The organism is Nocardia sp. NPDC050175 (genome assembly GCF_044459885.1).
Lineage (GTDB): Bacteria > Actinomycetota > Actinomycetes > Mycobacteriales > Mycobacteriaceae > Nocardia.
Map to the genome: position 1 here is coordinate 926,741 of NZ_JBITJI010000002.1, position 110,735 is coordinate 1,037,475.

Below are 110,735 nucleotides of genomic sequence, written 5' to 3' on the forward strand. Positions count from 1 at the left end.
GGCAGCACCGGAATGGGACATACGCGGTGGGCGACGCACGGCGCGCCGACCGACCGCAACGCGCACCCGCATCGGGACGACAGCGGCAAGGTCGCGGTCGTGCACAACGGGATCATCGAGAACTTCGCCCCGCTGCGCCGGGAGCTGGAGGACGCGGGCGTCGAGCTGCGCAGCGACACCGACACCGAGGTCGCCGTGCACCTGGTGGCCATGGCTTACGCCGACGGGCCGACAGCGGGTGACTTCGCGGCCAGCGCGCTCGCGGTGGTTCGCCGGCTGGAAGGCGCGTTCACGCTGGTCTTCACCCATGCCGATCACCCGGACCTGATCTTCGCGGCACGTCGGTCGACGCCGCTCGTCATCGGGGTCGGCAAGGGCGAGATGTTCATCGCCTCGGACGTCACGGCGTTCATCGAGCACACCCGCGAGGCGGTCGAGCTCGGTCAGGACCAGGCCGTGGTGATCACCGCCGACGGCTACACGGTCACCGATTTCGCGGGCGACGACGCCGCCGGGCGGACCCGCCCGTTCACCATCGACTGGGATCTGGCCGCCGCCGAGAAGGGTGGCCACGACTACTTCATGCTCAAGGAGATCGAGGAGCAGCCCGCGGCGGTCGCGGACACCTTGATCGGGCATTTCAGCGTGGACTCCGACGGCGCGGGCCGGATCGTGCTGGACGAGCAGCGCCTCGCCGATCAGGAGCTGCGCGACTTCGACAAGGTCTTCGTGGTCGCCTGCGGCAGCGCCTATCACTCCGGGCTGCTGGCCAAGTACGCGATCGAGCACTGGACCAGGCTGCCCGTCGAGGTGGAGCTGGCCAGCGAATTCCGTTATCGCGACCCGGTGCTGGATCGTTCGACGCTGGTGGTGGCGATCTCGCAGTCGGGCGAGACGGCCGACACGCTCGAGGCGGTGCGCCACGCCAAGGAGCAGAAGGCGCGCGTGCTCGCGATCTGCAATACCAATGGCGCGCAGATCCCGCGCGAGTCCGACGCGGTGCTCTACACCAGGGCGGGGCCGGAGATCGGCGTCGCCTCGACCAAGGCGTTCCTGGCTCAGGTGACCGCGAATTACCTGGTCGGACTGGCCTTGGCGCAGGCGCGCGGCACCAAGTACCCGGACGAGGTGGCTCGCGAGTTCGCCGAACTCGAGGCGATGCCGAAGCTGGTGGAGCGAGTGCTGGAGACGGCGCCGCAGGTGCGGGCGATCGCGCGCGAGCTGGCGCACGTGTCGACGGTGCTGTTCCTCGGCCGTCACGTCGGCTACCCGGTCGCGCTGGAGGGTGCGCTCAAGCTCAAGGAGCTGGCGTACATGCACGCCGAGGGTTTCGCGGCGGGCGAGCTCAAGCACGGCCCGATCGCGCTGATCGAGGATGGTCTGCCGGTGATCGTGGTGATGCCGTCGCCGAAGGGGCGCGCGGTGCTGCACTCCAAGCTGCTCAGCAACATTCGCGAGATCCAGGCGCGCGGCGCGCGCACCATCGTGATCGCCGAGGAGGGCGACGACACGGTCCGTCCGTTCGCCGACGACCTCATCGAGATCCCGTCGGCGCCGACGCTGTACCAGCCGCTGCTGTCGACAGTTCCGCTGCAGATCTTCGCCGCCGAAGTGGCGCAGGCCCGCGGCTACGACGTGGACAAGCCGCGCAACCTGGCCAAGTCCGTCACCGTCGAATAACTCACAGCCACAACCCTTTAACGCACGCACCCCGAACCGCTCAGCGATTCGGGGTGCGTTGTATTAGGGCGATGCGCAGCTTGCCCACCGAGCCGGACGAGGCTGCGGCAAGGTGTGCGAGAACCGGCTCGGTGATGTCGCGTTCGGCGCTGCCACTCGTGGCGCGGACCCGGCTGCGATAAGGAGCGCCGCCAGGCCGGCTGTACGGCTTGAGTCAAGGGTGGGCGACGGCTATGCGGGGTTCGGTTGAGGCAGTGGCGGATTGGGTGTTCGACCGGCGTTCCAGGGCGCCGGACCAGACGGCCAGGGCGAGGGCGATCAGCACCAGGACGACGCCGACCCAGTTGGGGGCGGTGTAGCCGAAGCCCGCGGCGATGACGACGCCGCCGAGCCAGGCGGAGATGGCGTTGCCGAGGTTGAAGGCGCCGATGTTGACGGCGGAGGCCAAAGTCGGTGCGCCGGCGGCGTGGTCGAGCACGCGCTTCTGCAGCGGTGGCACGGTGGCGAAGCCGAGGGCGCCGATCAGCACGACGGTGATCGCGGCGGCGATCTTGTTGTGCGCGGTAAGGGTGAACAGCGCGAGCACCACGGCCAGGCCGCCGAGGGACAGGTAGAGCATCGGCATCAGGTGGCGGTCGGCGAACTTGCCGCCGATCAGGTTGCCCGCGAAGAAGCCGACACCGAACAGCACCAGCAGCCAGGTGACCGAGCTGTCCGCGAAACCGGTGACCTCGGTCATCATCGGCGCGAGATAGGTGATCGCCGCGAAGACACCGCCGAAGCCGAGCACGGTCATCGCCATCGCGAGCAGCACCTGCGGGTTGCGGAAGACGGCGAGTTCGGTGCGCAGCCTGGCGTCCTGCGGCGCGGGCTGTTCGGGTACCAGCACGGCGACGCCGACCAGGCCGATCAGGCCGACCAGCGCGACGATCAGGAAAGTGAGCCGCCAGCCGAATTGCTGGCCGAGCAGGGTGCCGAACGGCACGCCGACCATGGTGGCGACGGTGAGTCCGGTGAACATGATCGCGATCGCACCGGCGCGCTTGTCCGGGCGCACCACGGCACCCGCGACGACCGCGCCGATACCGAAGAACGCGCCGTGCGCCAGTGAGGCAACGATGCGTCCGGCCAGCATCAGGCCGAAAGTGGGTGCGACAGCGGACAATACGTTGCCCGCCACCAGGAGCAGCAGCATGCCGAGCAGCATGCGTTTGCGGGAGACCCGGGTGCCGAGCCCGGTCATCAGCGGCGCGCCGACCACCACGCCGAGCGCGTATCCGGTGACCAGCAGTCCCGCAGTGGGGATGGACACCGCGTAGGTGTCGGCGATGTCCGGGAGCAATCCCACGACGACGAACTCGGTGGTGCCGATTCCGAATGCCCCGAGTGTCAGGGCGAGGAGTGCGAGCGGCATGAGCGGGAGCCTCCAGTAAAAGTTGCGCCTGATCCTTACAGGCGTCAACAATAATTGCATACGCGTGATAATTGCAAGCGCGGGCTATTGCGATACTCATCTATCCTGGAGGGACAACCCCTACGCGGAAGGAACACGATGACCGCGGATGCCGCCCTGACCGGCCTGGCCGATGGCTGGTACGCACTGTCGCTGCTGCACGATCGGATCGAGGCGCACATCGAACGGGCGCTACAGGGCGGTCATGACCTGAGCGTTCGCGAGTATTCGCTGCTGGTCGTGCTCAGTCGTCAGCACGATGGGCCGGGCGGCCACCTACGGATGAACCAGGTCGCCGAGGCCGTCGTGTTGAGCCAGAGCGCTACGACGCGCCTCGTCACCCGCCTGGAGGACCGCGGCCTACTTCAGCGCTACCTGTGCCCCGACGACCGTCGCGGTATCTACACCGACGTCACCCCGCCGGGTCTGGCCCTCCTGGAGAAGGCCCGCCCCACGCACGACGACGCCCTCTCCGGCGCGCTGGGTCAAGCCGCCGCCGACCCCGAGCTGGCACCGCTGGTGGCGGCCGTCGAGGCCCTCAACACCAGTTCCGCGCGCAGTCCGCGTACCCGCCAATATCGGCCGGTCTGAAAGGGCTACTGGACGGTGATGGTGCCGCGCATTTCCGGGTGCAGCGAGCAGAGGTAGCGGTAGGTGCCTGCGACGGTGAAGGTGTAGCTCCAGTCGCCCTTGTCGATGATGGGGCTGTTGAGGCCCATGGCCTTGTCGCCGATGCCCTGCACGGTGTGCGGTGCCTTGTCGGCGAAGTGCCAGGTGACGGTGTCGCCGGCTTTGACGGTGACGTCGGCCGGGGCGAACTTCATGTTGTTCACCTCGACGGTGATGGCGGCGGGCTTGGTGTCGCCCGCGGGCTGGGACGTCGTGGTGGTCGGATGCGGGCGCTTCGTGGTCGTCGCGGCCGAGCCGGAGTCGCTACCACCGCACCCGGCGACCAGCAGCGCCGCTGCCAGCGTGCATCCGATAACAACCTGTGTGGACCTTGCACGGGGCTTGACCATAGGCATGATCGCCAAGCGTAGTCTGCTGTCGTTGCGGGCTTGTACGGCACTATCGGCGCCTCCGGGCCGCGCAGTGACGCTCGAGCAGTACCGAAAGTGGAGGATCGCCCATGTCCACGCAGCGGGGTTATTACACCGCCGACGAAGTACGCGAGGCCGAGGCCGAGCTGTTCACCCGAGTCCCGGACGGCGTCCCCATGCAGCGCGCGGCGCACGGTCTGGCCACCGTGGTGGCCGGCGAGCTGCGGGCGCGCACCGGCGGTGTCGCCGGGCGTTCGGTGACCCTGCTCGTCGGCTCCGGTGACAACGGCGGCGACGCGCTGTGGGCGGGATCGATGCTGCGCCGTCGCGGTGTCGCGGTGACCGCGGTGCTGCTGAATCCGGCCCGCGCCCACGCGAAAGGTCTTGCGGCGCTGCGCAAGGCGGGCGGCCGGGTGCGCGCCGAGATCGGCGATCCGGACTTGGTGATCGACGGCATCGTCGGCATTTCGGGGCGTGGTTCGTTACGTTCGGACGCCGCCGAACTCGTTGCGGCGGTGCGCGTCCCGATCATTGCCGCGGATTTGCCGAGCGGGGTGGATCCGGATACCGGCGCGATCACCGGTCCTGCCGTGCGGGGCGACGTCACCGTCGCGTTCGGCGCGTACAAGCCGGTGCATGTGCTGGCCGCGCCGCACTGCGGCCGAATCGAGCTGGTGCCCATCGGGTTACGTCTGCCCGAACCGAATCTGGCTGCGCTGGAACCCGCTTCGATCGGCGCGAGCTGGCCGGTGCCGGATGCGACCGACGACAAGTACTCCCAGGGTGTCACCGGCGTCTGTGCGGGCAGCGCCGAGTATCCGGGTGCGGGGGTGTTGTGCACCGGCGCCGCCGTCGCGGCGACCTCCGGCCTGGTCCGCTATGCCGGAACCGACGCCGCAGACATCCTCGCCCATTTCCCGGAAGTCATTGCCACCGAGCATGTTTCGGAGGTCGGCCGAGTGCAGGCGTGGGTGTTCGGTCCCGGCGCGGGCACCGACGCCGACGCGCACAAGCGGCTCGTCGAGATCCTCGCCACGGATCTGCCCGTCGTGGTGGACGCCGACGGCCTCACCATGCTCGCCGCCGAACCAGACCTGGTTCGTGGCCGCTCGGCCCCGACCGTATTGACCCCGCACGCAGGCGAATTCGCGCGCCTCACCGGAGTGGAGGTCGGCGACGACCGGGTGGCCGCGGTCCGCTCCCTCGCCGAGGACTGGCAGCTCACCGTCCTCCTGAAGGGCCGCGCCACCCTCGTCGCCACCCCCGGCGCTCCGGTTCTCGTCAACGAGGCGGGCGCATCCTGGGCCGCCACCGCGGGCGCGGGTGACGTCCTCTCCGGCATCATCGGCGCCCTCCTCGCCGCCGGGCACGCCCCCGGCTGGGCCGCCGCGGCCGCCGCACGGGTCCACTCCCTCGCCGCCAACCTCGCCGCGCACGAAGGCCACCCCGACGCCGCGCCCATCTCGGCGAGCCCGCTGCTGGACCACATCCGCCCGGCCATCCGCACCCTGCGCGCCCTGGCCCGTTCGGGCCGCTGACGCGAGGGGCGTCCCGCGTCTGGGTCGGCCCGCTGCTCGGAGAACTCAGTCATAGGACCGCTCGCCCCGCTGTGCCGCAGAACACGGCCGGGGCAACTCGCCGCAACCAGATATCCCCGCGCCAATAGACTTCACCAAGAACAATCGTGACGACCGACGTCGACAGCACATGGGTAACTCGTCGGATACGGGCTGACCGCAGCCCCTCGCGTCACTGCCAGCCGCCGACGCCACGGATCCAGGTCTGGCTCGAATACTCGGAGAGGCGGGCTGCGTGAACGCGCAAGTGGAGACGGTCATCGATCTGGATGCCATCGCTCACAACGTGCGCATCCTGCGCGAACTCGCGGGCGACGCCGCGGTGATGGCGGTGGTCAAGGCCGACGGCTACAACCACGGTGCCGTCGAGGTCGGCAAAGCCGCGCTGGCCGCGGGTGCCGCCGAGTTGGGCGTCACCACGATCGACGAGGCCGTGCAGCTGCGCGAGGCCGGTATCACCGCGCCGATCCTGAGCTGGCTCAACGACTCCGACGCGGACTATGCCGCCGCGATCGCCGCCGACGTCGAGATCGGCGTCTCCTCGCTCAGTCAACTGCGCGCGGCGGAAGCGGCGGCCAGGAGCACGGGTCGCGCCCCGACGGTCACCCTGAAGGTGGATACCGGGCTCAACCGCAACGGCCTGTCGACTGCCGAATACCCGCAGGCCCTTGCGGAACTGCGGGCTCTCGTCGACGAGCAGGCGGTGCGTTTCCGGGCGATCTTCTCTCATCTCGCCCGCGGCGACGAACCCGCGCACCCGACCAATGATCTGCAGCGCGACCGCTTCCTGGACGCCATCGCCGCCGCCAAGGAGTACGGCCTGGAACCGGAACTGGTGCACCTGGCCAACTCGCCCGCCACGCTGACCCGCCCCGACCTCGCCTTCGACCTGGTCCGCCCCGGCATCGCGATGTACGGGCTCTCGCCGGTGCCCGACCTCGGCGACTTCGGACTTCGCCCGGCGATGACCTTCCAGGCCCGCGTCGTTCAGGTCAAGCAGATCGCGGCCGGTGCGGGCGTCTCCTACGGACACACCTGGATCGCCCCGCGCGACACCACGGTCGCGCTCATCCCCGCGGGCTATGCCGACGGCGTATTCCGGCCGCTGAGTGGACGTTTCGAGGTGTGGCTCGGCGGCGCGCGGCACCCGAACGTCGGCCGGGTCTGTATGGACCAGTTCGTCGTCGACCTCGGCGACAACGCCGCGAACATCCGCGAGGGCGACGTCGCGGTCATGTTCGGCGGCGGCCAGGGCGAACCACGGGCCGAGGACTGGGCGGTCCAGCTCGACTCCCTCAACTACGAGGTGGTCTGCGCGCCACGCGGCAGAGCGGTCCGCCGCTACGTGGGCGGTGCCCGGTGAGACGCCCCCGGATCACCCCGGTGCGCGGCGGCCTCGCCACCGCGGGCGTGATCGGCGCCTTGGCCGGGGTGCACGCCCTGCGCCGTGCGGGCGCCCGCGTGCTCTGGCCCGCCCGCCGCGACGAATACCGGGACGAGAACTTCGATCTCATCGAGGAGGACCGTTCCGGCGCGGTGCTCACCGAGGACGGCGTGCGCCTGGCCACCCGCGAATGCGGACCGGCGGACGCGCCGGTCACCGTGATCTTCGTGCACGGCTTCTGTAACACCATGGAGTCCTTCCACTTTCAGCGCCGCGACCTCGAAAAGCGCTGGGGCGCAAGCGCGCGCCTCGTCCTGTTCGACCTACGTGGGCACGGCCGCTCCGGCACGCCGGAGACCGACAGCTGCACCGTCGCCCAGCTCGGCCGCGACCTCGCCGCGGTGATCACGGCGAGCGCGCCGAAGGGCCAGGTGGTGCTGGTCGGTCATTCGCTGGGCGGGATGGCGGTGCTCGCCGCCGCGGCGCAGTTCCCGGATCTGTTCGCGGACAAGGTGATCGGGGTCGCGCTGCTCTCCACTGCCGCCGCCGAGGTCACCGCAGCGGGCATCACCCAGCTGCTGCGCAACCCGGCGATCGACGGGTTCCGGATGGCCGTGACCACCGCGCCCGCGCTGGTCCAGGCCGGTCGGTCCACGGCGCGGCATGTGATCACGCCGATCCTGCACGTCAGCTCGTATCACGGGCAGGTGAGTCCCACCCTGTCCCGGTTCACCACCATGATGATCGATCGGACGCCGGTCGAGACCATCGTGAAATTCCTGAAAGCCATCGAGCTGCACGACGAATCGGCCGCGCTGCCCACCCTCGCGCACCTGCCGGTGCTTGTCCTCGGCGGCACCAACGACCTGGTGATCCCGTTCCGCAACTCGCGTGCGCTGTCGCACGAGCTGCCGAGCAGCGAATTGATCCGGCTCATCGGCGCCGCGCACATGGCGCACCTGCAGTACCCGGATATCGTCAACGACGCACTCGATCGATTGCTCGTGCGCGCCGGCGTGCGCGAACCGACCAAGGCCTCGGAGGTGACCAGTGGCTGACCGGCAGCAGCGGATCCTGCCCACCGTCGCCGACACCGAGGCGCTCGGTCGTGAGCTGGCCGCCGGGCTCGGCGCGGGCGACCTGGTGGTGCTGGACGGCCCGCTCGGCGCGGGCAAGACCGCGCTCACCAGGGGCATCGCCGCGGGCCTCGGCGTGCAGGGCCGGGTCAGCTCGCCGACCTTCATCATCGCCCGCCAGCATCGGGCGGGCGAGCGCGACGGCGCGGTGCCGCTGGTGCACGTCGACGCCTACCGACTCGGCGGCGATCTGGACGAGCTGGACGCCCTCGACCTCGACACCGATCTGCATCAGGCGGTGGTCGTGGTGGAGTGGGGCCGCGGCGTGGTGGAACACCTGACCGATCGACACCTGCGGGTGCTGCTTTCGCGCGAACCGGATTCGGACGTGCGCACCGCCGAATGGGAATGGGTCGATTAACTACCCGGTAGCTCCGCACCGACGGCAGCTACCAACCGGTATCGTTGGATCAATCATGCTGGTATTAAGCGTCGACACCGCGACACCCGCCGTGACAGCGGGATTGGTGGAACTGGAGCAGGCCGCACCGGGCGCGGCCACCGTCGGTGGCGACCGCTCGGCGGTCGCGCCACGCGGCAGCGCAGGCGAACGCTTACCGGTCGCTCGATACGACACCCGCACCCTCGCCGCCCGCGTGCGGGTCGATCCGCGCGCGCATGCCGAGGTGCTCACCCCGCAGATTCTCGAATGTCTCAGCGCGGCAGGACGTTCCAGGGCCGACCTCGACGCGGTCGTGGTCGGCATCGGGCCGGGCCCGTTCACCGGGCTGCGCGTCGGCATGGCGACGGCCGCGGCCTTCGGTGACGCGCTGGGCATTCCGGTGTACGGGGTGTGCAGCCTCGACGCGATCGCCGCCGACGCGGTGTCCGACCTCACACCCGGCAGCGAACTGCTCGTGGTCACCGACGCGCGCCGCCGGGAGGTGTACTGGGCGCGCTACCGCGACGGCGTGCGCGTCGCGGGGCCGGACGTGGCCAAGCCGAACGAGGTGGATATGGCGCAGGCCACGGTGATCGCCGGGTCCGCCTCGCACGTCGACTTCTTCGACCTGCCGGTGCTTCCGGTGGAGACGCCGTCGCCCGCCGGGCTGGTCCAGGTCGCCGCGCCGGAGCTGCTCGCGCGCGCGGTGCCCGACGCGCTGGTGCCGCTGTACCTGCGCAGGCCCGACGCCGTCGAGAAGAGCTACCGCACCCTCGACCGGACGGGAGCGTGACCCGATGACTATCCGAATCGAGCCGATGGTCACCGCCGACATCGAGCGCTGCGTCGAACTCGAGCAGCTGCTGTTCCCGGAGGACGATCCCTGGCACGCGGTGGCGTTCCAGTCGGAGCTGGCCGCACCGCACAATCGCTACATCACCGCCCGGGACGACGACGGGCGAATGGTCGGCTACGCCGGCGTCGCGCTGCTCGGTGATGACGAACACCCCGAGGCCGAGGTGCACACCATCGGTGTCGACCCGACCTGCCTGCGGGCCGGCATCGGCACGCTGCTGCTGGAGGCGCTGCTCGCCGAGGCGGGCCAGCGCGGCGGGCCGGTGTTCCTCGAGGTTCGCACCGACAACACCCCGGCGATCGCGTTGTACGCCAAGCACGGCTTCCACATCATCGGGTTGCGCAAGAACTACTACCATCCCAGCGGCGCCGACGCCTACACCATGCGCAGGCCCGCGTTGAGCGCGCTGCCCCTCCCGGACGAGGTCCTCTCGTGATCATCATGGGCATCGAAAGTTCCTGCGACGAAACCGGAGTCGGCGTCGTGCGCAGGCACGCCGACGGTAGCTGTGAGCTGCTCGCCGACGAGGTCGCCTCCAGCGTCGACCAGCACGCGCGGTTCGGCGGCGTGGTGCCCGAGATCGCGTCGCGCGCGCATCTGGAGGCGATCGTGCCCGCGATGCGCCGGGCGCTGGCCGCGGCGGGCATCGCGAAGCCGGACGCGCTGTGCGTGACGATCGGACCCGGTCTGGCCGGTGCGCTCCTGGTCGGTGCCGCGGCCGCGAAAGCCTATGCGGCAGCGTGGGATGTGCCGTTCTACGCGCTGAACCATCTCGGCGGGCATGTCGCGGTGGACACGCTGGAGCACGGTCCGATGCCGCCGTGCGTCGCGCTGCTGGTCTCGGGTGGGCATACGCATCTGCTGCAGGTCACCGATCTGGCCGAGCCGATCATCGAGCTGGGCAGCACCATCGATGACGCGGCGGGCGAGGCGTTCGACAAGGTGGCTCGGCTGCTCGGGCTGGGTTTCCCCGGCGGTCCGGCGTTGGATGCCGCTGCCGCCCAAGGTGATCCGCGCGCGATCGCGTTTCCGCGCGGCATGACCGGGCCGCGGGACGCGCGCTACGACTTCTCCTTCTCCGGTCTGAAGACCTCCGTCGCCCGCTATGTCGAGTCGGCGCAGCGCAGCGGGCTGACCGCCGAGGACCTGCCGATCCCGGATATCGCGGCGTCGTTCCAGGAGGCGGTTGCCGATGTGCTCACCATGAAGGCGGTGCGCGCGGCACAGGACGTCGGCGTCGACACGCTGGTGCTCGGTGGCGGCGCGACCGCCAACTCGCGGATCCGATCGATGGCCGAAGAGCGGTGCGCGGCAGCCGGGTTGACGCTGCGGGTGCCCAAACCGCGGCTGTGTACCGACAACGGTGTGATGATCGCAGCGCTCGGCGCGCATGTGATCGCGGGCGGCGCGAAGCCGTCGCCGCTCACGGTGGCGACCGATCCCGGGTTGCCGGTGTCGGTCAGTCGGGTTGTCTGACATCGAGGTCTGTTGTCCGACACCGAGGTCTACGAGCCCAAGGTTGTGCGTTCAAAGACGCCCTGGGGTGTGCGGTCCCCGAGGTTTTCGGCGGTTCGGGGGATGCCGGCAGTGCTAGGCGCGTGAGGCGGGGTTCCCGGCCTTCTCTACCGCGGCTTGGTCTGGCGGAGGTGATGGTTGGGAGCGGGAGGACTGGCCGTGGTGCTGTTCTCGAGCGCTTTTGCGGGAGTGAGGCTGTCGCGTCGGGGTTTCGAGGCCACTGGATGCCCGATGCGCACTCTTTGTTCTGGCCGAACACCCTTTGTTCAACCCTCACACTCGCTGTACCGGGTGTGAGGGTTGAACAAAGGGTGCGGCTGAGGCAAGGGCGTGCTTGCTCTCCTGCGTTCGGGGAGGGCGGGGTGCTGGGCCCTGTCGCGAGCCTGCGGCTGAGCGGGTCAGTCGGTTTCGCCGGACTGCCACGGGCTGCCTACGCCGGGGTTCGCGGACGTGCCCGAATTCTGCCGGGGCGGCATCGGCAGGAGTGAGTGCGCGGGCGCCTGGGTCGGCGCGGTTCGCTGGTTCGGCGTGGTGGGCCGGTTCTTGTCCTGGCCCGACGAACCCGGTTGTGGCCCAGCGGAGTTGCCGAACAGCGGGCCGAGCAGCTCCGGGAACGGGATCACCGGGAGGTTCGGGTCGGGGCGCAGCGTCGGCTGGGTCGGCGGGGTGGCGGGCGTCGTGGTCGGGGTGCTGGACGGGGTGCCGTGGTCCTGGGTGATCGACGGAATGTTGCCGCCCGGTGGACGATTGGTGCTTTCCTGATTCCGCCCACCGGTCGCGGTGCCCGCCCCGGTCGGTGCCACGATGCTGCCCGGGGCCGGCGGCAGCTGCGACACGCTGCTCGTGGTGCCCGCGGGGGAGACCTCGTCGTCCGAGGTGGGCGCGAAGGTCTTCACGCCGTAGCCGATGATCAGCCCGACCACCACGATCGCCCCGGCCAGCGTGCCGACCACCTTGGTGAAGGTGCCGACCGGCGCGTCGGAGCCGAGCGCGGCCACCGGGAACACCGACGGCTGCACCGAATCGGCCACCAGCGCGGCGCCTTTGGCGATCACGGCGTCGGGGTCCTCGACGGTGAACACCGGGACGTCCAGTTGCGCGGCGAGCGTGTCGACCACGGCGGGGATGTTGGCTCCGCCGCCGATCACCGTCACCGCCTGCGGGAACTTGGGCGCCCTGGCGAACACGGCGGCGGCGAACACGGCCGTCTCGCGCAGCAGATCAGCGATCAGCTCCTCGAAGTCGGCCCTGGTCAACTTGAGCGGCCTACCCGCGACGTGGTCGATGGTGACGGCGGGCGCGATGGACAGGTGTTCCTTGGCCGCGCGGCCGCGATTGGTCAGCATGCCGCGGTTGGGGCGGGTGCCGCGCCGGGCGTAGTGCAGGTCGACCAGGTGGTGGTAGATGAGATCGTCGATGGCGTTGCCGCTGATCGCGATCGTGCGCTCGGACCGGAGCACGGTGCCGTCGGCCTGGTCGGCGACGGTGACGCTGAGTCCGGTGGCGCCGAGGTCGATGACGGCGACCGTCTCGTAGCGGTCGAGCAGGCCGGTGTGCCGCAGGTAGGTGAGTGCCGCGGTGCCCTCCGGGACCAGCCGCAGTTCGCGCTGCTTGCCGGTGGCCGCGCGGATCGCCTGCGCCTGCTCCTTGGTGCGGTAGGCGACGGCGACGCTGGTCGGCGGGCGACTGGTCGGCGATTCCAGGTTGCGCGGCTGCGCGCCGGCGAAGCGCGCGCCGACCGGATAGCCTGCGTCGTGCGCCAGCTGCGTGGTGGGCAGCTGGGTGGTCATCAGCTCGATCGAGGACGCGACGAGATCGCCTAGGTCGGAGTGGGCCGCGTCGGCGGACACGACGCGATAGTCGAAGCTCTGCGCGCCGTTCGACGCGGTGGCGACCAGCGCCGAGCACACGACCTCGGACCCGGCCGAGATACCGAGGGATGTTCGCATGTTCATTCACCTCCCTTCGAGCGGATGGTCTTGTGGCGCCGACCATCTCGAATGGACTGCCGAGTCGCCGTGTGGTCGACGGACGATCCGGACTGAAACCCGTTCGGTCCCGTTGTCCGGATGGGTCGCGGGGACCGGCGATGGATCACGTGTGGCTAGCTCTCTGGTGCAGCTCTGATGGCGCTGGTGTCTTCTATGACGCTGGGTGTTCGATGACGCCGGAACTTCGGATCACGCTGAGGTATTCGGTGACGCCGAGCGGTGTAGCGACGTACGTTCTGTGACAACCCCTGGTCTCCGACGGCACCGGTTCGTGACGAACACAGCGGTCGGACAGCGACCGTCGTCAATAGTGTCACAATCCGTTATCCGAACGTTACAGTTTTCCGGATCCATTGAAAACCCCTCCGGGCGTGCGTTGGGCGTGTCGGCGAACACGAAGGTTCGTGGCGATCTGAAATTGGCACATCCCGGCCTTGAGCGCTGGCACTCTCATGTATAGAGTGCTAGTCGGCACTGCTGATGTGCGCGGCCGGACTTTCGTCCGTCCGGTGCACTGAGCGTTGCCAGGCATTTTTGACTACTGAGCAGGGGTCCCGGCACCCGCGACGACGGGGCTATGCGACAGGGTCAGCATCAAAACCTGATACCGATGGTCTGGAACAACAGTTCCGGACGACATCCCCTGAAAGTGGAGGGCTCAACGTGGCGAGCGTGAACATCAAGCCGCTCGAGGACAAGATCCTCGTCCAGGCCAACGAGGCCGAGACGACGACGGCCTCCGGCCTGGTCATCCCCGACACGGCGAAGGAAAAGCCGCAGGAGGGCACCGTCATCGCCGTCGGCGAAGGACGCGTCACCGACAAGGGTGACCGCATCCCGGTCGACGTCAAGGAGGGTGACACCGTCATCTACAGCAAGTACGGCGGCACCGAGATCAAGTACCAGGGCGAGGAATACCTCATCCTGTCGGCGCGCGACGTGCTGGCCGTCGTCACCAAGTGACCCGCGCTCCGCGCGGTCGTTGCGGCGCGAGCCGCAATCGAGTGATGAACGCTCACCCGACCGCCGGGATCGAGTCGTCATGACACTGCCCCGGTTCCCCTGAGCGGGGACCGGGGCAGTCTCGTCTCAATCCAAGGAATAGGACTTATGCCAAAGCAGATCGAGTTCGACGAGAAGGCTCGCCGGGCTCTGGAACGCGGCGTCGACAAGCTCGCCGACGCCGTCAAGGTCACCCTCGGCCCGCGCGGCCGCCACGTCGTGCTCGCGAAGGCCTTCGGCGGCCCGACCGTGACCAACGACGGTGTCACCATCGCGCGCGAGATCGACCTGGAAGATCCGTTCGAGAACCTCGGCGCGCAGCTGGTCAAGAGCGTCGCCACCAAGACCAACGATGTCGCGGGCGACGGTACGACCACCGCGACCGTGCTGGCCCAGGCGCTGGTCCGGGCCGGCCTGAAGAACGTTGCCGCGGGCGCGAATCCGATCTCGCTCGGCTACGGCATCGCCAAGGCCGCCGACGCGGTCTCCGCCGCGCTGCTCGCCGCGGCCACCCCGGTGTCCGGCGAGAAGGCGATCGCACAGGTCGCCACCGTGTCCTCGCGCGACGAGGAAATCGGCGAGATGGTCGGCAAGGCCCTGACCGTGGTCGGCAAGGACGGCGTCGTCACCGTCGAGGAGTCCTCGACGACGCAGACCGAACTCGTTGTCACCGAGGGCGTGCAGTTCGACAAGGGCTACCTCTCGCCCTACTTCGTCACCGACACCGACAGCCAGCAGGCCGTGCTCGAGGATGCGCTCATCCTGCTGCACCGCGAGAAGATCAGCTCGCTGCCGGACTTCCTGCCGCTGCTGGAGAAGATCGCCGAATCCGGCAAGCCGGTGCTGATCATCGCCGAGGACGTCGAGGGCGAGGCGCTGTCCACCCTGGTGGTCAACTCGATCCGCAAGACGATCAAGGCTGTCGCGGTGAAGGCGCCGTTCTTCGGTGACCGTCGCAAGGCGTTCCTGGACGACCTGGCCGTGGTCACCGCGGGCACCGTGATCAACCCCGACCTCGGCATCAACCTGCGCGAGGCCGGCCTGGACGTGCTCGGCCAGGCGCGTCGCATCGTCGTCACCAAGGACGACACCACGATCGTCGACGGCGTCGGCTCCAAGGAAGACATCGCGGCCCGCGGCGCGCAGCTGCGTCGCGAGATCGAGGCCACCGACTCCGACTGGGATCGGGAGAAGCTCGAGGAGCGGCTGGCGAAGCTGTCCGGCGGCGTCGCGGTGATCAAGGTCGGCGCGGCCACCGAGACCGCGCTCAAGGAGCGCAAGTACCGGGTCGAGGACGCGGTGAGCGCGGCCAAGGCCGCCGTCGAGGAGGGCATCGTGCCCGGTGGCGGCTCCGCGCTGGTGCAGGCGGCCGCGAAGCTGATCGAGCTGCGCGACTCGCTGTCCGGCGACGAGGCCACCGGCGTCGAGGTGGTGCGGACCGCACTGTCGGCGCCGCTGTTCTGGATCGCCACCAACGCGGGCGTCGACGGCTCCGTGGTGGTCAGCAAGGTCGCCGAGGGCAAGGAGGGCTTCAACGCCGCCACCCTCACCTACGGTGACCTGCTGTCCGACGGTGTCGTCGATCCGGTGAAGGTGACCCGCTCGGCCGTCGTGAACGCGGCGTCGGTGGCGCGGATGATCCTCACCACCGAGAGCGCGATTGTGGAGAAGCCCGCCGAAGAGGCGCACGACCACAGCCACCACGGTCACAGCCACTGAGCTGAAACCAGAGAAGGCCCTCGGACGTCGCGTCCGGGGGCCTTCGTTTTACGAAATCAAAAGGGTTTCGTTTTTACGAGATCAAGAGGCTACGGGCGGTTGTTCGGCGGCGATGGCCGCGAGCAATCGGGTGCGCAGCGTGGCGGGTGGTTGGGTCGCCGTCGCGCTGGACAGCACGGCGAGCGCTTCTCTCGTCTGCCCGATCTCGGTGATGAACTCCGCGCGTAGGGCGGGGTCGTCGGTGTCGAGCAGTTCCTGCACCTCATGGTGATCTACGTCGTCGATCGATCCGAGCGCGACGGTGTGCGCGAGATCGACCTGGCGTTCATTCATCTCACGTCACCCCCAAACTTCTTTTGAGTCGTGTCAATCCGTCCCGAATTCGGGACTTAACGGTCGGTAACCCTACTCCGAGATACAGCGCGACCTCCGCGTAGGTCCGCCCGCCGTAGTAGGCGAGCGAGATGGCCTCTCGCTGGGTCTCGGTCAACGTCGCGAGTCCGTCGAGGACGGCCTGCTGTTCGAGCCTTCGCTCTACTTCTTCGGTTACCTCGTCGAATTCGTTACCGAGAACCCTTATCCCGTAGGCGACCTCGCGTTGGGTGTGCGCCTGCTCGGCGCGCACCCGGTCGACGGCCCGCCGGTGGGCGAGCGTCATCAACCACGTCACCGCCGATCCCTTGTCGGCGTCGAAACTGGCTGCCGTACGCCAGATCTGCAGGTAGACCTCCTGCGTCGTCTCTTCGGCGTAGCCGGGGTCGTGCAGGACGCGCAGCACCAGACCGAAGACGCGCGCGGACGTCCGGTCGTATAGCTCGGCAAAGGCTTCCTGGTCGGACTCGCCGCAACGATGTAGCAGGTCGGCGAGTTCGATGCTCTCGGCGGCGCGGGCCGTAACCGCAGAATCCACACCGGGTGGGAAGGCATCTCTTCGGAACGAGTCGCCCTCTGCGGCCGGCTGCCGCGTTGTCACAACGCTCCATTCTGTGTCATCGGTCACCACCGTAGCGGGTCGCTATGACCTCCCTTCGGCTGGGGTGTCGGCAAACCACCTGTGGCCCAGCGACTTTGCGGAAAACTTCGACACGCCAGGTGGCTCCAACAAGAGACACGCCGTGACACGCCGATAGCTAACCGCGAAACGCAGGGCTCGACAGGGTGTGCGGCGTCGGGTGGTCGCCGCCGCAGGCGTGGCGGTGGTGACCGCGTATTGCCTGCCGGTTGTTTGCTAGGGATTCGGTGCGCCACACCCCGCGGATGGGAACAATTTCAACTACACCGCCATGCGCCGCCGATTGCGGCGGGCGTGCATCTCGCGTTCGGTCTCGGACATGCCGCCCCAGATGCCGTAAGGCTCGCTGACTTTGAGGGCGTGGCTGCGGCACTGCATCAGTACCGGGCAGGCCCGGCAGATCTCTTTTGCACGCATCTCGCGTGCGGTACGGGCTCGGCCACGTTCGCCGTCGGGATGGAAGAACACGGCGGAGTCCTGCCCGCGGCAGGACCCTCGCATCTGCCAATCCCAGACATCGGCGTTCGGCCCGGGGAGGTGGGTCGGCATGGGCATTGTGTGAACTCCTCGTGGTGCGAGCTCGTCAGCGTTGTCGAGCAGTTGTTCTGCAAAGTGTGGTAGGCCACTGCGCTAGGTCGGCGGGTGCCCCTGTGCTCGCCCGTTGCGGTCGCTGCAATTTCGCGCGGCGCCGACCGTGGCGATGAGCTACGTTAGGTCCAGCCGCGAAATTCCGTCAATAGTTCGGCGCAGCAGTTTCCCAAATCTTAGGCTGCGAAATTTAACCTTTGAGCTGTTTACTTTTCGCATTGGTTCCGGCGATACTGATCGGTTGACCAGTGGCGCATGGCTCGCCGATGCTTCCATCCAGGACCTATTTCCGCTGGTAGACCCCATTTTTAGGGGCAATTCTCCGATCAGAGCTCCGCAGGGGCCGGGTGGGCGTGGTCACAGCGCCGCGCGGCGCCGCGTGCTGCGAGCAGATCCGAGATGGCGGAAACGGGGCGTTGAGGTTAATTGCGCGAAACGCGTGTGAATTCCGAACGCGGGCGCTCGGTGATTGCCGGTACGAGATTTACCTGATGGAAACATCGTATAGAGATCAGAAATGCTGAGTGGTTGCCGGTTGGTCGGGCCAGGTCTTTCTCCCGGCCATCTTGTCCCGGACCGGTATACAGTTTCGGCCGTGTTCGCACCTGCTCCGCTCGGAGATACCCGATTCGAGATACTCGCCGAGAGTGCCTTCGGCGCGCACCCCGGTCGCGCCGCTGCCGAGTTGCCGACCGCGCCCGACGCGCTGGGTTCTTGGTATCGGGCGGTGATTCTGGGTGGTCAGGGTCGATATGCCGCGGCACGCGCCGAATTGCGAATTGCCCGCGCCCACAGCACCGATCCGATTGTGCTTTCGCTGGCCGCGAGTACCGAGGGTTCGCTGCTGCGCCAGCTCGGCTGGCATGCCAGGGCCGCCGCCCTCGACGGCCGGGCCGCCGCCCTGCTCTCCGTGCGATCGATGGGTGACCGTGCCGTGGACGGGCCCTCCGACTATCCCTTCGGCCGCGGCGACGCGATCTGTGACGCGCTGACCGGTCTCGCGGCCGACGCGCTCGGCCTCGGCCGGGTCGCGCTGGCCTGGCGGCTGCTCGGCCGCGCTGCGGAAGTGGTGCCGGATGACCGGCTCGGTTGGCGGCCCGCCATCCGCAGGCAGTGGGTCAGCGCCGAAACCTCGCTCGCCGCAGGCGCTGTCGAGTCGGCAGGCACGTACGCGGCGGCGGCGCTCGAACTCGCCCAGCGCGGACCGTCGGTGCGGCATCTGGTCAAGTCCCGGCTACTGGTCGCCGCGGCGGCCGCGGTGGCGGGGGAGCACGACCGGTCACGCGAGCTCGCCGAGCAGGTTGCCGAGGAATGTCGCGAACATGGCATGTTGCCGTTGCGTTGGGCGAGCGCGATGCTGCGCGACGGGCTCGGCAGCCCCGGCGCCGCGGCCGAGGCCGAGGACTGCGCCGTGACCATCGTCCGACGTGGCGGTCGGTTTCGTCCGGCGACGGCGGCGCAACCGACCGGCTAGCTGTCGCAAAGCTTTTAAGCGGGACTACATCAGGTTGTGCAGGGCCTGTGCAGGGAAGGGCTCCCGTGCGGCCTCGCACATTCGAGCTCGCAAGCGCTCCCAGTTGCCTTGTTCCGCGCGCTGTATCGCTATTGTTAGATCCGTTCCGCCGCTTCGGCGGAAGCACTGGTCATCACCGACCGTGCCACTTGTAACGCCGGGAATCTCTCTGACGATGACGAACATGGGCGAAGAGTTGGACCTCGCCGTCACTGCGGCTGCGCAGGGCGACAGATCCGCTTTAGCTCAGGTGCTGGAGATGATCCGCCCGCTCGTGGTGCGTTATTGCCGCGCGCGGATCGGAGCCGCGGAGCGTGGGCAGCTCTCCGCGGATGACGTTGCGCAGGAGGTCTGTTTGGCCGTGATGACCGCCTTGCCCAGGTATCAAGACCTGGGCAGGCCCTTCATGGCCTTCGTTTACGGAATCGCTTCGCACAAGGTCGCCGACGCCCATCGCAATGCCGCCCGTAACAAGGCGGAGGCAATGGCCGAAGTACCAGATGTCATATCCACCGACCATGGTCCGGAACAACGAGCTCTCGAATCGGAGACGAGCAGGCAGATGAACCGTCTGCTCGCGACACTCCCCGAGAAACATCGAGAGATCTTGATCCTGCGATTGGTCATGGGTTTGTCAGCCGAAGAAACCGCAGTCGCCGTGGGCAGTACGGCGGGGGCGATACGAGTGGCCCAGCACAGGGCGCTCGCGAAACTGAAGTCTCAAGTGGCGAGGGCAGGTGAAATGTATGGCTAGGGATGGCGAGCGCGGTCGGGGTGACTGGAAAGCGCGGCTTGGATCGCGAAACAGCGGTCCCTACGCCGACGCGTCCGGAGACACCGGTCCGGTCGACATCGCCGCGGTACGCCGCGACGACGCGTTGATCGACGCTATCGCAAGCGATGGCCCGGTACGGACCGACAGCGCGGAGGAATATCAGCTCGCGACCTTACTCGCGGACTGGCGAGCGGAGCTCATCGCTCCACCGATGACCGCGGAGCCGGATCTGGATGTGATCGTCGCCGCGGTCAATCAGGAGATCGGCGCACGGCAGTTCCGCAACGGGGTGCAAGGCAGCAGCAGGCTGCGCTACATCCGTCCGCTGCTCGGGACCGCGGCGGCACTCGCCCTGGTCATCGGCGGTGTGACGGCGTTCTCGTACGGCTCCCAGCCCGGCGATCCGCTGTGGAATCTCAAGGAAGTCGTCTTCAGCCAGGCGGCGCAGAGCACCGTGGCGCAGCGGGCAGGCACCGATCTGGATGAAGCGGGGAAGCTGATCAACCAGAACCCGGCGCAGGCCAAGGCGCGGCTGGAGTCGGCGAAGGCGAATGCCGACCAGGTCGACAGCCCGGAGAAGCACGACAAGCTGATGACGGAGTGGCAGCGCCTCGTCGATCAGCTGCGGGCCAGCGGCTACGGCGATTTGGCCGATCAGCTGGATCAAGGCACCTCGGGTAAGCCGAGCGAACCGTCGACGAGCGTCAGTGTTACGCCGAAGCCGGTCCCGCCGGTCGACGCCTCGGTGCCGTCGACGGTCCTGACGAAGCCGAGTCAGCCGAGCGACAAGCCGACCGAACCCACCACCGAACCGTCCACGCCGCCGAGCGAGGACAAGCCGACTCCGCCGACGGTGACCACACCGCCGCCGACGGTGGAGCCGACCACCACGCAACCCCCGGCGACGCCGACCACCGTGTCCAAGCCCACTGTGGTGGAGCCGACCAACGACAACGGTGGCCAGACCCAGCAGCCGCCGACTCGGGTACCGACGCAAGGCAATCCGGGCACCACGTTCGTCATACCGCCCGGGTCCGGCGGCGCGGCGACGCCGAGCTAGCAACCCGCGAGAGAATCTCGAACAAGACAAGAACCGATTGCCGAGTGGCGGTCGGTTTTCTGTCTGTTCGGGGGTGTTATGCCCCGGCGATCAGGCTTCGGACATCGAGCATGAGTGCGTCGAAGATCACAGCGTGATACGCCACGTCACGCGAGCTCCCGGAAGGGACGCGTCATCGGTTCGGTGCCACGAACCTCAGTTGTCGAACCCTTCGAATCCGTCGCCGTGGAAGGCCTCGTTCATCGAGGCATCCGCGTATCCCCGGCAGTAGTCCCAGGTGACGTACGCTTCCGGCGTCGGATCGTAGGCGGGCTCGTGCGGGCGCACGGTGCCGTCCACCAACAGTTGAAGTAGGTTGGCGCGCAACATGTCCCAGTCGTGGTAGTGATCCTGCCGACAGTCTTCGCAGCTGACCACGAGTCCGCGGATTCCGCGGTGCGCTAGTAGCGCCTCGTAGACGGCTAGATCGGCGAGATCTTCCTCGACCGCAAGGCGCTCGTGGGGATCCAGCGGCTCACCGGGCTCGATGGCGTCGAGCGCGGCGGACGGGTCGGAGGGGTCTCCGGCGAACGGATCCGGCGGCAAGCCAGGTGGTAGATGGTCACGCACATCCCCACGGTACGCAGAACAGGGTGGTCTGCGCCAGCTATGTCGGCCGCAAGTTTCGCCGGTACTCACCGTTCCCCGGTCGACTTCGCCCCCGTGTCCTCCCCCGGCGCGTACCCTCTCCGGTCCCCGGCCGGCGCCCAGTGGGCTCACTTGGCCGACGAGTTTGCGGGACAGATACTATGGTCTCAGGCTCCGGCGAGCACCCGACACGATTCCCGGAGCCACCAGTCCATCCCATCAGCTGCGCGCGGCGCCGGTGACCCCGGCGCCGGTCGCTGTCGACGTCCAGGAGGGGTCGATCCGAATGAGTAATCCCGTATCGGGCGAACGCACCGCTGTACGCCCATCTACGGGTGGTGACGATCCGAACAAGATCGCCATGCTCGGCCTCACATTCGACGATGTGCTGTTGCTGCCCGCCGCCTCGGATCTCATCCCCAGCTCTGTGGAGACCTCCAGCCAACTGACCCGGGATATCCGGCTGCGGACCCCGCTGGTCAGTTCCGCGATGGACACGGTCACCGAGGCGCGGATGGCCATCTCGATGGCCAGGGCCGGCGGCATGGGCGTGCTGCACCGCAACCTGTCCGGCGCCGACCAGGCCGCCCAGGTGGAGACCGTGAAGCGGTCCGAGGCGGGCATGGTCACCGATCCGGTCACCTGCCGTCCGTCGGACACCCTCGCCGAGGTCGACGCCATGTGCGCCCGGTTCCGCATCTCCGGTCTGCCGGTGGTGGACGAGGTCGGCAGCCTTGTGGGCATCATCACCAACCGCGACATGCGGTTCGAGGTCGACCAGAACCGCAGGGTCGAAGAGGTGATGACCAAGGCGCCGCTGATCACCGCGCAGGAGGGCGTCACCGCGGAGGCCGCGCTCGGCCTGCTGCGCAGGCACAAGATCGAGAAGCTGCCCATCGTCGACGGCAACGGCAAGCTGCGCGGGCTCATCACGGTCAAGGACTTCGTCAAGACCGATCAGTACCCGAACGCCACCAAGGACCGCGACGGCCGCCTGCTGGTCGGTGCCGCGGTCGGTGTCGGCGACGACGCCTGGTCGCGCGCCATGACGCTGTCCGACGCAGGCGTCGACGTGCTCATCGTGGACACCGCGCACGGCCACCAGGCCCAGGTGCTGCAGATGGTCACCAAGGTCAAGGCCGAGGTCGGCGACCGGATCCAGATCGTCGGCGGCAACGTCGCGACCAGGGCCGGTGCCCTCGCCCTCGTCGAGGCGGGCGCGGACGCGGTGAAGGTCGGCGTCGGTCCCGGCTCCATCTGCACCACCCGCGTGGTCGCCGGTGTCGGCGCGCCGCAGATCACCGCGATCCTGGAGGCCGTCGCGGCCTGCAAGCCGCACGGTGTTCCGGTGATCGCCGACGGCGGCATCCAGTTCTCCGGCGACATCGCCAAGGCGATCGCCGCGGGCGCGTCCACCGTGATGCTCGGCTCGCTGCTCGCGGGCACGGCCGAATCGCCGGGTGAGCTGATCCTGGTGGGCGGCAAGCAGTTCAAGAGCTACCGCGGCATGGGTTCGCTCGGCGCGATGCAGGGCCGCGGCCAGGCCAAGTCCTTCTCCAAGGACCGCTACTTCCAGGACGACGTGCTCGCCGAGGACAAGCTGGTCCCCGAGGGCATCGAGGGCCGAGTGCCGTTCCGCGGACCGGTCAACCAGGTCATCCACCAGCTCGTCGGCGGCCTGCGCGCGGCCATGGGCTACACCGGCTCGCAGTCCATCGCGCACCTGCAGGACGCGCAGTTCGTGCAGATCACCGCCGCGGGGCTCAAGGAGAGCCACCCGCACGACATCACGATGACCGTCGAGGCCCCTAACTACACTGGTCGCGGCTAGTCCGCTTGATGTTCGTGTACGAGACCGCTTGGTCCGTGCATGATTGAGCGTGCCTACGGGTCTGCGTACAGAACCGATGGTCGAGCGGAGTTAGGGGCTCAGGTTCCTACCTGGCCGCCCATAGGTAAACCACTGGAGGCGCGAGTTTTGCGAGCGCCGTTCGCGGCCCGTCTCGTGTCCGAGTGGCCGAAGCGCATGCGCCGCAGGCGCTAGTCTCGGCCGCTCGGACACGAGACACCCGGGGGCCGCGAACACGCAGCGCCGCAGGCGCTGCAAATTAGACAAGGAGTACAGACGTGCGCGACATGGTCGAGATCGGCATGGGCCGGACCGCCCGGCGTACCTATGAGCTGGACGATATCGACATCGTTCCCTCGCGCCGGACCCGCTCGTCGAAGCAGGTGTCGCTGTCCTGGCAGCTCGACGCCTACCGCTTCGAGATCCCGTTCCTCACGCACCCGACCGACGCGCTGGTCTCGCCGGAGTTCGCCATCGAGCTCGGGCGCCTCGGCGGGCTCGGCGTCATCAACGGCGAGGGGCTGTGGGCCAGGCACGCCGATGTCGCCGCGAAGATCGACCAGTTGCTCGAGCTCGTCGGCAAGGGCGGCTACGAGCGGGCTGTCTCGCTGCTGCAGGAGCTGCACGCCGCGCCGATGCAGCCCGAGCTGCTCGCCGCCGCCGTCGCGCAGGTCAAGGCGGCCGGTGTCACCGTCGCGGTGCGGGTGAGCCCGCAGAACGCTCGCGCGCTGACTCCCGCGCTGGTGCAGGCCGGGGTCGACCTGCTCGTCGTGCACGGCACCATCATCTCCGCCGAACACGTCGGCGACGGTGAGCCGTTGAACCTCAAGACCTTCATCGCCGAGCTGGACGTGCCCGTGGTGGCGGGTGGCGTCAGCGATCACCGCACCGCGCTGCACCTGATGCGCACCGGCGCGGCGGGCGTCATCGTCGGCTACGGCTCGTTCCAGGGCGCGACCACCACCCGCGAGGTGCTCGGCATCGGCGTGCCGATGGCCACCGCGATCGCCGACGCCGCCGCCGCGCGCCGCGACTACCTCGACGAGACCGGCGGGCGCTACGTGCACGTCATCGCCGACGGCGACGTGGAAACGTCCGGCCAGCTCGCCAAGACGATCGCCTGTGGCGCGGACGCCGCGATGCTCGGCGTGCCGCTGGCGGTTTCCGCCGAGGCGCCCGGCCGTGGCTGGTACTGGCCGTCCGCCGCCGCGCACCCCTCGGTGCCGCGCGGCTCGCTGCTCGGCGTCGAGTGGGAGCTGGACGAGGGCACGGGCGACTCGGTGCGCCCCAGCCTGGAGCAGGTGCTGTACGGCCCGTCCGATGACCCGTTCGGCTCGCTGAATCTGGTTGGCGGCCTCCGCCGTTCGATGGCCAAGGCCGGCTACTCCGACCTCAAGGAGTTCCAGAAGGTCGGACTCAGCGTCCGCGGGTGAGCTTCAGCGTGCGTGTGACGGGGTGATCAGTTCGCGCAGGAACTGCCGCATGGCGATGTTGACCGGTTCGGGGTGCGTCATGGTGACCGCGAGCCGGGCGCCCGCGATCTCGACGTAGCTGGCGGCGGTGAGTCCCTGCGTCAGCTGCCTGGCCCGGTCGGGCGGGATGCCGCTGTCGGTGGCGTGAATCACCAAGGCGGGACAGGTGATTTCGGATAACCGCTCCAGCACCGAGTCCCGGCTGAGCAGGCAGCCCGCCGCGACCTCGATGCCGCGGCACTCGCGCAGCAACCAGCGGGTGGTCCAGATCGTGCGGTACCACTTGTCGTCGCCGATCAGCCAGGACGCCAGCTGGTTGACCGCCTGCTCGCGCGAGCCGTCGTCGTACCACTGCTCCAGGAACTGCTGGGTGGCGTCGGACTGCTCGGCGGTCGGGCCGTTGGCCTCGGTGCTGATCAGGATCAGCGCCGACACCCGTTCCGGCGCGATGAGCGCGGTGCGCAGCGCGGTGAAGCCGCCCTGCGCGGTGCCGCCGACCACCGCGCGTTCGGCGCCGAGGTGGTCGAGCACGGTCAGCGCGTCGCGCGCGGCCGTCCAATAGGTGAACGGCAGACCCTCGTCCCTGGTGCGGCCGTGGCCGCGCGCGTCCCACGAGACGATCCGGAATTCCGGTGCCAGCGCGGCCATCTGAGCCGCGAACATGGTCCGATCCATGAAGAATTCATGTGCTAGCAGCACCACCGGGCCGCTCCCGCCGCTGTCCTCGTAGTGGATGTCGGCGTCGATCGCGCGGGCGAATGGCACGAGCACGAGAATAGCCAGCGGCACGGGGGCGGGTGGTGCGATTTGCTGGCTCGCCTTTTTGCTTGCTGGAGCTGGGCACGGCGAAGCTGCTGTGCCGATGGTTCGCCCGTGTTGCCGCGTCACTAAACTGTGCTGGTGGCAGATACACAGAGACCGGTCCTCGTCGTCGACTTCGGCGCGCAATACGCACAGCTGATCGCCCGGCGGGTCCGCGAGTCGAGTGTGTTCTCGGAGGTGATCCCGCACACCACCACGGTGGAGGAGATCGCCGAGAAGCAGCCGCTCGCCGTGATCCTGTCCGGCGGCCCGTCCAGCGTGTATGCCGACGGCGCACCGCAATTGGACGCGCGGCTGTTCGATCTCGACATCCCCGTTTTCGGCATCTGCTATGGCTTCCAGGCGATGGCGCAGGCACTCGGCGGCACCGTCTCGCATACCGGCACCCGCGAATACGGCCGGACCGAGCTCAATGTGGACGGTGGCGTGCTGCACGGCGGCCTGCCCACCATCCAGCCGGTCTGGATGAGCCACGGCGACGCGGTCACCGACGCGCCCGCGGGCTTCGAGGTCACTGGCACCTCCGCAGGCGCCCCGGTCGCCGCGTTCGAGAACCGGGCCCGGCGCCTGGCCGGCGTGCAATACCACCCGGAGGTCCTGCATTCGCCGCACGGGCAGCAGGTGCTCAGCCGGTTCCTGCACGAGATCGCCGGCATCCGCGCCACCTGGACCCCGGCTAACATCGCCGAGTCGCTGATCACCGCGGTGCGCGAGCAGATCGGGGACGGGCACGCGATCTGCGGGCTGTCCGGCGGTGTCGACTCCGCGGTCGCCGCCGCGCTGGTGCAGCGCGCCATCGGTGACCGGCTGACCTGTGTGTTCGTCGACCATGGCCTGTTGCGGGCCGGGGAGCGCGAGCAGGTGCAGCAGGATTTCGTCGCCGCGACCGGTGCCAAGCTGGTGACCGTCGACGCGGTGGACAAGTTTCTCGGTGAGCTGAAGGGCGTCACCGATCCGGAAGAGAAGCGCAAGATCATCGGGCGGGAGTTCATCCGGTCCTTCGAGGACGCGGTCTCCGAGGTGGTGATCGAGCAGAACGACGGCGCGACACCGACGGTCGAGTTCCTGGTGCAAGGCACCCTGTACCCGGACGTCGTCGAGTCCGGCGGCGGCAGCGGCACCGCGAACATCAAGAGCCACCACAACGTCGGCGGCCTGCCGGACGACCTGGAATTCGAGTTGGTCGAACCGCTGCGCCTGCTGTTCAAGGACGAGGTGCGCGCCGTCGGCCGCGAGCTCGGCCTGCCCGAGGAGATCGTCGGCCGTCAGCCGTTCCCCGGCCCCGGCCTTGCCATCCGCATCGTCGGCGAGGTCACCGAGGATCGACTGGTCACGCTGCGGCAGGCCGACGCCATCGCGCGCGAGGAGCTCACCGCGGCCGGGCTGGACAAGCAGATCTGGCAGTGCCCCGTCGTGCTGCTCGCGGATGTGCGCAGCGTCGGCGTGCAGGGCGACGGCCGCACCTACGGTCACCCGATCGTGCTGCGCCCGGTGTCCAGCGAGGACGCGATGACCGCCGACTGGACCCGGCTGCCCTACGAGGTGCTCGAGCGGATCTCCACCCGGATCACCAACGAGGTGGCCGAGGTCAACCGAGTCGTGCTCGATGTGACCAGCAAGCCGCCGGGCACCATCGAATGGGAGTGAATCCCCACTAGCGCAACAAAAATGGCCCGTCCTTTCCAGGACGGGCCATTTTTTGTCCGGTTGATCAGCGGTGCCTGCGCGGAGACACCACCAGCACGATGCCGATGATGATGGCGGCGAGCACCACGATCCAGCCGATCGGGACCGCGCTGGACGCGGGCCACGACTCGGGGCCGACGAAGGCCCACGCGCTCACGCCGAGCGCGAGCAGGCCGATGATGAGCAGCGAGGCGGACGGGCCGCGGCGAGACTCGGTTTCGGTGGACTTGTCAGCCACGGTGTACCTCCGCGTTTCCGGCTCGGACGTTGATGTTCAGGTCGAGCACCGGAGCGCCCGGGGTGTTCGGCCCGGTGATGCCGTTGTCGCACTTGGCATTACCGACGGCAGCTGTGCAGTTGGCGCGCACGGTCATGCCCGCGGGCACCCATACCTGGAAGTCGCCCATCTGCACGTTGACATCGACGGTGCGATTCGCGGTCAGGTTCAGCTGCCGCAGGTCCAGCGTGCCGGAACCCATCGACACCCGATAGGTCGACTCCAGCTCACCGGCTGAGGTCGGCGTCCAGTTGTGTTCGCCCATCGCGCCGCGGTTGAAGTCGATCGGGCCGATCGCCGAGGCGAGCAGCACGAACCCGGCCAGCGGAGCGGTCAGCACCAGCAGGCCGTACCCGCGCCGCAGGAACGCGCCGAGCACCAGGCCGAGGCCGATCACCGCCAACGCCACCGCCGCGATCCGGCCCGGCGTCATCCACTCGACCCCCGAGGCGGCCAGCGCGCCCGCACCGGCGGCGGCGAGGATGGCCAGGCCGATGATCACCGGGGTCAGCCGGGAGCGTGGGCGCTTCGGCGGTGCGGCGACGACGGTGCGGACCGGGGTCGGCTCGGGCAGGTCCCAGGCGAGCGGGGCGACGCCGAGCGGGTCCCAGGACGGTGGGGTCGGGCGGCCGATGGTGGCCGGGGTCGGGGGCTTCAGCGCGGAGGTGCGGCCGGGTGCCGAGTCTTTGCTGAGCGAGGGGGTGTGGCCGGCTGCGGCCGATGTATCGGAAGTGGTCGAGCCCGAGCCGCTTCGGGTGTCGAGCACCTCGGTGGCGTTGTCGTTCTTGTCGAGCAGCACGGTGTCGGCTACGGATTCGTCTGGTGTGTCGCCCTTTTCGGGTCGCGCTCCAGCACTGTCAGCGCCCTTGTGCAGCAGGACGGTCTCCGCGTCGGTGGGCGGCACGTGGTCGCTCGGTCCGGAATCGCGGTGCGGCAGCACGGTTTCGGTGCCGCTCGGCGCCTCCGGGGTATAGGCGTCCGGCAACTTCGTATACGGCGTGTACATGCTGGTCGGCGGCACATACATATCGCCTGCGGTGCGCTGGGCGCCCTGCGGGAAGACCGCGCCGGGGTAGCCGGTCGCCATGATGCCGCTGTCCGCGACGAGCCCGCTGAACTCGCTGGTGGTGCCCGGCGGCGGCTCCGGATTGCGCAGGTGCAGCATCCACCAGCCCGCCAGCATCAAGGCCATGCTGATCAGCCCCGAGCCGCCGAGACCGACGCCGACCGGGCCCATCGTGCTCACCGCGATGGCCAGCGCGACGATCAACACGATCGTTTTGGTCTGCGACTGCGAGCTCTGCCCCTTGCCGACCAGCGACTCCGCCGCGGACGACTCGTCACCGGCGGCGCTGAACAGCAGCCAGGCCAGTAGATAGAGCACGACCCCGGAGCCACCGAATATCGCGGACACCACGAACGCCACCCGCACCAGCACCGGATCGACGTTGTACCGCTGCGCGAACCCGGCCGCCACGCCGGCGATCGGCCCCTGCCGAGGCAACCGCGCCGGGCGTGTCCGCCAGATCTGCTGGAGCTGGTCCCCGAAGCTCGTTTTCGTCATGGTTCCCATCCTGTGCCTGACCAGCACATCCACACATCGGGGAGAACCCTGAAGATTCTCCTGATCCTTTTGGAGCCGCATGGTCAAAGCAATCATCCGCTAAGTAGCGAAGATCAGGGGGATTCCTGATGGCTAGCTGTCGTCATGACGTGCCACTATCGAGAGCATGTACCCGTCTGCCCCCTCGTTCGACGCCCGAGGGTTCGATGCCGCGCGGGGGTTCGACGCCGGGCGCGGTTTCGGACCCGCGCCGGTGTCGCACCCGGCGCAGCCGCCGCATGCCCGGATGGCGCGGCGCTCGGGTGGGCGGATCGTCGGCGGGGTGGCCGGCGGGCTCGCCGATCACCTCGGGATCGACGTGTTCAAGGTGCGGATGGCCTTCGTGCTGTTGTCCGCGTTCGGTGCCGGCATCGTCTCCTACGGACTGCTGTGGATCTTCACGCCGGGCGGCTCGGATGTGACGAAGGCGTCCGGCTCCGAACGACGCCAGGCGATCGGGCTGGCGCTGCTCGGCATCAGCCTCGCCGTCGGCGTGTCGTGGCTGTTCAGCGGGACCGCGGCGAATGTGATCGCGCCCATCATCGTGGTCGCCATCGGCGCGGCGCTGGTGTGGCGGGAGTACGACGCGGACGGCCCGCGCTCGCTGCTCGGCCTGCCCGCGCGTCCCTCGGTGGTGACCTGGGCGCGCATCGTCGCGGGCGGCACGCTGATCGTGGCGGGGCTCGGTGTGGTGGTGCTGGCCAGGATCGATCTGAGCTCGCTCGGGTCCGCGTTGATCGCGGTGGCCGTCACGCTGGTCGGGGCCGGGCTGCTGACGGTACCGCTGTGGTTGCGGATGATGCGGGCGTTGAATGCGGAACGTTCGGCCCGCATCCGTAATGAGGAACGTGAGGAGATCGCCTCGCACCTGCACGATTCGGTGCTGCAGACGCTGGCCCTGATCCAGCGCCAGGCCGAGGACCCGCAGGAGGTGGTGCGGCTGGCCCGCAGCCAGGAGCGGGAACTGCGCAAGTGGTTGTTCGAGGATTCCGGTCCGGCGCAGTCCAGCCTGGCCGCCGCGCTGCGCACCATCGCGGGCGAGGTGGAGGACCAGCACGGCGTGAAGGTGACCCCGGTGACCGTCGGCGACGTGTCGATGGACATCGGCGAGACCGGCGCCGGCCTGCCGAAGGAGCACTTCACCGCGCTGCTCGGCGCGAGCCGGGAGGCGCTGGTCAACGCCGCCAAGCATGCGGGGGTGCCGGAGATCGACCTGTTCGCCGAGACCGAGCCGCACCAGGTGAGCATCTTCGTGCGCGACCGCGGCGCCGGTTTCGACACCACCGCGGTACCGCAGGACCGGCAGGGCCTGGCGAAGTCCATCCGCGGCCGGATCGAACGCCGCGGCGGACAGGTAGAGATCCTGTCCACGCCCGGCCGCGGCACCGAGGTGCGAATCACCATGCCGCGCACCGATTCCGGTGGTGAGGAACCGGCAGACGAAGCCAATTCGGCTGCTGTCTCGGAGGATCCGTCCGTGCACTATGCCGCAGGCGTACCGAATGGTGACCAGGTTTCTGCAACATGATCCAGGTCTCGCAGCGCCAGACTGATCGGGTGGACAGTTGATCGGCAAACCGGACAGCTGATTTCATGCGAACATGGGTAACTCGTCGGGTACGGGCTAACGTGCCTACTACATCACCGCCAGCCGCCAACGTTACTGACGCGGCACCTAGGTCTGGCTTAAATACGCGGAGAGGCGGATGAGTGTGACCGTGCGGGTCTTTCTCGTTGATGATCACGCAGTATTCCGGTCGGGTGTGCGAGCGGAGTTGAGCAGGGAAACCGACATGGAGGTGGTCGGCGAGGCCGGTGGGGTGGCCGAGGCGATCGCCGGTATCAAAGCGACTAATCCTGATGTGGTGCTGCTCGATGTGCACATGCCCGACGGTGGTGGTGTCGCGGTACTCGCCGGCATCGAAGAGGGACCGGTGTGCCTGGCGCTGAGCGTGTCCGATGCCGCCGAGGATGTCATCGCGGTGATCCGGGCGGGCGCCAGAGGCTATGTGACCAAGACGATTTCGGGGGCCGAACTGGCCGACGGTATTCGCCGGGTGTCCGGCGGCGACGCGGTGTTCAGCCCGCGGCTCGCCGGTTTCGTGCTCGACTCGTTCACCGGGAAATCGCAGGTGCCCGAGCCTCCGCTCGATCCGGAGCTGGATTCGCTGACCCCGCGTGAGCTCGAGGTGCTGCGGCTGCTCGCCCGCGGCTACACCTACCGCGAAATCGCCGAAAACCTGTTCATCTCGGTGAAAACAGTGGAGACGCACGCCTCCAACGTGCTCCGCAAGACCCAGCAGTCCAATCGCAACGCGCTCACCCGCTGGGCGCACCACCGCCGCATCGACTGAATCGGCAACCGCGTTGGTGGGCCGGGGTTTACATCACCGCGATGATGATCGCGATGATGATGATCAGACCGATCAGCAGGCCGACGGCGATCGCCAGCGGCGCGTTGCTCGCCTGCGGCAGCTTGGCCCGCTGCGGCGCGGGCACCGCCGCGGCGCCCGCCGGAGCGCGGTGCGGTCGGGGCAGCGGGGTCGAGTGCGGACTGCGCAGGCCGGACGCCGAATTCCGCGCCGCCCAGGCCGGAATCGTGCCGTCCTCGGTACGTACCGGCGCGCCGAGAATGTAGGGCCCGGTGCCGGGACCGAAGGCGGCGGTGAGGATTTCGTCCCTGGCCTCGGCCATCGTCGGCCGTCGCTGCGGTGCCGGTTCCAGCATGTGCAGCAGCGCCTCGGTCAGCATGCCGCTGCGGGTCGGCGGAATGATCTGCGCCATGGCCGCGCGATGCACCAGCACATCGCTGTCCTCGTCGAGACCGAACGGCGGCTGCCCCTCGATCGCGGTGTACAGCGTTGCGCCGAGGGAGAATACGTCGCTGGCCTTGGTCGGCTGCGCGCCGCGCGCCACCTCCGGCGGCAGGTAGGCGGGGGTGCCGGTGATCACGCCGTCGGGTTCGTCGGAGTGCTCGCCCGCGCCGCGCGAGATGCCGAAGTCGCTGAGCTTGGCCATGCCGACGATCGGACCGCGGTCGGCGACAAGGATATTGCCCGGCTTGATATCGCGGTGCGTGATGCCCGCCGCGTGCGCGGCGGCCAGCGCGTCGGCGACCTGCGCGCCGATCTGCGCTACCTCGATCGGCGGCAGCGTGTCGACCAGCGCGAGCGCCTTGGCCACGTTGCGCGAGGGCAGGTGCTCCATCACCAGCCAGGGCTCGCCCGCCTCCAGCACCACGTCGTACACGGCGATCGCGTGCTCGTGCGAGAGCTTGGCGGCGACCCGGCCCTCGTGCATGATCTGGGCGCGGATCTCGTTGGCCTCGGCCTCATCCAGCCCGGCCGTCGAGATGACCTGCTTGATGGCGACGTCCCGGTCGAGCAGCCGGTCGTGCGCGAGCCAGACCGCGCCCATGCCACCGCCACCCAGCTTCGACTGCAGCCGGTAGCGGCCGGCAACAAGATAGTCGGGGCCGACAATGGGACGAGCGCGTTCGGTCACGGTGCGAGGGTAGCGGAAAACAGGGTGGCCTACGGGGTTTGCTGACACGAACGGCCGCCGTTTCTATGCCTCGTTCGCAGTCGATCTGTCCGTCGGTGCCTGCCGCAGTGGTCGGCACGGTCGGCGGTGTTCGTCACTGTGACGGCGGGTTGTCCGGTTCGCCGCCGCGATAACGGCTGAGCAACTGACCGACCAGCGGTTACAACGGCATCGTTGCGAAATCGCGGTGGTGGGGGTGGGGCCTTGACGGAACCCGGGGGTCGGTTTCTACTGAGCAGGTATCGAACGTATATTCGATACGGATCGATAGCTGAATCGGTGCTGATCCCTCGTCAGGGGGGTCGTTCCGTGCGCGTCGCCTCGGGTCCATCGTGGGAAGTAGGTGGTAGGGATGGGTTCGGATGCGAAACCGCAGGAGGGGGCACAACCGCGGGCAAGGCCGCTCGAGGCAGGGCGGGAGAGCCCACCGACGCTGGCTGAGCTGCGCCGAAGAATGGCCGCGATACCCGGTCGCGGCGAGGCGGCGGCCGAGCGCATTCCGCTCGATGCCGAACTGCGCCGGGAGTCGCTTGCCGTGCCGCCCGCGCTCGCTGCGCTGTTGCCCGGCGGTGGCCTGGCGAAAGGTTCCGTCGTGTCCTACACCGGTGCGCGTTCGCTGCTCGCTGGCCTGCTCGCCGCGGTGACCGAGGACGGCGGGCATGCCGCGGTGGTCGGGGTGCCCCGGCTCGGCCTGCTCGCCGCGGTGGAGATGGGTGCTCAGCTGGAGCGACTGGCCGTGATCCCCGACCCCGGCCCGGACCCGGTGGAGGTGGCCGCCGTGTTGCTCGACGGCCTCGACCTGGTCGTGCTCGGCCTCGGCGGCGCCGCCGTCGCGCCCGCCCGCACCCGGGTGATCGCCGCCCGAGCCCGCAACAAGGGCGCCACCCTCGTGGTCACCGACGGCCGCTGGCCCGGCGCCGCCCTGTACCTCGACGCCCGCATCGCCGGTTACGCGGGCCTCGGTCACGGCCGCGGCCGCCTGCGCTCGCTCGGCCTCGAGGTCGAAGTGCGCGGCAAGGCGGGCCCGCCCCGCCGCGGTCGGCTGGACTTGCGCTCGAACTCCGGCCGAGTCGAATGGGCGTTGCATGAAACACCCACGCGCACCGCGATACCGGTCGATGCCAATGAGGCGGTCTCGTGACAGCGGAGCTCCGGCGGTGATGCTGCCCAGCCGAGAGAAAGGGGCGGCGCGGGTATTGGCGCTGTGGTGTCCGGATTGGCCAGCGGTGGCCGCCGCCGCGGTGGCGCGGTTGCCCGCGACGCAGCCGGTGGCGGTGCTGTTCGCCAATCGGGTGATCGCGTGTTCGGCGATCGCGCGGGCCGACGGGGTGCGGCGCGGGCTGAAGCGGCGGGAGGCGCAGGCGCGGTGCCCGGATCTTTTTCTCGCGCAGGCGGATCCGGATCGGGACGCGCGGTTGTTCGAGCCGGTGGTCGCGGCCGTCGACGCGACGGTGCCCGGGGTCGAGGTGCTGCGGCCGGGGCTGCTGGTGCTCGGGGCACGCGGCGCCGCAAGGTTTTTCGGTTCCGAAGAGGCGGCGGCCGAGCGGCTCGTCGACGCGGCCGCCGCCACCGGGGTGGAGGCGCAGATCGGCATCGCCGACGAGTTGTCCACGGCGGTGATCGCCGCCCGGCGCGGCGCGCTCGTGCCCGCCGGCGCGGGGGCGCGGTTTCTCGCGCCGATGCCGGTGCGCGAGCTCGCGGCCGAGCCGAGCCTGGCCGCACCGGAGCGCGCCGACCTGGTGGATCTGTTGCACCGCTTGGGTTTACGCCGGATCGGCGATTTCGCCGCACTGACCTCCGTCGAGGTCGCCTCGCGATTCGGCGCCGACGCGGTGCTCGCGCACCGCTGCGCGCAGGCGCAACCCGAGCGGCCGCCCTCCGCGCAGCCGCCACCCAAAGACCTGACGGTGGAGTACCGCTGCGACCCGCCGATCGAGCGGGTCGATGCGGCCGCCTTCGCGGGTCGCATGCTCGCCACCAAGCTGCACGCCGAGCTGTCGAACGCCGGGCTGGCCTGCACCCGACTATCGATCTTCGCGGAAACCGATGCGGGGGAGGAACTTTCCCGGATCTGGCGGTGCGCGGAACCGCTGACCCCGGACGGCACCGCGGACCGGGTGCGCTGGCAGCTGGACGGCTGGCTCACCCGGCGTGACCGGCCCACCGCACCGGTCACCCTGCTGCGGCTGGAGCCGGTCGAGGTGGTGGCGGCGGGCGCGCTACAGCTCGGGCTGTGGGGCGGCGTCGGCGAGCAGGACGAACGGGCCCGGCGCGCGCTGATCCGGGTGCAGGGCCTGCTCGGCGGCGAGGCGGTGCGGATCGGCGTGCTCAGCGGCGGTCGTGGGCCCGCCGAGCGGATCACCCTGGTCGCGCTGGGCGACGAACCCGTCCCCGCCGCCGACCCGGCCTTGCCGTGGCCGGGCAGGCTGCCCGAGCCCGCCCCCGCCCTGCTGCTGCTCAACCGTCCGCTGGTGCGTCTGGAAGCCGCCGACGGCGTCCCGATTCTGGTCACCGAGCGCGCCCTGTTCAGCGCCGATCCGTCCCGCTTGCACTGGGGCAGCAGACAGTGGCGGCTGACCGCGTGGGCCGGACCATGGCCGGTGGACGAACGGTGGTGGGCACCGGAATCGTCCGAGAACAACGGCACCCCAACAACTTTCACCGCTCGTGCACAGGTGCAGCTCGACGGCGAACCGTCCGACGTCCGGGTGCTACTGCTCGTCTATCACGACGAAATCTGGCGCGCGGAAGGACTTTACGACTGAGGCCGCGACCACACCGTCGCCATCGTGAACGGTTGTCCGCGCAGCTCTTTCCATTTCGGCTTGGCCGCGAGCCAGGTGTCGTCGATCAGCGTCTCGATGAGCTCGGTGAGTAGCCAGCCCGCGTCCAGCGCCGCCGTCACGTGCTCGCTGAGCAGGTGCAGGTTCGTGCTGATCGCCACCGGCTCGCCGCCCCGTGGCGTGTAGTGCGTCGGCATCCCGGTCGTCATCATGAACTGCGGATGGAAGCTGACCAGGACGCACCGCGCGCCGGGCGCGGCCAGCCGCCACGCCTCGGCATAGAACGGTGCGAGTTCGGGCAGGTGCTCGTCGATCAACGAGGCGATCACCAGGTCGTAGGCCCCACCCGGCAGCCCGGTGTCGCGCACATCCGCCTGGGTGAGCGTGGTGTGTGCCCCGCGTTCCTTCGCCCGCGTCAGCATCCCCGCGCTCACGTCGATCCCGTCGATATGGGGAACGCCCTGCGTACGCAACCATGCCCCGGTCCGCCCGGTCCCGCACCCCAGATCGGCGGCTTTCCGCACCCGCGGCCACTCCGGTCGTCGCAGCCGGGCCAGCAGCGCCAGATCCATCTCGTCCATGACGGTCTGCTCGTACGTCGGCGCCCATCCGTCGTATCCGGTGGCGACATCGACGGTGGGATAGTTTCGGCGGTCGTAGTCCGCGAATGACGGCATGCGCGGAGTATTTCGCGGCACAACGGGATTCGCGAGATATTTTCTCCGGGCACCAGCCGTACAGCGGGTGGCTCCGCAGTCCGCGCAGGCGGCGGGCCCGACGATGTGGCACCCGGCTCACGTGATCCGTACAACAAGTCCCGGGCCGGTAGCTGACAAGCCAAGTACTCTCGAAGATCGTGGATCTCACGGTGACCAGACTCGACTTCGGTGACGTGCGGATCGCCTACCGGGATTCGGGGGCGACCGCGGGTTCCGACGTGCCCGTGCTCCTGGTGCACGGCATGGGCGGGGACGGGCACACCTGGGACCGATTCGCGCGCGAACTGGTGCAGGCGGGTCGCCGGGTCATCGTTCCCGATCTGCGCGGCCACGGCCGCAGCTCACACACCGATTCATACCGCTTCGACGAATTCGGCGCCGACGTGCGGAAACTGTGCGACCGGCTGGAACTGTCCACGGTCGATATGGTCGGCCATTCGCTGGGCGGCTACGCGGTCTCCCGCGTCGCGCAGGAGCGGCCGCGGCTGGTGCGCCGCCTCGTCATCGAGGAGTGCCCGCTGCCGTTGCAGTCCGGCGCCGAGGAGCTGCGGCTGACCCGCCGCTTCCCGACCGTGCCGGAACTCTGGCACGCGACGAGCAGCCTGGTCCGGCATCCGCGCGCGGTGCTCGCCTTCGACCGGTCCATGACCAGGACCGCGCTGGAACAGTTCCGCAAGCCGAACCCGGAGTGGTGGGACCGGCTGCCCGATATCGCCGCGCGGACACTCGTGCTGCGCGGTGGTCCCGGCGGCATGGTCGACCCGGCGAAGCTGGCGCTCATGCGCACCGCCATTCCCGATTGCACGGTCACCGCCTTTTCCAGCGGTCACAGCATTCACCGCGACCGTTATCGCGAGTTCGCGGCCGCCGTACATCCGTTCCTCGCGGCGTGAAGAACCCCGGATTCGAGGGGATGCTCTGTTCCGCAGCCGCGACGGGGACGCCGCTGCCGGGCACCGCTACCGAGGTAACCGGCTGGCTGTGCGTCGAACACCCCGGCGCGTGGGGCCGCGACGTGATCGGCGACGAGGTGCTCGGCGCTGAGCTCACCCCCGAACTGGCGGCCCGCACCGCCGCCGCGCACGTGCGCCCGACCCTGATCCGCCGCCCCGGCCGCAACGAATTCACCGGCACCCGAACGGTTTTGCTCGCCAGCTCGCGACCGGAGGGCTCCTGGTGTGAACGCTTCGAGATCACCGATCTGAAGCAGCTGCTCGATATCGACCTGCATGTGGTGAACGGCCCTGCGCCGGGAATCGGTGTGCCCGTAGATGATCCGCTGGTGCTGGTGTGCGCGCACGGAAAACGCGACCAGTGCTGCGCGCTGCTCGGCCGCCCGATCGCCGCCGAACTCGCGACGAAATACCCTGGGCAGGTGTGGGAGTGCTCGCACACCGGCGGTCACCGCTTCGCGCCCGCCCTGGTGCTGCTGCCCGCCGGACTCACCTACGGCCGACTCGACGTCGCGTCCGCCGAGGAGATGGTCGAGGCGGCCCGCCGCGGCCAGGTCTCGCTGCGCGGCCTGCGTGGCCGCAGCTGCTATCCGCCGCTGGAGCAGCTCGCGGAAGTCGCTGTGCGCGAACAGATTTCCGCCGCCACCGACGATCTCACGGTCGCGCCCGACCCCGACTCGACCCCGGCCGACCCCACCTCGGCCGGCGCCGCCCTGGTCACCCACCGCGACGGCCGCCGCTGGCGAGTCACCGCCTGCACCATCGGCTTCCCGCCGCGGCAGGCCAGCTGCAACGCCGCTACCAAACCCGTAACCGCCCTCGCGGTCGACACGATCGAGCAGCTACCCGCCGACTGATCGCGACGATGCCGCAGCCATGTCCCGTTCGGGCCTACCAGTGGGTCCCCGGCACCCAGCGGGCAGCGCGGCGCAGCGCGGTGCCGGTGACGCGCCGGGCCGCCGAGCGGGGGCGCGGCGCGCGCTGGGGGACAACGGTTTCCGGCGCATCGTCGGCTTCTTCCACCAGCTCGCCCTTGGCGGCGGGGGAGTCGGGCAGCGCCCGGTAGTAGCGGTGCAGGATCCGATCGCGGAACTTGGGAGTGAGCAGGGCGCCGTACTCGGCGAAGGTGCCGATCGGCACGTCGATGCGTTTGGGGCGTTCGGTCAGCGCGCGCACGATCGTCGCGGCCGCCCACTCGGGGGATTCGGCGGGCTGGCCCTGATCGCCGCTCGGGGTGATCATCGGGGTGCGCACCAGCGGCATGTGGATGGTGGTGAAGGTGACGCCGTCGGCCATGGTCTCGACCGAGGCCACCTCGGCGAACTTGTCCAGCGCCGCCTTGCTGGCCAGGTAGGCGGCGAAGCGTGGCGTCGCCACCTGCACGCCCGCGCTGCTGATGTTGACGATGTGGCCGAACTTGCGCTCGCGCATCTGCGGCAGCAGGGCCAGCGTCATGCGCAGCGCGCCGAAGTAGTTGACCGCCATGGTGCGTTCGAAATCGTGCAGCCGGTCGGTGGAGCGGTGGATGGCGCGGCGGATGGACCGGCCCGCGTTGTTCACCAGCATGTCGACGTGGCCGTGCTCATCGAGAATGGTCTTCACGGCGTGGTCCACCGAGTCGGAATCGGTGACGTCACACTGGTATCCGTAGGCGATGCCGCCGGCCGCCCTGATCTCCTCGACCACGGACGCGAGTTCGTCGGCGCGGCGTGCGAGCAGGAAAACGGTGGCGCCCTTGCCCGCAACGGCGATCGCCGCCGCCTTGCCGATGCCGGAGGAGGCGCCGGTGATCAGGACATGCCGCCCGGAGATGTCGCGGCTGCGACGGCCGCGCCGGGTCTCGGGCAGGCCGGCGTCAGCGGATGCGTCGGTCATCGCTGCCTCCTTTGCAGTTGGTTGGCATGAACTTACTCTCAAGTAAGTTTACCCGCCAAGTGGAACTGGTCACTTTTCGGGGCTGGGGTCGAGGTGGTGAACACGGGCGAAACAACCTCTCGAAATCGATCGAACATATGTGCGATACTCACCGCATGGCGGACGATCGGATGGCGGAAATCTTTGCCGCGGTGCGGCTCGGTGGTGGGGACCAGGCGGCGGCGCGACAGGCGCTGGAGAAGTTGTGGGACGAGATCGGTGAGGGCGGTGATCCCTTGCACCGCTGCGTGATCGCGCATCACCTCGCCGATCTACAGGACACGGCTGCCGCCGCGCTGCTCTGGGATCGGCGGGCGCTGGCCGCGGTGTTCGGCCCCGGCATCCCGCTGGACGAAGGACTCCGCAGCTTCCTCCCGTCGCTATACCTCAATCTCGCCGACAGCCACCGGCGCGTCGGCGACTTCGAGGCCGCCCGGATGCAACTGGCCATCGCCCGCGGCCACCTCGATGTCCTCGCCAACGACGCCTACGGCGCCCTGATCCGAGCCGGCCTCGACCATGTCGACGCGGCACTCGCCGAGGGCTCGACCGCACCGTTGCCGACCAACTGATCCGTCCGAGGAGGTGACGCGGTGGGCTGGAGCAACGGGCCGCCTACCTGGGCGGAACTGGAGCGGGTGCTGTCGGGGCGGCCCGGCCGGACCAACCCGGACGCGATGTACCCCGGCGACGGCGGCGACAGCCCGGCCTGGTCGCGCAAGCGCGGCGAGTACCTGGCCGAGCCAGTGCGGCCCGCCGACGGGCCGACGGTGCCGTACGCGGAACTGCACGCGCACTCGGCCTATAGCTTCCTGGACGGCGCGAGCCAGCCGGAGGAACTGGTGGAGGAGGCCGTGCGACTCGGCCTGGCGGCGATCGCGCTCACCGATCACGACGGGTTCTACGGGACCGTGCGCTTCGCGGAGGCGGCCAGAGAGTGGGGGATGCCGACGGTCTTCGGTGCGGAGCTGTCGCTGGGCACCCAGTCTGCCGAAGGAACTCCGGTCAACGGACGGGCCCGCCGGGGAACCGAGCGGCGTCCCCGCGGTGCGCGGGTCAAGACCTCGGAATCCACTGAGCAGCTTGCTGATTCGACCGCGGCACGCGGGCACGTCGACGCACCGGATTCCATCCCGCGCACCGGATCCCCGGATCCCGCCGGGCCACACCTGCTGGTGCTGGCCCGCGGTCAGGAGGGCTACCGCCGACTATCCAGGGAGATCGCGGCCGCCCATATGGCGGCGGGGGAGAAGGGCATCCTCCGCTACGACCTCGACGCGCTCACCGCGGCCGCCGAAGGACAGTGGCAGATCCTCACCGGCTGCCGGAAAGGCCACCTGCGGCAGGCCCTCGCGGACGATTTACGTTCGGGCAGTACCCGTCTCGTGCGCGCTGAGGCCGCGCTGCGCGACCTGACGGAACGGTTCGGCGCCGACCGGGTGAGCGTGGAGCTCACCCACCACGGCATCCCGGAGGACGACGAGCGCAACGCCCACCTCATCGCCCTGGCCGACCGCCTCGGTCTCCCCGTACTCGCTACTACCGGAGCACATTTCGCCGCGCCGGGCCAGCGCCGCCGCGCCATGGCGCTCGCGGCGATCAGGGCCAGGCAGAGCTTGGACGAGATCGCCGGTTGGCTGGCCCCGGCCGGCGGCGCGCACCTGCGTTCCGGCGCGGAGATGGCGCGGCTGTTCGCCGACTGCCCGCAGGCGGTGGCCAACGCGGCCGCGCTGGCCCGCGAATGCGCCTTCGACCTGAAGCTGATCGCGCCGAAGCTGCCGCCGTTCGACGTGCCCACCGGACATGACGAGAAGTCCTGGCTGCGTGCGCTCACCCTCGAGGGTGCCGCGGCCCGTTACGGGCCGCCGGAACGAAACCCGCAGGCATACCGGCAGATCGAGCACGAGCTCGCGGTGATCGACAAGCTGGAATTCCCCGGCTACTTCCTGGTGGTGCACGACATCGTCACCTTCTGCCGGGACAACGACATCCTCTGCCAGGGCCGGGGTTCGGCGGCCAACTCGGCCGTCTGCTACGCGATCGGCATCACCAATGTCGACCCGGTCACCAACAACCTGCTGTTCGAACGCTTCCTCTCGCCGGAGCGCGACGGACCACCCGATATCGACGTCGACATCGAATCCGACCGCCGCGAGGAGGCCATCCAGCACGTCTACACCAAGTACGGCCGTGCGTACGCCGCCCAGGTGGCCAATGTGATCACCTATCGCGGCAAGTCCGCGGTCCGCGATGCCGCACGCGCACTTGGCTTTTCGCCGGGACAGCAGGACGCGTGGAGCAAGCAGGTGAGCCGTTGGTCGGGAGTCGGCTCCGATACCGATACCGATATCCCCACCGAGGTGCTGCAGCTGGCATCCGAAATAGAAGGCTTGCCAAGGCATCTCGGTATCCACTCCGGCGGCATGGTGATCTGCGACCGTCCCATCGCCGACGTCTGTCCGGTGGAATGGGCGCGCATGCCCGGCCGCAGCGTGCTGCAGTGGGACAAGGACGATTGTGCCGCCATCGATTTGGTGAAGTTCGACCTGCTCGGCCTCGGCATGCTCTCCGCGCTGCATTACATGATCGACCTGGTGCGCGAGCACACCGGCGTGATCGTCGAGCTGCACAAGCTCGATCTGAAGGAAGCCGCCGTCTACGAAATGCTGTGCCGCGCCGACTCGGTGGGCGTCTTCCAGGTGGAGTCGCGCGCGCAGATGGCCACGCTGCCCCGGCTGAAGCCGCGCGAATTCTATGACCTGGTGGTGGAGGTGGCGCTGATCCGGCCCGGTCCGATCCAGGGCGGTTCGGTGCACCCCTACATCCGGCGGCGCAACGGCAACGAGGAGGCGACCTATGACCATCCGGCACTGGAGAATTCGCTGTCCCGCACGCTCGGCGTCCCGCTGTTCCAGGAGCAGCTCATGCAGATGGCCGTCGACGTCGCGGGTTTCACCGCCGCCGAGGCCGATCAGCTGCGCCGCGCGATGGGTTCCAAGCGCTCGCCGGAACGCATGGAGGGGCTCAAGGAACGCCTCTACCAAGGCATGCGCGACCTGCACGGCATCACCGGCGAGGTCGCCGACCGCATCTACGAGAAGCTCTACGCCTTCGCGAATTTCGGCTTCCCGGAAAGCCATTCGCAGAGCTTCGCCTCGATCGTGTTCTATTCGTCGTGGTTCAAGCTGCACCATCCCGCCGCCTTCTGCGCCGGTCTGCTGCGCGCGCAACCGATGGGCTTCTACTCCCCGCAATCCCTGGTCGCGGACGCGCGCAGGCACGGAGTCCTGGTGCACGGCCCCGACATCAACGCCAGTCGCGCCGAACCCACCCTCGAACACGACGGCACCCAGGTGCGCCTCGGCCTGGCCTCGATCCGGCACATCGGCGCCGACCTCGCCGAAAAGATCGTCGCCGCACGGGATCAGGGGCCTTACACCTCCTTCCTCGACCTGACCGGACGGGTGGAACTCACTGTCGTGCAGGCGGAATCGCTCGCCACCGCGGGGGCGCTCGGCGGTCTCGGCAGCACCCGCCGGGCCGCGCTGTGGGCCGCGGGCGCCGCCGCGGGCGAACGTCCGGATCGGTTGCCCGGCACCGGCGCCGCCACCACCGCCCCCGTGCTGCCCGGCATGAGCGACCTCGAACTGGCCGCCGCCGACGTCTGGGCCACCGGCGTCTCCCCGGGCAGCTATCCCACCGAATTCCTGCGCCCACAGCTCGATGCCCTCGGCGTGATTCCCGCCGCGGGCCTGCTCGCCGTCCGCGACGGATCGCGAGTGCTGGTGGGCGGCGCGGTGACGCACCGGCAGCGTCCCGCCACGGCCGCAGGCGTCACCTTCCTCAATCTGGAAGACGAGACCGGCATGGTGAACGTCGTCTGCTCGGTCGGTCTGTGGGCCCGCTTCCGCCGCCTGGCGCAGAGCGCCCCCGCCCTGCTCATCCGTGGCCGCGTGCAGAACGCCGAGGGAGCGGTCAGCGTCGTCGCCGAACACCTGCAGCGGATGGATCTGCGGGTCGACTCCAAGTCGCGTGACTTCCGCTGATCCGCCACTTTTAGGAAAGTGTTAGAAGGGCTCTAGAGAACGGTTACGTCCGGCTATTCGCGCAGCCAGAGCGGCTACTGTGCGAATCATGCGGAAGCTTGCTGTGCTGTGCATCGGTCTGCTCGGTCTGACGTTGCTCGTCGGCTGCGGCAGCGACACCGACAACGCGAAGAGAGTCCCGCCGCCACCCGGCCGGCCGGAGAGTTACGCCACCGTGGAACCCGCCCCCGCGTCGGCGCCACCGGGGCTGCGCGATCAGGGGCCCGCGCGCAAAGACAACGCCGCCGGTGGCGAAACGGTCACCACACGTAAGGAAGTCGTCACCGGCAGCGTCGAGATGACCGCGGGCAAACCGATCGACACGGCGAGCAAGATCGCCGACCGGGTGCGCGAGGTCGGCGGCCGGATCGACAGCAGGACCGAACAGCCCGGCACCGACGACGCCGATCCCAGCGCCACGCTCACCATCCGGATCCCCGCGGACAAGACCGACACGTTCATCGACGGACTCGGCGGCCTGGGCAAGGTCACCCGGGTACACACCAACCGCGACGACGTGACCATGCAGTGGGAAGACCTGGACGCCAAGATCAAGGCGCTGCAGGCCTCCGTCGACCGGCTGCGCGGGCTCATCGCCGGCGCGACCAACACCGCCGACCTGATCAACGCTGAGCAGGCGCTGTCCAGTCGTCAGGGCGAACTCGACAGCCTGACGGCGCAGAAGCGGCACCTCGACGACGAGGTCGCGCTGTCCACGCTCAACATCGACATCACCACCGCGACCACCAAGGCCCAGGAGGATCGCGCGGACAACTTCTGGGAGGGGATCGTCACGGGCTGGCATTCGCTGGTGGATTGGCTGAAGGACGCGGTCGTGTTCACCGGTAAGGCGCTGCCGTGGCTCGGCTTCCTGGTGGTGCTGGCCGCCGTGATCTGGGGTGTGCTGCGGACGGTGTTGCGGCGCAAGAAGAGTGGCGCAGGTGGGCCGACACCGAGTCCGGCGGCCGCGAGCGGCTCGACGGCCGCGGCGGGTGCCCAGAGTTCGGCGAGCGCTGGAACCCCGGCGGGTACCGGAACCTCGGCGGGCACCGGAAGTTCCGCGGGCTCAGCGAGTTCGGCAGAATCGGAGTCCTGAGAACCGATACTCGGCGTGCCCGGCGATCGAGGGCGGGCACGCCGAGTTTTCGTGCGGATGAATGAACAGCGCTGCAGCCGTCTAACTTACGGCGATGGTAGGAGAGACGGGACCAGTCCACGAAACCGCCTGCGCGGCAAGCCTGATCGCGCCGCGCATCCGTTGTCCCGCCGCGCACGAGTTCGCCGACAATTCTGTGCGCCGACCGCGAATCCGTGCGCGGCGGTCACACGCCGCCGTGGAAGCCGAGCTGACGCCAGGCTTCGTACACCGTGACGGCGGCGGCGTTGGACAGGTTCATCGAACGGCGGCCCGGCAGCATGGGGATGCGCAGCTGGCCGGTGATGTGCGGATCCTCGAGCACTGCCGCGGGCAGCCCCGTCGGTTCCGTACCGAACAGCAGCACATCACCTTCGCGGTACGCCACCTCGGTGTAGTGCGTCGTCGCGTGCGTGGTGAACGCGAAAACCCGCTCCGGCCGCACCGACTCCCACGCCGCCGCCAGATCCTTGTGCACCGTCACCGACGCCAGATCGTGGTAATCCAACCCGGCCCGCCGCAGCTTGGCCTCCGAGAGATCGAACCCCAACGGTTCGACCAAATGCAGCTCACACCCGGTCCCAGCGACCAACCGAATCGCATTGCCGGTATTTCCGGGGATCGCGGGCTCATGAAACATCAGTCGGAACACGGCAGACAGTCAATCAGGTGCATGCAGAACTGATTCGTTGACCTACCGTCGTCGCGGTCGCACCTTGCAGCGAGATCGAGTCGGAGGCTGCCACCCCATCCCGGAATCGCTCGAGCGCCGTGTGGGCGCTGTTCAGGCTTCAGCTGTGTGAGGTAGGTAACTTATCGCAATATAAGCGACCGATCGGACGTATATACTAACTGGTCTTATTCGCGTCTGATAGGAGTGTGGAAACATGCGCGTTCGGCGGCGTTTGAGTGTTGTGCTGATGGGTTGTTTGACGGTCACCGCGGTGGCGATGGCGGGGAGGCCGGCGGTAGTCGAGGCCGCACCGATGCCGGGCTCGGGGGACAGTACTACCGGCGCCGATTCGCTTGATCCGCAGGCGGTCGGCGAGTTGCGGGACGCGCTGGCTCAGCTGCGTCCGTTGGCTGCCGCCGATACGGTGTCGTTGCGGGACAAGGCGATTGGGGATGTCGGGGCGGGGGTGGTTCCGTGGCATTCGGCGGATGCTCCAGTGTGGGACCAGGCGGTCGCGTTCGGGCTGCCGAATGGGCGGACGTTGGTGGCCACTCCGTCCACGGCGACTGGCGATTCCCTCGGAGTGCTCTACGACGCCAACGGCGCGGTTTCCCGCCATGTCGAAAGTCGGATCGTGAGCCGCCCCGATCAGTCCGCGGCGATCACGGCCTGGATTGACGATGCCGCACCGGTGCAGCAAACCTTTACCGCCGACCAACTGCACAATGTCGCGGCCTCGGCCAAAGAAGTCTTCTTGGGTCCTGACTGTTGGGCGATGCTGGCGGCGGTGCCGGTGCTGGCGGCAGGCACCATCATGCTGCTTTTGGCCCTCCCCGGCCTCCTTGTTCCAGGAGTTAATTTTCTCCTGGGCATAGTGTGGTTCACCTTGATCGTTAGCTGGATCGCCGTCCCCGTCATTTGTCTGTGGCCGGTATAAGCCCCGGTCCGCGCTACTTCGCCGGGCGCTCCGGCAGTGCGCACATCCCGCCCTCGGCCATGCCGGTCGGCCGGACGCCGAGGCCCTGGTTGAGACGCGCGCGCTGGTTTTCCCAGGCGATGGTGGCCGCCAGTTCGGCGAGTTGGGATTTCGACAGGTGGGTCAGCAAGGTGGTGCGCAGGTCTTCGAGGTCCACCGCCGGGGTGGCGGTCATCGCTTCGGCGAACGCGATGACGAGTTTTTCCAGGTCGGTGTAGGCGTCGCTGGTTCGGTAGCGCGGCAGGTCGGCGAGTTGTTGCTCGGTGAGGCCGGTGGACTGAGCCAGCGCCGAGCCGATGTCCAGGCAGAACTCGCAGTTCACCAGGCCCGCGGTCTTCAGCTCGGCCAGCTCTTTGAGCTTCGGGTCCAGTCGGTTGGCGAACAGCAGCGCGGACTCGAACATCATGGTGCTGAACAAGATCTGTGGTCGGCGTAGCAGCCAACCGGCCAGATCGGACCGGTTCCGCTTCGCCTGCCGCACTGCCTTCAGGTAGTGCCAAATCCGTGTCAAGGCTCTCATCTACCCCACCCCTCCTGAATCGGATCATTCGACTCTACATTCAAACTACGTCTTGTAGTAGAGGATTGGTCTGGGATTCTAAACCTCTTGTCCGACAAGCGACCTGACTCGCGTCCGCGGTTAGGCTCCGCGCATGGGCACTACATCGCATAATCCGGCGGACTCGCAACCACCTGCACCGGGCTTCGCGCACGCGACGTCGGCGACCGGCAGCAGGATCATTCACATTTCCGGGCAGGTCGGCACCGACGCGTCGGGTCGAGTCGTCGAGGGTGGTCTGGCCGCCCAGACCACGCAGGCCCTGATCAATGTGGGTCGCGCGCTGGAGGCGGCGGGCGGCAAGGCCGCTGACCTCGTCAGCGTCCGGTTCTATGTGGTGGATTGGGATCCATCGAAATTCGAGGCGCTCGGTGCGGCGGGTGCCGCCGCCCGCGAGTACTACGAGTTTCCCGAAACAGCGGTCACCCTCGTTGGCGTCGCCGCGTTGTTCACCCCGGAACACCTCATCGAGATCGAGGGCGTCGCGGTCGCCGACTGAGCCCGTCGACGGCGCGAAGTGGGGAGAGTCTGTAAGAATCGGGGGGTGACCGATGCCGACACGACCACCGCGGACCAGCGGGCAGGCAGCAACCTGGGCGCCCAGTTCCTGCGCTGCCACCTGCCGATGGTCGTCGTGACGCTGGTCATCGCGGTGGCGATCGTGTTCGTGGCCCAGGATCGGTGGCGCCGCGGCGCGCTGTTCTTCGGCGGCGCGACCCTGCTCGCCGCGGCGTTCCGCCTGTGCCTGCCGACCGCGCGGGTGGGCTTGCTCGCCGTGCGCAGCAAGCCCTTCGACGTCGGCGCGCTGACCCTGCTCGGCTCCGCCATCGTCTTCATCGCCGCCACCATCAACACCCTCGGCGTCGGCTAACCCACCCGGTAACCGTTGGCGCGCAAGGGGTCCGCCGCGTACTGCTCCGTGAATACCGCCCGATCGCGGGGGCGGCGACCGGGGTGCGGTGGGGTGGCGTCGCTGTAACCAACTGCGACCAGGACCGCGATGGCGAGCTCGTCGCGGTCGCCGATGCCGATGGCCTGCTTGACCAGGTCGGGGTCCCAGCCGTTCATCGGGGCCGAGGACAAGCCGAGGCTGGTGGCGGCGAGCATGACGTAGGTGGCCGCGATCATCGCGTTCTTCACGGCGTTCTCGCGCAGCAGCCCGCGTTCCCGCAGCGCGTGGAACTCGCTGCGCGAGTTGAACATCGCGGTGAACTCGGCGTTCCACGCGCCGTTGCGGCCTGCCAGTTCGGCGATATCGGCATTGCCGTCCTGCCAGGCCGTCGGATCGGCGACGAAGACCAGGACGACCGGCGCCTCCAGCGGCTGCGGCTGGCCGAACGCGGCCTTCGACAACGCCTGCCGCCCGGCTTCGCTGGTGACCACGACGATCGAGCGGTCCTGCATGTTCCACGCGCTCGGCGCCTGCACCGCAAGATCCAGCAGCTCATCGATCAGCTCCGGCGCGATGGATGCGGGCTGAAAGTGGCGAGTGGTACGGCGGGCGCGGATCGCGGCGGGCACCGAAAGTGTCTGTTGTTTCATAATTCTTACTATCGGAGAGTGGCACTCTAATAGGAAGAAGGCACTTAATTGTGCGTTACACTCGCGAAGGTGCGCACGCTCATCGATGGCTCCGATCTGCCCGCCGACATCTACTCGGCCAAATGCCCGACCCGTCATGTGCTCGACCGCCTCGCGGGTAAGTGGACGGTGCTGATCGTCGACGCCCTGGCCGACGGCACCATGCGCTACACCGATCTGTACAAGCGCATCGAAGGCATCTCGCAGAAGATGTTGACGCAGACCCTGCGCGAGCTGGAGACTGACGGATTCCTCACGCGCACCGTGCATCCCACCGTGCCGCCGCGGGTCGAATACACACTCACCGAACTCGGCCACAGCTTGCGTACACCGATTGCGGCACTGCGCGATTGGATCGAAACCAACATCAACCTGATCGAACAGGCGCGCCGCTCGGCCGCGCGCTGACGCGGGCAGGCCCTACGTCATCCGGCGCCGGGATCGCAGATTCCGCTGCGGCGGAAACCAATTCGGTGAACCGCCCGCCGCACCCCTCGATGCGGCGGGCGAGTCCCGAAACTCAGGCGGGCTCGGCGACCAGTGCCGCGCGTCCGGATCGACTGCCGTACAACGCGCGCGCCTCGGTCGGCGTGACGGTCTCCAGCCGGGTCGGCGGCTCCGCGTTGATGTGCTCCTTCAGGATCTGCCCCGCCATCGGCGCGACGAACGGCGCCGCGACAAGCAGTCCGAACGAGTTGAATCGGCTGAATCCCCAGACCAGTATCTTGGCGGGCAGCCGAACCGCGAGATCGACGATGCCCCACCGATCGAAACGTCCGAGCTTGCGCATCCACTTCGGCAGCGTCGAGACCGACGCCAGCGAAAGCAGCCTGCTCCCAATGAAATACGAGATGCCCGCGCCATTGCGCGGTGAGGTCCACAGCAGATGGTGCATGCCCTCCTCCGCCCGCTCGGAGGTGCACAGCCGAGGTCGCACCCGCTCGTAGTACGCGCGCACTTCCTCGCGCGAGCGAGGCACATCCTCCGGCTTGCAGGTCTGCAGTTCGGCCGCGATGGCGCACTCCTGCCAGAAGCGCGTCTCTTCTTCCGGTGTCAGACCGGGCCCGAACATTTCGTACGCCTTGAGCACCGAGTGCCACCCGGTGATGTGGATCCACAGCTGGGTGTCCGGGCTGTTCGCGCTGTAGCGGTTCCCGCTGATCGGTTCGATGCCGGTCATCGGCGCGTGGATCTGCGTGAGGTGCTCGGCCGCCTGGATGGCGGTGCGTCCGTCGGCGATCGCGGCGATCAGGAAGTAGGAGAAGGTGTGATCGAGGCGCTTGCGCGGGTCGCTGTAGATGCCGCGCGAGTCCGCGACGGCCGCGGTGAGGAACGGATCGAAGTGCTCGAGCACGACGGCGCGCTGGAAGCCGATGACCGCGGTCGGCGCGGTCCAGACCTTCCAGCTGGGCGAATCGGGGCCGAAGAACCCGTAGTCGTCCCGGCGCAGGGTGGTCGGATCGAAGTGCATCACGTGCTCCTTTGCGGTGATCGCCCCGGCACCGGGGGTGAATACAACGCAACCGTAGCAATTGCTGGCAATGAATACAACGGTTGCGTAGCATTTGTGTCGGACGGGATGCGGGATCGAGACCGGGATGCTGTCAGGATGGACCGCATGGAGGTGCAGCGGCAGTGACGACATCGCGTACCGCGGCGGATAAGCCGCGCAGGCGCTACGCGCCACGCCTGCCACCCGAGCAGCGCCGCGCCCAGCTGCTCGACGCCGCCTTCGCGGTGCTCAGCCGGATGGAACTGCACGAGCTGAGCATGGAGGCGGTCGCGCAGGAGGCGGGCGTCGGCAAGCCGGTGCTCTACACCGTTTTCAAGACCCGCGCGGAACTCGTTGCGGCGCTGCTGGAACGGGAACGCGAACGCGGCCTCGAACAGGTCGCCGAGACGCTGCCGACCGACCTGATGGGCGCCGACCCGGTCGTCGCCGCCTCGGCCACCGTCGAGGCGTTCGTCGGTGTGGCACTGGAGAATCCGACCCGCTGGCGCCTGATCCTCGCCGGTCCCGGCAACGCACCCGACGAATACCGTGAGGCACTGCGCAATTCCCGCGCCGACATCTTCGACCAGGCCGAAGCCCTGGTCCGCATCGGCACCGCACTCGAACCCCGTTGGGCCGGAGTAGATTCCGGCCTTCTCGCCAACTCGCTGCTACAGGTAGCCGAAATGCTCGGCCGCCTAGCCGTCAGCGAGCCCGACGAATACCCCCGCGAACGCCTCCAAGGATTCGTCCACGCCATCGTCCAACTACTAGTCGGCGCACCCACCACCGACTAGCCGCGCGCACCAATTCGCATCATGCGCGCAAATTCGCCCGATGCGCGCAAATTCGCCAGCTGTTTCCATCGCACCGCGCGAATCGGTGCGCGGCAGCCAAACCAGTGCGCGCCGCACCCGCCGACCGGCCGCGCGCACCAATTCCCATGGTGCGCATGAAATCGCGCGATGCGCGCGAAATTGCCGACTGTTTCAGGCGCAGCGCGCCAATCGGTGCGCGGCACGCGAATCTCAGCGCGGCGAAAGGCGCTGCGTTCGAGTGGATTCAGCGGGTGGGTTGACGGCTCTGCTGAGCCAGCCGCATGGTTTCGGTCAGCAGCTTGGACACGGCCGCGGCTTCGGTGAGGAAGCCGTCGTGTCCGTCGCGCGAGTGCACGACCTCCAGGCCGTCGCAGCCCGGCAATCCCTCGGCCAGTTCCTGCTGCGTGCGCAGCGGGTACAGCCGATCGGAGTCGACGCCGCCGACCACGCACGGCACCGGCGTCGCGGCCAGCGCCGCTCGCACGCCGCCGCGGCCGCGGCCGATGTCGTGCCGGTTCATCGCCTCGGTCAGCAGCACGTAGGTGCCGGGATCGAAACGCCCGCAAAGCTTGTCGGCCTGGTGGTCGAGGTAGCTCTGCACCGCGTACCGGCCGCCGCGCCACGGATCCTCGGCGCCCTGCGCGCCGTTCTCGAACCGGTGGTCCAGCTCGTCCTCGGTGCGATAGGTCAGGTGCGCGATGCGCCGGGCGATGCCCATGCCGGCCATCGGCGCGCGGTCGGTGTCGTGATAATCGCCGCCCTGCCAGTCCGGATCGGCCTTGATCGCCGCGATCTGGGTGGTCTGCGTGCCGATCTGGTCCGCGGTGGCGCGGGCACCGACGGCCAGCACCAGCGCGGAGCCGACCCGATCCGGCGCGCCGACCATCCACTCGAGTACCCGCATACCGCCCATCGACCCGCCGACCACGGCGGCCAGCCGCTCGATGCCGAGCAGGTCGATCAGCGCCGCCTCGGCGGCCACCTGGTCGCGGATGGAGATCTCCGGAAACCGTGCGCCCCAAGGCTTTCCGTCGGGCGCCAGGGTCGAGGGCCCGGTGCTGCCCTGGCAGCCGCCGAGCACGTTCGTCGCGATCACGCACCACTGGTCGGTGTCGAGCGGACAGCCCGGCCCGACCATCCCGTCCCACCAGCCGGGCAGCTGATGAATGTCGTCCGGATGCCCGACCACGTGCGAGTCGCCGGTCAGCGCGTGCTCGACCAGCACCACGTTGTCCAGCGTGGGCGAGAGCTCGCCCCACCGCTGCACCGCGAGATGCACCTGCGGAATGACCGCACCGCTCTCCAGCCGCACGTCCCCGATGGCGATGATGCCGAGCCGCCCGTCCGGGGGTGGCAGGGCCACCCCGGACGAACGGGCGAAACTCGGTTCGGTACTCAAGGTCACGTCGCCGCCGCCGCGAAACCGGCCCGCAGGTCGCTCAGGATGTCCTCGATTCCCTCGATCCCCACCGCCAAGCGGACCAGGCCCGGAGTGACGCCTGCGAGCAGTTGCTCGTCGGGCGTCAGCTGCGAATGTGTGGTCGACGCGGGGTGAATCACGAGAGAGCGCACATCTCCGATGTTAGCCACATGGCTGTGCAGGGCTAATCCGTCCACGAACTTCTTGCCCGCATCGACACCACCGCGCAGCTCGAAGGAGACGATCGCGCCGGGCCCCTTCGGCGCCAGCTGCTGCGCGCGCTCGTACCACGGCGAGTCCGGCAGGCCCGCGTAGATGACCTTCGTGACGTCCGGCTGCTCGGTCAGGAATTCGGCCACCGCCTTGGCGTTGGCGACATGCCGCTCGACCCGCAGGCTCAGCGTCTCGATGCCCTGGCTGATCAGGAACGCGTTGAACGGCGAGATGGCCGAGCCCAAGTCGCGCAGCAGCTGCACGCGCGCCTTGAGCGCGAAGGCGGGCGCGCCGAGATCGGCGAACACCGCGCCGTGGTAGCTGGGGTCCGGGGTGGTGAAGCCGGGGAAGCGCGGCTGTCCCTGCGCGTCGGTCACCGTCCAGTCGAAGTTGCCGCCGTCGACGATCACGCCGGCCACCGCCGAGCCGTGCCCGCCGAGGTATTTGGTCGCCGAGTGCACGACGATGTCGGCACCGTGCGCCAGCGGCTGGATCAGATACGGGGTGGCCACCGTGTTGTCCACGATCAGCGGCAGCCCGGCCTCGTGCGCGATGGCGGAGATACCGGGAAGGTCGAAGATGGCGCTACTCGGGTTGGCGATGGTCTCGCCGTAGAACGCCTTGGTGTTCGGCCGGATCGCGGCGCGCCACTGGTCCAGGTCGTCGGGATCGTCGACGAAGGACACCTCGATGCCGAGCTTGGGCAGCGAGTAGTGGAAGAGGTTGTAGGTGCCGCCGTAGAGGTGCGGGCTGGACACGATGTGGTCGCCCGAGGACGCCAGGTTCAGGATCGCGAACGTCTCCGCGGCCTGGCCGGAGGCCAGCAGCAGTGCGGCGACACCGCCTTCGAGCGCGGCGACGCGCTGCTCGACGACGTCCTGGGTGGGGTTCATGATCCGGGTGTAGATGTTGCCCGGCTCGGCGAGCCCGAACAGCGCGGCGGCGTGATCGGTGTCGCGGAAGACGTACGAGGTGGTCTGGTAGATGGGCAGGGCCCGGGCACCGGTGGTGCTGTCCGGTGCCTGTCCCGCGTGCACCTGCTTGGTCTCGAAGGACCACTGCGCGGTGGGATCGACCTCAGCCGCGGGCACGGTGGAATCACTCATGAGCTTTGCTCCAAAGGAAAAGGTTGTTCGCCAGAACTACGGGGGTTATCGGGATTTGGGCGAAGGACAACAACACATTTCGGGAACCTCCTGAAAGCGCGCTTGCTCTCGACCTTCGAGAGCCCGGTCATCACCCGGAGCACCCCACCGCTGCTGGAGGGTTGCCGTCCAGCAAGCCGGGGCTTCGCGCTGGCACTCATGACCTGAGGGCATCATAACCGGACGCCGCGCGACGGTTGAAACCTATCCGCGAACTCAGCCGGAAGTGCTGGTCCGCGCGCCGCCGCAGACTCGAACGAACTCATCGAAGGCCGCGCAGAACGACTTCCGGCCTGCCGTCGCGGCGTCGTGCAGATCGTCGTAGTCGAACATGCTCTCACCGCACTCCATGGCGAGGTGGTTGATGAGCTGCCAGGAGCCGAGGATCAGCCGCACCGGGAGCGCGCACGGCGTGGTGGCGAGTCGCTCGGCGACCACCGCGGCGATCGCGATGTTCTTGTTGTCGGCGTGCTCGATGCTGCGCGCGCTGACCGCGGGACTGCTGCGCACGATCCGCTGCATCTGCTGGAATTGCCGGAACGAGATCGGCCCGCCGCCTGGTTCGCTGACGGCTCGGTCGATCACCCGCAGGAATGCCGTGCGCAGCGATTCCAGTTCGTTGTCGGTGACCGGAAGTTGGCGCAGCGCCTCCGCCACCGCCTGGCCGAAGTCCTGCACCGGCCCGAGGACGATGTCCTCTTTGCTGTCGAAGTACCGGTTGATCGTGCGCGGCGAGATGTCCGCGGCGTTGGCGATCTGCTCGACCGTCGTCGCGTCGAAACCCTGTGTGTCGCACAGGGTCAGCCCGACCTCGATGATCCGCAATCGGGTCTGCTGCTTCTTGCGCTCGCGCAGGCCGGGATGTGCGGTCGGCGCGGCGCTCGCAGGGGTGTGCGCTGCGGCACTCGCGCTCGTCGGCGTCGGTGACTCGAGCATGTTCCCACCTTATCGCAACCCAGTGTTTTCGTGTCCGTAACCGTCAAATGTCGCAGCACGACATTTTTCTCTTGACGCCAAATGTCGTCTGATGACAGGATAGCCAAGCACTTCCTACGAAGAGGAGACGACGGTGACCGAGACTGCGACAGCAGTAGAAGTTCCGGTAAAACAAGGCAGCTCGGCCCGCTGGTTCGCCCTGGGCGTGATCGCATTGGCCCAGCTCATGGTGGTTCTGGACGCCACCATCGTGACCATCTCACTGCCCTTCGCCCAGGCTGATCTCGGCATCAGCGACGGCAACAAGCAGTGGATGCTGACCGCTTACACGCTGATCTTCGGCGGCCTGCTGCTGCTCGGTGGTCGGCTGGCCGACTACCTGGGCCGACGCCGGATGTTCATCATCGGCCTGGTCGGCTTCGCCGCCGCGTCGGCACTTGCCGGTCTCGCGCAGAACGGCGCGGAGATGTTCGCCGGGCGCGCGTTGCAGGGCGCGTTCGCGGCCTTGCTCGCACCCGCGGCGTTGTCGCTGCTGTCGGTGACCTTCACCGAGGCGCGCGAGCGGGCCACCGCGTTCGGCGTGTTCGCCGGTATCTCCGCCGGTGGCGCCGCGCTCGGCCTGATCGCCGGTGGCGCGCTCACCGAGTACGCCTCGTGGCGCTGGTGCCTGCTGGTGAACACCCCGATCGCATTGCTCGCCCTGGTCGGCGCGCTGGCGTGGGTGGTCAAGGACGTGCCGACGCCGCGGACCGGCGGCTACGACGTGCCAGGCGCGGTCACCGTGACGCTCGGCCTGATCTCGATCGTGTACGGCTTCAGCCGGGCCGCCGAGGACGGCTGGCTGTCCGGCAGCACCCTCGGCCTGCTCATCGCCGGGGCCGCGCTGCTGATCGCCTTCGTCGTGATCGAACGGCGCTCGGCCAATCCGCTACTGCCGCTGCATATTCCGGGTGAGATCAACCGCGGTGGCGCGTTCCTCGCCGCGCTGCTTGTTCCGATCGCCATGTTCGCGATGTTCCTGTTCCTCAGCTACTACTTCCAGATCACCCTGGGCTACTCGTCGCTGAAGGCCGGTTTCGCGTTCCTGCCGTTCCCGGCAGGCATCGCGATCTCCGCGGGTGTCACCAGTGCGCTGCTGCCGAAGCTCGGCCCGCGTCCGCTGATGGTGGTCGGTGCGGTGCTCGGTGTGCTCGGCCTGCTGTGGCTGGCCCAGCTCGGCTTCGGCGACAGCTACGCGTCGAGCGTGCTGCCCGCACAGGTGCTGATCGCGCTCGGCATGGGGCCGCTGTTCGTCGGCATGCAGACCGTCGCGCTGCATCAGGTCGAGGAGGCGGATTCCGGCGTGGCCAGTGCGCTGCTCAACGCGGCGCAGCAGGTCGGCGGCGCGGTCGGCACGGCGCTGCTGACGACCATCTCGGTGCAGACGGCCAAGTCCTATGCGGAGAGTCACGCCACGATCGACAACCTGATCGACCGCGCCTCGATCCACAGCTACGACGTGGCGTTCTACGTCGGCGCCGGATTCTTCCTTGCCGCCGTTCCGGTGATCGCGTTCATGATCAGGGACCGGCCGGAGAACCTCATCGAGGGTTCCGAGGACGGGGCGCGCCCGGTCCACGTCGGCGTCTGAATTTCGCAGTAATACCCCTCGGTCCGCGTATCGCCAGTTCGGCGCTGCGCGGACCGCGGTCGTTGGGCGGGGCGACCTGGGAATTGCGGAATGACCTACCAGTCAGTAAGTTCGTGGGGTTTCTCACTCGGGGGGCTGCCCGCACACCACGATCATCGGCAGCAGTACGCTTGTCTTGTTTGCACCACACGTCTCGCGGACAACGCGGGGCATATACGTTGTCTGTTGGAACAGCTGGGGTCCGCTCACAAGCGTGTTCACCTGGCCGTGCAATGAGGGCACCATCCTAGGAGGACACGAAGATCCATGTCCAAAATCAAGGTTGAAGGTACCGTCGTCGAACTCGACGGCGACGAGATGACCCGGATCATCTGGCAGTTCATCAAGGACAAGCTGATCCACCCGTATCTCGATGTGAATCTCGAGTACTACGACCTGGGCATCGAGTACCGGGATAAGACGGACGACCAGGTCACCGTCGACGCGGCAGAGGCGATCAAGCGCCACGGCGTCGGCGTCAAGTGCGCCACCATCACGCCGGACGAGGCGCGCGTCGAGGAATTCGGCCTGAAGAAGATGTGGCGGTCGCCCAACGGCACCATCCGCAACATCCTCGGCGGCACCATTTTCCGTGCGCCGATCATCATCTCCAACGTGCCGCGCCTGGTGCCCGGCTGGACCAAGCCGATCATCATCGGCCGTCACGCGTTCGGCGACCAGTACCGCGCCACCGATTTCAAGGTGTATCAGGCCGGTTCGGTCACCATCACCTTCACGCCGGAGGACGGCAGCGAGCCGATCCAGCACGAGGTCGTGAAGATGCCCGAGGACGGCGGCGTCGTCATGGGCATGTACAACTTCAAGGCGTCGATCATCGATTTCGCGCGGGCCTCGTTCAACTACGGCCTGCAGCAGAACTACCCGGTGTATCTCTCCACGAAGAACACCATCCTCAAGGCGTACGACGGCATGTTCAAGGACACGTTCCAGGACGTGTTCGATGCCGAGTTCAAGACCCAGTTCGACGCGGCGGGCCTGACCTACGAGCACCGCCTGATCGACGACATGGTCGCCTCCTCCATGAAGTGGGAGGGCGGTTACGTCTGGGCCTGTAAGAACTACGACGGTGACGTGCAGTCCGACACCGTGGCGCAGGGCTTCGGCTCGCTCGGCCTGATGACGTCGGTGCTGCTGACCCCGGACGGCAAGACCTGTGAGGCGGAGGCCGCGCACGGCACCGTCACCCGGCACTACCGCCAGCACCAGCAGGGCAAGCCGACCTCCACCAACCCGATCGCGTCGATCTTCGCCTGGACGCGCGGGCTCGAGCACCGCGGCAAGCTCGATAACACCCCCGAGGTGATCGGCTTCGCGCAGACCCTCGAGGATGTCGTCATCAAGACCGTCGAAGGCGGTCAGATGACCAAGGACCTCGCGTCGCTGGTCGGTGGCGACCAGGGTTACCTGAGCACCGAGGAATTCCTCGGCGCGCTCGACGCCAACCTGGCCCGCGCTCTCCGCTGACCAGGTAATACCCGGCGCTGGAAGCGAATCCGGCGCCGGGTGATGAACCTTACGGGCACCCGCACCACACGGTGGTACGGGTGCCCGGACTGTTTTCCGGGGACGGATAGGTTCGTCGAGTAGTTGAATGGCTCGACGCCGGAAGCGAATCCGAGGCGGGATGACGCTGACCACATCGGGTCGCCCGGCTGCCCGGGCTGCTTCGGGTACGAGGTTGTTTCCGAATGGAATTTGCCAGGTGGTGGGGCGAGGCGTGTCCCTATTGCGCGTTTTTACATGCTGACCTGCACGTTTTCTTGTTTGTTAGCGTGTCTCAACTCACGTTTACTTGGGAAGCGAAACCGCCTGTTGAGGCGTTTCATGGATACGTGACCACACCCCTCGCCTCCCAGGCCCCCGCACGCCCCGAGCCTGCGCGGACGACTTGGCATATGCCTGCCATGCTCGCGCTGGCGCTCGGCGGGTTCGGTATCGGCACAACAGAATTCGTCACCATGGGTTTGCTGCCGGATATCGCGCGCGCCATGGGTGTTTCCGAGCCGACCGCGGGGCACGCGGTGTCGGCGTACGCGCTCGGCGTGGTGATCGGCGCGCCGCTGATCGCCGCCCTGTGCGCGCGGGTTTCCCGCAAGAAGTTGCTCATCGCGTTGATGGCGGCGTTCACGCTGGGCAATGTGGCGACCGTGGTCGCGCCGACCTTCCACACCCTGGTGCTCGCCCGGTTCGTCTCCGGCCTGCCGCACGGCGCGTACTTCGGCGTCGCGTCGCTCGCCGCCGCCACGCTGGCCCCGGTGGGGCAGCGCGCAAAAGCGGTTGCCGCGGTTATGCTCGGGTTGAGCGCCGCCAATGTTGTCGGCGTTCCCGCAGCCACCTGGCTCGGCCAGCATCTCGGCTGGCGCGACGCCTACGTGGTGGTCGCGGTGATCGGGCTGGCGACGGTAGCCGCCCTGATCAGGTACGTGCCGGAGCTCACCGGCATCACGATGACCAACCCGATGACCGAACTCGGCGCGCTGCGCCGTCCCCAGGTGCTGCTGACCCTGCTGGTCGGCGCGATCGGCTTCGGCGGCATGTTCGCCGTCTACACCTACATCACCACCACTCTCACCAGCGTCGCCGGTATGTCGGCCGGGCTGGTGCCTATCGTGCTGATGCTGTTCGGTGTCGGCATGGTGGTCGGCAACATCGTCGGCGGCGTGCTCGCCGATAAGGGTGTCGATCGGGCGATCTACGCCTCGATGATCGGCATGGCCGTCATTCTCGCCGTATTCGTTGCGGCGGCGCACAATCCGTACACCGCCGCGATCGGCGCGTTTCTGGTCGGTGCGACCGGCGCGTCGCTGGCGCCCGGACTGCAGACCCGGCTGATGGACGTGGCGCACGAGGCGCAGACCCTCGCCGCCGCGTTGAACCACGCCGCACTGAACATCGCCAATGCCGCCGGCGCATGGCTCGGCGGCGCCGTGATCGCGGCCGGGCTCGGCTACACCGCGCCCGCCATGGTCGGGGCCGGCCTCGCCGTGGTCGGTGTGCTGCTGTTCGCGATCACCATCTACGCGGCCCGTCGCGACGCTCGCCTGGTCGCGGCGGCGGCGCTGGTGGCCTGACGCCGCCCTTCATCTGAACATACAGAGCTGTATGTAAGTGTAGAATCGCCGGATGGCCAGGATCGAAGTCGCGAAACCGCAGCGCCGCACCCAGGAGCAACGCAGCACCGAGATGCGCACCCGGCTGCTCGACGCGACCATCGACTGTCTGGTCGAGTACGGCTACGCGGGCACCACCACGCCGCGGGTCGCCGAACGCGCCGGGGTCACCCGCGGCGCGCAGGTGCACCACTTCGGTTCCAAGACCGACCTGGTGGTCGCCGCGATCAGTCACCTGGCGCAACTGCGCGCCGAGACCGCGATGCGGGAGATGGCCAAGGTCGAGCGCGGCGATGATCCGGTCGCCGCCGCGCTGGAATTCCTGTGGGAACTGCACCAGGGCCCGCTGTTCATCGCGACCGTCGAACTGTGGGTGGCAGGCCGCACCGATCCGGTGCTGGCCGCCGCGATGGAGAAGGTGGAGCCGTTCGTCAACAACGCCGTCCTGATGGCGGTGGCTCGCTTCGTCCCGGACGAGATCCGGCGCAAAGAGGCCCGTGACTTCATCTACACCGCGATGGACGCCCTGCGCGGCATCCTCGTCTCCAACTTCGTCGACCCCGATAACGAACGCGCCCAACGCCGTTGGCGTCGCGCGACCGCTCATCTGCGCAACATCGCCGAAGCCGCACTCGCCGACGTCCGCGCGGCCGACTGACCGACCGGCGGGACATGGGGGTGCCCATGTCCCGCTCGAGGTCAGTGCTGCTGGGGGAGCAGGTGCTGACCGTCCTTGTCGGTGGAGAGGGCGAGTGAGCTGATGTACTGGATTTCGCCTTCGGGACCGGGGATGGCCGAGGCGATCATGTCGGGGCGTTCGAATTCCAGTCCGGTCACGTGGCAGGTCAGCGTCTCGCCGGACGGGTTGCCGTGCTCGTCGAACATCGGCAGGTCGATGCCGTCGTCGCTGCGCCGCAGGTAGTACTTGCCCTTGGTGGCGATCGCGGTGAGGGGGGTGGCGACGAACGCGACCACCAGCGCGACGATGGGGGAGTACGGCTTCAGCAGGTCACCGAAGACGCCGAAGAACGTCATGATCGACAGCACCGCCGAGAGGCCGAACCCGACCAGGCCGACGGGGTTGAAGTCGTAGAGCATGCCGCGGCGGAACTCCGGCTGCTTCGGCGAGATCTTCAGCAGATACTTGTTGACCGCGATATCCGTTGCGACGGTGACGATCCAGGCGATGCCGCAGTTGGCGTAGAAGCCGAGGATGTTGTTGAGGAAGTCGAACATGTTGGCTTCCATCAGGATCAGCGCGATCACCAGGTTCACCGCGAGGAAGATCAGCCGGCCTGGGTAGGACTTGGTGACCCGGGTGTAGGAGTTGGTCCAGGCCAGCGACCCCGAATACGCGTTGGTGACATTGATTTTGATCTGACTGATCACCACGAGCACCACGGCCAGCGTCATGGCCAGCCAGCTGGGCACCATGTCGCGGTAGATCTCCAGGAACTGGTGCACCGGCTGGTTCGCGATGCCCTGCGCGGCAGGCAGATTCGCGATCAGATACACCGCGAGGAACAGCCCGACCACCTGCTTGAGCGCGCCGAAGACCACCCAGCCCGGTCCGGCCAGCAGCATCCAGCCCCACCACTTGCGCGCGTTCTCCGGCGTGCGCGGCGGCATGAAGCGCAGGTAGTCGATCTGCTCGGCGATTTGCGCGATCAACGAAAGACACACGCCAGCGGCGAGCAGCGTGCCGGAAAGGCTTACTCCGGAACCATTTTCGCCGCCGTAGGCGAAGAACGACGACACCGAATCCGGATGGCGCACCAGTAGGAAGCCGAACGGCAGCACCATCAGCAACAGCCACAGCGGAGTCGTCCAGACCTGCAGTTTGGCCAGCGTGTTCATGCCGTAGATGACCAGCGGGAAGATGAGGAGAGTCGAGGCCAGGTAGCCGAGCCAAAGCGGTACGCCAAGACCGAGTTCCAGCCCCTGGGCCATGATCGACCCTTCCAGCGCGAAGAAAATGAAGGTGAACGACGCGAATACGACGTTGGTGAGCACCGAGCCGTAATAACCGAATCCGCTACCGCGCGTGATCAAGTCGAGATCGAGGTTGTAGCGCGCCGCGTAATAGGCGAGCGGAAATCCGGTCACCATGATGACGATCGCGAAGAAGCCGATGCCGAGCAGCGCGTTCCCGGTGCCGTGCGCGATGCCGATATTCGCGCCGATGGCGAAGTCGGCCAGGTAGGCGATGCCGCCGAGGGCGGAGATCCCGACCACGGCCGGACTCCATTTCCGGTAGCTCCGTGGCGCGAACCGCAGCGTGTAGTCCTCGAGAGTCTCTTTCGCTGAGCGCAGCGAAGCGGAATCATCGAGCTCTAGCGCCGCGGCGATCCCGTCGGAATTCGACGATCGGGTATCGAGCTCGACCACGTTTACTCCTCATCCCCGCACCGATAACTGCAACCATTCGACGGTCGTACACGGTTGTGGACGGGGAATTTCCGAACGATTACGCGGCTGTTACGGCATCCGAGGCGGTGAGCCACGTCACAGCAACGGATTCGCCGCTGCGGCCCGCCCCGGCAACCTGCTGCGTACCAGCAGGTACTGGCGATACATACACCTCCGGCTGTATGTCTCCGGCTGAGTGCTACCACCTGGCTATTCGATATCCGCAACCTGCGGTAACGGTGACAACCTTGCGTACTTACATACATCTCTGTATGTTTGTTTTCAGCTGGATCCGGACGGATCGGCCCACCGCTGCCCGCATGCGAGCAGCACCCGGCGGGGCGCCGGGGACAGGCACAACCTGAGGAGTTCGATGGCGAACAAGGCCCACCCGTCACCCGACCACCACCCCTCATCGACTCGCGTCGCGAGGCGGGTATATGTCGTCGGCGTCGGCATGACGAAGTTCGAAAAGCCGGGCCGCCGCAAGAACGAAGACGGCACCGATTGGGATTACCCGGATATGGCGCGGGAGTCCGGGACCAAGGCGCTCGCCGACGCCGGCATCGCCTACGACCTGGTCGAGCAGGCCTATGTCGGCTACGTCTACGGCGAATCCACCTCCGGCCAGCGCGCGGTCTACGAGCTCGGCATGACCGGCATCCCGGTGGTCAACGTCAACAACAACTGTTCCACCGGCTCGACCGCGCTTTACCTTGCGGCACAGTCGATTCGGGGCGGCCTCGCCGAATGCACGCTGGCGCTCGGCTTCGAGAAGATGCAGCCGGGCTCGCTCGGCTCCACCTGGGACGACCGCGAGCAGCCGATGGCCAGGCACATCATGGCGCTCGCCGAGATCTCCGAGGTGCTGTTCCCGGTGGCGCCGTGGATGTTCGGCGCGGCCGGCCGCGAGCACATGAAGCAGTACGGCACCACCGCCGAACACTTCGCCAAGATCGGCTACAAGAACCACAAGCACTCGGTGAACAACCCGTATTCGCAGTTCCAGGACGAGTATTCGATGGACGACATCCTCGGCTCGCGGATGATCTACGACCCGCTCACCAAGCTGCAGTGCTCGCCGACCTCCGACGGCTCCGGCGCGGTCATCCTGGCCAGCGAGGCGTTCGTGGACAAGCACAACCTGGCCGCGCAGGCGGTGGAGATCGTCGGCCAGGCCATGACCACCGACTACAAGTCGACCTTCGACGAGACCGCCAAGAACCTCGTCGGCTACGACATGACCGTGCAGGCGGCGCGCAAGGTCTACGAGCAGGCCGGGCTCGGCGCCGAGGACTTCCAGGTCATCGAGCTGCACGACTGCTTCTCGGCGAACGAGCTGCTGACCTACGAGGCGCTCGGCCTGTGTGGCGAGGGCGAGGCCGGAAAGCTGATCGACGACAACCTGACCACCTACGGCGGCAAGTGGGTGGTGAACCCCTCCGGCGGCCTGATCTCCAAGGGGCATCCGCTCGGCGCAACGGGTCTGGCGCAGTGCTCCGAGCTCACCTGGCAGCTGCGCGGCACCGCCGACAAGCGTCAGGTCGACAACGTCACCGCCTGCCTGCAGCACAACATCGGCCTCGGCGGTGCCGCGGTCGTGACCGCCTACCGGCGCGCCGAGCGCTGAACTCCAGCAGCGACATTCAACTAAGCGCTGACTGCTGAACTCGCACAACGAAACTCGACGAGGAGCTAACTCATGGGACACATCGAAGCCACCAAAGACGTCAACGCCACCCCCGAGGCGCTCTGGACGGTCGTCTCCGACCCGAACACCTGGGACAAGTGGTTCACCATCCACGAGCGCTTCATGGAGGAGCCGCCCGCCGTGCTGACCGAGGGCGCCAAGCTGGTCGCCAAGATCGTCATGCTCGGCATGGCGAACAAGCTGGAGTGGACCGTGGTTTCGGTGCAGCAGCCGAGCAAGCTCACCCTCGGCGGCACCGGCATGGCCGGCGTGAAGACCGAATTCACCTTCGACATCCAGCCCAAGGGCGACGGCGGCAGCACCATCCTGGTCTCCGGTGATTTCGAGGGCGCGCTGATCAAGGGTGCGCTCGGCAAGGCGGTCGAGAAGGACGGTCTCAAGCAGCTGGACAAGTCCCTCGAGCAGCTCGACGCCCTGGCTTCGGCATGACCTCGGAAACGACCACGGCTCGGCTGGTCGAGTTCGACGACGCCGGTCTCGAAACCTGGTGTGACGACGAACGTTTCGAGGTGACAGGCGAGCGGATCGGCGAATATGCCGCCGCCACCAATGATCCGATCGAGGCACACCTGGCGGGCAAGGTCGCCTCGCCGGTCTTCGCGATCGTCCCCGTCTTCGAGGCGATGATGATGCCGGTGATCGAGGTCGCGCCGATGGACATCTTCGGCCGGGTCGTGCACGGCGAGCAGGACTTCCACTTCCACCGCGCCATCCAGCCGGGCGACCAGCTGGTCTCGCGCGCCAAGGCGACCGGTTACACCAGCAGGCCCAACGGCACGGCCATCACCATCCTCATCGAATGCCGCACCGAGGCAGGGGAACTGGTCAATGAGCAGTACCTGACCGCCTTCTTCCGCAATATCGACGCGGGCAAGACGGTGGGTGCCGCGGCGCCTGCGCACAAGTTCGACGAGAACCTGCGGGCGCAGCAGCCGGTAGCGGTGGTGCCGCAGCACGTGGACGACGACCAAACCTTCCGTTACTCACCGGCTTCCGGCGATCCGGTACCGCTGCACCTGGACGAGCAGGTGGCCAAGGACGCCGGGCTGCCCGGCATCATCGCGCATGGTCTGTGCACGATGGCGTTCGCGTCCTGGGCGGTGCTGACCGAGGTCGGCGGGTCGGATGTCAACCGGCTCAAGCGTTTTGCAGTGCGCTTCGCCAAGATGGTGTTCCCCGGAGATGACCTGGAGACCCGCATCTGGAAGGTCGGCTCCGCCGACGGCGTCACCACCTACGCCTTCGAGACCGTGCGCGGCGAAGATGTGGTCCTCAGCGACGGACTCGCCGAGATCGCGGATTGACTCCCTCGCCGGGACGGTTCCGCCGTCCCGGCGAAAGTCATTGCCCGGTCGCAATATTCAGCACAGACCTTGAGGAAGAGGAGACATCGATGGGTGCACTCGAAGGCCGAGTAGCCGTCATCACCGGCGCCGGTCGCGGCATCGGCCGCGAGCACGCCTTGCTGTTCGCGCGCGAGGGCGCGGCCGTGGTCGTCAATGACCTCGGCGGCAGCAACGAGGGCGAGGGAACCGACAACACGCCCGCGCAAGAGGTCGCCGACGAGATCATCGCCGCAGGCGGCAAGGCGATCGCCAACACCGCCAACATCGCCACCTGGGACGGCGCGAAGAACGTCATCGACCAGGCGGTCGCCGAACTCGGCGGCCTCGACATCGTGGTGAACAACGCGGGCATCCTGCGCGACGCGTTCATCGCGGGCCTGGACGAGGCGCAGTGGGACGCGGTGATCGCCGTGCACCTCAAGGGGCACGCCGCCGTGCTGCACCACGCCGCCGCCTACTGGAAAGACCAGAGCAAGGCGGGCAATCAGCCGAACGCCGCGGTGATCAACACCGCGTCCGCCTCCGGCACCACGGTGCCGAACGCGGGCCAGGCCAACTATGGCGCGGCCAAGGCGGGGATTGCCGCGCTCACCCTGGTCGCGGCCGACGAACTGGCCCGCTACGGCGTGCGTGTCAACGCCATCGCGCCGATCGCGCGCACCAGGCTCACCCTGGCCACGCCCGGCATGGGCGCCATGATGGCGGCCGAGGCCGACGAGGTGGCAGACGGCGAGTTCGACGCCTTCAGCCCGGCCAACATCTCGCCGCTGGTGGCCTACCTCGCCTCGGACAAGTGCCCGATCACCGGCAAGGTGTTCGCGGTGCAGGGCGGTGCCATCTCCGAGCTGGCCGGTTGGCACGATGTGAAGACGATCGAGACCGAGGGACCGTGGCTGATCGACGACATCTCCGCTCGGCTGCCCTGAGCTCGCCGGAACGATAAGGAGAACAACGATGTTCGAATGGTCCGAGACCGATGTCTTGATCCGCGATGCCGTGCGGACGTTCATCGACAAGGAGATCCGGCCCAACCTGGACGCACTGGACAGCGGCGAACTGTCGCCATATCCGATCATCCGGAAGCTGTTCAGCGAGTTCGGGATCGACGCCATGGGCGGCGAAGCGGTGGAGAAGCTGCTCGGCAAGCAGCGCGCCAAAGAGGCGGCCATCGCCGCGGGCGAGCCGCTGCCGGAGAAGAAGAAGGAAAAGTCCTCCGGCGGTAGCCCGTTCGCCGGGCAGGAATCGCTGATGGCGGTGGTGATCGGTGAACTGTCCGGTGTTTGCATGGGTTTGGTCACCGCGATGGGCGTCAGCATCGGCCTCGGCGCGACCACCATCATGTCGCGCGGCACGCTGGCCCAGAAGGAGCGTTGGCTCGCCGACATCGTGACCATGAAAAAGGTTGCGGCGTGGGCGATCACCGAGCCCGACTCGGGCTCCGACGCGTTCGGCGGCATGAAGACCTACGTCCGGCGCGACGGGGACGACTACCTGCTCAACGGCCAGAAGACCTTCATCACCAACGGCCCGTTCGCCGACGTGATGATCGTCTACGCCAAGCTCGACGAGGGCGACGGCGGCGACAAGCGCGAGCGCAAGGTGCTCACCTTCGTCCTGGACAAGGGCATGGAGGGGCTCACCCAGGGCAAGCCGTTCAAGAAGATGGGCCTGCACGCCTCGCCCACCGGCGAGCTGTTCTTCGGCAACGTCCGCCTCGGCAAGGACCGTCTGCTCGGCGAGACCGAGGAGCATAAGGGCGGCGACGGCCGGGAGAGCGCGCGGTCCAGCTTCACCGCCGAACGCGTCGGCGTGGCCTTCATGGCGTTGGGCATCATCAACGAATGTCACCGGCTCTGCCTGGATTACGCGAAGAACCGCAAGCTCTGGGGCCAGGAGATCGGCCGCTTCCAGCTCGTCCAGCTCAAGCTGGCCAAGATGGAGATCGCCCGGATCAACGTGCAGAACATGGTGTTCAACACGTTGGAGCGGGGTCGCGCGGGCAAGCCGCCGACGCTCGCCGAGGCCTCGGCGATGAAGCTCTACGCGTCCGAGGCGGCCACCGAGGTCGCGATGGAGGCGGTGCAGCTGTTCGGCGGCAACGGGTACATGACCGAGTACCGCGTGGAACAGCTTGCGCGCGATGCCAAGTCGCTGATGATCTACGCGGGCAGCAACGAGATCCAGGTGACGCACATCGCCAAGGGCCTGCTGGCCTAACGGTTTTCGGGGTCCCGGGTGCGCTACAACGGCGTGCGCACTCGGGATGCCCTGCTTCCACCATCGAAACGCCGTTGGTCCTACGCACCGTGCTGGTGCGAGCTCGTAAGGAGCAACGGCCGATGATCATCGAAACCACCGCGCGCTACAACGCCGTCGACACTCGCGTCCTCTCCGTCGCCGGTTCCGGCACTCCGATCCTGCTGCTGCACGGCTACGCCGACAGCGCGGACACTTGGCGCGGCGTCCTCACCGCCCTGGAAGCCGCGGGCCGTGCGGCTTTCGCCGTCGACCTCCCCGGCTTCGGCCTGGCGGATCCGCGCGAGCCGGGCCCGCTGACCCCGCAGTTCGACAATTTCGTCGACGCGATCATCGCCGAGCACGGTCCGCTGGCCCTCGTCGGTAATTCGCTCGGCGCCGCCACCGCGCTGCACGCTGCCGCCCGGCACCCGGACGAGGTGACCGCCGTGGTCTCCCTCGACGAGCCACTCTTGGCCAGGCACTGGCTGGCCCGCGTCGGCCTGCTCCGTGAATACCGATTGTTCTTCCGCCTCGTAGGCCTCCTGCCCATCCCGACCGCACTGGTGCGTTGGGGTGTCCGGCGTGCGGTCGCGCTGTTCGTCTACGGCCCCGGTGTGCTCGCCGACCCCGAATTCCTCACCACCGCAGTACGTTCGGTGCCCGACATGGCCGCTGTCGCCGCGCGCGGCCAGGACGCCACTCGCTACGCCCGCGAACACCCTTCGGGCCACGTCGATCTCGTCATCAACTGCCCGGTCCTCGTCGTGCACGGAACCAAGGACCGCATCATCCCGATCTCCGTCGGCCGCGCCCTGCACGCCATGCTGCCGGGCAGCGAGTTCGTCGCGCTGCCCGGCGTCGGCCATTGTCCGCAACTGGACGTGCCCGACGAGGTCTGTCGACTGTTACTGGGATTTCCTCGATCCGACAGCAAGCAGGCCGACGTCGCGTCCTGAGCAGTGCTCAAAGCCCAGGTGGTGGTAACCGAGTGGGGTTGTCGCCGTTGATGATCTGCCGCATCCGGTGTGCTATGTGTCCATTCCATTCCGGGTGCGTCAGCACATAGAAACGCTCCTCGTGTATTGCCTGCACCACCTGCTCGCCGATAACGCGCGGACTTGTGCCGAGCGCGAAGGCCTGCCGGGCGGTTTCGACATTCCAGCCGACCGGACGCGGGCCGACCTCGGCAAACCGCTTCGGCCGATTGCGTTCGGAATCAAAGATGTTCGTATCGACTACCCCGGGGATCAGCACGGATACCCGAGGCTTGAAACCGCCGTCGACGAGCTCGAGATAAACGGTCTCCGACAACGCGAGCACCGCCGACTTCGTCGCGCCGTACAGCGACGATCCGCCGACCACCGCGGCAAGCGACGCCGTATTGACGATATGCGCGTCCTCGCCCTGTTCGATCATGATCGGCAGAAAGATGCTGTGCCCGTGCACCACACCCATCAGATTGACCCCGAGAATCCACTCCCAGTCATCGAGCGTGCTGTCCCAGGACGGCCTACTGCCCGAATAGACCCCCGCGTTATTGCACAGAACATGCACGGCTCCATACTTTTCCAGCGTCGCCTCGGCCAGCGCCGTCACATCGTCCGGCGCGGAAACATCCGCCACCACGGCATGGACATCCGCTCCCGCCGTGCGCAATTCGGCCGTAGTCGAATGCAGCGCGGCCACTTCCACATCACTCAACACAACCCGCATCCCCGCATCCAGAAATGCCTCGGCCATACCTCGCCCGATCCCACTGGCCGCCCCCGTGACAACAGCGACTTTGCCCGTCAGATCATCCATTCGCCCTCCACCCTGTGCCTGCGACCAAGACCGGTCCACAGAGTAAGAGCCCGATGTCCCGCAATACATCGCCCCGCAGACCGATGTATTGCGGGTGTCGCGCAGGCTAAAATGAAGCGGGAACAGAAAGTGTCTCGCGCCCCGAATGCCGGCTAGCCCGCATCTTCGAGCGGCGCAGGCTACTGCTTCCGCAGCAGCTCGACCACAACATCCAACGTCTGCGAGTTCTGCCGAACCGCCGCCGCCACCTGATCCACCTGCTCCGTCAGGTAATCCACTCGGCCCGTCAGGTTATTGATGCGCCCGGTCAGGTTATCGACGCGTCCGGTCAGCTGGTTCACATCTCCGGTCAGGTCGTCCACCTGCCCGGTCAGGTCGTTTACTCGTCGTACGAGCCCGTCTACGTGTCCGGGCAGCGGCGCGAGCCGGTCTACTTGCTCGGTCAGGTAATCCACTCGGCCCACGAGCTCGTTCACTCGTGCTGGTAGTGGTGCCAGATACCTCATCTGTTCTGTGAGCTCGTCCACTCGCGGTGTCAGGCGGCTCATTTGTTCGGCGAGCTCGCCCACTTGTGGTGTCAGGCAGCTCATTTGCTCTGCGAGGTTGTCCACTCGGGCCGGCAACTCGGCCAGGTGGTTCACCTGAGTAGCCAATTCGCCGAGCGTTGACTCCACCCGATCCAGGCGCTGCCCGTGTTGACGTTGGAAGGCGAGGTGCACGCCGAACTGCCGACCCGACGTTCGTGACAGCCGCCGGAGTCTTAGGTCGATATCGCGAACCACGCTGTCGGTTTCCTTGGCCTCACGGTTCATCCTGCTGTTCAGGTCGTACAGGCCATCGACGTCGCCGCGGAGTTGATGCACTGCGCGGTCGGTTTGTGTGCTCCCCATGCCTCGAAACAGTAGGCCGGGGCGCGAACGAGATCGAGACCTTTCCTCGATCTGTGGATAACTTCCTGACCTGTGGAAATCCCTTGTCTCACACCGCACGAAGACGATTGCGACTCGCGTACACGTGCTCGGCGATGAGGGTTGCGATCCGGTCCGGCGCCTCGAGCATCGGAACGTGCCCGACCCCGTGAACCACGATGCGGTCGGCGGACTCCGGGAGTTCCTTCAGGTACCGGCGCGCGTAGACGCGGTTGGGGATGACCCGGTCGTATTCGGCGAGCAGCAGCCGCACCGGCGTCGCCAACGTGGACAGGTCTTCCTGCTCGGGACCGCGGATGCTGCTGACGATGAACGGCAGCATGGACGGGCAGTGCAGCGCGGCCATGATCGCGGCGGCCGTGTCGCGGCGAGAGACCGCGGACGCGTTCTTGCTGAGTGCCAGCAGGGTGAAGCGCTGCGCGATCGGGTTGTTGACCGCGAAACCGCCCAGCCGCTTACCGATTTCGACGATCGGCAGCAGCGACAGGAACTTCAGGGTGATCCGCAACTGGGTGAGCGACGGCGCGTGCCAGCCGCCCGCGGGGGCGACGAGGGTGAGCGTGCGGGCCCGGCCGCGCCGGGCGAGTTCGACACCGACCCAGCCGCCGAGCGAGTTGCCCGCGATGTGGCAGGTGCGCCAACCGAGTTCGTCGAGCTGATCCTCGATGCGATCGGCCAGCATGTGCACGTTGACCGACCAGCCGTCCACCAGCTCGCCACCCCAGTGCCCCGCGAAGGCGGGCGCGTACACCTCGCACTGGCTCGACAGCCGCGCGGCGGTCTGCTCCCAGCAGTGCGGCGACATCATGAAGCCGTGCAACAGGAGCAGCGGATCACCGGAGCCCATATGCAATGCCTTGACGGCCTTGGGGAGTTCCGGCTTGCTCTTGACCGGCACCCGCGTGGCGCTGGTGGCGCGTTTCGCGGCGGCGGTGGACTTGGTGGTGTCAGACGGCATCGTCATCACCCTTTCCTGGACGGCGGTGTCCGAAGGAATTCATCTGACCAGCATTGTACGGTCGTGCGGTGGCCTACATCATTTCGACTGTGAACGTAAACGGCGTCCGCGCGGCCGCGGGCAAAGGCATGCTCGCCTGGCTCGCCGCGACGGAAGCCGACATCGTCTGCGTCCAAGAGACGCGGGCCACCGACGAGCAGACCAGGGCGGCGCTGGCACCCGCACTAGCCGACGGCTGGTGGCTGGCGCAGGCCGAGCCGGAGTCCAAGGGCAGGGCGGGCGTCGCGATCCTGTCCAGGCGCGAACCGGACGCGGTCCGAATCGGCTTCGACAGCAGCGAGTTCGGTGCGTCCGGCCGCTATATCGAGGCCGACTTCGCCGAGGTCACGGTCGCTAGCGTGTACGTGCACTCCGGTGAGGCAGGCACCGTGCGTCAGGACGAGAAGTACCGGTACATGGCCGAACTCGGCGCCTACCTCACCGCCCGCACCGGCGATTTCGTGGTCAGCGGCGACTGGAATATCGCGCACACCGAACTCGACCTGAAGAACTGGAAGGGCAACCGGAAGTCGGCAGGCTTCCTGCCCGAGGAGCGCGCCTGGATCGATGAGCTGCTCGCCGCGGGCTACGTCGACGTGGTGCGGCAGCTGCATCCGGCGGTCGACGGCCCGTACAGCTGGTGGTCCTACCGCGGCCGCGCTTTCGACAACGACACCGGCTGGCGCATCGACTACCAGCTCGCTCGCGGCGAGCTCGCGGCGCGCGCCAAGCAGGCCGTGGTGGAACGCGCCGCCGCTTACGACCAGCGCTGGTCCGACCATGCACCGGTCACGGTGCAGTACCGATGAGCCTGTCGCCGAAGGCAATTCGCACGTTCGCCGTGCTCGGTGCGGTGGCGGTCGCGGTGGTCGTCGTCGCGGTTCTCGGCTTGCGCGGCGGCGGCAACGACACCGTCACGGCCACCACCACCCGCGCCCCGAGCAGCGCATCCGCGACCGGCGCACCGAAGCCGCCGTCAGCCCCGCCGGCCAGCCGAGCACCGGGCGTACCCGCCCACGCCTACGACACCCTGGCCGAAATCGACGCGGGCCGCTGGCCCGGTTCGGCGAACGCCCCCGGCACCAAGGGCGGCGACCGCTGGATGAATCGCGGGGGCACGCTGGCCGCCAAAGACCCGGCGGGCAAACCGATCACCTACCAGGAGTGGGACGTGAACCCCAAGCAGCGCGGCCGATCCAGGGACGCCGAACGCATCGTCACCGGCAGCGACGGATCGGCCTGGTACACCGGGGACCACTACGAGACCTTCACGAGGATGCGCTGATGACCAAGGCAATTCCGTTGTCGCAGTTCCTAGCTCGCCCTGTCGCGGCCGATTCGCCGACCCAGCAGGTCAGTACGCCAGCGCTCGGCGCCGCCGCTGTCGATGCCGCGGAGCTGAGCAGCGTGCGCTACCGCGCGCCGTCCGGTTACCTGGTACGCGAACTGCGCGGCACGAAGATGCGGACGGTCGCGCGGGTGTTCGACGAAGTCGCTGCGGCCCTGCAGTTTCCGTACTACTTCGGGCAGAACAAAGACGCGTTCGACGAATGCCTGCGCGATCTGGACGATTTCGTCGGCGAAGGCGCGGGATACGTTGTCGTGATCCGTGATTCGGCGGACCTGCTGGCCGAGGAGCCGGCCCAGCGGGCGTGGTTCGCCGAGGCGATGCGCGACTGCGCCGAGTACTGGTCGCGCAAGGGCGTCCCGTTCCGCGTTGTCCTGCAAGGCGAATCGACCGGGTTGCACGACGTTTCGGTCGAACTCTGACACCGGTGGCGTCACGCCAATCGGCGCGCCAAATCCTCACCGAGCAGGACGAACACATCGGTGGTGTGCTCGATCAGCTCGTCGCGGGTGAGCGGCAGCTCGCCCTGTAACCAGGCGGTGAGCGTCTGTACCAGGCCGCCGACCAGATAGTTGGCCCGGAAGTCGATCGCCGGATCGGAATCCGGGTCATCGATCCCGTAGAAGTCGATGCCCTCGGCCGCGACCATTCGCGCGAACACCCGCACCGTTTCCGTGGTGCGGGCCCGCAACTCCGGCGTCGCCATGCCGGCGACCAGGGTGACCTTGGCCTTGCGCGGGTCGTCGGTGAGCAGGTGGATGCCCGCCGCGATCGCGGCCCGCGCCGTTGCCCGCGAGTCCTTCGGCGCGGTGCCGACCGCCGCGACGATCGCGAGCGCGAGTTCCTCGGCGATGGTGTCGACGAGCGCGGTCAGCACGGCATCGCGGCTGTCGAAGCTCTCGTAGTAGTACCGCTCGTTGAGCCCGGCCTGCGCGCACAGTCCGGAGACGGTCAGCTTCGCCAGCCCCTGTTCGCCGATGATCTCCAACGCGGCCGCCAGCAACGCCGCGCGCCGCTGCGCCCGCCGCTCGTCCGCGGAGATCCCGCCATACGTCCGCTGCGCCGTCACAACTTGATTCTGGCACGAGACGTTTCTGGTAGACGGTATTGCCAGAGTTGAGAATCTGGCGGATGCTGTTGCCAGATGCTCTCGACGAGGAGGCAGCAATGTCCGAGCCCGGCTACTTCAGCGACCACTCCATGGCCAGACGGGTCATGAGCAAACGCGCGGTCGGCCTGACCTACGGGCAGCGCGCCCTGGTCATCGGCGCGGTCCACCCGCTGCTCTACGTCGGCACCGCGGAGAACACCGAGCATCGGCTGACGCCGTACACCCGGCTCGCGCTCACCGGCCACCTGTTCGAGGCCGTGTTCCTCGGCAGCAAGGCCGAGGCCGATCGCGCACTCGAATTCACCACGAAGAAGCACGTCAAGGTGCGCGGCGGATTGCCGGAAGACGCCGGGCCGCATCATCCAGCTGGCACCGGCTATTCCGCGCTCGACCCGCACCTGATGTACATGACGATGGCGTTCACCTTCGACTCCGCCGAGGTGATGTACGACCTGCTGGTCCGCACCATGACCGACGGCGAGCGCGAGGGCCTGTATCAGGACTATGTGCGCTGGGCCGAGCTGTTCGGCATGCCCGCCGACGCGGCGCCGGGCAGCTACCCGGAGTTCCGCGCGTCCTTCGACGCCTACCTCGCCTCCGACGAGCTGTTCCTCACCGACGAGGCGCGGCTGGTCGGCTCCTACCTGGCCGGACAGCGCGTGCCGTATCCGCAGCGGATGCCGTTGCAGCAGGTCACCTCCGCGTTCTTCCTGCTGGTGCAGGGCAGCCTGCCGCCGCGGATCCGGCAGCTGTACGGCCTGCGCTGGCGCATCGCCGACCAGGTCGCCTACCGGGCGCTCGCCCAGGCCGTGCGCACCGCGCACCTCGCGCCGCCGCTGCTGCCGCCGGTGCTGCGCGGCACGCTGCTCGGGCCGAGCGCGCCGGTCTACCAGCTCGTCTCGCGGCGCGAGCATCGGTTGGTCACCAAAGGGCGCCCGAGTATGCCCGGGGTGGACCCGCGGAACTGGGCGGAGCGCAATTCCGTCGAGGAGCCGCGCGCGGCGACCAGTTGAGGGTGGTGGCCGGGCGGCGGGTGGGCGGCCCATGGAAAGATCAGGGGCATGTCCGTTCCTGCAGAAACCCCGGCCGCTGAACGCAAGCAGCGGGTCCTTTCCGGGATCCAGCCCACCGGTACCTCGTTCCACCTCGGCAACTACCTTGGGGCGCTGCAGTACTGGGTGACCATGCAGGACGACTACGACGCGCTGTACTTCATCCCGAACCTGCACGCGATCACCGTGCCGCAGGATCCGAAGGCACTGCGGGCCCAGACCAAGGCCGCCGCCGCGCAGCTGCTCGCCCTCGGCATCGACCCGAAGAAGTCGACGCTGTTCGTGCAGAGCCAGGTGCCCGAGCACGCCGAGCTGGCCTGGGTGCTCAGCTGCATCACCGGCTTCGGCGAGGCCAGCCGGATGACCCAGTTCAAGGACAAGTCGGTCAAGCAGGGCTCGGACAACGCCTCGGTCGGGCTGTTCACCTATCCGGTGCTGATGGCGTCGGACATCCTGCTCTACCGCCCGCATCAGGTGCCGGTCGGCGAGGACCAGCGCCAGCACCTCGAGCTGACCCGAAACCTGGCGCAGCGCTTCAACACCCGCTTCAAGAAGACCTTCGTCGTGCCCGAGGCACACATCGAGAAGGGCACCGCCAAGATCTACGACCTGCAGGACCCGACCTCGAAGATGAGCAAGTCGGCGTCCAGCGACGCGGGCCTGATCAACCTGCTCGACGATCCGAAGATCACCGCCAAGCGGGTCCGCTCCGCCGTGACCGACACCGAGCGAGAGATCCGCTACGACGTCGAGCACAAGCCCGGCGTCAGCAACCTGCTGGTGATCCTGAGCTCGCTGTCCGGCACGCCGATCGTCACGCTCGAAAAGGATTACGCGGGCAAGGGCTACGGCGACCTGAAATCCGACGTCGCCGACGCGCTGGTCGAATTTGTCACGCCATTGCAGGCGAAGGTGCAAGAGTATTTGTCGGATCAGGGCGAACTCGACCGTATCCTCGCCGCCGGTGCCGAGCGCGCGCGAGAGATCGCCGGCAACACCCTCGCACAGGTATACGACCGAGTGGGCCTGCTGGCCCGCTGACGGCCGGCACCTGCGAGATCTCTCCTGAAGGGGCGAACTGGTGCAGGTGATCGACAACGTCAAGGCCGGGATCGAACGACGGATCCAGGCGCTGCCATGGCTGGACCATCTGGTGCGCGCGGGCGGGCGGTATCAGCGGCAGCGCGGCGACTACTACGCGGCGGGCATTACGTATTTCACGGTGCTGTCACTGTTTCCGCTGCTGATGGTCGCCTTCGCGATCGCGGGTTTCGTGCTGTCGAGTCATCCGGAGTTGCTCAGCGAACTACAGACCAAGATCGTCGACAATGTCCCCGGTTCGCTCGGCACCCAGCTGAACGATCTCATCGATCAGGCCGTCGAGTCGCGCGGCACCGTCGGCATCCTCGGTCTGCTGGCCGGGCTCTACACCGGCCTCGGCTGGATGGCCAACCTGCGGGCGGCGTTGACCGAGCAGTGGGAGCAGAAGAGCGAGGACCAGAACTGGTTCCTGGCCAAGCTGTCCGATCTCGGCGCGCTGCTCGGCCTCGGCCTGGCTTTCGTTGTCTCCCTGGGACTTTCCGCGCTCGCGTCCAGCACCCTCGGGGCCAGGCTGCTGATCGGTCTCGGCCTCTCGCACCTGCCCGGTGCCCGCCTGCTGCTGGCCCTGGTGTCGATCCTGCTCGGCTTCCTCGCCTCCTGGGCGGTGTTCGCCTGGATCATCGCCCGCCTGCCCCGCGAACCGGTCACCCTGGCCAGCGCCGCCAAAGCTGCCGCGCTGGCCGCGCTGGTCTTCGAGGTCTTCAAGTTCGTCGCCTCGATCTACCTGCAAAAGGTGCTGAGCAGCCCGGCGGGCGCCGCCTTCGGTTCGATCATCGGCCTGATGGTCTTCAGCTACGTCACCTACCGAATCATCCTGTTCGCCACCGCCTGGGCCGCCACCGCCTCCGACAACGAGCCCGAAGCGGACATCCCCGCACCCCCCGCCGCGATCATCGCCCCCCGCGTCTCAGCCCGCGAACTCTCCCTCGGCGCGGGAGCCACCTTCTTCGGTGCGGGAGCCCTTGCCGCTCTCGCCCTTTCGAGTCTGCGCCGCCCACGCGGCCGGTGATTCCCGGGCTTCCTCCGGCACCGGCACCGGCACCGGCACCGGCGTCTGCCGAAGCCATTCTCGGCCGACTGCTCGATCTCGCGACCCCCGATGCGATGGCATCGGCTCCGCCGCGGGAACCTGCGCGCAGTTCACGTCGCACTGCCGCGCAGCACATCTCGCCGCCGCACCGCGGGTAGGAAATAGTCGCCGATCCGGTCCGGACCAGCGCCATTGCCCAAGATGGCGAGCGGAAGGTATACGTCGAACAACCACACCGCCAACAGGCGGCCGAACGATGGGTACTTACCGTCCTGCGGGCGGATGACGACCAGGCCGAACAGGGCCTTGCCAATTGTCGTGTGGAATATCGACTGGATGATGATCCGGTCGATTGCGGAGGCGGCGAGGAAGAAGCCCACCGCAACAACCGGATTGACACCGAGATGTTGCCAGTCGTGCCGCGCGGCAGCCTCCGGAGAAAACTCGGGACTCACGGCAATCGCCGCACCCACACCGCATCCCACGTGGATCATCCAATCGATGATGAGGGCGAGTACACGCCGCAGCATGCGTGGCGAGGGGTAACGGTTATCGTCTTTTCCGCCATGCCGTTTCGACTGTTCGTGCGAATCGCCGACAGGCTTCATCGAGATCTGTCCGCGCTCCCGTGTCAGCTGATACTCGGGTGGTGGCGGTGTGCTCCGATCTGGCTGATCACTCGGATCATTCGTTCTGAAGGTGAGTTGTGGGGGTGTTCTGGAACTAGACCGGTAGGCGTAACGAAGGTCGCCACCGCCTGGCCTCGAGATGACACCGTATCTCATCGGGTCTCCGGCGAACCAGATCTCGGAGGTATTGTGGTTCACCAGCTTTCCGATGTCCTTGGGCCATGTGCTCAGTATGAGCGTCGACACCGGCTGACGATTCTGATCGAGCAGTTGCACCCATTCGTAGCGGCCGGTGCCGATGTAATTCACGGGCCAGGACGACCATGGATATCGCTTCAGTGCTTTCCGTCTTCTTCGGTTGATCCACAGCAGTACTCCACCGAGGATCAGTCCAACCGTCATCGTGGCCGCCGACAGATTTATCCCTAGCGAGACCAGTTTCTCGAGGTTCTTCGAGGTGACTCGGGGTTGGATATCGATCAAGAACACTGTCAGTGGCAAGCAGCCGAGGCCGATCAGGAAGAGGAGCCAGCGCACGGTGCTGCCCTTCCGCATCGCAGCTCTGGTCGCCGGGCAGGACTTGGCGGGTGGTGGGGCTATTACGTCGTTCGGCATGATCATCGGCTCACAGATCCAGCGAGGAGGATGTACTGGGCTGAGTCACCGGCGCCGCAAAAACCACCGAGGCTGCCATCGCCGCGATCATCGGAACAAATTCCTCGCCATACTCGACGAATGAAGTAGAGAATTCGATGGCGACAATGGCAGCGCCGTCCGATGAAGGAATAATGGCCTCCAGCTGGTACACCTTCTCGTCGGGATCGGCGGATGTTCGATCAGCAAGATCTGGGACCGGGAGCGTCCTTGTCCGATCGAACATCAGAATAGGATGACCTGACACCTCGATGAACTCAACATTTTTGAAGGTTTCACCGCCGCTACTTCTTGCCGCCAGTACATCCGCCAGTGTCAAGCGAGGATTCCTTCGTTCGCCGTATTCGTTCAGCGAGACAACCAGATTGGATGATATCGACTGTCCGTCAGCAGCTGAATGCCGACCGAGACCGCAATAGACGGCGTTCAGTTGAGCGACTCGAGTAAGCAGCACTTTCAACGCCTGCAGCACGGCAGGTGCTGCTGAGCTCACGGTGCCGGGGCCGATCTCGGCGAACATCGATTCGGTGCGTGATATCGAGCCATCGATGTCCTCCAGCGGAAGTGCTACGTATCCGTCGGGTATATCCATCGTGATCGACAAGGAGGCAGATGCTTTGGACGGGGACAAGTCAACCACCCGCTACCGCGACAGCACGGGGTTCAGGATGGAATGGACAACCTTGCCGGAACGGGAGAACAGGTCGATGGCTTCGGCGGCCGTCACGACTTCCGCATGCTTTCCGGCTACACCGGTGACCTGGAACACTTTGCGAGCAGCACTGTCGAGGCTCAGCGCGTCGACAACCTTGGGCACGCCTGGAACCCACCCGACTGCCTTGGCGACTATCCCCGGTTCGTGGGTCACCGCGTTGTATACCGTGCCCCCGATACGCTCTAGCCCGCCCAGCGCCTGGGCGGCGTGCTTACCATCGGCAAGCGCCTCGCTGCCTCGGAGCAAGCCCCAGCCAACCTTCCCGACGCCAACGCCGGCACCACCGACCGGGGCAAGCCCGAGCGAGTCGAGCCCGACCGTCTTCCACGCATCCAACTCTCCGTTCTTCAAGCCGTCGCGTATCTCCGGATCCGACAAGTCCAGCGCCAGTAGTCCCGCAGTGGCGCTGGCGGCGACCGCGAAGCCGATGATGTCGAACGGGGGTGGCGTCACGAGTGCGACCAGGCCGCCGACCGCAGCGATGATCGACAGCGCCTGATGGACGCCCTCGCGGTGCTCATCGATCCACTTGCCGACACCTTTCACCGCGTCGGCAATCCGGTCCCAAATACTCTTGTCCGGCGGGCTCGGGGCGAAATCCTTTGCGGCGGCGTCCAGCTCGGTGGCGGCTCGGCGGGCGGTGCTGTCGTGCTGGGTTTCCAGGTCGCGGGCGCGCTGGAGGATGGAGTCGATCTTTTCCTGCCAGTTGTCGACCGCGGTGCTTGCGGATCGGACCTGGGCGGTGGCCGCGTCGAGGCGGGATTGCGCGGCTTGTAGTTCACTCTGATCGGTGAACATCGTGTTCGCCAGGCCGAGATCCGGGTTGGCCTTGGCGGATTGCAGGGATGCGACGGCTTGGGTGTGCTGGCCTTTGGCGTCAGTGGCCTCGGCTTCGAGTCCCTTGGCGGTGTCCTGGTAGCCGACGAGATCGGTGTGCCATTGGTCGAGCACGCTGACCGCGCGTTCGAGGGATTTCTGCGCGTAGCCGAGGTCTTGGGCGAGGGTGGCGTCGAAGTTGGCGCGGAAGGCGTCGCCCGCGTCGCCTTTCCAGACGTTGTCGTTGCTGTTGCGCAGGCGGGTCAGCAGGTCGTTGGTTTCCCGGACCGCGTCCGCCGACGTGTTGATCTGCCCGCGCAGGCCGGCGACGTCGGTGGGGGCGCCGGGTACCGGGTTGAAACCCAGGTTGGGATAAGGGTTTTCGCTCATGCCCTGGCCTGCGTCTTTCCGTCGATGACACCCGTGACCTGGTCGAGCGCTTTGGCGATGGCGGTGTCGACGTCCCGGTAGGCGTCATGACACTTGCTCACGCCCTCCGCCGTGACCTTCGCCGATTCGCCGATCCGCTCGATCCCGAAGTGCCACCGTCGTTGGAAACTCTCGGCCGCGTCATTGAGCGCCTTCGTGCCGATATCGCCGTGACCGTCCTTGGTCATCGCCTTCATCGCATCATTGAGCACCTGCTCGGCACCTCGTAGCGACTGGACCGTCTTGCCCAACACCTCGATGTCCACGCCAAGAATTCCAGCCACGTCAACGCACCCCTTCGCACATAGCGACCGCACCCGGTCGACGGAAATCGCCTACACAAGCCATAGACGCAGCGTCGCACGAAACGGTTCCATCGCCGTGAAGATTGCACGGCCGAGGGCCTACCTCCGACGGTTCAAGCGGCGTGCACCGAGGAGCAGGGCGAGGATGAGGATTACGCCGCCGACTATCCAGACGGTGTGGTTGTCGCCGTGTCCTTCGTCGGCCAGGGGGCGGGAGCCCTGGTCTTTGGGGGGTGGGGAGGCAAGGGCGGCACCGGGTTTCGACTGTTTGCGGTCGGGGTCGGGGAGCCTGCCGACGGAGGTGCCGCGGGGGAGGGCGAAGCCGTAGTCGAGCAGGCGGGCGGCCTGGTCGGCGGGGCGCAGCGGCCGGACGTCGGCTTTCAGGAGGGTGATGGCGAGCCGGCGGCCGTCGCGTTCGGCGGCGGCGACGAAGGTCTGCCTGGCGTCGTCGGTGAAGCCGGTCTTGCCGCCGATGGCGCCGTCGTAGTCGTAGAGCAGATGGTTGTCGTTGCCGATGGGGAAGCCCGGATGGTCTTTGTCGCCTTCGATTTTCGGGTTCGCGGGATAACCGGGGAAGTCCACCTGCTGGGTGTGGATGAGCTCGGCGAACAGCGGGATGGTCATGGCCTCGCGGAACAGCACCGACAGGTCGTAGGCCGAGGTGCTCATGCCGGGTCCGTCCAGGCCGGACGGGCTGGCGGTGCGAGTGTCCAAGGCGCCCAACGACTTCGCGAGCTCGTTCATCTTCGCGACGGTAGCCGCCTCGCCGCCGAGCTGGGTGGCGATGGCGTGCGCGGCGTCGTTGCCGGAGCACATGATCAGGCCCTGCATGAGCTGGCGGTTGGTGTAGTGACCGCCGGGGCCGATGCCGACCCGGGTGCCGTCGGCGTTCGCGTCGTCGTCGGTGCCGACGACCACCTTGTTCAAATCCAGTGTGCGCAGCGCGATGGTGGCGAGCAGCACCTTGATGGTGCTGGCCGGTCGATAGCGGCCGTGCGGGTCCTTGGCGGCGAGCACCTCGCCGGTGTCCAAGTCCGACAGCTGCCAGGCGGTGGCCGAAATATCCGCTGGCACCGGCGGTCCCACCTTGGGCAGCACGGCGCCGCACTGACCGAGCTGGCTGCCGCCGACCGGCGGCGTCGGGATGGGCAGTGCCGTCGGCGTCGGGTCCCCTGGCGCCGGGACCTCGGACTCGTCGATCGGCGCGGGCGGGCGCGTCTTCTGCGGGCAGCCGTCGGTATTCGGGGTGGTGAACGGTGTCGTCGGCGTGCTCGGCGGCGGCGCGGCGAACGCCGGAACGGCGGCCGAACCCGCGATCACCGCCAGGGCGGCCAGCGCGGAACCGAGGCGGAGTGTGGCGCGGCGGCGCGAGTCCCGGATCTTCATCGTTCGCGAGCCTAGCGATTCCGCGGCGGGTCGGCCGAATGCACGCCGGAGCGGGGTATTGACAGGAGCTACTAAATGAGAGTTACTATCAAAAAGTAGCTTCTATCATTTTCGGAGGGGTCATGAAAACAGATGCGACTCGTCGCTGGCTGGCGCTCGGCGCGCTGGCGTTCGCGATGCTGACCATCGGGCTCGACGTCACGGTGCTCACCGTGGCGCTGCCGACGCTCGCCGTCGACCTGAACGCGAATACCGCTGCGCTGCAATGGTTCAGCGGTGCGTACACGCTCGCGCTCGCTGCGCTGATGCTGCCTGCGGGCGCGCTCGGCGATCGATACGGCCGGAAAAAGTTCCTGCTCGCCGCGTTGCTCGTGTTCGGCGCCGCGTCACTCGCCTGCGCGTTCGCGGGCACCGCTGATCAGCTCATTGCCGGGCGGGTGGCGCTCGGCGTCGCGGCCGCGGTCATGATGCCGCTGTCCATGTCGGTGTTGCCCGCACTGTTCCCGGAGCCCGCCGAGCGGCAGCGCGCGCTCACCATCTGGGTGACCGCGTCGGCGCTCGGTATGCCGTTGGGGCCGATCGTCGGTGGTTGGCTGCTGCGGAACTTCTGGTGGGGTTCGGTGTTCCTGATCAATGTGCCGATGGTGATCATCGGTGCGCTCGCCGTCTTCGCGCTGGTTCCGGAATCACGCAGCGCGAACCAACGCCGTATCGATGTACCGGGTGTGCTGCTCTCGGCCGTCGGAATGCTCGGTCTCACCTATGGATTCATCCGGATCGGCGACCTCGGCTGGGGCAATGTGCCCGCCTGGGCCACCGTGCTGGCCGGTGCGCTGTTGCTCGGTACCTTCGTGCTCTGGCAGCGCAGGACGGCGCATCCGCTGATCGATCTCGGGTTGTTCGAGACGGCGGGATTCCGCTGGGGCACCGCGCTTTCCATCGTCATCAACTTCGCGATGTTCGGTATGTTCTTCACCGTGCCGCAGTACTTTCAGGCGGTACTCGGGGTGGACACGCTCGGTAGCGGGCTGCGATTGCTGCCGCTGATCGGCGGGCTGATCGTCGGCAGCAGGCTCGTCGCCAAGGCGTTGCCGAAGCTCGGGACCAGGGTGGTACTCACCGTCGGCTTCGCCCTGCTGGCCGTCGCGCTCGGGCTGGGCGCGATGACCAGCGTGGACAGCGGCTACGGCTTCACCGCACTGTGGACGACCCTGCTCGGCGCGGGTATGGGCCTGGCCATGCCGACGGCCATGGGACTGGCGATGGGCGAGCTCACCGCGGAACGTTCCGGTTCCGGATCCGCGTTGATCCAGGCGCTGCGCCAAGCGGGCGGCACCATCGGCGTCGCGGTGCTCGGCACGGTGCTGTCCACCCAGTACCGCGCGGATCTCGGCTCGTTGAACCGCGATCCGATCTCGGACGGAGTGAACGCGGGCGTCGCGGCGGCGCGCAAGCTCGGCGACCCGGCGGTGCTGCACCAGGTGCAGAGCGCGTTCGTCGGTGGCATGGCCGCGATGCTGTGGGTCTGCGCGATCATGTGTGCGCTGTCTGCGGTGCTGGCCGCCGCCTTCATTCGATCGAAGCAACCTGCCGCGGTGCGGCCGGAAGTCGCCGGTGGCGCCGTCCGGCCCGCCGATCAGTCAGAATCGACTTATGTCGGTTGAATTGTCCGGGGAAGAGCCTGCCGTGCGCGGCCTGCGTGAGCGGAAGAAGGAGCGGACCCGCCGGACGATTCGCGAAGAAGCGTTCCGGCTGTTCCGCGAGCAGGGATACAGCGATACCACGGTCGAGCAGATCGCGGCCGCGGCCGACGTGTCGCCGAGCACCTTCTTTCGCTACTTCCCGACCAAGGAACAGCTGGTGCTCGCCGACGACCTCGATCCGGTGCTGATCGAGGCCATCCGCGCGCAACCGCCCGGCGTCGCGCCACTGACCGCTCTCCGTAACGCGATGACAGACGTCTTCGAGGGGCTGTCCGCCGAGGCCTACGCGTTCGAACAAGAACGACAGGCGCTGGTCTATCACGTGCCCGAGCTGCGCTCGGCCATCGGCCTGGAAATGGAACGCAACATCGAGATGGTCGCCACCGTGATGGCCGAACGCGTCGGCGGCACCACCGACGATTTCGACATACGCGTACTCGCAGGCGCGTTGACGGGCGCGGGTCTGGCCGTCGCGCGGATTACCCCGATCAATCCCGAGAACATCGGCCGGATGCTGGATCTGCTGGAAGCCGGGCTGCCGCTCAGCCGGGAGCAGGACTGAACTTCCTGCTCGCCAACGGGAAAGCTACTGCGCCCCAGCCGCACTCGACTGACGCAACCGGTCCGGGGTCTCGTCGTCCATCGTTGCGAAGAACCCGCCGATCACGTCCTCGATCTCGGCGACCGACTCGGCGCAGTACAGGATCGGCTGGTAGTGGGTGATGTCGTAGACCGCGGTGCCCATCACCGCGACATCGAGCGGGCGCAGGTCGGCGGTCCGGAACTCCTCGATCTCACCGTAGGAGGACAGCAATCCCGCACCGTAACAGCGGACTTCGTCGTCCTGCCGGACCACGCCGAACTCCATCGAGAACCAGAAGACATTCGCGAGGAACTTCAGGGCGGGCTCGGTCTCCAGGCGCGCGACCGCCGCGCCGACCGCCTCGTAGATGGCGGCGAAGCGCGGGCTGGCGATCTGGTTGGCGTGGCCGATGATCTCGTGGATGGCATCGGGCTCCGGGGTGTACAGCGGCGCCGAATGGTGCCGAATGTACTGGGTGGAGTGGAAGGTCCGATCGGCGAACGAGCCGAAGAACTGGCGCAGCGGCACCAGCCCGGCGGCCGGGGCGTAGCGGAACCCGCTGAGCGGCACCAGCGACGCCGAGACCTCGTTCAGCTGGGGGATGTGGTCCTGGGGTAGTGCGAGCCGGGCCGCGGCGTCCAGCACCTCGGCGCAGGCATAGGTCTGGTGTTTGCGGGCGAGTTCGGCCGAGGCGATCCGCCAGACCTGCTGCTCCTCGTCGGTGTAGTCGATCTGCGGAACAGGCTTGCCCGGTGCGTAATCGAGCGCAAGCGCGGCGATGGCATTGCGACGAGCCCGGTAGTCCGCGTCGTGCACGCCAGGGTGCTCGTCGCTCAGGTGGACGGTCACATCGCCGTCGCCGGACCGGGTCACCGGTGAGTACAGCTGCGCTTCGGTGAACATACGTCGATGCAAGCACCGCCCGAGCTTGCGGACAACAAAAGCCTGTGCAGCTTGGCAAACTGCCTAGCTGTTCGCACCTTACTGCGCAATTACCGGCATCGGACGACGGATTCCGGCGACGAGCTGACCAGTGCCCGCCGACCGGCGCCGCGGCCCCGACGCGATTCGCCAGACATCTTCGAGCGATATGGCGCAAAATGGCGAATGTACGAAGGAGGACGCATGAAATCCGTGCGGATCGATCTCGACCAGAAGTTGCTCGCCGCCGCGGCCGCCGTGATGGGCACCTCGACGAGCAACGCCACGATCAATGAGGCACTGCGCCGGATCGTCGTGCACGAGCGTCAATTGCGACATCTCGAAAAGCTCGCCGCCAACGCCTTGTTCGCGCTGCCGAGGCCCGAGGTCGTGGTCGTCGACGGGTAGCGCGGCGGCTCACGGTTTCGCGCACCGCAGGCCCTCGGCCGGTGGTGTCAGGTCGATCAGATACTTCAGTACCGGCCGGTCGACGCAGGCGATGCCCTCGAACGCGGCACCGTGCTGGGTGCCCTCGTAGGTGATCAACGCGGCGCCAAGGGTTTTGGCGAGGGTGACACCACCGGGGTACGGCGTCGCCGGATCCCCGGTCACCGCGACGACCACGACCTTCGGCAGGCCGGCTACCTTCGGCACGTGCGGCTGGGCGGTCGGCGGGACCGGCCAGAACGCGCAGGCATCCAACGGTGCCGCGGTGTCGGCGTTTCCGATACCGTCGTCGAAAGCCGGAGCGGCGGTACGCGATCGGCGGACGATGTCGGCCGCCACGGCCCGGTCGGTCACCCGGACCTCCTCCAGGCAGAGCACCGCACGGTGCACGTCATCGGAGGAGGCGTCCTCGTAGGTGGTCGCGTCGCCGAGCAATGCGTCGCCGCGGCCCTTGGCGAGCTCGGTCAACCCTTTGGTCAGGTCGGGCCAGGACGAGGGATGGTAGAGCGAGGCGATCGTCGCGGTGGTGACGCCGCCGTAGTTGAGCCCCCGGATCGGGTGCTGGATCAGCGGATCGACCAGCGCGCGGTAGTTCTCGTTCGCCTTCTTCGGATCGGTGCCGAGCGGGCAGTCCGGCGCCTTGGCGCAGTCGGCGGCGTAGGCGTCGAACGCCTGCTGGAAACCCGCGGCGGTGATCACCTCGTCGCCGATGTTCGTGGTGGGGTCGACGGGGGCGTCGAGGACCATCGCGCGCACCCGATCCGGAAACAGCTCGGCATAGGTCGAGCCGAGGCGGGTGCCGTAGGACCCGCCGAAGTAGGTCAGCTTCTGTTCGCCGAGCGCGGCCCGGACCACGTCCATGTCGCGGGCGACGTCGACGGTGCCGACGTGCTGGAGCAGCGTCAGCCCGGTGCGCCGCGCACACGAGTTGGCGTAGTCCTCGTTCTCCTGCTCGACCTGGTCGATCTCCGCGAGTGGGTTGGTCCGGCCGAGCACGCGCTGACCGGTCTCGTATTCGGCGGCCGAGCGGCAGGTGACGTGCGGGGTCGAGGCGCCGAGCCCGCGCACGTCCATCCCGATCAGGTCGAGCCGTTCGGCCACCGGTGACTTCGCCAGTGCCAGCGGCAAGTTCAGTCCGGGCGCGCCCGGCCCGCCGGGGTTCGTCAGCAGCGACGCGACGCGGGTTCCGGTGGCGCGCAGGCGGGAGATGGCGATCCGGGCGGTGTCGCCGTCGGGTTTGCCGTAGTCGATCGGCACCAGCACCCGCGCGCACTCGATCCCGGCCGCGCCGAGCTCCGCGCCGCCCTGGTAGCCGTCGCACGAACCCCAGGCCGGCGTTTGCTGGTAGTACCGATCGAGGGTCGGGGCCGGCGGCGCGACGGGGTCGGTGTTCCTGGCGCACGCCGTCACCAGCAGCGCGACCGCGGCGATGACCACGGGCAGCAGCGTGCGGAGCTTCGGTGCCGCGGTTGCCTTGCGCGGTTTGAACATTCAGCTGCCCCTGTACTCGGTCGACGCACCCAGTGTGCCCGAACCGCACCGATCCGCAATCGGCAGGGATCGGACAACTCGGGCGGCCCCGCGGCCGCGGGCAACATGTCGGTAGGGCCTGGCACACTCCAGGACACTGTCGCCGTGACCAAGGGGTGGAACGATGCCGGTCTCTCTTATCGATGTACCCGTCGAGCAACGGCCGCGCGAGCGACTGCTCGCACTCGGTCCGCAGGCGCTCAGCGATGTCGAATTGCTGGCCTTGCTGTTACGACACGGCAGGCCCGGCGCCAGCGCGCTGGATCTCGCGGTGGAACTGCTCGTCGAACACGGCGGGCTGGCCGGGTTGGCGGCGGCCCGTCCCGAGGAGTTGTCGCGCCGTGCCGGAGTCGGGGTGGCGAAGGCGGCGGCCCTGATCGCGGCGTTCCACCTCGGCTCCCGGGCCCGCGGCGACGCGGGCACGGCCGTGCGCCTCGCCGACGCGTCGGATGTCGCCGCCGCGGCCCGCCCGCTGTTCACCGGCGCCAGGGTCGAGCGGCTGCTCGTCCTGGTGTGCGATGCCCAGAACCAATTGCGGCGCAAGGTATTCGTCGCCGAGGGCGCGGTCGACCAGGTCGCGGTCCCGGTCCGCGAAATCCTGAATACCGTGCTGCGCCACGACGGCCGAGCCTTCGCCGTCGTGCACAACCACCCCTCCGGCGACCCGACACCGAGCCTGGACGACCGCCGCGCCAGCACCGTGCTCGCCGAGGCCGCGCGCACCGTCGGCCTGCGCTTCCTCGACCACGTGGTGATCGCGGGCGAAGCCTGGTGCAGCGCACCGGCCAGCACCAGCCGCCACTGACCGGTGCCGCGGCCGCGGTTATCTCGGGGCGTTGTCCGCCGGGCCTGCGGTGGCGCCCGGCTCGGTGGGCTGGGCCGGCGCCGCCGGTTGCCAGGCCTGGGTGACGCCGGGGACCCGGTCCTGCACCACGAAACTGGCACGGGTGTGGATGGGGGCGCCGGGGCGGCGGATGTAGGGGACCACGCGGAAGTCGTTGCGCCACAGGGTGTGGTCGAGTTCGACGCGGACGTAGCCGCGTTGGGCGTTGAAGAATTTGAGGTCGGGGTTGGCGGCCAGGAGAGTGCGGCCCGAGTCGGTCAGGTCCGCGCCGTCGCCATTGCTCGAGATCGAGGTGCCGATGAATTCCGATGCTACGACTGGTGATTCGGGGTCGGCGAAGTCACGGCGCAGATCGGCGGCGTGATTCTGGTGGCGGTCGCCGGTGATCACGACGAGGTTGGGCACGTTGCGGTCGGCGGCCGCGCCGAGCACGGCGTTGCGGTCGGCGACGTAGCCGTCCCAGGAGTCGGTGCCGACGGCGAGGGTCGGACCGGCGTCCTGGTCGGACTGGCCCATCGATACCTGGTTGCCGAGGATCTGCCAGCGGGCCGGGGAATCGGTGAATCCGTCGATCAGCCAATCACGTTGTCGCGCACCCAATATCGTGCGATCGGGGTCGAGCCGGTCGGTGCAGTCGACGACGGTGCTGCCGTCGCCGCAGGCCTGCTTGTCGCGGTACTGCCTGGTGTCGAGCATCGTAATCTCGGCCAGGTCGCCGAAACCGTAGCGACGGTGCAGGTGCATGCTCGGCCCGGACGGCAACTGCGCGATGCGCAGCGGCTGGTGCTCGTACATCGCCTGGAAGGCGGCGGCCTTGCGGCGGCGAAAGAGCGCGGGAATGCGGTAGATATCGAGTCCGAGCCCGGGGGAGTCGCCCGCCCAGTTGTTGTCGACCTCGTGATCGTCCATGGTGACCAGCCAGGGGAAGGCGGCATGCGCGGCGCGCAGCGGTTGCTCGGCCTTGGCCTGCGCGTAGCGCAGCCGGTAGCCGGCCAGATCGACGGCCTCGGCGCGAAACTGCGGCTCGACCACCATCCCCTCGCGGCCACGCGTCCAGCCCCGCTCGTAGATGTAATCACCAAGGTGCACAACCAGATCCAGGTCCTCGGCGCTCATGTGCTGGTAGGCGGTGTAGTAGCCGGAACTCCACGATTGGCAGGAGGCGAACGCGAACCGCATCCGTGCGGTCGGCTGCCCCGGCGGCGGTGCCGTGCGGGTCCGGCCGACCGGCGACAGCGCCGAGCCCGCCCGGAATCGATAGAAATACCAGCGATCCGGCGCCAGTCCGGTGACCTCCGGGTGCACGCTGTGCGCGAGTTCGCGCGTGGCGACCGCGGCACCGCGCGTCACCACCTGCTGGAAGTTCTCATCATGCGCGACTTCGTATTCCACGGTCACCGGGTGCATCGGCATGCCGCCGAGCCCGTCCGGGGCGAACGGATCCGGTGCCAGCCGCGTCCACAGCACCACGCCGTCGGCGGTCGGATCCCCCGACGCGACCCCCAAGCTGAACGGATCGTCGGACCAGCGCGGCACCCGGAACTGCCCGCTGCTCGCCGCGGCAGCCCCGACCAGCACCGCAGCCGATCCGGCACCCCCGAATCTCAGCAGTTGCCGACGCGACAGACCCATACGTCAGGGTATATCGACAAGTGGTCCGACGATCCGGAACCCGGTTGTTCGCGAGTGCGCGTGCGCCTTTCGATACGGGCAGACGATGAGCGTTTGCGACATCATCATGAGCGAACAGGAGATTGGAACGCTCGCCACCGGCCCGTAGCGTTGCTTTCAGCAGCCGATAGCGAGTGATTGGACCGAAATGACCATGGAGATAGGCGTTATCCTGCCCACCTCGACCCCCGATCCCGAGCGGCCGATCCTGGGCGATGTGCGGGCCAGCGCCCGATTCGCCGAGGAGCTCGGGCTCGATTCGATCTGGTCCACCGATCACCTGGTGGCCAGCGCCCCGATGCTGGACAGCACCGTCACCCTGGCCACCGCCGCCGCGGTGACCGATCGCATCGGCATCGGTTACAACGTGCTGTTGCTGGCCCTGCGTCCGGTCGCCTGGGCGGCCAAACAGATCAGCACGCTGCAGACGCTGTCCGGCAACCGGCTCGTCGTCGGTGTCGGCACCGGGAATCCGGCGCACGGCGACATCGGCTGGCGCGCGGCCGGTGCCTCGTTCGAGGATCGTGGCCGGCGCACCGACGAGGGGCTGCGGGTGCTGCCAGGTCTGGTCGCCGGACAGCCGACCGTGCTGGCCGACGGGCTCGAGGTGACCCTCGCGCCTGGTGCGGCGATGCCGCCGATCCTGATCGGGGGCAACAGCACTCGTGCGCGGCGCCGGGCCGCCGACTATGGCGAAGGGTGGATCACCATCCAATCCGATCCGGCGCAACTGATCAAGGACATCGCGGAGCTCCAGGAGTTCGCCGCTCAGCGCGAGCGTGCGCCGCTTTCGGTCACGGTGCTGGCGGTCGGGTTGTCGTCGGACGTCAGCGAGGCTGCCGCGCAGGTGTCCGAGTATGCGGCACAGGGTGTTTCGCGGGTGATCACGATTCCGACCGGCGCGGATTGGCAGCATGGTTACGAGTTCGCCGCGAAGGTTCGTGCGGCGCTGTAGATCCGAAGATATCTGAAATCAGCAAGGCCGCCTTCATCTTTCGATGGGGCGGCCTTTGTGTTGTGCTGAGAAGAGTTGGCAGGTCGGGATTTCGGGGCCGATGCGATCGGTCGATGTCGGTCATCTCGATGCGCCGGATAGGTGTGCTGCGGTCACGCGGACCCGCACATTCGATCAGCGGGTCGGTGGGCCCAGCTTCAGCGGGTGGTACCCCGAATCGGCTGATTCGGTGCCGGTGCCGCTGCTGTTGACCTTCGCGCTGCTCTTGTCGGTGCCAGTGGTCTTGGTAGTGCTCGTATCTGCGCCCGCGCGGGTGGTTTCGTCGCCCGCGACCGGGGACGCCGCGCTCAGCGATGCCATTCCCGCACTACCAGTTGCTATTCCGGCGGCGACACCCGCACCGAGCGCGACACCAAAGGGGACCGCGGCGACGCTGCCGCTGCCGAGCATGGCGCTGCCGGTGCCCGCCATCGCGGCGAAGGGTGCGGCAGCCGCGCCCGCGCCCGCGAGGCTCGCGCTACCGGTGCCCGCGGCCGCGCTACCTGCGCCGAGCATGGCCAATGGTGTACCGAGTCCGCCGGTGGCGACGCTGCCCGAGGCGCCGGCGGCGGCGCTACCGGTGCCGAGGAACGCGGCGCCCGCGCCGAGGACAACTCCTAGTGGCGCGAGTGCGGCGCTGCCGGTTCCTGCCGCCGCACTGCCGGTGCCGAGGAATGCCGCCCATGGTGCGGCGGCGACGCTGCCCGTACCCAGCAGTGCGCTGCCGGTGCCGATCAACCCGGCCATGCCGAGGCCGAACGCCGCGCCGCCCATACCGAGTGGGCCCGCGGTATCGACGAGGCCCGGGTACAGCAGGGTGTTGAGCACTGTGCGACGGGGACCGGCCGAGCCGAGTGGATTCGTGACGACGGCCGAGGTGGAATGTGCCGCGACGCAATCGCGGTGTGGCACGGTGCTGGTCGGGGCCGATGCCGTAGCGGCGGCGGCAACCAGTGCGGGGCAGGTCAGCACGGTCGCGGCGATCGCCGTTCGGAACACGTACATGAGTGAGCGCCTTCCTCCGGGCCACCCACGACGGTGCGTCGCGGCGTGGCCGACGATGTGTCGGCAACTGGAGAGCACGTCCAAGATCAACTTACCGGCAACCTTCCGGTATTGATGGCAATTGGCTATCACGAAAAACGACAGGCCGGTTTTCCGGTACGCCGATTACTGTCCAGCGCATGGGAATCACGCTCAGCCAAGCCACCATCGCCTTGCTAGACGCCAAGAACTACGCGGTGCTCGCCACGATCAACGCCGACGGCAGCCCGCAGACCTCCGCGATGTGGGTGCTCAGGGACGGCGACGACCTGCTGTTCTCCACCCTGGAAGGCCGACTCAAGCACCGGAATATGGTGCGCGACCCGCGCGTCAGCGTGACCGTGATCGACTCCACCGACGGTGAGAGCTACGTCGAGTTGCGCGGTAAGGCGGCCATCGTCCACGACGTCGATCTCGAGGTCGGCCACCGACTGTCGTGGAAGTACGACGGCAAGGACCATGCACTCCCCGCCGAGGGACAGGTTCGGGTAGCGGTTCGGGTCGAGGTCGAGAAGACAACCGGATACGCGGCCTGACCACTGCGCTGCGGCGTCGCACCTGGGCGTAGCCGGGCCGCCGCTAGGGTGGCTCGGCATGGACACCGCTTCGATCGCACCGTCGATGGCCGTGCCCGCTGCACGTCCGGGCGTGGCGCCGCTCATTCGACGCGGCCTCGGGCAAGTGTCGCCGGTCCTTGCCGCGGCAGGGTGTTTGATCGTGCTGCAGCTGGTGCTGCGCGGCTGGGTGGCGGGCAGCGGTTACTTCTACTGGGACGACCTCATCCTGGTCGGCCGGGCGGGTCGGTATCCGCTGTTCTCCGCGGATCTGCTGCTGCACGACCACGACGGCCATTTCATGCCGCTCGCCTTCGCCACCGCCTGGGTGGCGACGAAAATGGCGCCGCTGGGGTGGGCGGTGCCGGCGATCTCGTTGTTGCTGGGGCAGCTTGCGGTGTCGTTGTCGGTGCTGCGCATGTTGCGGGTGCTGTTGGGTGACCGATGGGCGTTGCTCATTCCGCTCACGTTCTTTCTGTTCTCGCCGGTGACGCTGCCTGCCTTCGCCTGGTGGTCGGCCGCGTTGAACGCGCTGCCATTGCAATTCGCGCTCGCCTGGGTCATCGGGGATGCACTGCTGCTGGTGCGCGGCGGACGGCTCCGATATGCCGTGTCCGGGATCGTTGTGCTCGCGGTGGCGCTGTTGTTCTTCGAGAAGTCGGTGATCATTCCGTTTGTCGCGTTCGCCGTCGCGGTGCTCGCCCACTACGTCGACGGACGGGAATCCGCTGTTCGCGTGGTGGCGCGGCATGGTGTGCGGCTGTGGGTGGGGTCGGGTCTGGTGCTGCTCTGCTGGCTGGCGGGGTATCTGGCGGTGGTCGGTGTCGGCGCGGTGCACAACACTCCGCAGGGCATGCGCGACTGGCTGCCCAACGCGACCTCGCTCGGCGTGGTGCCCGCACTGGTCGGCGGTCCGTGGCGGTGGGAGCGGTGGTTGCCTGCCGCGCCGTGGGCCGACCCGCCTGGCGGCGCGGTGCTGGCGGCCTGGATTGTGCTGATTTCGATTGTGGCACTGACGATTTGCGCACGACGCAGGGTGTGGCCGGTCTGGTTGCTCGCCGCCGCCTATGTGCTGCTGATGCAGTTGCCCGTGGCGTTGGTGCGCGGTGGCCCGAACACCGCGGCGGAACTCATGCAGTCCCTACGTTATTTCGCAGACCTCGGCGTGACGTTGTCCGTCGTCGGTGCATTGATCCTGCGGGCAAGCCCACGCGGTAAGACACCGAGTCTCGGCCCGCGCACCGCAATACCGGTGCTGGCGCTGTTCGTCGTGAGCAGTCTGTTCTCCACCTGCACCTTCGTCCGCTCCTGGAGCCCGAGCCCGACCAAAACCTATCTCGCGAACGTGAAGTCGGCCTTCGACCACTGGGACGGTGTGCCGTTGCTGGAACAGGAAGTCCCATGGGACGTGCTGAACCCGCTGGCCTACCCGCAGAACCTGACCAGCCAGGTCCTCGCCCCTATCACCACCCAGGGCGCCTTCGCCGAATCCACCCCGCACCTGCGCATGATCACCGACACCGGCACCATCGTCGAAGCCCAGGTCTGGTGGAACCGCCGCATCCTCCCCGGCCAAGACCCCAACTGTGGCTACCGAATCCAAGGCGCCGACCCGACCCTCATTCCCCTCGACGGCCCCATGCTCGATCATGAGTGGACCGCCCAACTCAACTACCTGGCCAGTAGCGACGGCCAACTGTCGGTCGCCCTCGAACACGGCAAATCCGTGAAGGTCCCAGTCCGTCAAGGTCTCGACACGGTCTTCGTCCGTATCGTGGGCAGCGGCTCCGCCCTCCGAATCGCCTCGCGCACAGCAGGACTCACCGTCTGCCTGGGCTCCGGCCCGGTCGGTGTCGCCTCCTACGACAACTAGCGCGGCTCGATACCCCGATGAACGGCGAAGGCCGCCTGCATCTTTCGATGGAGGCGGCCTTCGGTGCCTGGGAGGTCAGCGGGCGAAGAGCAGGGCGCGCTTGACTTCTTGGATGGCCTTGGTGACTTCGATGCCGCGGGGGCAGGCGTCGGTGCAGTTGAAGGTGGTGCGGCAGCGCCACACGCCTTCGACGTCGTTGAGGATGTCGAGGCGTTCGCGGGCGCCTTCGTCGCGGCTGTCGAAGATGAAGCGGTGTGCGTTCACGATCGCGGCCGGGCCGAAGTAGCTGCCGTCGCTCCAGTACACGGGGCAGGAGGTGGTGCAGCAGGCGCACAGGATGCACTTGGTGGTGTCGTCGAAGCGCGCGCGGTCGGCCTGGCTCTGGATGCGCTCGCGGGTCGGCTCGTTACCCGAGGTCATCAGGTAGGGCTTCACCGCGCGGAACGCGTCGAAGAACGGCTCCATGTTCACCACGAGGTCCTTCTCCACGGGCAGGCCGCGGATCGGCTCGACGGTGACGGTGAGGGTCTTGTCGCCCTTGGGCAGCATGTCCTTCATCAGCACCTTGCAGGCCAGCCGGTTCACGCCGTTGATCCGCATGGCATCGGAGCCACACACGCCGTGCGCACAGGAGCGCCGGAAGGTGAGCGTGCCGTCCAGGTAGGACTTGATGTAGATGAGCACGTTGAGGAAACGGTCCGTCGTCAGGACCGGCACCTGGAACGACTCCCAGTGCGCGCCCTTGTCGTCCTCCGGGTTGAACCGGGCGACCTTGACCGTGACCATCACCGAGCCCTCGGGGATCGGGGCGGGCTTGGCGGGAGGTGTCTCTAGTACGGCAGTCATCAGTACTTACGCTCCATCGGCTCGTAACGGGTCTGCACCACCGGCTTGAAGTCGAGGCGGATATCCGAGATGAGATCCGGGCTCTCCTTGTAGGCCATCGTGTGCCGCATGAAGTTCACGTCGTCGCGGTCCGGGTAGTCCTCGCGGGCGTGGCCGCCGCGCGATTCCTTGCGGTTGAGCGCACCGACGACGGTGACTTCGGCCAGCTCGAGCAGGAAGCCGAGCTCGACGGCCTCGAGCAGGTCGCTGTTGTAGCGCTTGCCCTTGTCCTGCACCGTGATCCGGCTGTAGCGCTCCTTGAGCACGTGGATGTCGGTGAGGGCTTGCTTGAGGGTGTCCTCGGTGCGGAACACGGCGGCGTTCATGTCCATCGTGTACTGCAGTTCGGTGCGGATGTCGGCGACGCGCTCGTTGCCGTGGTCGGACAGGATCAGCGCCAGCCAGTCCTGCACCATCCGCGCCGGGGTCTCCGGCATCTCCACGAACTCGGTGCGGTGCGCGTACTCCGCGGCGGCGATGCCGGCGCGGCGCCCGAAGACGTTGATGTCCAGCAGCGAGTTGGTGCCGAGCCGGTTGGAGCCGTGCACCGAGACGCACGCGCATTCGCCGGCCGCGTAGAGGCCGGGCACCACGTCGGTGTTGTTGCGCAGCACCTCGCCGCGGATCTTGGTCGGGATGCCGCCCATCACGTAGTGGCAGGTCGGCATGACCGGAACCAGCTCGGTCACCGGGTCAACACCGAGGTAGGTGCGGGCGAATTCGGTGATGTCGGGCAGCTTTTCCTCGAGCACGTCCGCGCCGAGGTGGGTCACGTCGATGTAGACGTAGTCCTTGTTCGGCCCGGCGCCGCGGCCCTCGAGCACCTCGAGCACCATCGAGCGGGCGACGATGTCGCGCGGCGCGAGGTCCTTGATGGTGGGGGCGTAGCGCTCCATGAACCGCTCGCCGCTGGCGTTGCGCAGGATGCCGCCCTCACCACGGACGGCCTCCGAGATGAGGATGCCGAGACCCGCGAGACCTGTCGGATGGAACTGGTGGAACTCCATGTCCTCCAGCGGCAGACCCTTGCGGAACACGATCGCCATGCCGTCACCGGTCAGCGTGTGCGCGTTCGAGGTGGTCTTGTACATCCGGCCCGAGCCGCCGGTGGCGAAGATGATCGACTTCGCGTGGAAGACGTGGATCTCGCCGGTGGCCAGCTCGTAGGCGACGACACCGGTCGCGACCTGGCCGCGGTCGGTCTCGCTCATCACCAGGTCGAGCACGTAGAACTCGTTGTAGAACTCCACGTCGTGCTTGACGCAGTTCTGGTACAGCGTCTGCAGGATCATGTGGCCGGTGCGGTCGGCGGCGTAACACGCGCGGCGCACCGGCGCCTTGCCGTGGTCGCGGGTGTGCCCGCCGAAGCGGCGCTGGTCGATCTTGCCCTCGGGCGTCCGGTTGAACGGCAGGCCCATCTTCTCCAGGTCCATCACCGCGTCGATGGCCTCCTTGGCCATGATCTCCGCGGCATCCTGGTCGACCAGGTAGTCGCCACCCTTGACGGTGTCGAAGGTGTGCCATTCCCAGTTGTCTTCTTCGACGTTCGCCAGCGCGGCGCACATGCCACCCTGTGCCGCGCCGGTGTGGCTGCGGGTCGGGTAGAGCTTGGTCAGCACGGCGGTACGCGCCCGGGGCCCGGCCTCGATCGCCGCGCGCATGCCGGCGCCACCGGCACCGACGATCACGACATCGTAGCGATGCTCCTGAATCCGCGAGTCACTCATCGAGTTGACCTGTTCCTAACTGATGTTGGGGTCGAAGGTGAAAATGACGTAGGTGCCGACGGCCAGGATCAGGATCATCGAGATGGCCAGCAGCGTGTTCAGCCAGAATCGAGTCGAGTCCTTGCGGGAGTAGTCCGCGATCACCGTGCGCAGGCCGTTGCCGCCGTGCAGCTGGGCCAGCCAGAGCATGGACAGGTCCCACAGCTGCCAGAACGGGCTGGCCCAGCGGCCCGCGACGAAGCCGAAGTTGAGGCGCTTCACGCCGCCGTCGAGCAGCAGCATGATCGACATGTGGCCGAGGACGAGCACGATCAGCAGCAGGCCGGAGAACCGCATGAACAGCCACGCATACTTCTCGAAGTTGCCGTTCGCGCGCATGCGCGGCGAGCGCGGGTTGTCCAGGCTCGCGGGCCGGTCGTAAGACTTACCGAGGACAGGTGCAGGCCCACCCGCCGCCCGACCGCCGCCCCCCACGGAATTGCTCTGCAATGCTGTCATTTTCAGTGCTCCGTGAACAGGTAGAAGAACTGGCGCCCGATCGCGGGTACGGCCAGCAGGAACCAGATCGTGAGAATGATCCACAGCATCAGGCGCTGGTACTTCGGGCCCTTGGCCCAGAAGTCGACCAGGATCACCCGGACGCCGTTGAGCGCGTGGAACAGCACGCAGACGACAAGGCCCATTTCCATCAGCGCGACGATGGGGCTCTTGTAGGTCTCGATGGCCCGGTTGTAGGTGTCCGGGCTGACTCGGACCAGCGCGGTATCCAAGACGTGCACGAAGAGGAAGAAGAAGATGGTGACACCGGTGATCCGGTGCAGCGCCCAGGACCACATCCCGGGGTCGCCTCGGTACAGCGTCTTCCGCTTCGGCTGGGCCGGAGCTTCTATCGTGGTCATAGAGTGCGGTGCCTCCAACGTCGTTGATGGACCCGGTTCATTGATCCGAGGCCGGCTGCGTTGGGCGCAAATGCCCAGGTGGCTGCGCTGCGGCCCGCTGCCGGGAACCTGAACCGATCTGATCTGGACTCTAATCCTCTAGGTTTGCCGGAACTAATTCGGCGTGCCGTGCGTTGCGCTACAGTCTGGCGAGTTAGGTTTGCCTTTCTTGATCCGTGAAGGGTTCCTTCGAGGGCCTCGCGCGGCCGAGTTCAGCTCGCTCCAGAAGAGGTTCCCGATGTCGCAAATCGACTGGAAATCCCTGCACGACAACGCAATTCAAGTTATGCGCAATGCCTATGCGCCCTACTCGCGGTTTCCGGTCGGTGCGGCAGCCCTCACTGTCGACGGCCGAATTGTGCGCGGGTGCAATGTGGAAAATGTCTCATACGGTTTGGGCCTGTGCGCCGAATGTGTACTCGTCGGTAACTTGCATTCGGATGGTGGCGGACGTTTGTTGGCCATCTCCTGCACCGATTCCCGCGGCGAAATACTGATGCCCTGCGGGCGCTGCCGCCAACTGCTTTACGAACACGGTGGGCCCGACCTCCTGGTCGACCACAAGGACGGGCCCGTTCCGCTGAGCGCCTTGCTGCCAGATGCGTTCGGCCCCGACGACTTGGACGCCGGACAGATGTGAGCGAGCGCTCAGCGCTCTGCTTCGAGTGCCGCGTCGATCTCGGCGTCGGTGGCGCGAGCGACCGGCGGGAACTCGATCGGCGCAGTCCCTAGCCTTTCCATGATCAGCGTGAAAGCTCGACTCGCGCTGTTGGTCCAGTCGATCAGCCGACCGGTCTCGATCTTGGAGCCGGCAGCACCCCGGGTGAGCTTGTAGAGCGACTCGCTGTGCGTGTCCTCGATGTCGGTGACCCGCGTCTCGAGCGTGCTGACGCGGCGGTCGATGTGTGTGGATGTCATTGTTGCCCCCTAGCCCCTCGAACGATTGATGCGGCGAGGCTATCGAACCCCACCGACAAGAAGCCAGACTTGTTTTCGATCTCGTGCCAGACTGGCGAATGTGACGGCACTGGACGCGGTTTCGATCATTACCACCAAGCGGGACGGCGGCGAGCTGTCGGACGCGCAGATCGACTGGGTGGTCGATGGATTCACCCGCGGGGCGGTGGCGGACGAGCAGATGTCGGCGCTGGCGATGGCGATCGTGTGGCGCGGGATGACCCGGCGGGAGACGGCGCGGTGGACCGACGCGATGATCGCGTCGGGTAGCCGGATGGACTTCACCGATCTGCCGCGCCCGACCGTCGACAAGCATTCGACCGGTGGCGTGGGGGACAAGATCACGCTGCCGCTGGCGCCGCTGGTCGCCGCGTGCGGTGCCGCGGTGCCGCAGTTGTCCGGGCGCGGGCTCGGGCACACCGGCGGCACGCTCGACAAGCTCGAGGCCATCCCGGGCTGGCAGGCCGATGTTTCGGTGCCGCGCATGCGCGAGATCCTCGCCGACCCCGCGATCGGCGCGGTGGTGTGCGCGGCGGGCGCCGATCTCGCGCCCGCCGACAAGCGGCTCTACGCGCTGCGCGACGTGACCGGCACAGTCGAATCCATCCCGCTGATCGCCAGCTCGATCATGAGCAAGAAGATCGCCGAGGGCACCGCGGCGCTGGTGCTCGATGTGAAGGTCGGCGCGGGCGCGTTCCTGAAGACCCTGGACGGTGCCCGCGAATTGGCTACGGCCATGGTCGAATTGGGTACCGACGCCGGGGTACGGACGGTGGCGCTGCTGACCGCGATGGACACGCCGCTCGGCCGCACCGCGGGCAACGCCCTCGAGGTCGCCGAGTCGGTCGAGGTGCTGGCCGGTGGCGGCCCGGCCGACATCGTGGAGCTCACCGTCACCCTGGCGCGCGAGATGGTCGCGCTGGCCGGCCTCGACCTCGACCCCGCCGATGTGCTCGCCGACGGCCGGGCGATGGACCAGTGGCGCGCGATGGTCCGCGCCCAGGGCGGCGACCCGGACGCGGCGCTGCCGACGGCGAAGCACGCCGAGATCGTGCGGGCCGAGCGCGACGGCGTGCTGACCCGTCTCGACGCCATGGGCGTCGGCATCGCCGCCTGGCGTCTCGGCGCGGGCCGGGCCCGCCAAGGCGACCCGGTACAGGCCGGTGCCGGAATCGAAATGCACGCCAAGCCAGGCAATTCCGTGACCGCAGGCCAGCCCCTGCTCACTCTGCACACCGACACCCCGGGCGCGTTCCTCGGCGCTCACGCCGCATTGATCGATGCCTTCGCCATCGGCGATGCCGTCGAAAAACCCACCACCCCACTCGTACTCGGCCGCATCGAGGCCTGACAAAGCTATTCGTCAGTCAATCAGCTTGCTGCACAACAATATTCGGTGACTATGCAGCGCGGGCGCGCTGACTGCAACTCCCGCGCGCCCCGCTGCCGTCGGCCTCGGGGCAGTGGAGGTTCGCTGCGCACGAATTGGTGTGGGGCGCACGGGATCGTCGACTGATCGGTGCGCGGGAGGCCACCATGTGCGCGTCGTGTGTTCGCACCCGGCCTCTGATGCGATGCGGCGAAGGCGGCAGTGCGCGCCTGAATCGACGTGGGTGGGCGCAGAATTGTTGGCTGTTCGGTACGACGACGCCGAGGTGTGCGGCATCGCACAGATGTGGAGTTGTCGCTGGTCGGTGCGGTATTCGGCCGGGTGGGTTGGTGTCCGGAGGTGGGCCGGGGCGGGATGGGTGGGCAACGAGATGGTTGCCACTTCGGCAGTCGGGTGCCGTTCGGGCGCGGTGCGGCTACCGTCGTTACATGACTGGACCGACCGCATTGACCCTTGCCTCGATCCGCCAGGCGCCAAAAGCGCTGCTGCACGACCACCTCGACGGTGGTCTACGGCCCGCGACGGTGCTGGAGCTGGCCGCCGACTGCGGCTACGAGGACCTACCCGCCAACGATGAGGCAGCGCTGGCCGCCTGGTTCCGGGACGCGGCCGACAGTGGATCGCTGGAACTGTATCTGGAAACCTTCGCGCACACTGTCGCCGTCATGCAGACGCCGGAGGGCCTGCGCCGGGTCGCCCGCGAATGCGCGGAGGACCTGTCCGCCGACGGTGTGGTGTACGCCGAGGTGCGCTTCGCCCCCGAACAGCACCTGGAACGCGGACTGACCCTCGACGAGGTCGTCGAGCACACCCTGGCAGGTTTCCGCGAAGGCGAGGCCGCAGCAGCTGCCGCGGGACGCCCGATCGTGGTCACCTGCCTGCTCACCGCTATGCGCCACGCGGCCCGCTCCCGCGAGATCGCCGAACTGACCGTGCGCTTCCGCGATCGCGGCGTCGGCGGCTTCGACATCGCGGGCGCGGAGGCCGGGTACCCGCCCAGCAGGCACCTGGACGCGTTCGAATACATGCGAGCCAACAGCGCGCACTTCACGATTCACGCGGGCGAGGCGTTCGGCCTGCCGTCGATCCACGAGGCGCTGGCCTTCTGCGGCTGCGACCGCCTCGGCCACGGCGTGCGGATCACCGACGACATCAGCGTGCCCGGCGCGATCGAGGACGCGCGCCTCGGGCTCGTCGCGAACTACGTGCGCGACATGCGCATTCCGCTGGAGCTGTGTCCGTCGTCGAATGTGCAGACCGGCGCGGTGCCGTCGCTGGACAAGCATCCGTTCGACCTGCTGGCCCGGCTGCGTTTCCGGGTGACGGTCAACACCGACAACCGGCTGATGAGCGACACCAGCATGAGCCAGGAAATGCTCAAGCTCGCGGACACGTTCGGTTACGGCTGGAGTGATCTGGAGCGCTTCACCATCAACGCGATGAAGTCGGCGTTCATCCCGTTCCCGGAGCGGCTGCGCATCATCGACAACATCATCAAGCCCGGCTACGCGGTGCTGCTCGGATAACGAAGGGCAGCAACAGGCTCCGCGCCCACATCCCCGCATCCAGCGGGAACAATGAGCTGGCCGAGGGGCAGCCGCCACTCGGGCGATGACACCAGTTCCCCGCGAGCCGCACCGCGAGCGGACTGGCCGAAGGCGCCCTGCAGCCGTCCAGACGGGCTGAAGGTCGCCTTCGGTCTGTCTCGTCCGTCGGGACGGGGCGGAACGGGCGGGTGGGTGCTGGTTCGCTAGCGTGCAGAGCATGGCGACATTGCGGATTTCCAGCCGGTTCAACGGACCGCCCGATTCCGGTAACGGCGGCTACGTGGGCGGCCTGCTCGCCGAGCGGCACGGAGACGCCGCGGTCACGGTGATCCTGCGGAGCCCGACGCCGTTGGACACACCGCTCGAGGTGCGGGCAGGCAGCCTGTACGACGGCGACACCTTGGTAGCCGAATCCCGTACCGGCGAATTCGACCGGCCCACACCACAATCCGTGCCGTTCGCGACAGCGGCCGCCGCAGCGAGCTCCTACCAGAGCAACGAGATGTTCGCGTCCTGCTTCGTCTGCGGCAGCGCCCGCACCGACGGCCTACGCATCGAGGCCGGTGCGATCGGCGACGGCCTCGTCGCCGCACCGTGGATCCCCGACGACTCCCTCCCCCTCGGCCCCGCCGTCCTGTGGGCCGCGATGGACTGCCCCGGCGGCTGGTCACTCCCCAACATGTTCGACCGCCCCGCCCTCCTCGGCTCCATGACCGCCGCCGTGCACGCCCTCCCCGAGGTCGGCGAACACTGCGTGGTCATCGGCGAGAACCACGGCGAACAAGGCCGCAAGTCCTTCTCCTCCACGGCCGTCTACGGTTCCGACAACCGCCTCCTCGGCCGCGCGGAACAGATCTGGATCCGCCTGAAGTAGCGGCCGCCGGTCTCAACGTCGATACCGCGCACCCAGTCTGGTCTGAATACGCGGAGTGGCGGGGGAGTTTTTTACTGCTGGTTGAGCCTGGCCTCGAAGTTGCGCTCGAGGTCTCGCCAGGACTGCGCTTCCGCGGTGAACGGCGGGTTGGGGGCCATTCGGCTCGGGTCCGGGTTCAGCAGGTAGGAGACGTACCAGCCGAGCGGGTTGGACTGGGCGAGCGCCTGTTCCACGGTGTCGTCGCCTGCGTAGTCGGAGGCGTCGGTGAACAGTTCGACGGCGAGGTCGAGCTGTTCGATGTCGACCGCTTCCGGTCCTTCGGACAGGTCGTCGGCGAGACCGGGGAGCACGTAGACGTTTTCGTCGGTGACCTCGACCTCGAGCGAACCGTCCACCGCCGCGGTCTGCACGTCGGCGAAGGTGCTCACCCGGGACAGGTCGTGCTCGTGATCGTCGGCCAGGTACCTGGCCAGCGCGCGCTCCGAGGTGAACACGGTGATCGTGTTGTCGGAGCCGAGGAAGATCGGCTCGTCGTCGAGGTAGCAGCGCAGCGTGAAGTAGGTGCCGTCAGAAGCGATGATCTTGACCGGGTCGATGCCGACCTCATGCCAGAACGACTCGTCCTCTTCGTCTTCTTCTTCGTCCTCGTCGTCCGCGTCGAGGTCGACGGGCTCGAACTCGTCCTCCTCGTTGTCCGCGGCGTCGTCGGCGTCGACCACGTTCTCCTCGGCGGCCAGCAGCTCGGCCTCGGCGACGGCGACGGCTTCCGCGTCGACATCGGGAGTGCTGACGACGGAGTCGATGGCGTCGAGGACGCTGTCCCAGCCCTTGGCGATGGCGGCGCCGATCTGGTCCCAGAGTTCCTCGCCGTCGCGGCCGATGAAGGCGTTCACGCCGCCGGGCAGCGCGCCGAGCACCGGATGCGACCCGAAGAACTTGGTCACTGTCTCCAGTTCGCACACCTCGCCGATGTTGCGAACCATGCTGAGGGTGTCCTCGAGCTCGGCGATGGTGTCCACGTCGGGCTCACCGGCGGCCAGCTCGGGCACCGCGACCAGATCGAAGGAGAAGTTCTCCTCCGGCTCCAGTTCCACCGCCGACAGCCCGGCGACGACCTTCCATGCCGGATGCTCGACGAGGTCGTTGTCGGAGTTGGTCCGGATGAACGCGGCCAGCTCAGCAACGGTCTCGAAACCGTAGAGGGAGTCCTCGTGTCCGAGGAACGCCTCCCACTCGTCGTCACCGTCTCGCCAGCGCGGTGCCCACAGGGTGACGAGATCGCCGTCGGTCAGGCCGAGCTCGATCGGGACGATGTCTCCAGAAGCCATGAGCGGAAGCCTATCGACCTTCCGCGTCAGGCACTATCCGGCCCGCCCCCAATGGTTCCTTTGGCGTCGTCCGCCGCGGGAACGAATGACTCATTCAGTGTCGCAACGACCTTCGAGCGCTGGTTGCCGGCGTCCTCGGCGGCCTGCCTGCAGGCCCAGACGATCAGCTGTCCGACCTCGGCGGGTGCCAGCGAGGTGACCGTTTCCGCGAGGCTCAATCCGACGAGCGCGCCGTCGCTGTCGACCTCGACGGTGACCGTGCCGTCCTCGGTGGTGTGGCGCCCACGGACCTGCTTGAGGCCGTACAGCGCGGCCTCGAGTGCTTCCAGCTTCTGCGTCGCGTTGGCGACCAGAGCGTCCATCTCTGCGCTCATACCTGCGCCTCGCTGACGCTCGGCTCCGGCATAAGCGCTGGGGCGGCTGTGTTCATTGTTCGCTCGCTCCGCTCGCTCATACCGGCCTCATCCAAGTCGTCGGTCCCGTGTCCGCGTCATCGATCCGGTCGAGCTCGTCTACCGCCGCCTGGCGGGTGGGCAGGCCGAGTCGGTCCAGGATGTCGGCGGGCATGCCCGCCTCGGCGAGCAGCTCGCGCCGGCGCGCCTTGGCGGCGACGGTAGAGCGCTTGGTGAGCCGCAGGATCTCGTTCGCGAGACTCTGTGCGCCGTAACGATATTCGCTGCGCTCGAACTTGATTTCCACCGGCATGCCCTGATCGGTGGCGCGCACCGAGATGGTGCCCGATCGGTTCGTGCTGGCCGCGACCGTGACGTTGGGAACCGTCGGTTGCTGCGGGTTACTCATGCTGTCGGCCTATAGAAGCCGTGGAAGCCCATCCCTGAGTTCTCCGTTCGAATTGAGCTGATCTGGACCGGGTCACCGGCCTCGACGAATTCTCCGTTGCCGATCACCATCGCGACATGGCCGTCCCACACCGCCAGATCGCCGGGCATCAGGTCGCCGGGGGAGACCGAGGTGCCGATGGCCTGATCGGCGGCCAGGCGCGGTAGATCCATGCCTGCCTCGCCGTACGCGTATTTGGTCAGGCCGCTGCAGTCGAGTCCGGCGCCGGGCGTGTTGCCGCCCCACACGTACGGGGTGCCGACCGCGCCGATCGCCGAGCGGACCGCGGTCGCCGCCTTCTCGTTCGGCGCCTCCACCGTGCTGCCGTCGGGCAGCGTGATCTTCACGCCCTTGCCGTCGCTCGGCATGCCCGACGAACCGGTGTTCGGCTTCGGGCTACCCGGCGAGCTCGGGGTGCCTGAGGTGGATTTCGGCGACGCCGTCGAGGCCGGGATGGTGGACATCGCAGTGCCCATCAGACTGCTGGCCATCGAACCGACACCGCTGAGCGCACTGGTCGCGGTCGACGTCAACTGCTGCACGCCGGCGGTGGTGACGGCGGGCGTCCCGGCGAGCGACGGCGTGGACGGCGGCGGGGTGAGGTCGGTCATCGATGCGGTGTGCGTGGTGAGCTCGTTTTGTACCCGGCCGACCACGTTGAGCGCCTGGCCGAGGTGGTCGATCGCGGAGCCGACGATCATCGTCAGTCCCGCGGGCGTGGCCAGTGCCGGGCCCGCGCTCGCCGCGGTGTTCACGAACGACTGGGCGATGCCGGTGAGGTCCTTCTGGCCCGATTCGACCTCGGCGGCGGCCGAGTTCACCACGGTTGCCATGTCGTTGCCACGGTCGGAGATGGTGGCGGCGGAGGTCTGCACCTTCAACGCCTTCGAGGTGGCGGCGTCGGCGGCCTGACCGTCCCACGCGGAGTTCATGCCGTTGATGCTGTCGCGACCCATCTGGTGGATCTGGTCGACCACGGTGGACGTGCTGCGCAGCGCGTCGGAGGGGCCGCCGGTGGGCAGCACGCCCGAGCCGAAGCTCGCGAGCAGGTCGAAGATCGGCTTGGCCAGTGCGTTGATATCGATCACAGGCTCACCCGTCCAGTTCGGTGGCCACGCTCTGCAGCGATCCCGCGTGGTTCAGGTCGGTCTCGGTGAGCACGGTGGCCGCGCCGGTGGCCGCGCCACCCATGCTGGCCAGCACCGCCGACAGCTGTCCGATCGAGGCGACATGCCCGGCGTGTGCGGCGGCGTACGCGGCCATGAAATCGCCGCCGATCAACCCCATGATCGGGCCGAGCAGCGCGGGCTCGGCCGCGACCGCGCTCGCCCCGGCCGTGGCCATCTCCCCGGCCATCACGTGGGCGGTCGCGCCATAGGCTGCGATGCCCTCGGTGTCCGCCGACATCTTCCGCATCAGAGCTTCCCCCATCTGTTGTTCCCAGGCAGAGTACGTCATTCACTTGCTTCGACGCGCTCTCTTCCCGTTCGGTTCCCACCGATGCGAAAAAACTTTCGGGTGGAGCTTCGGCGGCGGGCCCACTGGTCACTTTATCGTTCCCTCATGCGTACTCACACCGTGGACCATCCGCTCGCCGCCGCCCTGTTGACCACGATGCGAGACGAGCGAACCGACAATTCCGCCTTCCGCTCGGCGCTGCGCGATCTCACCCGGATCCTCATTTACGAAGCGCTGCGTGACGCCCCGGTCCAGCGCTTCGAGATCACCACCCCGGTGCAGGCGACCGAGGGCACGCGACTGGCGCAGCCGCCGCTGCTGGTGCCGGTGCTGCGGGCCGGCCTCGGCATGCTCGATGTGGCCGCCGAACTGATCCCCGATGCCAGGATCGGTTTCGTCGGCATCGCCCGCGACGAGGAAACCCACCAGCCGGTCCCGTACATGGAATCGCTGCCCGCCGACCTGGCCGGCCTGCCCGTCTACGTCCTCGACCCGATGCTGGCCACCGGCGGCTCGATGCTGCACACCCTCGAACTCCTGATCGCCCGCGGCGCCACCGACATCACCGCGATCTGCGTCGTCGCAGCACCGGAAGGCGTTGCCGCACTGGCTGATTCAGGTCACCCGGTAAACCTGGTGACCGCCGCCGTCGACACGGGCCTGAACGAGAACGCCTACATCGTCCCCGGCCTCGGCGACGCGGGCGACCGCCAATTCGGTCCGCGCTGAACCGGATGCCGATCTCTGCCAAGCTGAATGCATGGGGAGTGCAAGCGAATCGCAGGGTCCCGCCTATCAGAACCTCGTGGAGTTCGTCGAGAAGTACGTCACCGTCATCTATAGCGATGCGGTCGATTTCACCGGCGAGGAGGTGCGGTGGTGTCCCGAATGGTGGCAGCACCCGAGTGCCATCGCGCGAATGGATGCGATGTGGCGTTCATGGGAGCACCTCCGGCTCGACGGCAACACTGGACTGAGTCTGTGGTTCCGTGAACACGGCGATTACCACATGCGGGAGCTTTTCCGTCAGGACGGTCCGTTCCGTCGTTGTTCGGCACGCAACGGACACCACGACGTCGGGAAGGGCGTCGCACGCTAGACCGCCGCTGAGCTGTTCACCCGTCCTTGGACCGGGTGAACAGCTCCAGGTGCGAGCAGTCCTCGCATCGATATGCGTCGACCAGCCAGTGCGTTCGGCCGGTCCGTATCGCGCCCCAGGAGCCGATTTCCAGCGGACCCTCGACCCAGCGGGCATGGCCGCGTGAACTGTCGCCGGAGTCCTCGATATAGCCGGGCTTCAGGCCCTGGCCGCCGCAGTGGGTACAGTGCATCGCCGTCATCAATTGATGATGCCTGGGTGGTCAGAGCCCCTGGCAGTATTCGCGCAATGCGGAAAGGTGTTGTCCCGCAGTTGTCCTGGCGGCGGCGAGGTCGGCGTGGGCCGGGACCGGTGTCAGCACCTCGAGATAGCACTTGAGTTTCGGCTCGGTGCCGGACGGGCGGACCACGATGCGCGAGGTGCTGCCTTCGAAAACGAGTGCGTCGGTGCGCATCCGGCCGCGCACCTGGAGCAGGTCGGCGTACTTGACCGGCTCGCCCGCGATATCGTCCGGCGGGTCCGCGCGCAGCCGGGCCACCACGGCCGCGGCGGCCGCCGCCGAATCCAGCCGCAGCGACACCTGATCGGTGCTGTGCAGGCCGAATTCGACCGCGTAATCATCGAGTTGGTCGGTCAGGGTGCGGCCCGCCGACTTCAGGCGAGCCACGAGATCGGCGGCGAGTACGGCAGCCGAGATGCCGTCCTTGTCGCGGACCGTGGCCGGATCGACGCAGTGCCCGATCGCCTCCTCGTAGGCGTAGACCAGGCCATCACCGGCCCGGGCCAGCCATTTGAAGCCGGTCAGGGTCTCCGCGTAGCGGGCGCCGCGGGCCGGGGCGAGCTTGGACAGCAGCCGCGACGACACGATCGTGGTCGCCACCAGCGCGTCCCGCGGTGCGGTGCGCAGCACGCAGTCGCCGAGCAGCACGCCGGTCTCGTCACCGCGCAGCATTCGCCAGGTGTTGTCCGGCAACGGAATTCCCACCGCGCAGCGGTCGGCGTCGGGGTCGACGGCGATCGCCAAATCCGCGCCGATCCGGGTGGCCAGGGCGAGCAGCAGGTCGGTCGCGCCGGGCTCCTCCGGGTTCGGGAACGCGACGGTGGGGAAGTCCGGGTCGGGTTCGAACTGCTCCTCGACGACGTGCACGTCGGTGAATCCCGCAGCGGCGAGCGCCTTTACGACCAAGTCGCCGCCGACGCCGTGCAGCGGCGTCAGTGCGATTCGGATCGCGGCACGCGCACCCGCGCCACCGATCACCGAGGGCAGTGACGACACCCGGTTCAGATACCGCTGCACGATGTCGTCGTCCACCGGTTCGACCGGAGTACGGGCGATGGGCTCGGTGACCGCATCGATGCAACGCTCGATCTCGGTGTCGGCCGGAGCGAGCAGCTGCGAGCCGCCGTCGAGATAGACCTTGTAGCCGTTGTCGGCGGCCGGATTGTGCGAGGCCGTGATCTGTACGCCCGCGACGGCGCCGAGCTCACGAACCGCGTACGCGACCACCGGCGTCGGCAGCGGCCTGGGCAGCAATGTCACCGGAAAGCCCGCCGCGGCAAAGATTTCCGCCGTCGCGGTGGCGAATTCCGCGGACCCGTGCCGCGCGTCGCGCCCGACGATCACCGCGCCACCACCGAGGCAGCGTCCACGCAACCACTCGACGATTCCGGCGGTGGCCCTCGTCACCGTCGTCACATTCATGCCGTCCGGACCGTCCTGCAGTGGTCCACGCAGACCGGCGGTGCCGAAGCGCAGCATCTACACCCGTTCCAGCACGCCGCGCAGCAGCTTGCCCAATCGCGGTGCGGCGGCCTGGCCTTCGGCGAGCACCTCGGCGTGCGAGAGATGCCCACCGGTGACGCCTGCGGCCAGGTTGGTGACCAGCGAGATGCCGAGCACCCTGGCACCGAGCGCGCGGCAGGCGATGGCCTCCAGCACGGTCGACATGCCGACCAGGTCGGCGCCCATGGTGCGCAGCATCCGGATCTCGGCCGGGGTCTCGTACTGCGGCCCGGTCAGGCCCGCGTACACGCCCTCGGTCAGGCTCGGGTCGATTTCCGTTGCCAGGGCCCGTAATTCGGGATCCCAGGCGTCGACGAGGTCGACGAAGGTGGCCCCGGTCAGCGGGGTGCGGCCGGTGAGATTCAGGTGATCGTTGATCAGTACCGGCTCGCCGACCCGCAGCCCCTCGCGGATACCGCCCGCGGCGTTGGTGAGCAGCACGATCTCGACGCCCGCCGCGACGGCCGCGGTGACCGCATGCACCACATCGGCGGGTTGATAGCCCTCGTACAGGTGCTGGCGGCCCATCAACAGCAGCGTGGGCGTCGCACCGACGGTGACCGAGTGGACCATGCCACCGTGCCCCTGCGCGCTCGGTTTCCCGAACCCGGGCAGCTCCGCCATCGGCACCGACGCGACCGGCGTGCCGATCTCCGCGGCCGCCTCCTGCCAGCCCGAGCCGAGCACCACCGCAACCCGGTGACGCGGCACTCCAGTACGTTCGGCGATCGCCTCGGCGGCCTGTTCGGCAAGCATGGAGATCACTGTATTGGATTGCCGCGCTTGCGGCGCCGAGTGTGCGCGGCCTTCGGGTGCGCGTGGCGGAGCGGTCGACGCGTGCGCCGGTGGGCAGCGAACCACGCCGGAACGATCCGAGCGTGCTGGTTGCGAGACGTGCGCATGGTGGCTACGTGCCAGGTAGGCGCCTCGGCGCAGGAATGCTACCCACGAGTAGGGGAGTCGCCGCGCGCCGGATATTCTGCACCCATGCCGTATCTGGAACGTGATGGTGATGTCTTCGTCGTCTACCTCGGGAACGAGGGACAGACCGATAGCGAGAACCGCTTCCACCCCGACTGGATCGATGAATTCCACGGTGTGCTCGACAAGGTCGAGGACTCCGAGGGCCCGGCCGCGCTGGTCACCGTGGCGACCGGCAAGTTCTACAGCAACGGTCTCGACACCGACTGGCTGTTCGGCAACCTGGGCAAATCGCACGGCTACCTGGACCGCGTGCACTCGCTCTACACCCGGCTGCTGCAGTTCCCGATGCCGACGATCGCCGCGATCAACGGTCACGCCTTCGGGGCGGGCGCCATGCTGGCCACCTCGCACGACTTCCGGGTGATGCGCGCCGACCGCGGCTTCTACTGCCTGCCCGAGGTGCACCTCGGCATGCCGTTCACCGTCGGGATGAACGCCCTGCTCACCGAGCGGCTGTCCAATCAGGTCTGCGTGCAGGCGATGACCACCGGCTACCGCTACCCGGCCGACGAGGCGATCGCCGCGGGCATCGTCGACGGCAAGGCCGACGCGGAGTCGTTGCTGGCGACCGCGGTAGCCAGGGCCGCGGCATTGGCGAGCAATCGCAAGCCGAATCTGCCGGTGATCAAGCGCGCGCTGCACGCCAACGCGCTGGCCGGCCTCGCCGTGCCGACCACGCCGGAGAACCTCGTTTTCGCGACGGGATAACGCTCCGGCTGTCCGGTCGGCACACGCTGCGGCTCCACCGAACACAACGCTCTGAACTGCGATAATGCCCGGGGAACGCGGCCCACTGTGATCGGCCGGACAGATATAGGGGTGCGTTCGGTTTGCGGCCGAGTGCAACACTGTGTTCCATGCCACCACCGCGCAGCGGGCACCAGGAATCGCGCAGCGACTATGACGTCGCGCGCACCGATGCCATGCAGCAGTCGGACACGGCGATCAAAGCCGTCGTCGACCAGCTGATCGATCTTTCGCACTCGATTCACGCCGAGCCGGAGCTCGCGTTCGAGGAGACCCGAAGCGTCGCCAAGATCATCGCGCCGCTCGCCGAGCGCGGCTTCGAGGTCGCCACCGGCGTCGCCGAACTGCCGACCGCGTTTCGCGCGAGCTTCGGCAGCGGCCCGCTCACCGTCGGCATCTGCGCGGAGTACGACGCGCTGCCCGGGATGGGACATGCCTGCGGGCACAACATCATTGCGGCGTCGGCGGTCGGCGCCGCGCTCGGCCTCGCCGAGGTCGCCGACGCGCTCGGCCTCACCGTGCTGGTGCTCGGCACACCCGCCGAGGAGAGCGGCGGCGGCAAGGTGCTGATGCTGGAGCACGGCGTGTTCGACGACGTGGCGATGGCGATGATGGTGCATCCCGGCCCGTTCGACATCGTCGGCGCGCGTTCGCTGGCGATGGCCGACCTGTCCATCGTGTTCCACGGCCGCGAGGCGCACGCCAGCGCGGCGCCGGAACTGGGTCGCAACGCGGGCGACGCGGTCACCGTCACCCAGGTAGCTCTCGGCTTGCTGCGCCAGCATCTCCAGCCTGGCCAGCAACTTCACGGTATAGTCGGCGATGGTGGCGTGGCCCCCAACATCGTGCCCGGACGTGCGGAACTGCTGTATTACCTACGCGCAGTCGACTCCGCATCTCTCGACAATCTGATGCGACGAGCGTCGGCGTGTTTCGAGGCGGGTGCCCTTGCGACCGGCTGCACCCAGGAAATCCGGACTGTCGCGCCGACATATACCGAGCTGACACCCGATCCGGCGTTACTGTTTGCCTACCGCGAGCAGATAACCGGTTTGGGACGAGTGCCGATCGCACCCGAGCTCGAGGCACAGCGGCCGCTCGGAAGCACGGACATGGGCAACGTCACCAACGTCATTCCGGGCATCCACCCGGTCATCGGCATTGATGCCGGTGGCGCGGTGACGCACCAGCCCGGCTTCGCCGCGGCGAGCGTCAACGCTTCGGCGGATCGTGCGGTTGTC

109 protein-coding genes and 1 riboswitch (2 of these 110 running past the window's edge) are annotated in these 110,735 nt (G+C 67.8%); of the genes, 62 read left to right on the forward strand and 47 right to left on the reverse strand.

Translation table 11 applies throughout. The features are described from left to right. A protein-coding gene (gene glmS, locus ACIBK2_RS09620; protein WP_396965427.1) for a glutamine--fructose-6-phosphate transaminase (isomerizing) crosses the window boundary here: on the forward strand, window positions 1-1,680 show its 3' portion. It extends 204 nt beyond the left edge of the window; 1,680 of the gene's 1,884 nt are visible here — the last part of the coding sequence; its start codon lies beyond the left edge, outside the window; its stop codon occupies window positions 1,678-1,680. A gap of 214 nt (window positions 1,681-1,894) precedes the next feature. Here the strand turns inward: glmS and ACIBK2_RS09625 are convergent, their stop codons facing one another. After that, window positions 1,895-3,094 (reverse strand): MFS transporter, encoded by a 1,200-nt coding sequence (locus ACIBK2_RS09625; protein WP_396965429.1) that lies wholly within the window; start codon window positions 3,092-3,094, stop codon window positions 1,895-1,897. A 138-nt stretch (window positions 3,095-3,232) separates the two neighbouring features. On the opposite strand from ACIBK2_RS09625, the gene ACIBK2_RS09630 reads away from it, so the two are divergent. Then, window positions 3,233-3,724 carry a MarR family winged helix-turn-helix transcriptional regulator gene (locus tag ACIBK2_RS09630; protein ID WP_396965431.1) on the forward strand — a complete coding sequence of 164 codons (492 nt, stop codon included), beginning with the start codon at window positions 3,233-3,235 and terminating at the stop codon, window positions 3,722-3,724. 5 nt (window positions 3,725-3,729) lie between these two features. Here ACIBK2_RS09630 and ACIBK2_RS09635 read toward each other — a convergent pair whose 3' ends face one another. After that, the gene (locus tag ACIBK2_RS09635) at window positions 3,730-4,158 is read right to left on the reverse strand and encodes a cupredoxin family copper-binding protein (protein WP_396965433.1); all 429 of its coding nucleotides are present in this window, start codon (window positions 4,156-4,158) and stop codon (window positions 3,730-3,732) included. Between the two features lie 104 nt (window positions 4,159-4,262). Between ACIBK2_RS09635 and ACIBK2_RS09640 the strand changes: the two genes are divergently transcribed. The 7 genes from ACIBK2_RS09640 (at window position 4,263) to tsaD (ending at window position 10,984) form a co-directional block, all read left to right on the forward strand. Beyond that, window positions 4,263-5,711: an NAD(P)H-hydrate dehydratase gene (locus ACIBK2_RS09640; protein ID WP_396965435.1), complete on the forward strand. Its 1,449-nt coding sequence runs from the start codon at window positions 4,263-4,265 to the stop codon at window positions 5,709-5,711. Between the two features lie 214 nt (window positions 5,712-5,925). Beyond that, window positions 5,926-7,113, forward strand: coding sequence for an alanine racemase (alr, locus tag ACIBK2_RS09645; protein ID WP_396965901.1), 1,188 nt, complete (start codon window positions 5,926-5,928; stop codon window positions 7,111-7,113). Further along, window positions 7,110-8,192, forward strand: coding sequence for an alpha/beta fold hydrolase (locus tag ACIBK2_RS09650; protein ID WP_396965437.1), 1,083 nt, complete (start codon window positions 7,110-7,112; stop codon window positions 8,190-8,192). The genes alr and ACIBK2_RS09650 overlap by 4 nt, the downstream gene beginning before the upstream one ends. Continuing rightward, window positions 8,185-8,631 carry a tRNA (adenosine(37)-N6)-threonylcarbamoyltransferase complex ATPase subunit type 1 TsaE gene (tsaE, locus tag ACIBK2_RS09655; RefSeq protein WP_107654250.1) on the forward strand — a complete coding sequence of 149 codons (447 nt, stop codon included), beginning with the start codon at window positions 8,185-8,187 and terminating at the stop codon, window positions 8,629-8,631. The genes ACIBK2_RS09650 and tsaE overlap by 8 nt, the downstream gene beginning before the upstream one ends. 55 nt (window positions 8,632-8,686) lie before the next feature. After that, a complete protein-coding gene (gene tsaB / locus ACIBK2_RS09660) occupies window positions 8,687-9,445 on the forward strand; it encodes a tRNA (adenosine(37)-N6)-threonylcarbamoyltransferase complex dimerization subunit type 1 TsaB (RefSeq protein ID WP_396965440.1) in 759 nt (252 codons plus the stop codon). Window positions 9,446-9,449: 4 nt separating this feature from the next. Beyond that, window positions 9,450-9,944 carry a ribosomal protein S18-alanine N-acetyltransferase gene (gene rimI, locus ACIBK2_RS09665; protein WP_396965442.1) on the forward strand — a complete coding sequence of 165 codons (495 nt, stop codon included), beginning with the start codon at window positions 9,450-9,452 and terminating at the stop codon, window positions 9,942-9,944. Further along, a complete protein-coding gene (tsaD, locus tag ACIBK2_RS09670) occupies window positions 9,941-10,984 on the forward strand; it encodes a tRNA (adenosine(37)-N6)-threonylcarbamoyltransferase complex transferase subunit TsaD (protein WP_396965444.1) in 1,044 nt (347 codons plus the stop codon). Before rimI ends, tsaD begins: the two co-directional genes overlap by 4 nt. Before the next feature lie 437 nt (window positions 10,985-11,421). Here the strand turns inward: tsaD and ACIBK2_RS09675 are convergent, their stop codons facing one another. Continuing rightward, on the reverse strand, window positions 11,422-12,972 hold the full coding sequence (locus ACIBK2_RS09675; protein WP_396965446.1) for an Hsp70 family protein: 1,551 nt from the start codon (window positions 12,970-12,972) through the stop codon (window positions 11,422-11,424). Window positions 12,973-13,677: 705 nt separating this feature from the next. On the opposite strand from ACIBK2_RS09675, the gene groES reads away from it, so the two are divergent. After that, window positions 13,678-13,977 (forward strand): co-chaperone GroES, encoded by a 300-nt coding sequence (gene groES / locus ACIBK2_RS09680; protein WP_014981824.1) that lies wholly within the window; start codon window positions 13,678-13,680, stop codon window positions 13,975-13,977. Window positions 13,978-14,124: 147 nt separating this feature from the next. Then, window positions 14,125-15,735, forward strand: coding sequence for a chaperonin GroEL (groL, locus tag ACIBK2_RS09685; protein ID WP_396965448.1), 1,611 nt, complete (start codon window positions 14,125-14,127; stop codon window positions 15,733-15,735). 81 nt (window positions 15,736-15,816) lie between these two features. Here the strand turns inward: groL and ACIBK2_RS09690 are convergent, their stop codons facing one another. The 3 genes from ACIBK2_RS09690 to ACIBK2_RS09700 form a co-directional block, all read right to left on the reverse strand. After that, entirely contained in the window at window positions 15,817-16,068 is a 252-nt protein-coding gene (locus tag ACIBK2_RS09690) for a hypothetical protein (RefSeq protein ID WP_396965450.1), read from the reverse strand. A 1-nt stretch (window position 16,069) separates the two neighbouring features. Further along, window positions 16,070-16,645: a sigma-70 family RNA polymerase sigma factor gene (locus ACIBK2_RS09695; protein WP_150404215.1), complete on the reverse strand. Its 576-nt coding sequence runs from the start codon at window positions 16,643-16,645 to the stop codon at window positions 16,070-16,072. 363 nt (window positions 16,646-17,008) lie between these two features. Continuing rightward, window positions 17,009-17,302 (reverse strand): WhiB family transcriptional regulator, encoded by a 294-nt coding sequence (locus ACIBK2_RS09700; RefSeq protein ID WP_014981828.1) that lies wholly within the window; start codon window positions 17,300-17,302, stop codon window positions 17,009-17,011. 628 nt (window positions 17,303-17,930) lie between these two features. Here ACIBK2_RS09700 and ACIBK2_RS09705 point away from each other — a divergent pair. The 3 genes from ACIBK2_RS09705 to ACIBK2_RS09715 all read left to right on the forward strand — a co-directional run bounded on the left by ACIBK2_RS09705 (window position 17,931) and on the right by ACIBK2_RS09715 (window position 20,683). After that, window positions 17,931-18,809, forward strand: coding sequence for a hypothetical protein (locus ACIBK2_RS09705; protein WP_396965452.1), 879 nt, complete (start codon window positions 17,931-17,933; stop codon window positions 18,807-18,809). Window positions 18,810-19,023: 214 nt separating this feature from the next. Continuing rightward, window positions 19,024-19,602 carry a sigma-70 family RNA polymerase sigma factor gene (locus tag ACIBK2_RS09710; protein ID WP_396965454.1) on the forward strand — a complete coding sequence of 193 codons (579 nt, stop codon included), beginning with the start codon at window positions 19,024-19,026 and terminating at the stop codon, window positions 19,600-19,602. Continuing rightward, window positions 19,595-20,683: an anti-sigma-D factor RsdA gene (locus tag ACIBK2_RS09715; protein WP_396965456.1), complete on the forward strand. Its 1,089-nt coding sequence runs from the start codon at window positions 19,595-19,597 to the stop codon at window positions 20,681-20,683. The genes ACIBK2_RS09710 and ACIBK2_RS09715 overlap by 8 nt, the downstream gene beginning before the upstream one ends. Window positions 20,684-20,878: 195 nt before the next feature. Here the strand turns inward: ACIBK2_RS09715 and ACIBK2_RS09720 are convergent, their stop codons facing one another. Further along, window positions 20,879-21,292: a DUF5319 domain-containing protein gene (locus ACIBK2_RS09720; protein ID WP_357386417.1), complete on the reverse strand. Its 414-nt coding sequence runs from the start codon at window positions 21,290-21,292 to the stop codon at window positions 20,879-20,881. 304 nt (window positions 21,293-21,596) lie between these two features. Here ACIBK2_RS09720 and guaB point away from each other — a divergent pair, with 304 nt between their 5' ends. Together guaB and ACIBK2_RS09730 are read left to right on the forward strand one after the other, a co-directional pair. Further along, window positions 21,597-23,141 (forward strand): IMP dehydrogenase, encoded by a 1,545-nt coding sequence (guaB, locus tag ACIBK2_RS09725; protein WP_357386419.1) that lies wholly within the window; start codon window positions 21,597-21,599, stop codon window positions 23,139-23,141. 296 nt (window positions 23,142-23,437) lie between these two features. Beyond that, a complete protein-coding gene (locus tag ACIBK2_RS09730) occupies window positions 23,438-24,592 on the forward strand; it encodes a GuaB3 family IMP dehydrogenase-related protein (RefSeq protein ID WP_396965459.1) in 1,155 nt (384 codons plus the stop codon). A gap of 3 nt (window positions 24,593-24,595) precedes the next feature. On the opposite strand, the gene ACIBK2_RS09735 is transcribed toward ACIBK2_RS09730, so the two are convergent. Continuing rightward, complete coding sequence (locus ACIBK2_RS09735; protein ID WP_396965461.1) at window positions 24,596-25,396, reverse strand: alpha/beta fold hydrolase; 801 nt, start codon at window positions 25,394-25,396, stop codon at window positions 24,596-24,598. A gap of 135 nt (window positions 25,397-25,531) precedes the next feature. Between ACIBK2_RS09735 and guaA the strand changes: the two genes are divergently transcribed. Next, window positions 25,532-27,100, forward strand: coding sequence for a glutamine-hydrolyzing GMP synthase (gene guaA, locus ACIBK2_RS09740; RefSeq protein WP_396965463.1), 1,569 nt, complete (start codon window positions 25,532-25,534; stop codon window positions 27,098-27,100). A 64-nt stretch (window positions 27,101-27,164) separates the two neighbouring features. Here the strand turns inward: guaA and ACIBK2_RS09745 are convergent, their stop codons facing one another. Together ACIBK2_RS09745 and ACIBK2_RS09750 are read right to left on the reverse strand one after the other, a co-directional pair. After that, entirely contained in the window at window positions 27,165-27,377 is a 213-nt protein-coding gene (locus tag ACIBK2_RS09745) for a hypothetical protein (protein WP_357386427.1), read from the reverse strand. After that, window positions 27,370-28,989 (reverse strand): PspC domain-containing protein, encoded by a 1,620-nt coding sequence (locus ACIBK2_RS09750; protein WP_396965466.1) that lies wholly within the window; start codon window positions 28,987-28,989, stop codon window positions 27,370-27,372. Before ACIBK2_RS09750 ends, ACIBK2_RS09745 begins: the two co-directional genes overlap by 8 nt. Window positions 28,990-29,146: 157 nt before the next feature. Between ACIBK2_RS09750 and ACIBK2_RS09755 the strand changes: the two genes are divergently transcribed. Next, window positions 29,147-30,547, forward strand: a complete 1,401-nt coding sequence (locus ACIBK2_RS09755) for a PspC domain-containing protein (RefSeq protein WP_396965468.1) — start codon at window positions 29,147-29,149, stop codon at window positions 30,545-30,547. 178 nt (window positions 30,548-30,725) lie between these two features. Beyond that, window positions 30,726-31,373, forward strand: coding sequence for a response regulator (locus tag ACIBK2_RS09760; protein ID WP_396965470.1), 648 nt, complete (start codon window positions 30,726-30,728; stop codon window positions 31,371-31,373). A gap of 28 nt (window positions 31,374-31,401) precedes the next feature. On the opposite strand, the gene ACIBK2_RS09765 is transcribed toward ACIBK2_RS09760, so the two are convergent. Beyond that, window positions 31,402-32,523: a serine/threonine-protein kinase gene (locus tag ACIBK2_RS09765; protein ID WP_396965472.1), complete on the reverse strand. Its 1,122-nt coding sequence runs from the start codon at window positions 32,521-32,523 to the stop codon at window positions 31,402-31,404. Window positions 32,524-32,914: 391 nt separating this feature from the next. On the opposite strand from ACIBK2_RS09765, the gene ACIBK2_RS09770 reads away from it, so the two are divergent. Together ACIBK2_RS09770 and ACIBK2_RS09775 are read left to right on the forward strand one after the other, a co-directional pair. Further along, entirely contained in the window at window positions 32,915-33,703 is a 789-nt protein-coding gene (locus ACIBK2_RS09770) for a hypothetical protein (protein ID WP_396965474.1), read from the forward strand. Window positions 33,704-33,722: 19 nt separating this feature from the next. After that, on the forward strand, window positions 33,723-35,327 hold the full coding sequence (locus tag ACIBK2_RS09775) for a DNA polymerase Y family protein (RefSeq protein ID WP_396965903.1): 1,605 nt from the start codon (window positions 33,723-33,725) through the stop codon (window positions 35,325-35,327). Here ACIBK2_RS09775 and ACIBK2_RS09780 read toward each other — a convergent pair. Next, complete coding sequence (locus tag ACIBK2_RS09780; RefSeq protein WP_396965476.1) at window positions 35,318-36,022, reverse strand: class I SAM-dependent DNA methyltransferase; 705 nt, start codon at window positions 36,020-36,022, stop codon at window positions 35,318-35,320. The two genes, ACIBK2_RS09775 and ACIBK2_RS09780, sit on opposite strands and share 10 nt — an antisense overlap. Before the next feature lie 179 nt (window positions 36,023-36,201). Between ACIBK2_RS09780 and ACIBK2_RS09785 the strand changes: the two genes are divergently transcribed. Next, window positions 36,202-36,957 carry an alpha/beta fold hydrolase gene (locus ACIBK2_RS09785; protein WP_396965478.1) on the forward strand — a complete coding sequence of 252 codons (756 nt, stop codon included), beginning with the start codon at window positions 36,202-36,204 and terminating at the stop codon, window positions 36,955-36,957. 20 nt (window positions 36,958-36,977) lie between these two features. Then, window positions 36,978-37,874, forward strand: coding sequence for a sucrase ferredoxin (locus ACIBK2_RS09790; RefSeq protein WP_396965905.1), 897 nt, complete (start codon window positions 36,978-36,980; stop codon window positions 37,872-37,874). A gap of 34 nt (window positions 37,875-37,908) precedes the next feature. Here ACIBK2_RS09790 and ACIBK2_RS09795 read toward each other — a convergent pair whose 3' ends face one another. Then, a complete protein-coding gene (locus tag ACIBK2_RS09795; RefSeq protein WP_396965480.1) occupies window positions 37,909-38,892 on the reverse strand; it encodes an SDR family NAD(P)-dependent oxidoreductase in 984 nt (327 codons plus the stop codon). Between the two features lie 155 nt (window positions 38,893-39,047). On the opposite strand from ACIBK2_RS09795, the gene ACIBK2_RS09800 reads away from it, so the two are divergent. The 3 genes from ACIBK2_RS09800 (at window position 39,048) to ACIBK2_RS09810 (ending at window position 44,112) form a co-directional block, all read left to right on the forward strand. Beyond that, window positions 39,048-39,503 carry a hypothetical protein gene (locus ACIBK2_RS09800; protein ID WP_357386441.1) on the forward strand — a complete coding sequence of 152 codons (456 nt, stop codon included), beginning with the start codon at window positions 39,048-39,050 and terminating at the stop codon, window positions 39,501-39,503. Window positions 39,504-39,524: 21 nt separating this feature from the next. Further along, entirely contained in the window at window positions 39,525-42,977 is a 3,453-nt protein-coding gene (locus ACIBK2_RS09805; RefSeq protein WP_396965483.1) for an error-prone DNA polymerase, read from the forward strand. 88 nt (window positions 42,978-43,065) lie between these two features. After that, a complete protein-coding gene (locus ACIBK2_RS09810) occupies window positions 43,066-44,112 on the forward strand; it encodes a DUF4349 domain-containing protein (protein ID WP_396965485.1) in 1,047 nt (348 codons plus the stop codon). Window positions 44,113-44,338: 226 nt separating this feature from the next. Here ACIBK2_RS09810 and ACIBK2_RS09815 read toward each other — a convergent pair whose 3' ends face one another. Then, a complete protein-coding gene (locus ACIBK2_RS09815; protein ID WP_396965487.1) occupies window positions 44,339-44,803 on the reverse strand; it encodes a tRNA (cytidine(34)-2'-O)-methyltransferase in 465 nt (154 codons plus the stop codon). A gap of 235 nt (window positions 44,804-45,038) precedes the next feature. On the opposite strand from ACIBK2_RS09815, the gene ACIBK2_RS09820 reads away from it, so the two are divergent. Further along, window positions 45,039-45,761, forward strand: coding sequence for a hypothetical protein (locus ACIBK2_RS09820; RefSeq protein ID WP_396965489.1), 723 nt, complete (start codon window positions 45,039-45,041; stop codon window positions 45,759-45,761). A 13-nt stretch (window positions 45,762-45,774) separates the two neighbouring features. On the opposite strand, the gene ACIBK2_RS09825 is transcribed toward ACIBK2_RS09820, so the two are convergent. Continuing rightward, window positions 45,775-46,320 carry a carboxymuconolactone decarboxylase family protein gene (locus ACIBK2_RS09825; protein ID WP_396965491.1) on the reverse strand — a complete coding sequence of 182 codons (546 nt, stop codon included), beginning with the start codon at window positions 46,318-46,320 and terminating at the stop codon, window positions 45,775-45,777. 133 nt (window positions 46,321-46,453) lie between these two features. Between ACIBK2_RS09825 and ACIBK2_RS09830 the strand changes: the two genes are divergently transcribed. Then, window positions 46,454-46,858 carry a RidA family protein gene (locus ACIBK2_RS09830; protein ID WP_396965493.1) on the forward strand — a complete coding sequence of 135 codons (405 nt, stop codon included), beginning with the start codon at window positions 46,454-46,456 and terminating at the stop codon, window positions 46,856-46,858. Window positions 46,859-46,984: 126 nt separating this feature from the next. Continuing rightward, window positions 46,985-47,230: a DUF3017 domain-containing protein gene (locus tag ACIBK2_RS09835; RefSeq protein WP_223885296.1), complete on the forward strand. Its 246-nt coding sequence runs from the start codon at window positions 46,985-46,987 to the stop codon at window positions 47,228-47,230. Here the strand turns inward: ACIBK2_RS09835 and ACIBK2_RS09840 are convergent. Then, a complete protein-coding gene (locus ACIBK2_RS09840; protein ID WP_396965495.1) occupies window positions 47,227-47,901 on the reverse strand; it encodes a nitroreductase family protein in 675 nt (224 codons plus the stop codon). The genes ACIBK2_RS09835 and ACIBK2_RS09840 overlap by 4 nt on opposite strands. 69 nt (window positions 47,902-47,970) lie before the next feature. Between ACIBK2_RS09840 and ACIBK2_RS09845 the strand changes: the two genes are divergently transcribed. Continuing rightward, entirely contained in the window at window positions 47,971-48,348 is a 378-nt protein-coding gene (locus ACIBK2_RS09845; protein WP_396965497.1) for a winged helix-turn-helix transcriptional regulator, read from the forward strand. A gap of 112 nt (window positions 48,349-48,460) precedes the next feature. Here the strand turns inward: ACIBK2_RS09845 and ACIBK2_RS09850 are convergent, their stop codons facing one another. Next, complete coding sequence (locus ACIBK2_RS09850; RefSeq protein ID WP_396965499.1) at window positions 48,461-49,411, reverse strand: oxygenase MpaB family protein; 951 nt, start codon at window positions 49,409-49,411, stop codon at window positions 48,461-48,463. Window positions 49,412-49,575: 164 nt separating this feature from the next. Here ACIBK2_RS09850 and ACIBK2_RS09855 point away from each other — a divergent pair, with 164 nt between their 5' ends. Beyond that, window positions 49,576-50,229: a TetR/AcrR family transcriptional regulator gene (locus tag ACIBK2_RS09855; RefSeq protein ID WP_396965501.1), complete on the forward strand. Its 654-nt coding sequence runs from the start codon at window positions 49,576-49,578 to the stop codon at window positions 50,227-50,229. Between the two features lie 265 nt (window positions 50,230-50,494). On the opposite strand, the gene ACIBK2_RS09860 is transcribed toward ACIBK2_RS09855, so the two are convergent. The 3 genes from ACIBK2_RS09860 to ACIBK2_RS09870 form a co-directional block, all read right to left on the reverse strand. After that, entirely contained in the window at window positions 50,495-51,655 is a 1,161-nt protein-coding gene (locus ACIBK2_RS09860; RefSeq protein WP_396965503.1) for a homoserine O-acetyltransferase, read from the reverse strand. Beyond that, window positions 51,652-52,989, reverse strand: coding sequence for a bifunctional o-acetylhomoserine/o-acetylserine sulfhydrylase (locus ACIBK2_RS09865; protein ID WP_396965505.1), 1,338 nt, complete (start codon window positions 52,987-52,989; stop codon window positions 51,652-51,654). Before ACIBK2_RS09865 ends, ACIBK2_RS09860 begins: the two co-directional genes overlap by 4 nt. 93 nt (window positions 52,990-53,082) lie before the next feature. Next, window positions 53,083-53,193: riboswitch (SAM riboswitch) on the reverse strand. 51 nt (window positions 53,194-53,244) lie between these two features. Beyond that, window positions 53,245-53,964 (reverse strand): TetR/AcrR family transcriptional regulator, encoded by a 720-nt coding sequence (locus tag ACIBK2_RS09870; RefSeq protein WP_396965507.1) that lies wholly within the window; start codon window positions 53,962-53,964, stop codon window positions 53,245-53,247. Window positions 53,965-54,097: 133 nt separating this feature from the next. Between ACIBK2_RS09870 and ACIBK2_RS09875 the strand changes: the two genes are divergently transcribed. From ACIBK2_RS09875 to ACIBK2_RS09890, 4 genes are all read left to right on the forward strand, one after another. Further along, the gene (locus tag ACIBK2_RS09875) at window positions 54,098-55,594 is read left to right on the forward strand and encodes an MFS transporter (RefSeq protein ID WP_396965509.1); all 1,497 of its coding nucleotides are present in this window, start codon (window positions 54,098-54,100) and stop codon (window positions 55,592-55,594) included. 306 nt (window positions 55,595-55,900) lie between these two features. Then, a complete protein-coding gene (locus ACIBK2_RS09880; RefSeq protein WP_379286579.1) occupies window positions 55,901-57,118 on the forward strand; it encodes an NADP-dependent isocitrate dehydrogenase in 1,218 nt (405 codons plus the stop codon). A 440-nt stretch (window positions 57,119-57,558) separates the two neighbouring features. Then, entirely contained in the window at window positions 57,559-58,725 is a 1,167-nt protein-coding gene (locus ACIBK2_RS09885) for an MFS transporter (protein ID WP_396965907.1), read from the forward strand. Between the two features lie 52 nt (window positions 58,726-58,777). Beyond that, window positions 58,778-59,422, forward strand: a complete 645-nt coding sequence (locus ACIBK2_RS09890) for a TetR/AcrR family transcriptional regulator (RefSeq protein ID WP_396965511.1) — start codon at window positions 58,778-58,780, stop codon at window positions 59,420-59,422. A gap of 41 nt (window positions 59,423-59,463) precedes the next feature. On the opposite strand, the gene ACIBK2_RS09895 is transcribed toward ACIBK2_RS09890, so the two are convergent. After that, window positions 59,464-61,113 carry a purine-cytosine permease family protein gene (locus tag ACIBK2_RS09895; RefSeq protein ID WP_396965909.1) on the reverse strand — a complete coding sequence of 550 codons (1,650 nt, stop codon included), beginning with the start codon at window positions 61,111-61,113 and terminating at the stop codon, window positions 59,464-59,466. 433 nt (window positions 61,114-61,546) lie between these two features. On the opposite strand from ACIBK2_RS09895, the gene ACIBK2_RS09900 reads away from it, so the two are divergent. The 6 genes from ACIBK2_RS09900 (at window position 61,547) to ACIBK2_RS09925 (ending at window position 67,424) form a co-directional block, all read left to right on the forward strand. Then, the gene (locus tag ACIBK2_RS09900) at window positions 61,547-62,803 is read left to right on the forward strand and encodes a lipid-transfer protein (RefSeq protein ID WP_396965513.1); all 1,257 of its coding nucleotides are present in this window, start codon (window positions 61,547-61,549) and stop codon (window positions 62,801-62,803) included. A 72-nt stretch (window positions 62,804-62,875) separates the two neighbouring features. Beyond that, the gene (locus tag ACIBK2_RS09905) at window positions 62,876-63,313 is read left to right on the forward strand and encodes an SRPBCC family protein (RefSeq protein ID WP_379286572.1); all 438 of its coding nucleotides are present in this window, start codon (window positions 62,876-62,878) and stop codon (window positions 63,311-63,313) included. Continuing rightward, the gene (locus ACIBK2_RS09910) at window positions 63,310-64,188 is read left to right on the forward strand and encodes a MaoC/PaaZ C-terminal domain-containing protein (protein WP_396965515.1); all 879 of its coding nucleotides are present in this window, start codon (window positions 63,310-63,312) and stop codon (window positions 64,186-64,188) included. The genes ACIBK2_RS09905 and ACIBK2_RS09910 overlap by 4 nt, the downstream gene beginning before the upstream one ends. Window positions 64,189-64,277: 89 nt before the next feature. Further along, complete coding sequence (locus ACIBK2_RS09915; RefSeq protein WP_396965517.1) at window positions 64,278-65,156, forward strand: SDR family oxidoreductase; 879 nt, start codon at window positions 64,278-64,280, stop codon at window positions 65,154-65,156. A 28-nt stretch (window positions 65,157-65,184) separates the two neighbouring features. Then, entirely contained in the window at window positions 65,185-66,447 is a 1,263-nt protein-coding gene (locus ACIBK2_RS09920; protein WP_396965519.1) for an acyl-CoA dehydrogenase family protein, read from the forward strand. A gap of 122 nt (window positions 66,448-66,569) precedes the next feature. Next, complete coding sequence (locus ACIBK2_RS09925; protein WP_396965521.1) at window positions 66,570-67,424, forward strand: alpha/beta fold hydrolase; 855 nt, start codon at window positions 66,570-66,572, stop codon at window positions 67,422-67,424. 7 nt (window positions 67,425-67,431) lie between these two features. Here ACIBK2_RS09925 and ACIBK2_RS09930 read toward each other — a convergent pair whose 3' ends face one another. From ACIBK2_RS09930 to ACIBK2_RS09940, 3 genes are all read right to left on the reverse strand, one after another. Continuing rightward, window positions 67,432-68,271, reverse strand: coding sequence for an SDR family NAD(P)-dependent oxidoreductase (locus ACIBK2_RS09930; protein ID WP_396965523.1), 840 nt, complete (start codon window positions 68,269-68,271; stop codon window positions 67,432-67,434). A 179-nt stretch (window positions 68,272-68,450) separates the two neighbouring features. Continuing rightward, window positions 68,451-69,161: a hypothetical protein gene (locus ACIBK2_RS09935; protein ID WP_396965525.1), complete on the reverse strand. Its 711-nt coding sequence runs from the start codon at window positions 69,159-69,161 to the stop codon at window positions 68,451-68,453. An 88-nt stretch (window positions 69,162-69,249) separates the two neighbouring features. Next, window positions 69,250-70,164: an alpha/beta fold hydrolase gene (locus tag ACIBK2_RS09940; protein WP_396965527.1), complete on the reverse strand. Its 915-nt coding sequence runs from the start codon at window positions 70,162-70,164 to the stop codon at window positions 69,250-69,252. A gap of 62 nt (window positions 70,165-70,226) precedes the next feature. On the opposite strand from ACIBK2_RS09940, the gene ACIBK2_RS09945 reads away from it, so the two are divergent. From ACIBK2_RS09945 to ACIBK2_RS09955, 3 genes are read left to right on the forward strand one after another with little or no spacing between them, the layout of a single operon-like run. Next, window positions 70,227-71,006, forward strand: coding sequence for an exodeoxyribonuclease III (locus tag ACIBK2_RS09945; RefSeq protein ID WP_396965529.1), 780 nt, complete (start codon window positions 70,227-70,229; stop codon window positions 71,004-71,006). Next, a complete protein-coding gene (locus tag ACIBK2_RS09950; protein ID WP_396965531.1) occupies window positions 71,003-71,482 on the forward strand; it encodes a ribonuclease domain-containing protein in 480 nt (159 codons plus the stop codon). Before ACIBK2_RS09945 ends, ACIBK2_RS09950 begins: the two co-directional genes overlap by 4 nt. Then, on the forward strand, window positions 71,482-71,967 hold the full coding sequence (locus ACIBK2_RS09955) for a barstar family protein (protein WP_396965533.1): 486 nt from the start codon (window positions 71,482-71,484) through the stop codon (window positions 71,965-71,967). Before ACIBK2_RS09950 ends, ACIBK2_RS09955 begins: the two co-directional genes overlap by 1 nt. 11 nt (window positions 71,968-71,978) lie before the next feature. Here the strand turns inward: ACIBK2_RS09955 and ACIBK2_RS09960 are convergent, their stop codons facing one another. Continuing rightward, a complete protein-coding gene (locus ACIBK2_RS09960) occupies window positions 71,979-72,614 on the reverse strand; it encodes a TetR/AcrR family transcriptional regulator (RefSeq protein ID WP_396965535.1) in 636 nt (211 codons plus the stop codon). Window positions 72,615-72,676: 62 nt separating this feature from the next. Here ACIBK2_RS09960 and ACIBK2_RS09965 point away from each other — a divergent pair, with 62 nt between their 5' ends. Genes ACIBK2_RS09965 through yhjD form a run of 3 tightly spaced genes read left to right on the forward strand, consistent with a single transcriptional unit; the run spans window position 72,677 to window position 75,818 of the window. Next, complete coding sequence (locus ACIBK2_RS09965; protein WP_396965537.1) at window positions 72,677-73,669, forward strand: oxygenase MpaB family protein; 993 nt, start codon at window positions 72,677-72,679, stop codon at window positions 73,667-73,669. 48 nt (window positions 73,670-73,717) lie between these two features. Then, window positions 73,718-74,749, forward strand: a complete 1,032-nt coding sequence (trpS, locus tag ACIBK2_RS09970; protein ID WP_396965539.1) for a tryptophan--tRNA ligase — start codon at window positions 73,718-73,720, stop codon at window positions 74,747-74,749. A gap of 40 nt (window positions 74,750-74,789) precedes the next feature. Then, on the forward strand, window positions 74,790-75,818 hold the full coding sequence (gene yhjD, locus ACIBK2_RS09975) for an inner membrane protein YhjD (protein ID WP_396965541.1): 1,029 nt from the start codon (window positions 74,790-74,792) through the stop codon (window positions 75,816-75,818). Between the two features lie 131 nt (window positions 75,819-75,949). Here yhjD and ACIBK2_RS09980 read toward each other — a convergent pair whose 3' ends face one another. The 5 genes from ACIBK2_RS09980 to ACIBK2_RS10000 all read right to left on the reverse strand — a co-directional run bounded on the left by ACIBK2_RS09980 (window position 75,950) and on the right by ACIBK2_RS10000 (window position 80,773). After that, window positions 75,950-77,023, reverse strand: coding sequence for an RDD family protein (locus tag ACIBK2_RS09980; protein ID WP_396965543.1), 1,074 nt, complete (start codon window positions 77,021-77,023; stop codon window positions 75,950-75,952). Between the two features lie 70 nt (window positions 77,024-77,093). Next, window positions 77,094-77,726, reverse strand: coding sequence for a hypothetical protein (locus ACIBK2_RS09985; protein WP_396965545.1), 633 nt, complete (start codon window positions 77,724-77,726; stop codon window positions 77,094-77,096). Between the two features lie 39 nt (window positions 77,727-77,765). Then, a complete protein-coding gene (locus ACIBK2_RS09990) occupies window positions 77,766-79,043 on the reverse strand; it encodes a hypothetical protein (protein WP_396965547.1) in 1,278 nt (425 codons plus the stop codon). Further along, window positions 79,040-79,366, reverse strand: a complete 327-nt coding sequence (locus ACIBK2_RS09995) for a hypothetical protein (RefSeq protein WP_396965549.1) — start codon at window positions 79,364-79,366, stop codon at window positions 79,040-79,042. The genes ACIBK2_RS09990 and ACIBK2_RS09995 overlap by 4 nt, the downstream gene beginning before the upstream one ends. 120 nt (window positions 79,367-79,486) lie before the next feature. Next, on the reverse strand, window positions 79,487-80,773 hold the full coding sequence (locus tag ACIBK2_RS10000) for a D-alanyl-D-alanine carboxypeptidase family protein (RefSeq protein ID WP_396965551.1): 1,287 nt from the start codon (window positions 80,771-80,773) through the stop codon (window positions 79,487-79,489). A 122-nt stretch (window positions 80,774-80,895) separates the two neighbouring features. Here ACIBK2_RS10000 and ACIBK2_RS10005 point away from each other — a divergent pair, with 122 nt between their 5' ends. Continuing rightward, window positions 80,896-82,437 (forward strand): MFS transporter, encoded by a 1,542-nt coding sequence (locus ACIBK2_RS10005; protein ID WP_396965553.1) that lies wholly within the window; start codon window positions 80,896-80,898, stop codon window positions 82,435-82,437. Beyond that, the gene (locus ACIBK2_RS10010; RefSeq protein WP_396965555.1) at window positions 82,427-83,038 is read left to right on the forward strand and encodes a TetR family transcriptional regulator; all 612 of its coding nucleotides are present in this window, start codon (window positions 82,427-82,429) and stop codon (window positions 83,036-83,038) included. The genes ACIBK2_RS10005 and ACIBK2_RS10010 overlap by 11 nt, the downstream gene beginning before the upstream one ends. A gap of 24 nt (window positions 83,039-83,062) precedes the next feature. On the opposite strand, the gene ACIBK2_RS10015 is transcribed toward ACIBK2_RS10010, so the two are convergent. Beyond that, a complete protein-coding gene (locus ACIBK2_RS10015; RefSeq protein WP_396965557.1) occupies window positions 83,063-83,962 on the reverse strand; it encodes a phenylalanine 4-monooxygenase in 900 nt (299 codons plus the stop codon). A gap of 222 nt (window positions 83,963-84,184) precedes the next feature. On the opposite strand from ACIBK2_RS10015, the gene ACIBK2_RS10020 reads away from it, so the two are divergent. Next, entirely contained in the window at window positions 84,185-84,388 is a 204-nt protein-coding gene (locus tag ACIBK2_RS10020) for a type II toxin-antitoxin system VapB family antitoxin (protein ID WP_379286531.1), read from the forward strand. Window positions 84,389-84,397: 9 nt separating this feature from the next. Here ACIBK2_RS10020 and ACIBK2_RS10025 read toward each other — a convergent pair whose 3' ends face one another. Next, window positions 84,398-85,918 carry an alpha/beta hydrolase gene (locus tag ACIBK2_RS10025; RefSeq protein ID WP_396965559.1) on the reverse strand — a complete coding sequence of 507 codons (1,521 nt, stop codon included), beginning with the start codon at window positions 85,916-85,918 and terminating at the stop codon, window positions 84,398-84,400. 163 nt (window positions 85,919-86,081) lie between these two features. On the opposite strand from ACIBK2_RS10025, the gene ACIBK2_RS10030 reads away from it, so the two are divergent. Next, window positions 86,082-86,762: a RadC family protein gene (locus tag ACIBK2_RS10030; protein WP_396965561.1), complete on the forward strand. Its 681-nt coding sequence runs from the start codon at window positions 86,082-86,084 to the stop codon at window positions 86,760-86,762. Between the two features lie 18 nt (window positions 86,763-86,780). Here ACIBK2_RS10030 and ACIBK2_RS10035 read toward each other — a convergent pair whose 3' ends face one another. Continuing rightward, a complete protein-coding gene (locus ACIBK2_RS10035; RefSeq protein ID WP_396965563.1) occupies window positions 86,781-88,433 on the reverse strand; it encodes an alkaline phosphatase D family protein in 1,653 nt (550 codons plus the stop codon). A gap of 193 nt (window positions 88,434-88,626) precedes the next feature. On the opposite strand from ACIBK2_RS10035, the gene ACIBK2_RS10040 reads away from it, so the two are divergent. Then, window positions 88,627-89,427 carry an LLM class flavin-dependent oxidoreductase gene (locus tag ACIBK2_RS10040; protein WP_396965565.1) on the forward strand — a complete coding sequence of 267 codons (801 nt, stop codon included), beginning with the start codon at window positions 88,627-88,629 and terminating at the stop codon, window positions 89,425-89,427. Between the two features lie 174 nt (window positions 89,428-89,601). Here ACIBK2_RS10040 and ACIBK2_RS10045 read toward each other — a convergent pair whose 3' ends face one another. Then, window positions 89,602-90,471, reverse strand: coding sequence for a hypothetical protein (locus ACIBK2_RS10045; protein ID WP_396965567.1), 870 nt, complete (start codon window positions 90,469-90,471; stop codon window positions 89,602-89,604). Window positions 90,472-90,650: 179 nt separating this feature from the next. On the opposite strand from ACIBK2_RS10045, the gene ACIBK2_RS10050 reads away from it, so the two are divergent. Both ACIBK2_RS10050 and ACIBK2_RS10055 read left to right on the forward strand, forming a co-directional pair. Continuing rightward, a complete protein-coding gene (locus tag ACIBK2_RS10050) occupies window positions 90,651-91,046 on the forward strand; it encodes a PPOX class F420-dependent oxidoreductase (RefSeq protein ID WP_396965569.1) in 396 nt (131 codons plus the stop codon). Window positions 91,047-91,104: 58 nt separating this feature from the next. Beyond that, window positions 91,105-92,937, forward strand: a complete 1,833-nt coding sequence (locus tag ACIBK2_RS10055; protein ID WP_396965571.1) for a hypothetical protein — start codon at window positions 91,105-91,107, stop codon at window positions 92,935-92,937. A gap of 75 nt (window positions 92,938-93,012) precedes the next feature. On the opposite strand, the gene ACIBK2_RS10060 is transcribed toward ACIBK2_RS10055, so the two are convergent. The 4 genes from ACIBK2_RS10060 to sdhC are packed head-to-tail and all read right to left on the reverse strand — an operon-like array spanning window position 93,013 to window position 96,448. Beyond that, window positions 93,013-93,783: a succinate dehydrogenase iron-sulfur subunit gene (locus tag ACIBK2_RS10060; protein WP_396965573.1), complete on the reverse strand. Its 771-nt coding sequence runs from the start codon at window positions 93,781-93,783 to the stop codon at window positions 93,013-93,015. Beyond that, the gene (sdhA, locus tag ACIBK2_RS10065; protein ID WP_396965911.1) at window positions 93,783-95,534 is read right to left on the reverse strand and encodes a succinate dehydrogenase flavoprotein subunit; all 1,752 of its coding nucleotides are present in this window, start codon (window positions 95,532-95,534) and stop codon (window positions 93,783-93,785) included. Before sdhA ends, ACIBK2_RS10060 begins: the two co-directional genes overlap by 1 nt. 30 nt (window positions 95,535-95,564) lie before the next feature. Next, window positions 95,565-96,047 carry a succinate dehydrogenase hydrophobic membrane anchor subunit gene (locus tag ACIBK2_RS10070; protein WP_396965575.1) on the reverse strand — a complete coding sequence of 161 codons (483 nt, stop codon included), beginning with the start codon at window positions 96,045-96,047 and terminating at the stop codon, window positions 95,565-95,567. Between the two features lie 2 nt (window positions 96,048-96,049). After that, window positions 96,050-96,448 carry a succinate dehydrogenase, cytochrome b556 subunit gene (gene sdhC / locus ACIBK2_RS10075; protein WP_396965577.1) on the reverse strand — a complete coding sequence of 133 codons (399 nt, stop codon included), beginning with the start codon at window positions 96,446-96,448 and terminating at the stop codon, window positions 96,050-96,052. A 277-nt stretch (window positions 96,449-96,725) separates the two neighbouring features. Here sdhC and ACIBK2_RS10080 point away from each other — a divergent pair, with 277 nt between their 5' ends. Next, window positions 96,726-97,127 (forward strand): cytidine deaminase, encoded by a 402-nt coding sequence (locus ACIBK2_RS10080; RefSeq protein WP_396965579.1) that lies wholly within the window; start codon window positions 96,726-96,728, stop codon window positions 97,125-97,127. A gap of 8 nt (window positions 97,128-97,135) precedes the next feature. Here ACIBK2_RS10080 and ACIBK2_RS10085 read toward each other — a convergent pair whose 3' ends face one another. Further along, window positions 97,136-97,405: a hypothetical protein gene (locus tag ACIBK2_RS10085; protein WP_396965581.1), complete on the reverse strand. Its 270-nt coding sequence runs from the start codon at window positions 97,403-97,405 to the stop codon at window positions 97,136-97,138. A 100-nt stretch (window positions 97,406-97,505) separates the two neighbouring features. Here ACIBK2_RS10085 and ACIBK2_RS10090 point away from each other — a divergent pair, with 100 nt between their 5' ends. The 3 genes from ACIBK2_RS10090 (at window position 97,506) to ACIBK2_RS10100 (ending at window position 101,255) form a co-directional block, all read left to right on the forward strand. Beyond that, window positions 97,506-98,795 carry a thymidine phosphorylase gene (locus ACIBK2_RS10090; protein ID WP_396965583.1) on the forward strand — a complete coding sequence of 430 codons (1,290 nt, stop codon included), beginning with the start codon at window positions 97,506-97,508 and terminating at the stop codon, window positions 98,793-98,795. Between the two features lie 467 nt (window positions 98,796-99,262). Further along, on the forward strand, window positions 99,263-100,360 hold the full coding sequence (locus ACIBK2_RS10095; RefSeq protein ID WP_379286504.1) for an adenosine deaminase: 1,098 nt from the start codon (window positions 99,263-99,265) through the stop codon (window positions 100,358-100,360). A gap of 238 nt (window positions 100,361-100,598) precedes the next feature. Continuing rightward, entirely contained in the window at window positions 100,599-101,255 is a 657-nt protein-coding gene (locus ACIBK2_RS10100; protein WP_396965585.1) for a hypothetical protein, read from the forward strand. A 71-nt stretch (window positions 101,256-101,326) separates the two neighbouring features. Here the strand turns inward: ACIBK2_RS10100 and ACIBK2_RS10105 are convergent, their stop codons facing one another. The 5 genes from ACIBK2_RS10105 to ACIBK2_RS10125 form a co-directional block, all read right to left on the reverse strand. Further along, a complete protein-coding gene (locus ACIBK2_RS10105) occupies window positions 101,327-102,583 on the reverse strand; it encodes a primosomal protein (protein WP_396965587.1) in 1,257 nt (418 codons plus the stop codon). 26 nt (window positions 102,584-102,609) lie between these two features. After that, complete coding sequence (locus ACIBK2_RS10110) at window positions 102,610-102,957, reverse strand: YbaB/EbfC family nucleoid-associated protein (RefSeq protein ID WP_357386552.1); 348 nt, start codon at window positions 102,955-102,957, stop codon at window positions 102,610-102,612. A gap of 76 nt (window positions 102,958-103,033) precedes the next feature. Further along, window positions 103,034-103,384, reverse strand: a complete 351-nt coding sequence (locus tag ACIBK2_RS10115; protein WP_396965591.1) for a hypothetical protein — start codon at window positions 103,382-103,384, stop codon at window positions 103,034-103,036. Further along, window positions 103,381-104,511 carry an NlpC/P60 family protein gene (locus tag ACIBK2_RS10120; protein ID WP_396965593.1) on the reverse strand — a complete coding sequence of 377 codons (1,131 nt, stop codon included), beginning with the start codon at window positions 104,509-104,511 and terminating at the stop codon, window positions 103,381-103,383. The genes ACIBK2_RS10115 and ACIBK2_RS10120 overlap by 4 nt, the downstream gene beginning before the upstream one ends. Window positions 104,512-104,515: 4 nt before the next feature. Further along, window positions 104,516-104,839: a type VII secretion target gene (locus ACIBK2_RS10125; protein ID WP_396965595.1), complete on the reverse strand. Its 324-nt coding sequence runs from the start codon at window positions 104,837-104,839 to the stop codon at window positions 104,516-104,518. 147 nt (window positions 104,840-104,986) lie between these two features. On the opposite strand from ACIBK2_RS10125, the gene upp reads away from it, so the two are divergent. Together upp and ACIBK2_RS10135 are read left to right on the forward strand one after the other, a co-directional pair. Continuing rightward, a complete protein-coding gene (upp, locus tag ACIBK2_RS10130) occupies window positions 104,987-105,610 on the forward strand; it encodes a uracil phosphoribosyltransferase (RefSeq protein WP_396965597.1) in 624 nt (207 codons plus the stop codon). A gap of 31 nt (window positions 105,611-105,641) precedes the next feature. Continuing rightward, window positions 105,642-105,980, forward strand: coding sequence for a DUF4913 domain-containing protein (locus ACIBK2_RS10135; RefSeq protein WP_396965599.1), 339 nt, complete (start codon window positions 105,642-105,644; stop codon window positions 105,978-105,980). Window positions 105,981-105,996: 16 nt separating this feature from the next. On the opposite strand, the gene ACIBK2_RS10140 is transcribed toward ACIBK2_RS10135, so the two are convergent. From ACIBK2_RS10140 to ACIBK2_RS10150, 3 genes are read right to left on the reverse strand one after another with little or no spacing between them, the layout of a single operon-like run. Beyond that, on the reverse strand, window positions 105,997-106,221 hold the full coding sequence (locus ACIBK2_RS10140; RefSeq protein WP_396965601.1) for a hypothetical protein: 225 nt from the start codon (window positions 106,219-106,221) through the stop codon (window positions 105,997-105,999). A 21-nt stretch (window positions 106,222-106,242) separates the two neighbouring features. Continuing rightward, on the reverse strand, window positions 106,243-107,739 hold the full coding sequence (locus tag ACIBK2_RS10145; protein ID WP_396965602.1) for a phospho-sugar mutase: 1,497 nt from the start codon (window positions 107,737-107,739) through the stop codon (window positions 106,243-106,245). Beyond that, complete coding sequence (locus ACIBK2_RS10150; RefSeq protein WP_396965604.1) at window positions 107,740-108,519, reverse strand: purine-nucleoside phosphorylase; 780 nt, start codon at window positions 108,517-108,519, stop codon at window positions 107,740-107,742. Between the two features lie 231 nt (window positions 108,520-108,750). On the opposite strand from ACIBK2_RS10150, the gene ACIBK2_RS10155 reads away from it, so the two are divergent. Then, entirely contained in the window at window positions 108,751-109,455 is a 705-nt protein-coding gene (locus ACIBK2_RS10155) for an enoyl-CoA hydratase-related protein (RefSeq protein WP_357386568.1), read from the forward strand. Window positions 109,456-109,670: 215 nt separating this feature from the next. Continuing rightward, window positions 109,671-110,735, forward strand: the 5' portion of a protein-coding gene (locus tag ACIBK2_RS10160; RefSeq protein ID WP_396965913.1) for a M20 family metallopeptidase. The gene runs 108 nt beyond the window's last position; only the first 1,065 of its 1,173 coding nucleotides appear in the window; it begins with the start codon at window positions 109,671-109,673; the stop codon falls past the right edge of the window.

Excerpts from the sequence above, each read along its gene's own strand:
- ACIBK2_RS09625 (WP_396965429.1), bottom strand. The coding sequence starts at position 3,094 with ATGCCGCTCGCACTCCTCGCCCTGACACTCGGGGCATTCGGAATCGGC.
- ACIBK2_RS09630 (WP_396965431.1), top strand. The coding sequence starts at position 3,233 with ATGACCGCGGATGCCGCCCTGACCGGCCTGGCCGATGGCTGGTACGCA.
- ACIBK2_RS09635 (WP_396965433.1), bottom strand. The coding sequence starts at position 4,158 with ATGCCTATGGTCAAGCCCCGTGCAAGGTCCACACAGGTTGTTATCGGA.
- ACIBK2_RS09640 (WP_396965435.1), top strand. The coding sequence starts at position 4,263 with ATGTCCACGCAGCGGGGTTATTACACCGCCGACGAAGTACGCGAGGCC.
- tsaB (WP_396965440.1), top strand. The coding sequence starts at position 8,687 with ATGCTGGTATTAAGCGTCGACACCGCGACACCCGCCGTGACAGCGGGA.
- rimI (WP_396965442.1), top strand. The coding sequence starts at position 9,450 with ATGACTATCCGAATCGAGCCGATGGTCACCGCCGACATCGAGCGCTGC.
- ACIBK2_RS09675 (WP_396965446.1), bottom strand. The coding sequence starts at position 12,972 with ATGCGAACATCCCTCGGTATCTCGGCCGGGTCCGAGGTCGTGTGCTCG.
- groL (WP_396965448.1), top strand. The coding sequence starts at position 14,125 with ATGCCAAAGCAGATCGAGTTCGACGAGAAGGCTCGCCGGGCTCTGGAA.
- ACIBK2_RS09690 (WP_396965450.1), bottom strand. The coding sequence starts at position 16,068 with ATGAATGAACGCCAGGTCGATCTCGCGCACACCGTCGCGCTCGGATCG.
- ACIBK2_RS09700 (WP_014981828.1), bottom strand. The coding sequence starts at position 17,302 with ATGCCCATGCCGACCCACCTCCCCGGGCCGAACGCCGATGTCTGGGAT.
- ACIBK2_RS09710 (WP_396965454.1), top strand. The coding sequence starts at position 19,024 with ATGACGAACATGGGCGAAGAGTTGGACCTCGCCGTCACTGCGGCTGCG.
- ACIBK2_RS09715 (WP_396965456.1), top strand. The coding sequence starts at position 19,595 with ATGGCTAGGGATGGCGAGCGCGGTCGGGGTGACTGGAAAGCGCGGCTT.
- guaB (WP_357386419.1), top strand. The coding sequence starts at position 21,597 with ATGAGTAATCCCGTATCGGGCGAACGCACCGCTGTACGCCCATCTACG.
- ACIBK2_RS09750 (WP_396965466.1), bottom strand. The coding sequence starts at position 28,989 with ATGGGAACCATGACGAAAACGAGCTTCGGGGACCAGCTCCAGCAGATC.
- ACIBK2_RS09755 (WP_396965468.1), top strand. The coding sequence starts at position 29,147 with ATGTACCCGTCTGCCCCCTCGTTCGACGCCCGAGGGTTCGATGCCGCG.
- ACIBK2_RS09760 (WP_396965470.1), top strand. The coding sequence starts at position 30,726 with ATGAGTGTGACCGTGCGGGTCTTTCTCGTTGATGATCACGCAGTATTC.
- ACIBK2_RS09770 (WP_396965474.1), top strand. The coding sequence starts at position 32,915 with ATGGGTTCGGATGCGAAACCGCAGGAGGGGGCACAACCGCGGGCAAGG.
- ACIBK2_RS09775 (WP_396965903.1), top strand. The coding sequence starts at position 33,723 with ATGCTGCCCAGCCGAGAGAAAGGGGCGGCGCGGGTATTGGCGCTGTGG.
- ACIBK2_RS09780 (WP_396965476.1), bottom strand. The coding sequence starts at position 36,022 with ATGCCGTCATTCGCGGACTACGACCGCCGAAACTATCCCACCGTCGAT.
- ACIBK2_RS09790 (WP_396965905.1), top strand. The coding sequence starts at position 36,978 with ATGCTCTGTTCCGCAGCCGCGACGGGGACGCCGCTGCCGGGCACCGCT.
- ACIBK2_RS09795 (WP_396965480.1), bottom strand. The coding sequence starts at position 38,892 with ATGACCGACGCATCCGCTGACGCCGGCCTGCCCGAGACCCGGCGCGGC.
- ACIBK2_RS09800 (WP_357386441.1), top strand. The coding sequence starts at position 39,048 with ATGGCGGACGATCGGATGGCGGAAATCTTTGCCGCGGTGCGGCTCGGT.
- ACIBK2_RS09810 (WP_396965485.1), top strand. The coding sequence starts at position 43,066 with ATGCGGAAGCTTGCTGTGCTGTGCATCGGTCTGCTCGGTCTGACGTTG.
- ACIBK2_RS09820 (WP_396965489.1), top strand. The coding sequence starts at position 45,039 with ATGCGCGTTCGGCGGCGTTTGAGTGTTGTGCTGATGGGTTGTTTGACG.
- ACIBK2_RS09825 (WP_396965491.1), bottom strand. The coding sequence starts at position 46,320 with ATGAGAGCCTTGACACGGATTTGGCACTACCTGAAGGCAGTGCGGCAG.
- ACIBK2_RS09830 (WP_396965493.1), top strand. The coding sequence starts at position 46,454 with ATGGGCACTACATCGCATAATCCGGCGGACTCGCAACCACCTGCACCG.
- ACIBK2_RS09835 (WP_223885296.1), top strand. The coding sequence starts at position 46,985 with ATGGTCGTCGTGACGCTGGTCATCGCGGTGGCGATCGTGTTCGTGGCC.
- ACIBK2_RS09840 (WP_396965495.1), bottom strand. The coding sequence starts at position 47,901 with ATGAAACAACAGACACTTTCGGTGCCCGCCGCGATCCGCGCCCGCCGT.
- ACIBK2_RS09850 (WP_396965499.1), bottom strand. The coding sequence starts at position 49,411 with ATGCACTTCGATCCGACCACCCTGCGCCGGGACGACTACGGGTTCTTC.
- ACIBK2_RS09865 (WP_396965505.1), bottom strand. The coding sequence starts at position 52,989 with ATGAGTGATTCCACCGTGCCCGCGGCTGAGGTCGATCCCACCGCGCAG.
- ACIBK2_RS09870 (WP_396965507.1), bottom strand. The coding sequence starts at position 53,964 with ATGCTCGAGTCACCGACGCCGACGAGCGCGAGTGCCGCAGCGCACACC.
- ACIBK2_RS09880 (WP_379286579.1), top strand. The coding sequence starts at position 55,901 with ATGTCCAAAATCAAGGTTGAAGGTACCGTCGTCGAACTCGACGGCGAC.
- ACIBK2_RS09885 (WP_396965907.1), top strand. The coding sequence starts at position 57,559 with ATGCTCGCGCTGGCGCTCGGCGGGTTCGGTATCGGCACAACAGAATTC.
- ACIBK2_RS09890 (WP_396965511.1), top strand. The coding sequence starts at position 58,778 with ATGGCCAGGATCGAAGTCGCGAAACCGCAGCGCCGCACCCAGGAGCAA.
- ACIBK2_RS09900 (WP_396965513.1), top strand. The coding sequence starts at position 61,547 with ATGGCGAACAAGGCCCACCCGTCACCCGACCACCACCCCTCATCGACT.
- ACIBK2_RS09905 (WP_379286572.1), top strand. The coding sequence starts at position 62,876 with ATGGGACACATCGAAGCCACCAAAGACGTCAACGCCACCCCCGAGGCG.
- ACIBK2_RS09910 (WP_396965515.1), top strand. The coding sequence starts at position 63,310 with ATGACCTCGGAAACGACCACGGCTCGGCTGGTCGAGTTCGACGACGCC.
- ACIBK2_RS09915 (WP_396965517.1), top strand. The coding sequence starts at position 64,278 with ATGGGTGCACTCGAAGGCCGAGTAGCCGTCATCACCGGCGCCGGTCGC.
- ACIBK2_RS09920 (WP_396965519.1), top strand. The coding sequence starts at position 65,185 with ATGTTCGAATGGTCCGAGACCGATGTCTTGATCCGCGATGCCGTGCGG.
- ACIBK2_RS09925 (WP_396965521.1), top strand. The coding sequence starts at position 66,570 with ATGATCATCGAAACCACCGCGCGCTACAACGCCGTCGACACTCGCGTC.
- ACIBK2_RS09930 (WP_396965523.1), bottom strand. The coding sequence starts at position 68,271 with ATGGATGATCTGACGGGCAAAGTCGCTGTTGTCACGGGGGCGGCCAGT.
- ACIBK2_RS09935 (WP_396965525.1), bottom strand. The coding sequence starts at position 69,161 with ATGGGGAGCACACAAACCGACCGCGCAGTGCATCAACTCCGCGGCGAC.
- ACIBK2_RS09940 (WP_396965527.1), bottom strand. The coding sequence starts at position 70,164 with ATGACGATGCCGTCTGACACCACCAAGTCCACCGCCGCCGCGAAACGC.
- ACIBK2_RS09950 (WP_396965531.1), top strand. The coding sequence starts at position 71,003 with ATGAGCCTGTCGCCGAAGGCAATTCGCACGTTCGCCGTGCTCGGTGCG.
- ACIBK2_RS09955 (WP_396965533.1), top strand. The coding sequence starts at position 71,482 with ATGACCAAGGCAATTCCGTTGTCGCAGTTCCTAGCTCGCCCTGTCGCG.
- ACIBK2_RS09965 (WP_396965537.1), top strand. The coding sequence starts at position 72,677 with ATGCTGTTGCCAGATGCTCTCGACGAGGAGGCAGCAATGTCCGAGCCC.
- trpS (WP_396965539.1), top strand. The coding sequence starts at position 73,718 with ATGTCCGTTCCTGCAGAAACCCCGGCCGCTGAACGCAAGCAGCGGGTC.
- ACIBK2_RS09980 (WP_396965543.1), bottom strand. The coding sequence starts at position 77,023 with ATGCGGAAGGGCAGCACCGTGCGCTGGCTCCTCTTCCTGATCGGCCTC.
- ACIBK2_RS09990 (WP_396965547.1), bottom strand. The coding sequence starts at position 79,043 with ATGAGCGAAAACCCTTATCCCAACCTGGGTTTCAACCCGGTACCCGGC.
- ACIBK2_RS10000 (WP_396965551.1), bottom strand. The coding sequence starts at position 80,773 with ATGAAGATCCGGGACTCGCGCCGCCGCGCCACACTCCGCCTCGGTTCC.
- ACIBK2_RS10005 (WP_396965553.1), top strand. The coding sequence starts at position 80,896 with ATGAAAACAGATGCGACTCGTCGCTGGCTGGCGCTCGGCGCGCTGGCG.
- ACIBK2_RS10010 (WP_396965555.1), top strand. The coding sequence starts at position 82,427 with ATGTCGGTTGAATTGTCCGGGGAAGAGCCTGCCGTGCGCGGCCTGCGT.
- ACIBK2_RS10015 (WP_396965557.1), bottom strand. The coding sequence starts at position 83,962 with ATGTTCACCGAAGCGCAGCTGTACTCACCGGTGACCCGGTCCGGCGAC.
- ACIBK2_RS10020 (WP_379286531.1), top strand. The coding sequence starts at position 84,185 with ATGAAATCCGTGCGGATCGATCTCGACCAGAAGTTGCTCGCCGCCGCG.
- ACIBK2_RS10025 (WP_396965559.1), bottom strand. The coding sequence starts at position 85,918 with ATGTTCAAACCGCGCAAGGCAACCGCGGCACCGAAGCTCCGCACGCTG.
- ACIBK2_RS10030 (WP_396965561.1), top strand. The coding sequence starts at position 86,082 with ATGCCGGTCTCTCTTATCGATGTACCCGTCGAGCAACGGCCGCGCGAG.
- ACIBK2_RS10035 (WP_396965563.1), bottom strand. The coding sequence starts at position 88,433 with ATGGGTCTGTCGCGTCGGCAACTGCTGAGATTCGGGGGTGCCGGATCG.
- ACIBK2_RS10040 (WP_396965565.1), top strand. The coding sequence starts at position 88,627 with ATGGAGATAGGCGTTATCCTGCCCACCTCGACCCCCGATCCCGAGCGG.
- ACIBK2_RS10045 (WP_396965567.1), bottom strand. The coding sequence starts at position 90,471 with ATGTACGTGTTCCGAACGGCGATCGCCGCGACCGTGCTGACCTGCCCC.
- ACIBK2_RS10050 (WP_396965569.1), top strand. The coding sequence starts at position 90,651 with ATGGGAATCACGCTCAGCCAAGCCACCATCGCCTTGCTAGACGCCAAG.
- ACIBK2_RS10055 (WP_396965571.1), top strand. The coding sequence starts at position 91,105 with ATGGACACCGCTTCGATCGCACCGTCGATGGCCGTGCCCGCTGCACGT.
- ACIBK2_RS10060 (WP_396965573.1), bottom strand. The coding sequence starts at position 93,783 with ATGACTGCCGTACTAGAGACACCTCCCGCCAAGCCCGCCCCGATCCCC.
- ACIBK2_RS10070 (WP_396965575.1), bottom strand. The coding sequence starts at position 96,047 with ATGACAGCATTGCAGAGCAATTCCGTGGGGGGCGGCGGTCGGGCGGCG.
- sdhC (WP_396965577.1), bottom strand. The coding sequence starts at position 96,448 with ATGACCACGATAGAAGCTCCGGCCCAGCCGAAGCGGAAGACGCTGTAC.
- ACIBK2_RS10080 (WP_396965579.1), top strand. The coding sequence starts at position 96,726 with ATGTCGCAAATCGACTGGAAATCCCTGCACGACAACGCAATTCAAGTT.
- ACIBK2_RS10085 (WP_396965581.1), bottom strand. The coding sequence starts at position 97,405 with ATGACATCCACACACATCGACCGCCGCGTCAGCACGCTCGAGACGCGG.
- ACIBK2_RS10095 (WP_379286504.1), top strand. The coding sequence starts at position 99,263 with ATGACTGGACCGACCGCATTGACCCTTGCCTCGATCCGCCAGGCGCCA.
- ACIBK2_RS10100 (WP_396965585.1), top strand. The coding sequence starts at position 100,599 with ATGGCGACATTGCGGATTTCCAGCCGGTTCAACGGACCGCCCGATTCC.
- ACIBK2_RS10105 (WP_396965587.1), bottom strand. The coding sequence starts at position 102,583 with ATGGCTTCTGGAGACATCGTCCCGATCGAGCTCGGCCTGACCGACGGC.
- ACIBK2_RS10110 (WP_357386552.1), bottom strand. The coding sequence starts at position 102,957 with ATGAGCGCAGAGATGGACGCTCTGGTCGCCAACGCGACGCAGAAGCTG.
- ACIBK2_RS10115 (WP_396965591.1), bottom strand. The coding sequence starts at position 103,384 with ATGAGTAACCCGCAGCAACCGACGGTTCCCAACGTCACGGTCGCGGCC.
- ACIBK2_RS10125 (WP_396965595.1), bottom strand. The coding sequence starts at position 104,839 with ATGCGGAAGATGTCGGCGGACACCGAGGGCATCGCAGCCTATGGCGCG.
- upp (WP_396965597.1), top strand. The coding sequence starts at position 104,987 with ATGCGTACTCACACCGTGGACCATCCGCTCGCCGCCGCCCTGTTGACC.
- ACIBK2_RS10135 (WP_396965599.1), top strand. The coding sequence starts at position 105,642 with ATGGGGAGTGCAAGCGAATCGCAGGGTCCCGCCTATCAGAACCTCGTG.
- ACIBK2_RS10140 (WP_396965601.1), bottom strand. The coding sequence starts at position 106,221 with ATGACGGCGATGCACTGTACCCACTGCGGCGGCCAGGGCCTGAAGCCC.
- ACIBK2_RS10145 (WP_396965602.1), bottom strand. The coding sequence starts at position 107,739 with ATGCTGCGCTTCGGCACCGCCGGTCTGCGTGGACCACTGCAGGACGGT.
- ACIBK2_RS10150 (WP_396965604.1), bottom strand. The coding sequence starts at position 108,519 with ATGCTTGCCGAACAGGCCGCCGAGGCGATCGCCGAACGTACTGGAGTG.
- ACIBK2_RS10155 (WP_357386568.1), top strand. The coding sequence starts at position 108,751 with ATGCCGTATCTGGAACGTGATGGTGATGTCTTCGTCGTCTACCTCGGG.